This window comes from Brevundimonas basaltis (genome assembly GCF_014202075.1).
GTDB lineage: Bacteria > Pseudomonadota > Alphaproteobacteria > Caulobacterales > Caulobacteraceae > Brevundimonas > Brevundimonas basaltis.
Genome location: NZ_JACHFZ010000002.1, coordinates 55,111 through 165,960, shown reverse-complemented (window position 1 = coordinate 165,960; position 110,850 = coordinate 55,111). Strand labels below are relative to the sequence as shown.

At 68.9% G+C, this 110,850-nt stretch carries 113 protein-coding genes and 1 pseudogene (2 of these 114 cut by a window edge); 59 read left to right on the top strand and 55 right to left on the bottom strand.

The features are described 5' to 3' along the window. Nucleotides 1-291 carry the 3' portion of a hypothetical protein gene (locus tag HNQ67_RS05280; RefSeq protein ID WP_183253113.1) on the top strand. It extends 192 nt beyond the left edge of the window, so 291 of the gene's 483 nt are visible here — the last part of the coding sequence; the start codon falls outside the window, past its left edge; the stop codon is at nt 289-291. A gap of 99 nt (nt 292-390) precedes the next feature. Next, a complete protein-coding gene (gene lpdA, locus HNQ67_RS05275) occupies nt 391-1,800 on the top strand; it encodes a dihydrolipoyl dehydrogenase (protein WP_183253111.1) in 1,410 nt (469 codons plus the stop codon). On the opposite strand, the gene HNQ67_RS05270 is transcribed toward lpdA, so the two are convergent. From HNQ67_RS05270 to fsa, 4 genes are all read right to left on the bottom strand, one after another. Further along, complete coding sequence (locus HNQ67_RS05270; RefSeq protein WP_183253109.1) at nt 1,797-2,600, bottom strand: retroviral-like aspartic protease family protein; 804 nt, start codon at nt 2,598-2,600, stop codon at nt 1,797-1,799. The two genes, lpdA and HNQ67_RS05270, sit on opposite strands and share 4 nt — an antisense overlap. A gap of 168 nt (nt 2,601-2,768) precedes the next feature. Next, the gene (locus tag HNQ67_RS05265; RefSeq protein WP_183253090.1) at nt 2,769-3,698 is read right to left on the bottom strand and encodes a tyrosine recombinase XerC; all 930 of its coding nucleotides are present in this window, start codon (nt 3,696-3,698) and stop codon (nt 2,769-2,771) included. Continuing rightward, nucleotides 3,680-4,381, bottom strand: a complete 702-nt coding sequence (locus HNQ67_RS05260; protein ID WP_343054824.1) for a DUF484 family protein — start codon at nt 4,379-4,381, stop codon at nt 3,680-3,682. Before HNQ67_RS05260 ends, HNQ67_RS05265 begins: the two co-directional genes overlap by 19 nt. Before the next feature lie 21 nt (nt 4,382-4,402). Beyond that, on the bottom strand, nt 4,403-5,056 hold the full coding sequence (gene fsa / locus HNQ67_RS05255; protein WP_183253088.1) for a fructose-6-phosphate aldolase: 654 nt from the start codon (nt 5,054-5,056) through the stop codon (nt 4,403-4,405). Between the two features lie 119 nt (nt 5,057-5,175). Here fsa and HNQ67_RS05250 point away from each other — a divergent pair, with 119 nt between their 5' ends. Further along, nucleotides 5,176-7,338 (top strand): primosomal protein N', encoded by a 2,163-nt coding sequence (locus HNQ67_RS05250; protein WP_183253087.1) that lies wholly within the window; start codon nt 5,176-5,178, stop codon nt 7,336-7,338. Nucleotides 7,339-7,616: 278 nt separating this feature from the next. Here the strand turns inward: HNQ67_RS05250 and HNQ67_RS05245 are convergent, their stop codons facing one another. Then, nucleotides 7,617-8,426, bottom strand: coding sequence for a TerC family protein (locus tag HNQ67_RS05245; protein WP_183253085.1), 810 nt, complete (start codon nt 8,424-8,426; stop codon nt 7,617-7,619). Nucleotides 8,427-8,727: 301 nt separating this feature from the next. On the opposite strand from HNQ67_RS05245, the gene HNQ67_RS05240 reads away from it, so the two are divergent. From HNQ67_RS05240 to HNQ67_RS05200, 9 genes are all read left to right on the top strand, one after another. Next, on the top strand, nt 8,728-9,282 hold the full coding sequence (locus HNQ67_RS05240; protein ID WP_183253083.1) for a F0F1 ATP synthase subunit delta: 555 nt from the start codon (nt 8,728-8,730) through the stop codon (nt 9,280-9,282). 69 nt (nt 9,283-9,351) lie between these two features. After that, nucleotides 9,352-10,887: a F0F1 ATP synthase subunit alpha gene (atpA, locus tag HNQ67_RS05235; protein WP_183253081.1), complete on the top strand. Its 1,536-nt coding sequence runs from the start codon at nt 9,352-9,354 to the stop codon at nt 10,885-10,887. A 34-nt stretch (nt 10,888-10,921) separates the two neighbouring features. Next, the gene (locus HNQ67_RS05230; RefSeq protein ID WP_183253078.1) at nt 10,922-11,800 is read left to right on the top strand and encodes a F0F1 ATP synthase subunit gamma; all 879 of its coding nucleotides are present in this window, start codon (nt 10,922-10,924) and stop codon (nt 11,798-11,800) included. Between the two features lie 43 nt (nt 11,801-11,843). Continuing rightward, on the top strand, nt 11,844-13,397 hold the full coding sequence (gene atpD, locus HNQ67_RS05225; protein WP_183253076.1) for a F0F1 ATP synthase subunit beta: 1,554 nt from the start codon (nt 11,844-11,846) through the stop codon (nt 13,395-13,397). 2 nt (nt 13,398-13,399) lie between these two features. Then, a complete protein-coding gene (locus HNQ67_RS05220) occupies nt 13,400-13,669 on the top strand; it encodes an ATP synthase F1 subunit epsilon (protein WP_183253074.1) in 270 nt (89 codons plus the stop codon). A gap of 7 nt (nt 13,670-13,676) precedes the next feature. Beyond that, nucleotides 13,677-14,501, top strand: coding sequence for a metallophosphoesterase (locus HNQ67_RS05215; protein WP_183253072.1), 825 nt, complete (start codon nt 13,677-13,679; stop codon nt 14,499-14,501). A 248-nt stretch (nt 14,502-14,749) separates the two neighbouring features. Beyond that, the gene (locus HNQ67_RS05210; protein WP_183253070.1) at nt 14,750-15,079 is read left to right on the top strand and encodes a DMT family transporter; all 330 of its coding nucleotides are present in this window, start codon (nt 14,750-14,752) and stop codon (nt 15,077-15,079) included. Nucleotides 15,080-15,156: 77 nt separating this feature from the next. Then, nucleotides 15,157-15,402, top strand: coding sequence for a DUF1272 domain-containing protein (locus tag HNQ67_RS05205; RefSeq protein ID WP_183253068.1), 246 nt, complete (start codon nt 15,157-15,159; stop codon nt 15,400-15,402). Between the two features lie 74 nt (nt 15,403-15,476). Beyond that, nucleotides 15,477-15,899 carry a hypothetical protein gene (locus HNQ67_RS05200; RefSeq protein WP_183253066.1) on the top strand — a complete coding sequence of 141 codons (423 nt, stop codon included), beginning with the start codon at nt 15,477-15,479 and terminating at the stop codon, nt 15,897-15,899. Here HNQ67_RS05200 and HNQ67_RS05195 read toward each other — a convergent pair. From HNQ67_RS05195 to ald, 12 genes are all read right to left on the bottom strand, one after another. Continuing rightward, on the bottom strand, nt 15,896-16,372 hold the full coding sequence (locus HNQ67_RS05195; protein WP_183253063.1) for an RNA pyrophosphohydrolase: 477 nt from the start codon (nt 16,370-16,372) through the stop codon (nt 15,896-15,898). The genes HNQ67_RS05200 and HNQ67_RS05195 overlap by 4 nt on opposite strands. Before the next feature lie 100 nt (nt 16,373-16,472). Next, nucleotides 16,473-17,663 (bottom strand): divergent polysaccharide deacetylase family protein, encoded by a 1,191-nt coding sequence (locus HNQ67_RS05190; protein WP_183253061.1) that lies wholly within the window; start codon nt 17,661-17,663, stop codon nt 16,473-16,475. Nucleotides 17,664-17,926: 263 nt separating this feature from the next. Beyond that, entirely contained in the window at nt 17,927-19,297 is a 1,371-nt protein-coding gene (locus tag HNQ67_RS05185; RefSeq protein ID WP_183253060.1) for a S41 family peptidase, read from the bottom strand. 238 nt (nt 19,298-19,535) lie between these two features. Further along, the gene (locus tag HNQ67_RS05180) at nt 19,536-20,606 is read right to left on the bottom strand and encodes a murein hydrolase activator EnvC family protein (protein ID WP_183253058.1); all 1,071 of its coding nucleotides are present in this window, start codon (nt 20,604-20,606) and stop codon (nt 19,536-19,538) included. A gap of 58 nt (nt 20,607-20,664) precedes the next feature. Continuing rightward, nucleotides 20,665-21,129 carry a 23S rRNA (pseudouridine(1915)-N(3))-methyltransferase RlmH gene (rlmH, locus tag HNQ67_RS05175; protein WP_183253056.1) on the bottom strand — a complete coding sequence of 155 codons (465 nt, stop codon included), beginning with the start codon at nt 21,127-21,129 and terminating at the stop codon, nt 20,665-20,667. Between the two features lie 9 nt (nt 21,130-21,138). After that, complete coding sequence (gene rsfS / locus HNQ67_RS05170) at nt 21,139-21,555, bottom strand: ribosome silencing factor (protein ID WP_183253054.1); 417 nt, start codon at nt 21,553-21,555, stop codon at nt 21,139-21,141. A 116-nt stretch (nt 21,556-21,671) separates the two neighbouring features. Further along, complete coding sequence (locus HNQ67_RS05165; RefSeq protein WP_183253052.1) at nt 21,672-22,352, bottom strand: nicotinate-nucleotide adenylyltransferase; 681 nt, start codon at nt 22,350-22,352, stop codon at nt 21,672-21,674. A gap of 76 nt (nt 22,353-22,428) precedes the next feature. Then, a complete protein-coding gene (locus HNQ67_RS05160) occupies nt 22,429-22,611 on the bottom strand; it encodes a hypothetical protein (protein WP_183253051.1) in 183 nt (60 codons plus the stop codon). A gap of 60 nt (nt 22,612-22,671) precedes the next feature. Then, nucleotides 22,672-23,970 carry a glutamate-5-semialdehyde dehydrogenase gene (locus HNQ67_RS05155; RefSeq protein WP_425486335.1) on the bottom strand — a complete coding sequence of 433 codons (1,299 nt, stop codon included), beginning with the start codon at nt 23,968-23,970 and terminating at the stop codon, nt 22,672-22,674. A gap of 31 nt (nt 23,971-24,001) precedes the next feature. After that, entirely contained in the window at nt 24,002-25,165 is a 1,164-nt protein-coding gene (proB, locus tag HNQ67_RS05150) for a glutamate 5-kinase (protein WP_183253049.1), read from the bottom strand. Next, on the bottom strand, nt 25,162-26,220 hold the full coding sequence (gene obgE, locus HNQ67_RS05145; protein WP_183253047.1) for a GTPase ObgE: 1,059 nt from the start codon (nt 26,218-26,220) through the stop codon (nt 25,162-25,164). The genes proB and obgE overlap by 4 nt, the downstream gene beginning before the upstream one ends. Nucleotides 26,221-26,395: 175 nt before the next feature. Further along, nucleotides 26,396-27,514 carry an alanine dehydrogenase gene (gene ald, locus HNQ67_RS05140; RefSeq protein WP_183253045.1) on the bottom strand — a complete coding sequence of 373 codons (1,119 nt, stop codon included), beginning with the start codon at nt 27,512-27,514 and terminating at the stop codon, nt 26,396-26,398. Between the two features lie 143 nt (nt 27,515-27,657). Here ald and HNQ67_RS05135 point away from each other — a divergent pair, with 143 nt between their 5' ends. Further along, on the top strand, nt 27,658-28,134 hold the full coding sequence (locus HNQ67_RS05135; protein WP_281380664.1) for an Lrp/AsnC family transcriptional regulator: 477 nt from the start codon (nt 27,658-27,660) through the stop codon (nt 28,132-28,134). On the opposite strand, the gene HNQ67_RS05130 is transcribed toward HNQ67_RS05135, so the two are convergent. The 6 genes from HNQ67_RS05130 to nepR form a co-directional block, all read right to left on the bottom strand. After that, complete coding sequence (locus tag HNQ67_RS05130; RefSeq protein WP_183253041.1) at nt 28,131-29,585, bottom strand: NAD-dependent succinate-semialdehyde dehydrogenase; 1,455 nt, start codon at nt 29,583-29,585, stop codon at nt 28,131-28,133. The two genes, HNQ67_RS05135 and HNQ67_RS05130, sit on opposite strands and share 4 nt — an antisense overlap. A gap of 37 nt (nt 29,586-29,622) precedes the next feature. After that, on the bottom strand, nt 29,623-31,302 hold the full coding sequence (locus HNQ67_RS05125; RefSeq protein WP_183253039.1) for an MFS transporter: 1,680 nt from the start codon (nt 31,300-31,302) through the stop codon (nt 29,623-29,625). A gap of 196 nt (nt 31,303-31,498) precedes the next feature. Beyond that, nucleotides 31,499-31,636: an entericidin A/B family lipoprotein gene (locus HNQ67_RS05120; protein ID WP_183253037.1), complete on the bottom strand. Its 138-nt coding sequence runs from the start codon at nt 31,634-31,636 to the stop codon at nt 31,499-31,501. 37 nt (nt 31,637-31,673) lie between these two features. Next, the gene (gene phyK / locus HNQ67_RS05115) at nt 31,674-33,449 is read right to left on the bottom strand and encodes a sensor histidine kinase PhyK (protein WP_343054821.1); all 1,776 of its coding nucleotides are present in this window, start codon (nt 33,447-33,449) and stop codon (nt 31,674-31,676) included. A 1-nt stretch (nt 33,450) separates the two neighbouring features. Continuing rightward, nucleotides 33,451-34,059 (bottom strand): sigma-70 family RNA polymerase sigma factor, encoded by a 609-nt coding sequence (locus HNQ67_RS05110; RefSeq protein WP_183253035.1) that lies wholly within the window; start codon nt 34,057-34,059, stop codon nt 33,451-33,453. Next, nucleotides 34,056-34,250 (bottom strand): anti-sigma T factor NepR, encoded by a 195-nt coding sequence (nepR, locus tag HNQ67_RS05105; RefSeq protein WP_183253986.1) that lies wholly within the window; start codon nt 34,248-34,250, stop codon nt 34,056-34,058. Before nepR ends, HNQ67_RS05110 begins: the two co-directional genes overlap by 4 nt. A 195-nt stretch (nt 34,251-34,445) precedes the next feature. Here nepR and phyR point away from each other — a divergent pair, with 195 nt between their 5' ends. Then, nucleotides 34,446-35,240, top strand: a complete 795-nt coding sequence (phyR, locus tag HNQ67_RS05100; RefSeq protein WP_183253033.1) for an anti-anti sigma factor/receiver protein PhyR — start codon at nt 34,446-34,448, stop codon at nt 35,238-35,240. 56 nt (nt 35,241-35,296) lie between these two features. Here the strand turns inward: phyR and HNQ67_RS05095 are convergent, their stop codons facing one another. Next, nucleotides 35,297-35,599, bottom strand: a complete 303-nt coding sequence (locus tag HNQ67_RS05095) for a hypothetical protein (RefSeq protein ID WP_183253032.1) — start codon at nt 35,597-35,599, stop codon at nt 35,297-35,299. Between the two features lie 348 nt (nt 35,600-35,947). On the opposite strand from HNQ67_RS05095, the gene HNQ67_RS05090 reads away from it, so the two are divergent. Further along, nucleotides 35,948-36,970, top strand: a complete 1,023-nt coding sequence (locus tag HNQ67_RS05090; RefSeq protein ID WP_183253029.1) for an NADP-dependent oxidoreductase — start codon at nt 35,948-35,950, stop codon at nt 36,968-36,970. Between the two features lie 10 nt (nt 36,971-36,980). Then, complete coding sequence (locus HNQ67_RS05085; protein WP_183253027.1) at nt 36,981-37,388, top strand: hotdog family protein; 408 nt, start codon at nt 36,981-36,983, stop codon at nt 37,386-37,388. Between the two features lie 61 nt (nt 37,389-37,449). Here the strand turns inward: HNQ67_RS05085 and HNQ67_RS05080 are convergent, their stop codons facing one another. Together HNQ67_RS05080 and HNQ67_RS05075 are read right to left on the bottom strand one after the other, a co-directional pair. Further along, complete coding sequence (locus tag HNQ67_RS05080; RefSeq protein ID WP_183253025.1) at nt 37,450-38,244, bottom strand: SapC family protein; 795 nt, start codon at nt 38,242-38,244, stop codon at nt 37,450-37,452. Between the two features lie 97 nt (nt 38,245-38,341). Beyond that, complete coding sequence (locus HNQ67_RS05075; protein WP_246347463.1) at nt 38,342-40,375, bottom strand: TonB-dependent receptor; 2,034 nt, start codon at nt 40,373-40,375, stop codon at nt 38,342-38,344. Between the two features lie 99 nt (nt 40,376-40,474). Here HNQ67_RS05075 and HNQ67_RS05070 point away from each other — a divergent pair, with 99 nt between their 5' ends. The 4 genes from HNQ67_RS05070 to HNQ67_RS05055 all read left to right on the top strand — a co-directional run bounded on the left by HNQ67_RS05070 (nt 40,475) and on the right by HNQ67_RS05055 (nt 44,477). Beyond that, the gene (locus HNQ67_RS05070) at nt 40,475-40,960 is read left to right on the top strand and encodes a Fur family transcriptional regulator (RefSeq protein ID WP_183253021.1); all 486 of its coding nucleotides are present in this window, start codon (nt 40,475-40,477) and stop codon (nt 40,958-40,960) included. A 48-nt stretch (nt 40,961-41,008) separates the two neighbouring features. Beyond that, the gene (locus HNQ67_RS05065) at nt 41,009-41,899 is read left to right on the top strand and encodes an alpha/beta fold hydrolase (protein ID WP_183253019.1); all 891 of its coding nucleotides are present in this window, start codon (nt 41,009-41,011) and stop codon (nt 41,897-41,899) included. Between the two features lie 98 nt (nt 41,900-41,997). Beyond that, nucleotides 41,998-43,500, top strand: a complete 1,503-nt coding sequence (locus HNQ67_RS05060; RefSeq protein ID WP_183253017.1) for a CoA-acylating methylmalonate-semialdehyde dehydrogenase — start codon at nt 41,998-42,000, stop codon at nt 43,498-43,500. 86 nt (nt 43,501-43,586) lie between these two features. Continuing rightward, nucleotides 43,587-44,477: a hypothetical protein gene (locus HNQ67_RS05055; protein WP_183253015.1), complete on the top strand. Its 891-nt coding sequence runs from the start codon at nt 43,587-43,589 to the stop codon at nt 44,475-44,477. 10 nt (nt 44,478-44,487) lie between these two features. Here HNQ67_RS05055 and HNQ67_RS05050 read toward each other — a convergent pair whose 3' ends face one another. Together HNQ67_RS05050 and secA are read right to left on the bottom strand one after the other, a co-directional pair. Beyond that, the gene (locus HNQ67_RS05050) at nt 44,488-45,651 is read right to left on the bottom strand and encodes an aminotransferase class V-fold PLP-dependent enzyme (protein WP_183253014.1); all 1,164 of its coding nucleotides are present in this window, start codon (nt 45,649-45,651) and stop codon (nt 44,488-44,490) included. 93 nt (nt 45,652-45,744) lie between these two features. After that, entirely contained in the window at nt 45,745-48,639 is a 2,895-nt protein-coding gene (secA, locus tag HNQ67_RS05045) for a preprotein translocase subunit SecA (protein ID WP_183253012.1), read from the bottom strand. A 242-nt stretch (nt 48,640-48,881) separates the two neighbouring features. Between secA and HNQ67_RS05040 the strand changes: the two genes are divergently transcribed. The 4 genes from HNQ67_RS05040 to HNQ67_RS05025 are packed head-to-tail and all read left to right on the top strand — an operon-like array spanning nt 48,882 to nt 51,846. Continuing rightward, the gene (locus HNQ67_RS05040) at nt 48,882-49,835 is read left to right on the top strand and encodes a peptidylprolyl isomerase (protein ID WP_183253010.1); all 954 of its coding nucleotides are present in this window, start codon (nt 48,882-48,884) and stop codon (nt 49,833-49,835) included. Beyond that, nucleotides 49,832-51,238: a bifunctional glutamate N-acetyltransferase/amino-acid acetyltransferase ArgJ gene (argJ, locus tag HNQ67_RS05035; RefSeq protein WP_183253008.1), complete on the top strand. Its 1,407-nt coding sequence runs from the start codon at nt 49,832-49,834 to the stop codon at nt 51,236-51,238. The genes HNQ67_RS05040 and argJ overlap by 4 nt, the downstream gene beginning before the upstream one ends. Further along, nucleotides 51,235-51,645, top strand: coding sequence for an NUDIX domain-containing protein (locus tag HNQ67_RS05030; RefSeq protein WP_183253005.1), 411 nt, complete (start codon nt 51,235-51,237; stop codon nt 51,643-51,645). The genes argJ and HNQ67_RS05030 overlap by 4 nt, the downstream gene beginning before the upstream one ends. An 18-nt stretch (nt 51,646-51,663) precedes the next feature. Further along, nucleotides 51,664-51,846, top strand: a complete 183-nt coding sequence (locus HNQ67_RS05025; protein WP_183253003.1) for a Flp family type IVb pilin — start codon at nt 51,664-51,666, stop codon at nt 51,844-51,846. Between the two features lie 6 nt (nt 51,847-51,852). Here HNQ67_RS05025 and HNQ67_RS05020 read toward each other — a convergent pair whose 3' ends face one another. After that, a complete protein-coding gene (locus HNQ67_RS05020) occupies nt 51,853-52,740 on the bottom strand; it encodes a methyltransferase domain-containing protein (RefSeq protein ID WP_183253002.1) in 888 nt (295 codons plus the stop codon). Here HNQ67_RS05020 and HNQ67_RS05015 point away from each other — a divergent pair. Genes HNQ67_RS05015 through HNQ67_RS04990 form a run of 6 tightly spaced genes read left to right on the top strand, consistent with a single transcriptional unit; the run spans nt 52,739 to nt 56,397 of the window. Continuing rightward, entirely contained in the window at nt 52,739-53,545 is an 807-nt protein-coding gene (locus HNQ67_RS05015) for a ComF family protein (protein WP_183253000.1), read from the top strand. The two genes, HNQ67_RS05020 and HNQ67_RS05015, sit on opposite strands and share 2 nt — an antisense overlap. Nucleotides 53,546-53,569: 24 nt before the next feature. Then, entirely contained in the window at nt 53,570-53,827 is a 258-nt protein-coding gene (gene grxC, locus HNQ67_RS05010; protein ID WP_183252998.1) for a glutaredoxin 3, read from the top strand. After that, nucleotides 53,827-54,663 (top strand): carbon-nitrogen hydrolase family protein, encoded by an 837-nt coding sequence (locus tag HNQ67_RS05005; RefSeq protein WP_221247765.1) that lies wholly within the window; start codon nt 53,827-53,829, stop codon nt 54,661-54,663. The genes grxC and HNQ67_RS05005 overlap by 1 nt, the downstream gene beginning before the upstream one ends. Then, nucleotides 54,660-55,091: a DUF1178 family protein gene (locus HNQ67_RS05000; protein WP_183252996.1), complete on the top strand. Its 432-nt coding sequence runs from the start codon at nt 54,660-54,662 to the stop codon at nt 55,089-55,091. The genes HNQ67_RS05005 and HNQ67_RS05000 overlap by 4 nt, the downstream gene beginning before the upstream one ends. A gap of 5 nt (nt 55,092-55,096) precedes the next feature. Next, on the top strand, nt 55,097-55,915 hold the full coding sequence (locus tag HNQ67_RS04995) for an AraC family transcriptional regulator (protein ID WP_183252993.1): 819 nt from the start codon (nt 55,097-55,099) through the stop codon (nt 55,913-55,915). A gap of 29 nt (nt 55,916-55,944) precedes the next feature. After that, entirely contained in the window at nt 55,945-56,397 is a 453-nt protein-coding gene (locus tag HNQ67_RS04990) for a DUF6265 family protein (RefSeq protein WP_183252992.1), read from the top strand. Nucleotides 56,398-56,405: 8 nt separating this feature from the next. Here HNQ67_RS04990 and HNQ67_RS04985 read toward each other — a convergent pair whose 3' ends face one another. After that, nucleotides 56,406-56,633: a hypothetical protein gene (locus tag HNQ67_RS04985; RefSeq protein ID WP_183252990.1), complete on the bottom strand. Its 228-nt coding sequence runs from the start codon at nt 56,631-56,633 to the stop codon at nt 56,406-56,408. Nucleotides 56,634-56,739: 106 nt separating this feature from the next. Beyond that, on the bottom strand, nt 56,740-57,543 hold the full coding sequence (gene ubiG, locus HNQ67_RS04980) for a bifunctional 2-polyprenyl-6-hydroxyphenol methylase/3-demethylubiquinol 3-O-methyltransferase UbiG (RefSeq protein ID WP_183252988.1): 804 nt from the start codon (nt 57,541-57,543) through the stop codon (nt 56,740-56,742). Nucleotides 57,544-57,598: 55 nt separating this feature from the next. Here ubiG and HNQ67_RS04975 point away from each other — a divergent pair, with 55 nt between their 5' ends. From HNQ67_RS04975 to HNQ67_RS04955, 5 genes are all read left to right on the top strand, one after another. Continuing rightward, nucleotides 57,599-58,873: an aspartate kinase gene (locus HNQ67_RS04975; RefSeq protein WP_183252986.1), complete on the top strand. Its 1,275-nt coding sequence runs from the start codon at nt 57,599-57,601 to the stop codon at nt 58,871-58,873. Between the two features lie 49 nt (nt 58,874-58,922). Beyond that, the gene (gene ptsP, locus HNQ67_RS04970) at nt 58,923-61,190 is read left to right on the top strand and encodes a phosphoenolpyruvate--protein phosphotransferase (protein ID WP_183252984.1); all 2,268 of its coding nucleotides are present in this window, start codon (nt 58,923-58,925) and stop codon (nt 61,188-61,190) included. 192 nt (nt 61,191-61,382) lie between these two features. Beyond that, nucleotides 61,383-62,489 carry a helix-turn-helix domain-containing protein gene (locus tag HNQ67_RS04965; RefSeq protein ID WP_183252982.1) on the top strand — a complete coding sequence of 369 codons (1,107 nt, stop codon included), beginning with the start codon at nt 61,383-61,385 and terminating at the stop codon, nt 62,487-62,489. A gap of 67 nt (nt 62,490-62,556) precedes the next feature. After that, on the top strand, nt 62,557-63,711 hold the full coding sequence (ispG, locus tag HNQ67_RS04960) for a flavodoxin-dependent (E)-4-hydroxy-3-methylbut-2-enyl-diphosphate synthase (RefSeq protein ID WP_183252980.1): 1,155 nt from the start codon (nt 62,557-62,559) through the stop codon (nt 63,709-63,711). A gap of 18 nt (nt 63,712-63,729) precedes the next feature. Continuing rightward, nucleotides 63,730-64,326: a glutathione S-transferase N-terminal domain-containing protein gene (locus tag HNQ67_RS04955; protein ID WP_183252979.1), complete on the top strand. Its 597-nt coding sequence runs from the start codon at nt 63,730-63,732 to the stop codon at nt 64,324-64,326. Between the two features lie 13 nt (nt 64,327-64,339). On the opposite strand, the gene HNQ67_RS04950 is transcribed toward HNQ67_RS04955, so the two are convergent. Beyond that, a complete protein-coding gene (locus tag HNQ67_RS04950) occupies nt 64,340-65,122 on the bottom strand; it encodes a sulfite exporter TauE/SafE family protein (protein WP_183252977.1) in 783 nt (260 codons plus the stop codon). Nucleotides 65,123-65,291: 169 nt separating this feature from the next. Here HNQ67_RS04950 and prfA point away from each other — a divergent pair, with 169 nt between their 5' ends. Beyond that, a complete protein-coding gene (gene prfA, locus HNQ67_RS04945) occupies nt 65,292-66,359 on the top strand; it encodes a peptide chain release factor 1 (RefSeq protein WP_183252976.1) in 1,068 nt (355 codons plus the stop codon). A gap of 241 nt (nt 66,360-66,600) precedes the next feature. Here the strand turns inward: prfA and recF are convergent, their stop codons facing one another. From recF to HNQ67_RS04900, 9 genes are all read right to left on the bottom strand, one after another. Continuing rightward, nucleotides 66,601-67,734, bottom strand: a complete 1,134-nt coding sequence (gene recF / locus HNQ67_RS04940) for a DNA replication/repair protein RecF (protein WP_183252974.1) — start codon at nt 67,732-67,734, stop codon at nt 66,601-66,603. Nucleotides 67,735-67,829: 95 nt separating this feature from the next. After that, nucleotides 67,830-68,231: an SseB family protein gene (locus HNQ67_RS04935; protein WP_183252972.1), complete on the bottom strand. Its 402-nt coding sequence runs from the start codon at nt 68,229-68,231 to the stop codon at nt 67,830-67,832. 3 nt (nt 68,232-68,234) lie between these two features. Next, nucleotides 68,235-69,353 (bottom strand): DNA polymerase III subunit beta, encoded by a 1,119-nt coding sequence (gene dnaN / locus HNQ67_RS04930; protein ID WP_183252970.1) that lies wholly within the window; start codon nt 69,351-69,353, stop codon nt 68,235-68,237. Nucleotides 69,354-69,871: 518 nt separating this feature from the next. Next, the gene (gene dnaA / locus HNQ67_RS04925) at nt 69,872-71,317 is read right to left on the bottom strand and encodes a chromosomal replication initiator protein DnaA (RefSeq protein ID WP_425486338.1); all 1,446 of its coding nucleotides are present in this window, start codon (nt 71,315-71,317) and stop codon (nt 69,872-69,874) included. Nucleotides 71,318-71,753: 436 nt separating this feature from the next. Then, nucleotides 71,754-72,023: a 30S ribosomal protein S20 gene (rpsT, locus tag HNQ67_RS04920; protein ID WP_183252969.1), complete on the bottom strand. Its 270-nt coding sequence runs from the start codon at nt 72,021-72,023 to the stop codon at nt 71,754-71,756. A gap of 106 nt (nt 72,024-72,129) precedes the next feature. Further along, nucleotides 72,130-72,918: an enoyl-CoA hydratase-related protein gene (locus HNQ67_RS04915; protein ID WP_183252967.1), complete on the bottom strand. Its 789-nt coding sequence runs from the start codon at nt 72,916-72,918 to the stop codon at nt 72,130-72,132. Nucleotides 72,919-73,088: 170 nt separating this feature from the next. Continuing rightward, entirely contained in the window at nt 73,089-73,619 is a 531-nt protein-coding gene (locus tag HNQ67_RS04910) for a DUF1697 domain-containing protein (protein ID WP_183252965.1), read from the bottom strand. 4 nt (nt 73,620-73,623) lie between these two features. After that, nucleotides 73,624-74,487, bottom strand: coding sequence for a bifunctional DNA-formamidopyrimidine glycosylase/DNA-(apurinic or apyrimidinic site) lyase (mutM, locus tag HNQ67_RS04905; protein ID WP_183252963.1), 864 nt, complete (start codon nt 74,485-74,487; stop codon nt 73,624-73,626). 40 nt (nt 74,488-74,527) lie between these two features. Further along, nucleotides 74,528-74,983, bottom strand: a complete 456-nt coding sequence (locus tag HNQ67_RS04900) for a c-type cytochrome (RefSeq protein ID WP_183252962.1) — start codon at nt 74,981-74,983, stop codon at nt 74,528-74,530. 130 nt (nt 74,984-75,113) lie between these two features. Here HNQ67_RS04900 and HNQ67_RS04895 point away from each other — a divergent pair. The 3 genes and pseudogenes from HNQ67_RS04895 to HNQ67_RS04885 form a co-directional block, all read left to right on the top strand. Continuing rightward, nucleotides 75,114-75,437 (top strand): annotated as a pseudogene (locus HNQ67_RS04895) (OPT/YSL family transporter); the annotation flags it as partial. 255 nt (nt 75,438-75,692) lie between these two features. Beyond that, nucleotides 75,693-77,522, top strand: a complete 1,830-nt coding sequence (gene typA, locus HNQ67_RS04890) for a translational GTPase TypA (protein WP_183252960.1) — start codon at nt 75,693-75,695, stop codon at nt 77,520-77,522. Nucleotides 77,523-77,660: 138 nt separating this feature from the next. Then, a complete protein-coding gene (locus HNQ67_RS04885) occupies nt 77,661-78,254 on the top strand; it encodes a hypothetical protein (RefSeq protein WP_183252958.1) in 594 nt (197 codons plus the stop codon). A gap of 71 nt (nt 78,255-78,325) precedes the next feature. Here HNQ67_RS04885 and HNQ67_RS04880 read toward each other — a convergent pair whose 3' ends face one another. Further along, on the bottom strand, nt 78,326-78,583 hold the full coding sequence (locus HNQ67_RS04880) for a GlsB/YeaQ/YmgE family stress response membrane protein (RefSeq protein ID WP_183252956.1): 258 nt from the start codon (nt 78,581-78,583) through the stop codon (nt 78,326-78,328). Between the two features lie 174 nt (nt 78,584-78,757). Between HNQ67_RS04880 and HNQ67_RS04875 the strand changes: the two genes are divergently transcribed. Both HNQ67_RS04875 and hisN read left to right on the top strand, forming a co-directional pair. Further along, nucleotides 78,758-79,144, top strand: coding sequence for a helix-turn-helix domain-containing protein (locus HNQ67_RS04875; protein WP_183253981.1), 387 nt, complete (start codon nt 78,758-78,760; stop codon nt 79,142-79,144). A gap of 50 nt (nt 79,145-79,194) precedes the next feature. Beyond that, on the top strand, nt 79,195-79,980 hold the full coding sequence (gene hisN, locus HNQ67_RS04870) for a histidinol-phosphatase (RefSeq protein WP_183252954.1): 786 nt from the start codon (nt 79,195-79,197) through the stop codon (nt 79,978-79,980). Here the strand turns inward: hisN and HNQ67_RS04865 are convergent. The 3 genes from HNQ67_RS04865 to HNQ67_RS04855 form a co-directional block, all read right to left on the bottom strand. Then, entirely contained in the window at nt 79,977-81,017 is a 1,041-nt protein-coding gene (locus HNQ67_RS04865; RefSeq protein WP_183252953.1) for an alpha/beta fold hydrolase, read from the bottom strand. The two genes, hisN and HNQ67_RS04865, sit on opposite strands and share 4 nt — an antisense overlap. Next, the gene (locus HNQ67_RS04860) at nt 81,014-81,886 is read right to left on the bottom strand and encodes a class I SAM-dependent methyltransferase (protein WP_246347461.1); all 873 of its coding nucleotides are present in this window, start codon (nt 81,884-81,886) and stop codon (nt 81,014-81,016) included. Before HNQ67_RS04860 ends, HNQ67_RS04865 begins: the two co-directional genes overlap by 4 nt. 134 nt (nt 81,887-82,020) lie before the next feature. Then, entirely contained in the window at nt 82,021-82,848 is an 828-nt protein-coding gene (locus HNQ67_RS04855; RefSeq protein ID WP_183252951.1) for a class I SAM-dependent methyltransferase, read from the bottom strand. A 275-nt stretch (nt 82,849-83,123) separates the two neighbouring features. Between HNQ67_RS04855 and HNQ67_RS04850 the strand changes: the two genes are divergently transcribed. Beyond that, the gene (locus HNQ67_RS04850; RefSeq protein WP_183252950.1) at nt 83,124-83,591 is read left to right on the top strand and encodes an Hsp20 family protein; all 468 of its coding nucleotides are present in this window, start codon (nt 83,124-83,126) and stop codon (nt 83,589-83,591) included. A 58-nt stretch (nt 83,592-83,649) separates the two neighbouring features. Here HNQ67_RS04850 and HNQ67_RS04845 read toward each other — a convergent pair whose 3' ends face one another. The 3 genes from HNQ67_RS04845 to gpmA all read right to left on the bottom strand — a co-directional run bounded on the left by HNQ67_RS04845 (nt 83,650) and on the right by gpmA (nt 86,344). After that, nucleotides 83,650-84,918: a pentapeptide repeat-containing protein gene (locus tag HNQ67_RS04845; protein WP_183252948.1), complete on the bottom strand. Its 1,269-nt coding sequence runs from the start codon at nt 84,916-84,918 to the stop codon at nt 83,650-83,652. 64 nt (nt 84,919-84,982) lie between these two features. After that, nucleotides 84,983-85,621: a bifunctional diaminohydroxyphosphoribosylaminopyrimidine deaminase/5-amino-6-(5-phosphoribosylamino)uracil reductase RibD gene (locus HNQ67_RS04840; RefSeq protein ID WP_183252946.1), complete on the bottom strand. Its 639-nt coding sequence runs from the start codon at nt 85,619-85,621 to the stop codon at nt 84,983-84,985. 3 nt (nt 85,622-85,624) lie between these two features. Next, nucleotides 85,625-86,344: a 2,3-diphosphoglycerate-dependent phosphoglycerate mutase gene (gene gpmA, locus HNQ67_RS04835; RefSeq protein WP_183252944.1), complete on the bottom strand. Its 720-nt coding sequence runs from the start codon at nt 86,342-86,344 to the stop codon at nt 85,625-85,627. Nucleotides 86,345-86,532: 188 nt separating this feature from the next. Between gpmA and HNQ67_RS04830 the strand changes: the two genes are divergently transcribed. Continuing rightward, nucleotides 86,533-88,032 carry a phosphomannomutase/phosphoglucomutase gene (locus HNQ67_RS04830; protein ID WP_183252943.1) on the top strand — a complete coding sequence of 500 codons (1,500 nt, stop codon included), beginning with the start codon at nt 86,533-86,535 and terminating at the stop codon, nt 88,030-88,032. A gap of 292 nt (nt 88,033-88,324) precedes the next feature. On the opposite strand, the gene HNQ67_RS04825 is transcribed toward HNQ67_RS04830, so the two are convergent. Then, nucleotides 88,325-89,368, bottom strand: coding sequence for a YeiH family protein (locus HNQ67_RS04825; RefSeq protein ID WP_183252941.1), 1,044 nt, complete (start codon nt 89,366-89,368; stop codon nt 88,325-88,327). Between the two features lie 66 nt (nt 89,369-89,434). After that, nucleotides 89,435-89,914: an SRPBCC domain-containing protein gene (locus tag HNQ67_RS04820; RefSeq protein WP_183252939.1), complete on the bottom strand. Its 480-nt coding sequence runs from the start codon at nt 89,912-89,914 to the stop codon at nt 89,435-89,437. A 56-nt stretch (nt 89,915-89,970) separates the two neighbouring features. Between HNQ67_RS04820 and HNQ67_RS04815 the strand changes: the two genes are divergently transcribed. Beyond that, complete coding sequence (locus HNQ67_RS04815) at nt 89,971-90,288, top strand: ArsR/SmtB family transcription factor (RefSeq protein ID WP_246347460.1); 318 nt, start codon at nt 89,971-89,973, stop codon at nt 90,286-90,288. Here HNQ67_RS04815 and glmM read toward each other — a convergent pair. Continuing rightward, nucleotides 90,285-91,634 carry a phosphoglucosamine mutase gene (gene glmM, locus HNQ67_RS04810; RefSeq protein ID WP_183252936.1) on the bottom strand — a complete coding sequence of 450 codons (1,350 nt, stop codon included), beginning with the start codon at nt 91,632-91,634 and terminating at the stop codon, nt 90,285-90,287. The two genes, HNQ67_RS04815 and glmM, sit on opposite strands and share 4 nt — an antisense overlap. A gap of 172 nt (nt 91,635-91,806) precedes the next feature. Here glmM and glmS point away from each other — a divergent pair, with 172 nt between their 5' ends. Together glmS and galU are read left to right on the top strand one after the other, a co-directional pair. Continuing rightward, the gene (gene glmS / locus HNQ67_RS04805; protein WP_183252934.1) at nt 91,807-93,621 is read left to right on the top strand and encodes a glutamine--fructose-6-phosphate transaminase (isomerizing); all 1,815 of its coding nucleotides are present in this window, start codon (nt 91,807-91,809) and stop codon (nt 93,619-93,621) included. 55 nt (nt 93,622-93,676) lie between these two features. Then, on the top strand, nt 93,677-94,555 hold the full coding sequence (gene galU / locus HNQ67_RS04800) for a UTP--glucose-1-phosphate uridylyltransferase GalU (protein WP_183252931.1): 879 nt from the start codon (nt 93,677-93,679) through the stop codon (nt 94,553-94,555). A 38-nt stretch (nt 94,556-94,593) separates the two neighbouring features. On the opposite strand, the gene HNQ67_RS04795 is transcribed toward galU, so the two are convergent. Both HNQ67_RS04795 and HNQ67_RS04790 read right to left on the bottom strand, forming a co-directional pair. Further along, nucleotides 94,594-94,818, bottom strand: coding sequence for a hypothetical protein (locus HNQ67_RS04795; RefSeq protein ID WP_183252929.1), 225 nt, complete (start codon nt 94,816-94,818; stop codon nt 94,594-94,596). 14 nt (nt 94,819-94,832) lie between these two features. Continuing rightward, nucleotides 94,833-95,597, bottom strand: a complete 765-nt coding sequence (locus HNQ67_RS04790) for an alpha/beta fold hydrolase (protein WP_183252927.1) — start codon at nt 95,595-95,597, stop codon at nt 94,833-94,835. Between the two features lie 71 nt (nt 95,598-95,668). On the opposite strand from HNQ67_RS04790, the gene HNQ67_RS04785 reads away from it, so the two are divergent. The 13 genes from HNQ67_RS04785 to HNQ67_RS04725 all read left to right on the top strand — a co-directional run bounded on the left by HNQ67_RS04785 (nt 95,669) and on the right by HNQ67_RS04725 (nt 109,266). Next, a complete protein-coding gene (locus HNQ67_RS04785) occupies nt 95,669-96,628 on the top strand; it encodes a glycosyltransferase family 9 protein (protein ID WP_183252925.1) in 960 nt (319 codons plus the stop codon). A 120-nt stretch (nt 96,629-96,748) separates the two neighbouring features. Continuing rightward, nucleotides 96,749-97,270 (top strand): translation initiation factor IF-3, encoded by a 522-nt coding sequence (infC, locus tag HNQ67_RS04780; RefSeq protein WP_183252923.1) that lies wholly within the window; start codon nt 96,749-96,751, stop codon nt 97,268-97,270. 133 nt (nt 97,271-97,403) lie between these two features. After that, on the top strand, nt 97,404-98,654 hold the full coding sequence (locus tag HNQ67_RS04775) for an MFS transporter (protein WP_183252922.1): 1,251 nt from the start codon (nt 97,404-97,406) through the stop codon (nt 98,652-98,654). A 76-nt stretch (nt 98,655-98,730) separates the two neighbouring features. Next, nucleotides 98,731-100,668: an alpha/beta hydrolase family protein gene (locus HNQ67_RS04770; protein ID WP_183252920.1), complete on the top strand. Its 1,938-nt coding sequence runs from the start codon at nt 98,731-98,733 to the stop codon at nt 100,666-100,668. A gap of 163 nt (nt 100,669-100,831) precedes the next feature. Beyond that, nucleotides 100,832-101,029: a 50S ribosomal protein L35 gene (rpmI, locus tag HNQ67_RS04765; protein ID WP_183252918.1), complete on the top strand. Its 198-nt coding sequence runs from the start codon at nt 100,832-100,834 to the stop codon at nt 101,027-101,029. A 106-nt stretch (nt 101,030-101,135) separates the two neighbouring features. After that, complete coding sequence (gene rplT / locus HNQ67_RS04760; protein ID WP_183252916.1) at nt 101,136-101,495, top strand: 50S ribosomal protein L20; 360 nt, start codon at nt 101,136-101,138, stop codon at nt 101,493-101,495. A gap of 89 nt (nt 101,496-101,584) precedes the next feature. Next, nucleotides 101,585-102,661: a phenylalanine--tRNA ligase subunit alpha gene (pheS, locus tag HNQ67_RS04755; protein ID WP_183252914.1), complete on the top strand. Its 1,077-nt coding sequence runs from the start codon at nt 101,585-101,587 to the stop codon at nt 102,659-102,661. Beyond that, nucleotides 102,661-103,062 (top strand): hypothetical protein, encoded by a 402-nt coding sequence (locus tag HNQ67_RS04750; RefSeq protein ID WP_183252912.1) that lies wholly within the window; start codon nt 102,661-102,663, stop codon nt 103,060-103,062. Before pheS ends, HNQ67_RS04750 begins: the two co-directional genes overlap by 1 nt. A 29-nt stretch (nt 103,063-103,091) precedes the next feature. After that, nucleotides 103,092-103,538, top strand: coding sequence for a hypothetical protein (locus HNQ67_RS04745; protein WP_183252911.1), 447 nt, complete (start codon nt 103,092-103,094; stop codon nt 103,536-103,538). Further along, on the top strand, nt 103,535-105,958 hold the full coding sequence (gene pheT / locus HNQ67_RS04740) for a phenylalanine--tRNA ligase subunit beta (protein WP_183252909.1): 2,424 nt from the start codon (nt 103,535-103,537) through the stop codon (nt 105,956-105,958). Before HNQ67_RS04745 ends, pheT begins: the two co-directional genes overlap by 4 nt. 111 nt (nt 105,959-106,069) lie before the next feature. Next, nucleotides 106,070-106,864 carry an alpha/beta fold hydrolase gene (locus HNQ67_RS04735; RefSeq protein ID WP_343054818.1) on the top strand — a complete coding sequence of 265 codons (795 nt, stop codon included), beginning with the start codon at nt 106,070-106,072 and terminating at the stop codon, nt 106,862-106,864. Between the two features lie 4 nt (nt 106,865-106,868). After that, nucleotides 106,869-108,533, top strand: coding sequence for a PAS domain-containing hybrid sensor histidine kinase/response regulator (locus HNQ67_RS04730; RefSeq protein ID WP_183252907.1), 1,665 nt, complete (start codon nt 106,869-106,871; stop codon nt 108,531-108,533). Between the two features lie 121 nt (nt 108,534-108,654). Continuing rightward, complete coding sequence (locus HNQ67_RS04725) at nt 108,655-109,266, top strand: DUF1134 domain-containing protein (RefSeq protein ID WP_183252906.1); 612 nt, start codon at nt 108,655-108,657, stop codon at nt 109,264-109,266. Between the two features lie 137 nt (nt 109,267-109,403). Here HNQ67_RS04725 and HNQ67_RS04720 read toward each other — a convergent pair whose 3' ends face one another. Beyond that, nucleotides 109,404-110,288 (bottom strand): Rossmann-fold NAD(P)-binding domain-containing protein, encoded by an 885-nt coding sequence (locus tag HNQ67_RS04720; RefSeq protein WP_183252904.1) that lies wholly within the window; start codon nt 110,286-110,288, stop codon nt 109,404-109,406. A gap of 9 nt (nt 110,289-110,297) precedes the next feature. Then, nucleotides 110,298-110,850: the 3' portion of an NAD-dependent epimerase/dehydratase family protein gene (locus HNQ67_RS04715; RefSeq protein ID WP_183252902.1), read on the bottom strand. 692 nt of this gene lie beyond the right edge of the window; 553 of the gene's 1,245 nt are visible here — the last part of the coding sequence; its start codon lies beyond the right edge, outside the window; its stop codon occupies nt 110,298-110,300.

The following is a 110,850-nucleotide window of genomic DNA, read 5'->3' as shown; positions in this document are numbered from 1 at the left end:
GGCCTGTATGTGATCTCCGCCTTGATGCTGGGTTCGGGGAGTCCGAAGTCCGCCATCGCCTATTTCCTCGCCTTCATCGCCGACGCCGGCTTGCGGCTGGCGCTTGACCAGCAGGGCGGGGCGGCGGCCCGGTCGGGCCCGGCCACCATGTCGGCGCCGGAGGCGGCGTCGAGTTTGCCTGTGGATCCGCTCTGGCTGACGCTGGGGGCCCTGGTGATCCTGGGCCTGCTGGTCGTGATCGCTGGGCGCCGCATCCGCCGCGCGCGGACGCCGGGCCAGTTCGCCTACTAGAACGCGCCGGAACGCCTATATCGGCCGGGACGGTTGACGCGCACCCGCGCGCCGCTAGGTTCCGCGCGCTCCCCCGCGCCCAGAGAAACGAGAGACCCCATGGCCGAAGCCGCTTCCTATGACGTTGTCATCATCGGCGGCGGGCCGGGCGGCTACAACGCCGCGATCCGCGCCGGGCAGCTGGGACTGAAAGCGGCCTGCATCGAGATGCGCGACACCCTCGGCGGGACCTGCCTGAACGTCGGCTGCATGCCGTCGAAGGCGCTGCTGCACGCCTCCGAACTCTATGAGATGGCGGGCAAGGACTTCGCCGATCTCGGCATCGAGGTCGGATCGCCGAAGCTGAACCTGGGCCAGATGATGAGCCAGAAGGCGGACAGCGTCGGCGCCCTGACCAAGGGCATCGAATTCCTGTTCAAGAAGAACAAGGTCGAGTGGGTGAAGGGCCGCGGGCGGATCACCGGTCCGGGCGCGGTCGAGGTGACGGCGGCCGACGGCTCGACGTCCACCCTGTCGGCGAAGAATATCGTCATCGCCACCGGCTCGGAGCCGACGCCCCTGCCGGGCGTGACCTTCGAAGACGGCAAGGTGGTGGATTCCACGGGGGCCCTGTCGCTGCCGGCCGTGCCTAGGCATCTGATCGTGGTCGGGGCCGGGATCATCGGGCTCGAGCTGGGCTCGGTCTGGCGCCGGCTGGGGGCGCAGGTCACGGTGGTGGAGTACCTCGACCGCATCACCCCGGGCATGGACAGCGATGTCGCCAAGGCCTTCCAGCGCGCCCTGACCAAACAGGGGATGAGCTTCAAGCTCGGCTCGAAGGTGACCGGGGCGAAGACGTCGAAGGACGGCGTCGAACTGACCGTCGAGCCGGCCGCCGGCGGGGCGGCGGAGACGCTGAAGGGCGATGTGGTGCTGGTCGCCATCGGGCGGCGTCCGTACACCGAGGGGCTGGGGCTGGAGACGGTGGGGGTCGAGCCGGACAAGCGCGGCTTCGTCGCCAATGATCATTTCAGGACCAACGCCGGCGGCGTCTGGGTTATCGGCGATGTCACCCACGGGCCGATGCTGGCCCACAAGGCGGAAGAGGACGCCGTGGCCGCGATCGAACTGATCGCCGGCAAGGCCGGGCACGTCGATTACAATCTGGTGCCGAGCGTGGTCTACACCGCCCCCGAAGTGGCGTGGGTCGGCCAGACCGAAGACCAGCTCAAGGAGGCCGGCGTCGCCTACAGGAGCGGAAAGTTCCCGTTCAGCGCCAACAGCCGCGCCAAGATCAACCACGAGACCGAGGGTTTCGCCAAGGTGCTGGCTGACGCGACCACCGACCGCATCCTCGGCGTCCACATCATGGGACCGCAGGCCGGCGAGATGATCGGCGAGGCCTGCGTGGCCATGGCCTTCGGCGGCTCCAGCGAGGACGTCGCCCGTATCTGCCATCCCCACCCGACCCGTTCGGAAGCGGTCAAACAGGCGGCCATGGGCGTCGATAACTGGACCATGCAGGCCTAACCGGGTCGCCGCAGCCCGCGGAAGGCCATGCGCGAGCGGCCGAAGTCGAGGGTCACCTCGCGGAAGCGGTAGAGCAGGTCGGCGCCAATCAGCAGCGCCGGCCGCTCGATCAGTTCCAGCACCTGGAAGGCGTGAAGGTCGGCGAACAGCAGCGGCGTCGGTCCAAGACGTTGGGTCCCGAGGCGCATGTCCCGAACGTGACCGCTGGCGGCGGCGAGGACCTGGCCGGTGACGCCGTAGACGGTGATCCGCTCGAGTCCCGCCGGATCCCCGCCGACCGAGCGGAGCAGGGCGAGGTTGCCGATCGAATACTGGGCGCCGGTGTCGACGAAGACGTCGACTTCCAGGCCCTCGACGAAGCCTTTCAGAATCAGCGCGCCGAAACGGCCCCGTCGGGCGGGGCGCTCCGGGCCCGACAGCCGGGTAGCTCTGTGCCCTGCGTCCCCGACCGCCACGACATCGGGCCCCGACGGTCTCATCTGGACGCGGCGCCTCGGGATATGCAGGTCGAGGCGGAATCGGCCCAGCACATCCAGACCGATCAGGCCGTCGGCGGCCAGGGCCGCCCGCGGAAAGACCGGGGCGTGCAGGTCATGGATGCGCCGTCCGCCGACGTTGAGGCGATTGATGTGCACGGTCGGGGCCGTCTGGGCCGCCGTCAGACCGTGGACAAGCACCGGCGCCCGGGGCGGCAGCTCCCAGGCTCGAGCCAGGTCCTCGGCGATGACGGTCCGCCCCGCGCCGGTATCGAGCACGAAGAGCGCGCCCCGGCGACCGTTGATCGTCACGCGCAGAGCCATGCGCGTCAGCAAATTGGCCAGCAGCCGGGGTTCGCTCGTCTCCGGTTCCTGCGTGAAGGCGGAGCCGCCCGCCAAAAGGCCGGACAGGCCGAGCGCGACCTCGCGCCGGTTCAGGATCGGGATCGCACCGTCCGTCAGAGCCGCCTCCCCGCGTTCTGAAACGGCAGTCTAGGCCCGGGGATGCGCCGATGCATAGGCGTCGAGCAGGCGGGCGGCGTCGACGGCGGTGTATTTCTGGGTCGTCGAAAGGCTGGCGTGACCCAGCAGTTCCTGGATCGACCGCAGGTCTGCCCCGGCCCCCAGCAGGTGGGTGGCGAAGCTGTGGCGGAGGGCGTGGGGCGTGGCGCTGGCAGGCAGTCCGAGCCTGGAGCGCAGGCGCTGGACCGTAGCCTGGACGTGGCGCGGGCTGAGCGGGCCGCCGCGGCGGGCGCGGAACAGGGCGTCGCCGGAGGCCAACGGGAAGGGCTGGAGGGCGAGGTAGGCGTCGATGGCCTGACGGACGGCGGGCAGGACGGGGACCAGTCGGGTCTTGCCGCCCTTGCCTGTGATGCGCAGGGTCTCGGGCAGGGGAGTGTCGGCGCGGGTCAGGGACAGGCCCTCGGAGATGCGCAGGCCGCAGCCGTAGAGCAGGGTCAGGACGGCGCGGTCGCGGGCGACCTCCCAGGGCGCGGCGTCGGGGTCGGTCTCCGGTTCCTGCATCAGGCCGCGGGCCTGATCCTCGCTGACGGGACGGGGCAGGGAGGGCTTGACCCGCGGGCCGCGGACCAGGGCGAGCTGGGGGGCGGGTACGCCGCAGCGGCGGTCGAGGAAGGCGTGGAAGGTGCGGATCGCCGACAGGGTCTGGCTGATCGAGCGGGCGCTTAGCGGGCGGTCGCCGGAGCGGCGCTCCGCCAGATGGGCGCGGAGTTCGGCCGGGGTAACGGTTCCCAGCGACTCCATATCGGGGGTCTCGCCCCGGTGGCGCTGGAGGAAGGCGAGATACTGGCGGCCGATATGGCCATAGGCTTCCAGCGTGCGGGGCGACAGGCGGCGCTCGTGGGCCAGATGCTTCAGCCAGGCGGCCAGCGCCTGTTCCGCGCTCAGCTGAGGATGGGCCATCGTTCGGCCGTGCGTTCGACGACCCGGGCGATGAAGGCCACCAGTTCGCAGCCCATATTGGGGGTGAAGCCGTCCGGCTCGGGCGAGGCGAAGGCGCAGAGGGCGGGCCGGGGGCCGGGCTCGTCGCCGGGGAAGACCGGCGTCATGCGGATTAAGGCGACGGACTTCACCTCATCCTCCGTCGCTCCGAACAGGTTGAGGCCGTCGAAATTGGGGCCCAGCCAGGTCAGGCCGTGCTCGCCGAGCAGACCGTCGATGCCGCCGGCTTCGAGCGATTTCCAGCCGAACGGCACGGCGCCAGGCTTCTCCAGCGCGATGACGGCGCCGGCGAGGCCGAAGCGGCCCTGCGACACGCCGTCGAGGCGGCGGGCGAGATCGGAGGGGTTGCGCGCCTCCATCAGGTCCAGCGCCGCGACATGGGTCTGGGTCTGGGCGGCGAAATTGGCGCGCGCGACGGCCTCGATGCGTTTGCGGGCGTCGGCTTCGCGCTCGGCGGCCGCTTCCAGCCGGGTCAGGGCGGCGCGGCCGAATTCGACGACGTTGCGACCGTGCGGCTTGAGCCCGATCTCCTCGAGCAGGGAGCGGTCGTCGAGCAGGGTCTGGGGATTGGCCTGCAGCCAGGCGCGGATTTCGGGCCAGTGAGGCCCGGCGTCATCGGCGGAGAGGTCAGGCGATACGCTCACAGACCTCTCCTCGAGGCGTCATCAGAGAATGGACTGGCCGGTCTTGCCCCAGTCCGCCAGGAAGGCATCAAGCCCCTTGTCGGTTAACGGGTGTTTGACCAAGGCCTTGAAAGTGTCGGCCGGGAGGGTGGCGGCGTCGGCGCCGGCGACGGCCGCGGCCGAGACGTGGCCGGGGTTGCGGAGGCTGGCGGCGAGGATTTCGGTGGCGAAATCGTGGGTGTCGTAGAGCACCCGGATCTCCTCCAGCAGGCCGATGCCGTCGGCGCCGTGATCCTCGAGCCGGCCGACGAAGGGCGACACGAAGGTGGCGCCGGCCTTGGCGGCCAGCATGGCCTGGGCGGCGGAGAAGCACAGGGTGACGTTGGTCTTGATGCCCTTGTCGGCGAAGGCGCGGGTGGCGCGCAGGCCGTCCCAGGTCAGGGGCAGCTTGACGACGACGTTCGGCGCGATGGCGGCGAGCTTGTCGCCTTCCTTGACCATGGTCTCGAAGTCGGTCGCCACGGCCTCGGCGGAGATGGGACCCTCGACGAGGGCGCAAATCTCGGCAATGACCTCGGCGATGTTGCGACCGGATTTGGCGATCAGCGAGGGATTGGTGGTCACGCCGTCCACCATTCCGGTGGGCAGCATGTCCTTGATGACGGCGACGTCGGCGGTGTCGAGGAAGAGTTTCATGGCGGGGGTCTTAACGCCATGAGCGCCAGAGCGCGAGCCCCTAACCCCTCCACCATCCTTCGCCTGTGGCTCCGGATGGTCCCCCTCCTCATTTCTTCGGAAGGGGGAGGAGACGCGGAATGAAAGTCGCCAGCGTTCTCATACCGCTGCCGGTGCCGGAGGCGTTCGACTATGAGGTCCCCGAGGCGGTGGCGCTGGCGCGGGGCGATCAGGTGGCCGTGCCGCTGGGGCCGAGGCTGATCCGGGGCGTGGTCGCCGAGGTCCGGGAGACGACGGGCTCGAACCGGCGGCTGAAGGCGGTCGAGCAGGTTCTGGACGATCCACGGCTGCCGGAACGCACGGTGGACTTCGTGGAATGGGCGGCGCGCTGGACGCTGAGCGCGCCGGGGGAGATGGCGGCGGCGGCGCTGAAGGGACTGCGGGCGCCGCGGCCCCGGCCGGAGCGGCGGGTGCGGCGGGTCGGAGAGCGGTCGCCCGCCAAGCTGACGGCGGCCCGGGCGGCGGTTCTGGAGGCCCTGGGTCCGCGCTCCATGCCCGGCCCGGATCTGGCGCGGGCGGCGGGGGTGTCGTCGGGGGTGGTCAAGGGATTGGTCGACGAGGGGGTGCTGGAGGTCGTCGAGATCGAGGCGGTGGCGGCCTTCGACCCGCCGGACCCCGATCATGCGCCGGCCAGCCTGAATCCGGACCAGGCGGCGGCGGCGGACGCCATTGCGGAGGCCGTGACCGGGGGCGGGTTCGCGCCCTTCCTGCTGGACGGGGTCACGGGATCGGGCAAGACCGAGGCCTATCTGGAGGCGGCGGCGCGGACGCTGAAGACCGATCCGGCGGCGCAGGTGCTGATCCTGCTGCCCGAGATCGCCCTGACCCAGGCGCTGATCGAGCGGATCGCGGCGCGGTTCGGCGCGGCCCCGGCGGAATGGCATTCGGGAGTCGCGCCGCCGAAGCGGCGGCAGGTCTGGGAGGCGGTGCAGGCGGGGCGGTGCAACATCGTGGTCGGGGCGCGGTCGGCGCTGTTCCTGCCCTTTGTGAACCTGCGCCTGCTGGTGGTGGACGAGGAGCACGACGGCTCGTTCAAACAGGAGGAGGGGCTGGTCTATCACGGGCGCGACCTGGCGGTGGCGCGGGGCCGGATCGAGGCGGCGACGGTGGTGCTGGCCTCGGCCACGCCGTCGCTGGAGACGCTGTGGAACGCCCATCAGGGCCGCTACGGCTGGCTCAAGCTGGCGGCGCGGCACGGGGCGGCGGTGCTGCCGCAGATTTCGCTGCTGGACCTGAGGCAGGCCCCGCCCGATCCGCAGACCTGGCTGTCGCAGCCGTTGAGGGAGGCCATCGGAGAAACGCTGGCGCGGGGCGAGCAGACCCTGCTGTTTCTCAACCGGCGGGGCTATGCGCCGGTGGTGCTGTGCCGGGCCTGCGGGCACCGGATGACGGCGCCGGACACGGACAGCTGGCTGGTCGAGCATCGCTACACCGGGCGGCTGGTCTGCCATCTGACCGGCTTTTCGATGGTCCGGCCCAAGCTGTGTCCGTCGTGCGGGGCGGAGGACTCGCTGGTTTCGGTCGGGCCGGGGGTCGAGCGGGTCGAGGAGGAGGTGCGCCAGCTGTTCCCCGAGGCGCGGACGGCGGTGTTCAGCTCGGACACCGCGCCGGACGGCAAGTCGGCGCGGGCGCTGATCCAGACCATGGCCGAGGGCGGGATCGATATTCTGGTGGCGACCCAGGCCGCCGCCAAGGGCCACAACTTCCCGCACCTGACGTTGGTGGGGGTGGTCGACGCCGACCTGGGTCTGAGGGGCGGCGACCTGCGGGCGGCCGAGCGGACCTTCCAGCTGCTGACCCAGGCGACCGGCCGGGCCGGGCGGGCGGACAAGCCGGGGCGGGCCGTGCTGCAGACCTGGACGCCGGAGCATCCGGTGCTGATGGCGCTGGCGGCGGGCGACCGCGACGCCTTCGTCGAGGCCGAGATGGCGGAGCGGGAGGCGGCATCGCTGCCGCCGTACGGACGGCTGGCGGCGCTGATCCTGTCGGGCGAGAACGCGGCGGCGGTGGACAAGGTCGCCCGCGAACTGGCCGGCTCGATCCCCAACGCCGAGCGGCTGGAGGTCTATGGCCCGGCCGACGCGCCGCTGGCGCTGGTGCGCGGGCGGCGGCGCAAGCGGCTGCTGGTCCGGGCCGACCGGGACGTCGATCTTCAGGGCTTCTTGCGGGCCTGGCTGGCGCGGGTGAAGATCCCGGCCAGCGTACGGCTGAACGTGGACGTGGATCCGTACAGCTTTCTGTAAGCGGCCTCGGCGCGCCGGTGAAACGCGAAAAAATGAGTCGCAGGAGTCGCAGGAGTCGCATTGGCGACACGCCTGGGGCGGCGGTCAGAGGTTCGGTTGTCAAAGACCGGCGGCGAAACACCTCGGCAGTATGCGCCCGCTGGCTTATCCGGATGGAAGATGGGATCTGGAATCGGTGATCCGACTGGAAACACGGGATGTTTTCCGCTGAACCCGACTATAATTTCGCGGATTGCCAGCGCAGCGGCACGGGCGCCGCGTCCGCAGGGGGCCGACCGTTACACTCCGGGTTCAGCGGTCTCGCGCCGGTTCAGCTCGGCCTGGGCCGCCTCGCGCGCGGCGGCCTTTCGCATCGAGGCGCGCCGCGACCACATGTTCAGGGCTTCGACGCCGCCGGAGAAGGCCATGGCGGCGTAGATGTAGCCCTTGGGCACATGGGCGCCGAACCCTTCGGCGATCAGAACCATGCCGATCATCAGCAGGAAGCCGAGCGCCAGCATGACCACGGTCGGATTGTCATTGATGAAGTTGGCCAGCGGGTCGGCGGCCAGCAGCATGACCGTGACGGCGACCAGAACCGCCACGACCATGATCGGCAGGTGATCGGTCATGCCCACCGCGGTGAGGATGGAGTCGATCGAGAATACCAGGTCCAGCAGGATGATCTGGAAGATGGCCGAGCCGACATTGGAGATGACCACCTCGGACTTGTTCTTCTCCAGCATGTCCTCGCTGGGGGTGGGATCGACGCTGTGGTGGATTTCCTTGGTGGCCTTCCACACCAGGAACAGGCCGCCGGCGATCAGGATCATGTCCTTCCAGGAAAAGGCGTTGTCGAAGACGGTGAATACCGGCGCGGTGAGGCTGACGATCCAGGCGATCATCGACAGCAGGGCCAGACGCATGATCAGGGCCAGCGAGATGCCGATGCGGCGCACGCGCGACCGGTGCTCTTCCGGCAGCTTGTTCGACAGGATCGAGATGAAGATGAGGTTGTCGATGCCCAGCACCACCTCCATCACCACGAGGGTGACCAGCGCGGCCCAGGCGGCCGGGTCGGAGAGCAGGGGAATGATGGAGTCGAACATGGAGCGTCCTGAGCGAAGCGGCTTGTGCCGAAATCGCTAGGGGCGCGCCGCGTTCCACGCAAGCGGTGAGTTGGGTCGGCGGTCGCGGTGCGACAAGGCAGACCCCGTCCAAACAGCCGCTTGCGACCGCCTGTCCCGGTTGCGGCGGGGGGGTTAGGGTGCTATCAGGCGCCCGGCTGAGCCGGAGGGTGCGTCGCGAGACGTTTCTTCGGCGTGCTTTCTTCAAGCATTTCAGGCCTTTGACCGGTGCGCACCCCGCCGCCGGTCGACAACCCGAACGCTAACCCGCGCGGACCATACAGTGGCTGACGATTACAGGACGACGGAAGTCGGCGAGCGCTATGCACAGGCGCTGTTCGACCTCGCTGACGAGACAGGCGTTCTGGACGCCGTGCGCGCCGACCTGGCGTCGCTGCGCGCCGCGTGGAAGGACAGCGCGGACCTGCGCCGGCTGGCCACCTCGCCGGTGATCGCCTCGGAGGATCAGCAGAAGGGTCTGGTCGCCATCGCCGAGGCCGCGAAGTTCAATGGCGTGACGAAGAATTTCTTCGGCCTGCTGGGCCAGAACGGCCGCTCGGGCGACCTGCCGGGCGTGATCGCCGGCTTCGAGAAGCTGTATGCGAAGAAGACCGGCGTCGTCGCCGCCGAGGTTGTCTCGGCCCAGCCGTTGAGCGACGCCCAGATGAAATCCATCCAGTCCGCCCTGCGCGCCTCGCTGGGCAAGGACCCGGAAATGACCGCCCGCGTCGATCCGTCGATCCTGGGCGGCCTCAAGGTCAAGGTGGGGTCGAAGCTGTTCGACGCCTCGCTGAAGACCAAGCTCGACCAGATGAAGTTCGCACTGAAGCGCGCGTAAGCGCGCTGACCACAAAGAATGCAACGGGCCTGACCGCCCGGCCCAAGAGACGATAACAGAGAGCCTGTCATGGACATCCGCGCCGCCGAAATCTCGGCCATCCTCAAGTCGCAGATCGCCAACTTCGGCGTGGAAGCCGACGTTTCGGACGTCGGCCAGGTGCTGTCGGTCGGCGACGGCATCGCCCGCATCCACGGCCTGGACAACGTCCAGGCCGGCGAGATGATCGAATTCCCCAAGGCGGGCGTGAAGGGCATGGCCCTGAACCTCGAGCGCGACAACGTCGGCGCCGTGATCTTCGGCCAGGACAACCAGATCGCCGAGGGCGATGAAGTCCGCCGCCTCGGCGAGATCGTCGACGTGCCGGTCGGCAAAGGCCTGCTGGGCCGCGTCGTCAACCCGCTGGGCGAGCCGATCGACGGCAAGGGCCCGATCCAGTTCACCGAGCGCCGCCGCGTCGACGTCAAGGCGCCGGGCATCATCCCGCGCAAGTCGGTGCACGAGCCGATGCAGACCGGCCTGAAGGCCATCGACACCCTGATCCCGATCGGCCGCGGCCAGCGCGAGCTGATCATCGGCGACCGCCAGGTCGGCAAGACCGCCGTGGCCGTCGACACCATCCTGAACCAGAAGTCGATCAACGGCGAAGGCGCCGCCGAGAGCGACAAACTGTACTGCATCTATGTCGCCATCGGTCAGAAGCGCTCGACCGTGGCCCAGATCGTCAAGACGCTCGAGGAGCGCGGTGCCCTGGACTACACCATCGTCGTCGCCGCCACGGCCTCGGAGCCGGCCCCGCTGCAGTTCCTGGCTCCGTTCGCCGGCACCGCCATGGGCGAGTTCTTCCGCGACAACGGCATGCACGCCCTGATCGTCTATGACGACCTGTCCAAGCAGGCCGTGGCCTATCGCCAGATGTCGCTGCTGCTGCGCCGTCCGCCGGGCCGCGAAGCCTATCCGGGCGACGTCTTCTATCTGCACAGCCGCCTGCTGGAGCGTTCGGCCAAGCTGAACGCCGACTACGGCTCGGGCTCGATGACCGCCCTGCCGCTGATCGAGACCCAGGCCAACGACGTCTCGGCCTATATCCCGACCAATGTGATCTCGATCACCGACGGCCAGATCTTCCTCGAGTCCGACCTGTTCTACCAGGGTATCCGCCCCGCCGTGAACGTGGGCATCTCGGTGTCGCGCGTGGGCTCCTCGGCCCAGACCAAGGCGATGAAGAAGGTCGCCGGCTCGATCAAGGGCGAGCTGGCCCAGTACCGGGAGATGGCCGCCTTCGCCAAATTCGGTTCGGACCTCGACGCCTCGACCCAGAAGCTGCTGGCCCGCGGCGCGCGCCTGACGGAACTTCTGAAGCAGCCGCAGTACTCGCCGCTGACCATGGAAGAGCAGGTCGTCTCGGTTTACGCCGGTACGCGCGGCTACCTCGATGGCGTCGCGGTCGGCGATATCGGCCGCTTCGAGAGCGAACTGCTGGCCCGCATCAAGTCGTCGAACCCCGGCCTGCTGGAAGGCATCCGCACCAAGAAGGACCTCACCGCCGAGCTCGAAGCCGAGCTGAAGTCGGTGCTCGAAGCCTTCGTCCAGACCTTCGCCTGAGCCTGAACTGACCGAGAAGCGAGAGTAGCGCCGGATGGCCAGCCTCAAGGAAATGCGCAATCGGATCGGAAGCGTGAAGTCCACGCAGAAGATCACGAAAGCCCTGAACATGGTCGCCGCGGCCAAGCTGAAGCGCGCCCAGGAACAGGCCGAAAGCGCCCGCCCCTACGCCCGTAAGATGGCCGCCGTGATCGCCAACCTGGCGGCCGGGGTCTCGGGCGACGGCGCGCCCAAGCTGCTGGCCGGCACGGGCTCGGACCAGAAACACCTGATTGTCGTCGCCACCGGCGACAAGGGTCTGGCGGGCGGCTTCAACACCAATGTCATCCGGGCCGCGCGCGAGCGGATCAAGAGCCTGATCGACGCCGGCAAGGACGTCCGCGTCATCGCCGTGGGCCGCAAGGTCCGCGACGGCCTGTCCCGGCTCTATGGCGACCGCATCGTGCAGACCTTCGAGATGTCGGGCCACAAGACCATCGGCCTGCCGGCGGCGGAGCCGATCGCGGCCCTGATCGCCGAGGAGTTCGAGGCCGGCAACGCCGACGTCGTGACCCTGTTCTACAGTCGCTTCCAGTCGGTCATCTCGCAGGTGCCGACGCCGAAGCAGCTGATCCCGGCCGTGGTCGACGGCGACGCCCCGCCGATCGACCTGAACGGCGCGGTGTACGAGTACGAGCCCTCGGAAGAGGAAATCCTCGAGACCCTGCTGCCGCGCAACATCACTACCCAGATCCTGGCGGCGCTGTACGAGAACCAGGCCAGCTTCTTCGGGGCCCAGATGGGCGCCATGGACAACGCCACGCGTAACGCAGGCGACCTGATCAACAGCCTGACCCTGCAGTACAACCGCAAGCGCCAGGCCCAGATCACCACCGAACTGATCGAGATCATCGCCGGCGCCGAAGCGCTCTGATCCGATACCCGCACAGACACGACCTTCCGAACGGAACGAACCGATGACCGACACCGCCGCCCCCAAGAAAACCGCCGCCCGCAAGCCGGCCGCGCCCAAGGCTCCGAAAGCCGCCGCCGCGACCGGCAACGCCGTCGTCACCGCCGGCACCGGCACGGGCAAGATCGCCCAGGTCATCGGCGCCGTCGTCGACGTCGAGTTCGAGGGCCAGCTGCCCGCGATCCTCAACGCCCTGGAGACGCAGAACGTCGACCAGAAGACCGGCCAGCCCTTCACCCTGGTGCTGGAAGTCGCCCAGCACCTCGGCGAGAACATGGTCCGCACCATCGCCATGGACACCTCGGAAGGCCTGACCCGCGGCCAGCCGGTCGTCGACACCGGCGCCTCGATCCAGGCCCCGGTCGGTCCGGGCACCCTCGGCCGCATCATGAACGTCGTCGGCGCGCCGATCGACGAGCAGGGCCCGATCAAGACCACCATGTACCGCCCGATCCACCGCGAGGCCCCGAGCTTCGAGGACCAGTCGACCTCGTCGGAAATCCTCGTCACTGGCATCAAGGTCATCGACCTGATGTGCCCCTACACCAAGGGCGGCAAGATCGGCCTGTTCGGCGGCGCCGGCGTCGGCAAGACCGTGACCATGCAGGAGCTGATCAACAACATCGCCAAGGCGTACGGCGGTTATTCGGTGCTGGCCGGCGTGGGCGAGCGCACCCGCGAGGGCAACGACCTCTATCACGAGATGATCGAGTCCAACGTCAACGTGGACCCGGCCAAGAACGGCGGCTCGACCGAAGGTTCCAAGTGCGCCCTCGTCTACGGCCAGATGAACGAGCCCCCCGGCGCCCGCGCCCGCGTCGCCCTGACCGGCCTGGCCCAGGCCGAGTATTTCCGCGACGAGGAAGGCAAGGACGTGCTGCTGTTCGTCGACAACATCTTCCGCTTCACCCAGGCGGGTTCGGAAGTGTCGGCGCTGCTGGGCCGCATCCCCTCGGCCGTGGGCTATCAGCCGACCCTGGCCACCGAGATGGGCAACCTGCAGGAGCGCATCACCTCGACCAAGAAGGGCTCGATCACCTCGGTGCAGGCCATCTATGTGCCCGCCGACGACCTGACCGACCCGGCTCCGGCCGCCTCGTTCGCCCACCTCGACGCCACCACCGTGCTGTCGCGCGACATCGCCGCCCAGGCCATCTTCCCGGCTGTGGACCCGCTGGACTCGACCTCGCGGATCATGGACCCGCTGGTCATCGGCGACGAACACTACCAGGTCGCCCGTTCGGTCCAGGAAGTGCTGCAGCAGTACAAGGCGCTGAAGGACATCATCGCCATCCTCGGCATGGATGAGCTCTCGGAAGAGGACAAGCTGGTCGTCTCGCGCGCCCGCAAGATCCAGCGCTTCCTGTCGCAGCCGTTCTTCGTGGCCGAGCAGTTCACCAACGCCCCGGGCAAGTTCGTCTCGCTGGAAGACACGATCCGCTCGTTCAAGGGCATCGTCGCCGGCGAATACGACCACCTGCCGGAAGCGGCCTTCTACATGGTCGGCGCCATCGAGGAAGCCGTCGAGAAGGCCCAGAAGCTGGCCGAGGCGGCGTAAGCATGGCCGGCAAACTCAGCTTCTCGCTGGTGTCGCCCGAGCGCGAGATCTTCGCGGGCCTCGTGGACCAGGTCGACGCGCCCGGCGTCGAGGGCGACTTCGGCGTGCTGGCCGACCACGCGCCGTTCATGACCGCCCTGCGCGAAGGCGTGGTCACGGTCATCGATGGCGGTTCGCGCCGCCAGTTCGAGGTGCACGGCGGCTTCGCCGACGTCACCCCGGCGGGCCTGACCATCCTGGCCGAACAGGCCTCGGAAGTGGCGGCGGCCTGATCCGCCCATGAGCGGGCCTGACGCCGTCATGGTGCTGGCCTGGATCGGAGCCGTCCTCGGCCCCGTCCTGTGTTTCTTTCTGGTCCGGCGGCTGCTGCGCGGCCGCCGGATTTTTCTTGCCTCGAGCGTCGCGGCCGTCGTGGCCCTCGGCTGGATGCTCGGCGTCTGGGCCTTCATGGTCGAGCCGTCGACCCTGACGGTGCGGCATGTGACGGTCGAGAGCGCGACCTGGCGGGGTCCGCCGCTGCGCATCGGGATCATCTCGGACACCCATGTCGCCGCCCCGCACACCGACGTGGCCCGGATCGAGCGGCTGGTGGCGCGGATGAACGCCGAGCGTCCGGATGTCGTCGTGCTGCTGGGCGACTACGCCGGCGGCCACGAGCCGGCCGGCCTCCGCGCGGCGCCGGAGACATCGGAGATCCTGCGGGGCGTCGAGGCGTTCCGGGGCCTGTCGAGCCCGCTGGGAACCTGGGGTGTGCTCGGCAATCACGGCTCCTGGTTCGACGACGCCGCCATCGCCGCCGCGCTCGACCGGGCGGGCGCGACGGTGCTCGACAACCGCGCGGCGCGGGTGGCGCGGCCTGAAGGGGCCTTCTGGCTCGCGGGCCTGGCTGACATGCATTCGCCGCGCGAGGGGCCGCGCGTGGGCGCGACGCTGGGCGAGGTCACGGACGCGGCGCCGGTGATCCTCCTGACCCATTGGCCCGATCCGTTTCGCGACGTGCCTGAGCGGGTGGCCCTGACCCTGGCCGGCCACACCCACTGCGGCCAGGTGAACCTGCCGGTCATCGGGCGGCTGGTGCATGCGTCGGAGGCTTCGGAACGCTAGCCGTGCGGCCTTTACGACGAGGGCGGCCGCAAGCTGTTCGTCACCGGCGGGGTCGGAGTCTCGATCCTGCCCGTGCGCTTCCGGGCGCCGCCGGAAATCGTGGTGGTGACTCTGAGAGCCGCGTCCGTCCGGCTTGACCCGACGGCGGGAGCCTCTAGATAGCCCTGGCAAGACGAGGCCACGTCCTCGCTCCCGCAAGGCGGGACCAAGTCCGGGACGGCCCGGCCCTTTGCGAGGAGGGCCGACCGATGGCCTGGACGTATCTGATCATCGCCGGACTGCTGGAAATCGTCTGGGCCTATTTCATGAAGCAATCCATGGGCTTCACCCGGCTGTGGCCGAGCGTGGCGACGCTGGGTTTCATGGCCGTCAGCTTCGGCCTGCTGTCGCTGGCGATGAAGTCGATGCCGATGGGCACCGCCTATGTGGTGTGGACCGGGATCGGGGCGGTCGGGGCCTTCGTGGTCGGGGTGGTGTTCCTGCAGGAGCATCTGAGCCCGATGCGGGTGGCGGCGGCGTTGCTGGTCGTTGCGGGGCTGGTGCTGTTCCGGCTGGCGCCGGACGGGACGGCGGCCTGACCGCTTGTCGTCGAGCGCCCCATCCACCATGCTTCGCATGGTTCCCGTCCCCCTGTGGGGGAGGACTAGAGGTCATCATGCTTCAGCTCAGACCGAACTGCGAATGCTGCGACCGGGACCTGCCGTTCGACAGCGACGAGGCCCGCATCTGCACCTTTGAATGCACCTTCTGCGCCGGGTGCGTGGACGGGGCGCTGAACGGCGTCTGCCCGAACTGCGGCGGGGGCTTCGTGCCCCGGCCGATCCGGCCGGTGCGGCTGATGGGGAAATATCCGGCGTCGACGAAGCGGGTGGTGAAGCCGGAAGGGTGTGGGGTCGCTTGAAGGCCTGGCCGCTCCGCCGCGTCTGGGTCAGCTCAACCTTGGTGGGAGGGCTGTGCGTCGTCGTCATGCTCTGCATGAAGGTCGGCCTGTTCGTAGCGCTGCCCGAAGTCACACCGGCCTTCCGTGCCGGTGAGACGACCGCCCCGGAGAACAAGGCTCTCCTCACTCTCTTCCGTGAACTGGTCATCAGCGCCGCGCTGATTCCGTTCATCGAGACCCTGCTCGTGTTCTACTTGCCCGGTCTGGCGCTGCACCGGGTTCGTGGCCGGGTCGGCGCTGTGGCGTTCGTTGGGTTCACCGGGGCGGTAGGGTGGGCGTTCCACGGGGCGGACATTCACGCCCTGGCTCACGGGCTGTGTTTCGCACTTCTCGGGGCCTGGTTCTGGACGGTCATGGTCGCGCAGGGCCGCGGACGCGCTGTCCTGGCGACGACTCTGGCCCACGGAACATGGAACGGTCTGCTCCTGCTCCTTTGGTTCGTGTGGGGCGGAACCTAGACCACCAGCGGCGCGAACAGGGCGACGACCTGCTCGTAGGCGGCGCGCTTGAAGGGAATGACGAGGTTGGGAGCGTCTTCGAGGGGGGCCCAGCGCCAGGCGTCGAACTCGATCTCTTCGTGGGCCTCGAGGTCGATCTCGGACTCGTCGCCGGTGAAGCGGAAGGCGAACCATTTCTGCTTCTGGCCGAGCCAGCCGCGCGCCTGCTTGGTCCCGCCGTAGTCGGCCGGGAAGGCGTAGGTGATCCATTCGATGGACTTGGCCAGAAGTTCGGCGGAGGTGACGCCGGCCTCCTCGTACAGCTCGCGGCGGGCGGCGGCCTCGTAGTCCTCGCCCTCGTCGACGCCGCCTTGCGGGAATTGCCAGTTGTGCGGCCCCGGCGTTCCGGCGCGCCGTCCGTACCAGACGCGCCCGTCCGGATGGAACAGCACGACGCCGACGTTGGGGCGGTATTGGCTGAGGTCGTCGGTCATGGGGTCAGGGTCTAGGGCCTGGGGGCTGGGGAGGGAAGAGGGACGGGCGACCGCCTTCGGTCTCCCCTAGCCCCTAGTCCCTTGCCCCGGTCCCTGGAACCTACCGCCCCGGCCGATTGGCCAGCGCCGAGGCCGGGGCCAGTTGCAGGCCGCGGTCCTTCAGACCGGCGGTCCAGCGGGCGGCGGCCTCGACGGTGACCGGATAGCTGAAGCCCGTGCCGAGGGCCGAGCCGCGGGTCTTGGCGAGGGCCTCAAGGGCGTTGAGCTGGCCCATGATGGCGGCGGGGGACTGTTGCTCGTCGATGATGCGGTTGGCGCTGGCCCGGGCCCAGGCGCCGGGGCGGCGGCTCATCGAGCCGTCGTCGAGGAAGGCGACGCCGCGCTGGCGCAGCACGCCCATGAAGGCCGTCATGCCCTCGTCCGAGGTGGCGAAGCGGTCGCCGAGATAGTTGGTGACGCCGAAATAACCGGTGGCGCGGCCAAGCAGCCAGTTCATCTTGGCCTGGATGTCGTCGGCCTCGGCGTTGGCGAGGAGGGTGTAGGGGCCGGGGTCGTTGTTGGGATAGCCGGTCGGCTCCATCGGCATTTCCAGCATGACCTCGTGACCCTGGGCGCGGGCCAGGTCGATCCAGCCCTGCAGACCCTCGGCGTAGGGCACGAAGCTGAGGGTGACCTCTGGCGGCAGGCGTTCGATGGCCGCGCGGGTGGTGGCGGCGTTGAGGCCGAGGCCGCCGACGATCAGGGCGACTCGGGGATTGCCGTTGGAGACGAACGGGCGGGCGTAGGCCTGGGCCGGAACGCGGCCGTCAGGGGCGATGCGCGGCAGGGGCCCGTCCGGGCCTGGCTGGCTGAGGCCGGCGATGGGGGCGGCCGGCAGCGGCTGGGCGGCGAGGCGCGGAGCGGTGACCGCGGCGCCGGTTCCGGAGACGGTGGCGCCGTCAGGCAGGGTGATGACCGCCTCGCCCATCAGGGCCGGATCGCCGTCGGCGGTGAGGTCCTGGTAGAGGCCCGAGCCGTCCAGCGAAAAGGCTTCGAGACCGGTGGGCACGGGCGTCGGGGCGGCGGCGGGGCGGTTGAGCGCGACGCGGGCCGAGGGGGCGCCGGCCCGCGGGTCGCCCAGCACGGTGACGAACAGCGCCGCGGCGCCGAGCAGCAGCACGCCGGCGGCGGCCACGGCCACCGGCGGCTTCTTCAGCACGCGCAGCACGGGGGCGAGGATTTCGGCCACGGAGCGACGGGCGGGCGGTGCGCCCGCGGTGGCGGCGAGGACGGATTGGCGCTTGGCGAACATGGGCAAGGAACTGGCGCTCGAACGGGAGCCCGCGGGACGGACTCCTTCAAGGCCTACATTGACCGCACGTCGGTTAAGAAAGCCTAACGCGGTGTTAGGCATGAGGAGGGGGGCTTAGGTCTTAGGGCTTAGGAATTAGGGAGCGAGAGGATGCACTGAATGCATGCAGAACGCACAGCACCCATACCTAAGCCCTAAGCCCTAAGCCCTAAGCCCCAAGCCCTAAACCCTAAGCCCTAAGCCCTAAGCTCCAAGCCCTCGACCTACGGCGTCTCGTCCGCCTCGGGCGACACCGCCGCCATCGCCGTGCCAGGGGGGGTGACGACGATGCCTTCCGGGGCCGCGGCCAGCCGGGTCAGGTTTCCGCCGGCGCGGAGCACGTCGAAGGCCCGCTCGAGCTGATAGTCCTTGTCCTTGTCCCAGGCTTCGCCCGGCGCCTCGTGCGGAATGTGCGGGCCCTTGCGCTCGGCGCCGATCGAGGCGTCCAGGGCCGTGGCGTAGGCGGCTTCGGAATAGATGAAGTTCGAGCGCGACACGATCTTCGCCTCGGCCTCGGAGCGGGCCACCTCGAGATCCGGCTCGATGCCGATCTTCTGGATCGAGGCGCCGGACGGGGTGTAGTAGCGCGCTGTGGTGATCGACAGGGCGCCGTCGGCGCCGCCGCGCAGCGGTATGACGCTCTGCACCGAGCCCTTGCCGAAGCTGGTCAGGCCGATGATCGTGGCGCGCTGATGGTCCTTCAGGGCGCCGGCGACGATTTCCGAGGCCGAGGCCGAGCCGTAGTTGATCAGCACCGCGACCGGCAGGCCGCCGGTGAGGTCGCCCGGGCGCGCGGCGTAGCGCAGAATCTGATCCGGACGGCGGCCGCGCTGGCTGACGATTTCACCGCGTTCGAGGAAGGCGTCCGACACCGCGATGGCCGCGTCGAGCAGACCGCCGCCGTTGTTGCGGAGGTCCAGCACATAGCCCTTTATGGCCGGGTTCCCGCGCTTCAGCCGGGCGATGGTCTCGCCCAGTTCACGGCCCGTGTTCTCGTTGAAGGTCGAGATGCGCAGTACGCCAAAGTCGCCCTCGATGCGGCCGGTGACGGAATCGATCTTGATGATTTCGCGGGTCAGGACGACCTCGCGCGGCTCCTCGCCGTCGCGCAGGAAGGTGACCTTGACCGAGGTGCCGGCGGCGCCGCGCAGTTTCTCGGACACCTGGCTGACGGTCAGGCCGGTCGAGTTCTGGCCCTCGATGGCCGAGATGACGTCGCCGGCCTGGACGCCGGCGCGGGCGGCGGGAGCGCCGTCCATCGGCGAGATGACCTTCACCAGCCCGCCCTCGGACGAAATGGTCAGGCCGACGCCGGTGTATTGGCCCTCGGTGCGCTCGCGCAGGTCGGCGAAACCCTTGACCGGGAGGTAGGAAGAGTGGGGGTCCAGCGCGCCCATCATGCCCTGCAGGGCGGCCTCGATCAGTTTCTTGTCGTCGACGGGAACGACGTAGTCGCGCTCGACCGTGGCGAGGGCGTCGCCGAACAGGCCGATCAGCCGGAAGGCTTCGTTGCGGGGGGTCTGGCCCGCGGTCGTGGCGGCGCCCAGTCCGACCACGGTGGCGGCGGCGACGCCGATCAGCAGAAACTTGCGCATTGGTCTTCTTCCAGCGGGCCGGGGAGGCGGCCTGAACGTCGTAACCTATGGGGCCGCCGGCGCCCAAATCGTGACCGGGGGACGGCGGGACGATAAAATCAGCGTCATCGGGGGAAGGGAAGGGGAAGCGCGCGGTGGGCGAGGAATTAGGGCTTAGGGCTTAGGGCATAGGAATTAGGGTTCAGGAGGAGGGCAGACCCCCGCCTTGCGCTTTTTCCTAAGCCCTAGCCCTAAGCCCTCACCTGAGCCACGGCGCCGGATCGACCGGGCGTTCGTCGCGGCGGAGTTCGAAGGCGATTTCGCCGTCGGCGCCGGTGCGGCCCAGGGTCTGGCCGTCCACGACGCGGTCGCCGGTTTCGACCGACACTTCGTCGAGACCGGAGACGACGCCCCGCCAGCCCGGGCCGAGGTCGAGAATGATCACCTGACCCCAGCCGCTTAGCGGGCCGGTCCAGGCCACGCGGCCGGCGGCAGGCGCGCGGGCCTCGATATCGTCGCCCCGCCAGCGCCAGCCGGTCGAGCCGCCGCCGAAGCGGACCGAGGGAACGCCCCCGACCGGCGGAGTCAGGTGCTCGCGGCCGGCGGGGCGGCGGGCCGTGGCCGGGACGGCGTCGGCGTCGGGACCCGGCACGGGGCCGCCAAGGGCGCGCAGCCGCGCTTCGAGCGCGCGGGCGGCGCGTCCGGCGGTCTCCGCCTCGGCGCGCAGGACGGTGCGCAGCCGGGTTTGACGCGCGGTCAGGGCCTCGATGCGGGCGCGCCGGTCGCCCTGTTCGCTCTCGGCGGTGAACAGGGCCTCGCTGTTCAGAGCGGCGAGACGGCGGATCCGGACGATCTCGGCCTGACGGTCGGCGAGGGCCTCGGCGCGGGCGTGAAGCTCGGGGGCCATGGCCTTCATCAGGATGGCGGCGCGAACCGTGTCGACGGCCTTGTCAGCGGGGACCAGCAGCGGCGGCGGCGGGCGGCGGCTCATCATCTGCAGGGCCGAGAGCAGGCGCGTCTGACGGCCGCGCGCCTGCGCCAGCCGGGCCACGAGGGCGGCTTCCCGCTGGCTGAGGCTGCGCAGACGGTCGCGCTGGGCGGCGATGGTCGCATCTCCGGCGGAGACGTCGGACCCGAGCGCCGCCAGCTCGCGCTCCAGCCGGGCGATCTCCGTGGCGGCTTCGGCGGCCTCGGCGCGAAGGCGCGAGGCGCGGGCGCGCTCGTCGCGGAACTCGGCCTGCAAACGGGCGACCTCGGTCGACTGCGGGGCGGCGGCGGCCACCGGCAGGGCGGTCAGGACGAAGACGAGGGCGAGGGCGGCGGGGCGCATAAGACCTTTTGCGCGAAATCTGAGCCCGGATGCGAGTGCACCCGAACCGATTTCGCTTCTAGTCCCGATGATAGGGCGATCCGGCCAGGATGGTCACGGCGCGATACAACTGCTCGGTCAGCATCACCCGGGCGAGGGCATGGGGCCAGGTCTGGGGCCCGAAGGCGAGGGTCGAGGCGGCGGCGTCGCGAACGCTGGCGTCCAGCCCGTCGGCCCCGCCGATGGCGAAGACCAGCCGCCGCTCGCCCTGGTCCCGGAGCAAAGCGATGTGGTCGGCGAAGGCGCGGCTGGAGAAGGCCTTGCCGCGCTCGTCGCAGGCGATCAGATGCGCGCCCTCGGCGGCCTTGAGGATCAGCTCGGACTCGGCCGCCTTGCCCGGCTTGCGGGCCTCGAGATCGACCAGTTCCAGCGGGCCCAGTCCCAGTGCGCGGCCGGCGAGGGTGGCGCGCCCGGCATAGTCGGCGGCGAGGGTCGCCTCGGGGCCGCGCCCCGGCTTGCCGATGGCGATGACGGCCAGCTTCACGGAGTGCGCCTAGGCGCGGGCGTCGACGCGGTGGCCGCTGTCGACCGACCAGATTTTCTCGATGTTGTAGAACGAGCGGACTTCCGGCCGGAACAGGTGGACGATGACGTCGCCGGCGTCGAGCAGGACCCAGTCGCAGTGCGGCAGGCCCGAGACCTTTACCTTGCCGAGGCCGTGCTCCTTCAGCGTGCGCTGAAGGTGATCGGCGAGGGCGCCGACGTGGCGGTGCGATCGCCCGGAGGCGACGATCATGGTGTCGGCCATCGGGCTTTTGCCCTTCAGGTCGATGAGCACGATGTCCTGGGCCTTGTCGTCGTCGAGACGCGACAGAATGGCCGTTTCAAGGGCCGTGGCGCCGACGGGAAGGGGAGCCTCGTGACCGCTCGGGGGACCGTCTTCGGAATGGATGGGCTCGATGGGGTCCATCTCGTGCGCCGTGTTCGAGACGGCGCTGTCTTGCGCATCGTGCGCGGGCGAGGGGGTCAGCGGAGGGCTCCAGGGAGATTACTAAAGCGGCAGTCTAGCACGGACGGGCCGGGGCGTCACGCACCGGGCCGACCGGCCTTCGCCGCCGCCCTGAGCGCGGTCGAGGAGCGGGAGTTGAGCGGCGCGTTGAGCAGGGTCCAGGCCGGGGCCTCGAGGTGCGGCAGCAGGCGGGCGCGGGCGGCGGGGACCCGGGCGAAGGCGAAGCGGGCGGCGGCGGGGGCGGTGCGGCTGTCCAGCTCGGAGCCGGGCCGGGCGATCACCGCCACGGGCATCAGCCGCAGGATGTCTGTCCAGCCCCGCCAACGATGAAAACTCGCCAGATTGTCGGAGCCCATCAGCCAGACGAAGCGCACGGCGGGGTGACGGGCGGTCAGGGCGCGGAGGGTGTCGACGGTCCACTGCGTATCGGCGCGGGTCTCGAAGTCCGAGACGATCATCGACGGCCCGGCGGCGGCCTTGGCGGCGGCGGCGCGGGCTGAGGCCATGCGCTCGGCGAGGGGGGCGCTGTCGCGGGCGTCCTTCAGTGGGTTCTGCGGCGAGACCAGCCAGACGACGCGGTCGAGATCGAGCCGGCGCAGGGCGGTCTCCGCGACATGGGCATGGCCGTCGTGGGCCGGATTGAAGGAGCCGCCGAACAGGCCGACCTTCATGCCGGGCTGGAGGCCGAGGCCGTCGCGCAAGGCGCCCCGGCGGGGGCCGGAGGCTCGCGGCGCGGGACCGGCGTGGAAGAAGGTCAAGACGGGCTCGGGGGCGGGCGCGGCGACTTATGCTCACCAGCGCCCTAACACGGTGGCGCGGCTCTGTCGCGGACGTTCAGCCCGGCTGCCGCTTGAAGGTGTCGCCGACTTCGGTGGCGTCTGGCCCGTCGGGACCGGCGGTCCGCCGTTCGTGCTCGCCGGTCCGTTTCACCGCCTCGTCGGATGTCGAGGCGTCGGGCTTGCCGAGCGGGATGGCGCCGTTGTCGTCGCGGCCCGGGGTCTGGATGTCGTCGCTCATGAGATCGCCTCCTTGTGGTCTAGGAAGCGGCGGGCCAACCCAGTTGTTCCGCTCCCTCGGTTACGGCCGCGTCTGACCCTTGCCGCGGACGACGTATTTGAAGCTGGTCAGCTGTTCGGCGCCGACCGGGCCGCGGGCGTGGAGGCGGTCGGTGGAGATGCCGATCTCGCCGCCGAAACCGAACTCGCCGCCGTCGGCGAACTGCGTCGAGGCATTGGCCAGCACGATGCCGGCGTCGGCCTCGGCGAGGAAGCGTTCAATGGCGGCCTCGTCGGAGGCGACGATGGATTCCGTATGGCCAGAGCCGTAACGGGCGACATGGTCGAGGGCCTCGTCCATGCCGTCGACGACCTTCACGGCGAGGATCGGCTTGAGATATTCGGTGGCCCAGTCGTCGTCATTGGCGGCGGCGGCTCCGGGGATCAGGGCGCGGGCGGCGGGGTCGGCGCGCAGTTCGCAACCGGCGCCGGTCAGGTCGGCGGCGATCCGCGGCAGCAGGTCGTCGGCGACGGCCTTGTCGATCAGCAGGGTCTCGGCGGCGCCGCAGACCGAGACGCGGCGCATCTTGGCGTTGACGGCCACGGCGCGGGCCATGTCGGGATCGGCGCTGGCGTGGACATAGACGTGGTTGACGCCTTCGAGGTGACCGAGGACGGCGACGCGGGCCTCGTTCTTGACCCGCTCGACCAGCGAGCGCCCGCCGCGCGGGATCAGCAGGTCGATCGAGCCGTCGAGGCCGGTCAGGATCTGGCCGACGGCCGCGCGGTCGCGGGTGGTGACGATCTGCACCGTATCGGGCGACAGCCCGGCCGAGGTCAGGCCCTCGACCAAGGCCTCGTGGATGGCGAGGTTGGAGCGCAGGCATTCCGAGCCGCCGCGCAGGATGACGGCGTTGCCGGCGCGCACGGCGAGGGCGGCGGCGTCGGCGGTGACGTTGGGCCGGCTCTCATAGATGATGGCCAACACGCCCAGCGGGGTGCGGACGCGCGCGATGTCGAGGCCGTTTTCGGGGGTCCAGCGGGCCGTCTCGACGCCGACCGGATCGGGGATGGCGGCGATCGACTCCAGCGCGCCGACCACGCCCGCCAGCCGCTTCTCGTCGAGCGCGAGGCGATCCATCATGGCGTCGGCCATGCCCTTGGCGCGAGCGTCGTCGAGGTCGGCGGCGTTGGCGGCCAGAACCTCCTTCGAGCGACCGCGCAGGGCCGAGGCCATACCCTTGATGGCTTTGGTCCGGGCGTCGGCCCCGGCCAGGGCCAGGGTGCGGCTGGCGGCGCGGGCGCGCCGGCCCATGGCCAGCATATCGGCTTCCAGAGAGGATTCGGCGGTCGGGGCGGGGGTTTCCAGTGTCATGGTCATGTCCTTTAAGGTCGCGTCCCGATCCTGAGTTTCAAGGGGCGCCGGTGTCCCGCAGGGCCAGATCGTCGGCGTGGATCACCACCGGACCGCCCGCGTAGCCCAGCGCCGCCTTGAGCCCGGCGGACCGGGTTCCCTTGATCTTCGACACATCGTTGTCGTCGTAGCGAACGAGGCCGCGGGCGATCTCGACGCCCTTTTCGTTGAACACCTCGACCGGGTCGCCCTTGCCGAAATCGCCCTCGCTCGAAAGGATGCCGACCGCCAGAAGCGACTTGCCCCGGGTCAGGGCCCGGGCGCAGCCCTTGTCGACAACGAGGCGGCCGCGGGTGGCGAGGGACCCGCCGATCCACTGCTTGTAGGCCGCCTTCACCGTCGTCGCCGGGGCGATCAGGGTGCAGCGTCGCCCTTCCTCCAGCGTCTTGGCGCCGCGCGTCTTGGGCTTGCCTTCGGCGATCAGGGTGGCGCAGCCGGCCTCGGCGGCGATGCGCGCCGCCATCAGCTTGGTGGCCATGCCGCCCGTGCCGACTCCCGCTTCGGCGTTGGCTCCGGTGGCCATGGCCTCGATCTCGGGCGTCAGGGTCTCGATATAGGGAATGTGTTCGGCGTCGGGATTCGAGCGCGGATCGGCGGTGTAGAGGCCGTCGACGTCGGACAGCAGGATCAGCAGGTCGGCGCTGATCATCTGCGCCACGCGCGCCGCCAGACGGTCGTTGTCCCCGTATTTGATCTGGTCGGTGACGATGGTGTCGTTCTCGTTGACGATCGGCACCGCGCCCATGTCGAGCAGGGCGCCGACCGTGGCGCGGGCGTTGAGCCAGCGCCGCCGCGTCTCGGTGTCGTCGCGGGTGAGCAGGATCTGGGCGGTGATGACATCGTGGGGATCGAACACCGACTCCCAGGCGTGCATCAGCATCGACTGGCCGGCGGCGGCCGCGGCCTGTTTCTTCTCCAGACCGGCGCCGCGGGCCCGGCTGCCGAGGCGCCGGCGGCCCAGGGCGACGGCGCCCGAAGAGACAACGAGCACCTGTTTGCCCTCGGCCTTGAAGCCGGCGATGTCGGCGGCGAGGCTGCGCAGCCGGACGAGATCGACGGCATTGGACTTGCGGTCAACCAGCAGGGACGAGCCGATCTTGATGACAATGCGCTCGGCGGCGGCGATGGCGGTCGCGGCGAGCGGGGGATCAGCGAGAGTCACGGGGCCCAGCCTCCCGGGGTTTCCAAGATGGTTTCGTCTTCCTCGGTCGGGGCGACTTCGCCCCGGTTTCTGCGCACCTCGGTCCAGGCGGCGCGGAGCAGTTCTGTGACGCCCTCGCCGGAGACGCCGGAAACGAGCATCGGGCGACGGCCGGCGACGGCCTCGAGCTCGGCGGCCTTCTCTTCCCGCGTCCCGGCGTCGAGGGCGTCGATCTTGTTGAGGGCGAGCACCTCGGGCTTGTCGGCGAGACCGGCGCCGTAGGCCTCGAGCTCGTGGCGGATGATGCGATAGGCCTTGCCCACATCCTCCTGCGTTCCGTCGATCAGATGGATCAGGCAGCCCGAGCGTTCGACATGGCCGAGGAAGCGGGTGCCGATGCCGGCTCCCTCATGAGCGCCCTCGATGAGGCCGGGGATGTCGGCGATGACGAAGCGCTCGGTCGTCGACAGGTCGACCACCCCGAGGTTGGGCACCAGCGTCGTGAACGGATAGTCGGCGATCTTGGGCCGGGCGGCCGAGGCGGCGGCGAGGAAGGTCGATTTGCCGGCGTTGGGCAGGCCGGCGAGGCCGACGTCGGCGATCAGCTTCAGCCGCAGCCAGATCCAGCGCTCCTGGCCCTCCTGACCGGGGTTGGCGTAGGCAGGAGCCTGGTTCTGCGGGCCCTTGAAGCGGACGTTCCCCCAGCCGCCGTTGCCGCCCTTGAGCAGCAGTTCGGTCTTGCCGGCCTCGTCCATGTCGAGCAGCACCGTCTCCTTGTCCTCGTCGAGCACCTGGGTGCCGACCGGGACCTTGAGAATGATGTCCTCGCCCTTGGCGCCGTGCATCTGGCGGCCCATGCCGTGGACGCCGGTCTGGGCCTTGAAATGCTGCTGATAGCGGTAGTCGATCAGGGTGTTCAGTCCCTCGACGGCGGTGATCCAGACGTTGCCGCCATTGCCGCCATCGCCGCCGTCCGGGCCGCCGTTGGGAATGAATTTCTCGCGCCGGAACGACACGGCGCCCCCGCCGCCGTTGCCGGAGCGGATGTAGATCTTGGCCTGGTCGAGAAACTTCATCGCGGGCTTATGTAGGAAAAGCGCGGCGAATTACAGGCGGGGGGGAAGAGGGAGTAGGGCTTAGGGCTTAGGTCTTAGGGTCAAGATGGCCGAATCCGTTCGCCGAACGCGTCACTGACCTACTCCCTACTTCCTGGTCCCTAAGCCCTAAGCCCTAAGCCCTAAGCCCTCGAAGTCAGCCCTTGGCCCAGACGCCGAACGGATCGCTCCATTCCAGGCCCATCGCCTCGGCGACCGCCGGATAGGTGATCTCGCCCTTGAGCACGTTGAGGCCGCGGGCCAGGTGGGGGTCGGCCTTAAGGGCCTCGAGACCCTTGTTCGCCAACGCAAGGCCGAACGGCAGGGTGGCGTTGTTGAGGGCCTCGGACGAGGTGCGCGGGGCGGCGCCGGGCATGTTGGCGACGCAATAGTGGACCACGCCGTCGATGACATAGGTCGGGTCCTCGTGGGTGGTGGCCTTCGAGGTCTCGAAACAGCCGCCCTGGTCGATGGCCACGTCGACCAGCACCGAGCCGTTCTTCATCGCCTTCAGGTCCTCGCGCTTGATCAGCTTGGGGGCCGAGGCGCCGGGGACCAGTACGGCGCCGATGATGACGTCGGCCTTGACCATCTCCTCGTCGATCGCATTGATCGAGGAATAGCGGGTGATGACCCGGCCCTGGGTGACCTCGTCGATATAGGCCATGCGCGGAATCGAGCGTTCCAGCACCACAACCTCGGCCCCCAGGCCCATGGCCATGCGGGCCGCGTTGAGGCCGACGACACCGCCGCCCAGCACCAGCACGCGGGCCGGGGCCACGCCCGGTACGCCGCAGAACAGCAGACCCATGCCGCCGTTGTGCTTCAGCAGGGTCTCGGCGGCCGAGAACACGGCGATACGGCCGGCGACTTCCGACATCGGGGCCAGCAGCGGCAGGCCGCCCTTGGCGTCGGTGACGGTCTCATAGGCGATGGCGGCGCATTTCGAGGCCAGCAGGCCCTTGGTCTGTTCGGGGTCCGGGGCCAGGTGCAAGTAGGTGAACAGGATCTGGTCCTCGCGCAGCATCTCCCATTCGACCTTCTGGGGCTCCTTGACCTTCACGATCATGTCGTTGTTGGCGAAGATTTCCGCCGCCGTGTCGATGATGGTCGCGCCGACCTTCTGGTAGTCCTCGTCGGTGAAGCCGGCGCCGAGGCCGGCGCCCTTCTGGACGGAAACGGCGTGGCCGTGGGCGACGTATTCGCGCACGGCGGTCGGGGTCAGGCCGATGCGGTGTTCGTTCTTCTTGATTTCGGTGGGGACGCCGACGCGCATGGGAGTTCCTCTTTCCACGGGGTGCGGGCGCGCTCTGCGGCGGCCTCTTTCGCGCGGCAATCTAGCGGGGTCCGCGCGCAGGTTCCTGTTCTTTTCGTCGTGTGAACGGCATACAGTCGCAGAATCTGCGAATGAGGCCCGTGTTGAAGACCGTTTCCGCTGTCGCCCTCGACGATACCGACCGCAAGATGATCCGCGCCCTGCAGGGCGACGGGCGGATGACCAACGCCGATCTGGCCAAGACGGTGAACCTGTCGGAGAGCGCCTGTCTGCGCCGGCTGCGGGCGCTGGAGGCGGCGGAGGTGATCAGCCGCTACACCGCCATCATCAACGAGCGGGCCGTCGGCCTGCCGATCAGCGTGTTCGTGACGGTGACCCTGTCGTCGCAGGCCGAGGCGTCGCTGACCGCCTTCGAGACCGCGGTCTCCACCGTGCCCGAGGTGGTCGAATGCTATCTGATGACCGGGGGCTCGGACTATCTGCTGCGGCTGGTGGTGCGCGACGTCGACGACCTGGAGCGGGTGCATTCGAGGGAGCTGACCCGGATCCCGGGGGTGACGCGGGTCTCGTCCAGTGTGGCCATGCGCACGGTGGTCAAGCGGGGCGCGCTGCCGGTCTAACGCAGCGCCAGGGTCACCTGTTTGACCGCGACGTATTCGTCGATGCCGTGTATCGAGCCCTCGCGCCCGTAGCCGGACTGTTTGACGCCGCCGAAAGGGGCGACGGCGGTGGAGATGAGGCCGGTGTTGATCCCGCACATGCCGGCCTCGATGCGGCGGCCCATGCGCATCGCGCGATCGAGGTCGCGGGTGAAGACATAGGAGGCGAGGCCGAAATCGCTGTCGTTGGCCATCTTCAGAACCTCGTCCTCGCTGTCGAACGGGAAGACGGGAATCAGCGGGCCGAAGGTCTCCTCGCGGCGGAAAAGGCCGTCGTCGCCGCCGAGGGTGACGGTGGGCTGGAAGAAGCGTCCGCCGAGGGCGTGGCGCTCGCCGCCGGTCAGAACCTCGCCGCCCGACGCCTTGGTCAGGGCGAGGTGGTCGAGCACCTTGTGAACCGCCTTGTCCTCGATCAGCGGACCGACCTTGACCCCCGGTTCGAAGGCGGGGCCGACCGGGACCTTTGACACGGCTTCTGCCAGTTTCCCGGCGTAGGTTTCCGCGACCTCGCGCTGGACGTAGACGCGGTTGGGGCAGACGCAGGTCTGGCCCGAGTTGCGGAACTTTCCGCGGATCGTTTCGGCCACGGCCAGATCGAGATCGGCGTCGGCGAAGACGATCAGCGGGGCGGCGCCGCCCAACTCCATCGACACCCGCTTCAGGGTCGGGGCCGACTGTTCGGCCAGCAGGCGGCCGATGGGCGTCGAGCCGGTGAAGCTGAGCTTGCGGATCAGGGGCGAGGCCGTCAGCACGCCGCCGATGGTCGCCGCGTCGCCGGTGACGACGCTGAGCACGCCCTTGGGCAGGCCGGCCTTGTGGGCCAGCTCGGCGAGGGCGATGGCGGTGAAGGGGGTCTGGCTGGCCGGCTTGACCACGGCGGTGCAGCCGGCGGCGAAGGCCGGTCCCAGCTTGCGGGTCAGCATGGCGGCGGGGAAATTCCACGGGGTAATGAAGGCGCACGGGCCGACCGCCTCGCGGAAGGTCAGAATGACGTGGCCCAACGGGCTGTCCTGGGTCTCGCCGATCAGCCGCTCCGCCTCGCCGGCGAACCATTTGATGAAGCTGTTGGCGTAGGCGACCTCGCCTCTGGCCTCCTCGAACGGCTTGCCGTTCTCGAGCGCCATCAGGGCCCCGAGAGCCTCGGCGTTCTCGTCGATCAGCCGGGCCCATTCGCGCAGGAAGGCGGCGCGCTTGTGCGGATCGGAGCGGGACCAGTCCGGGAAGGCGTCGTGAGCGGCCTGGATGGCGCGCTCCGTCTCCTCGACGCCAAGATCCGGGACGTGGCCGATGATCTCGTCGGTGGCGGGGTCGTCGACGGCGATCCGCCTCGACGCGGTGACGGTTTCGCCGGCGATCAGGGCGTGTTCGCGCAGCAGGGCGAGGCCGGCGTCGCGGCTTTTCGGGTCGGTCATGATCGTCTCCGGCGGTGGGGCGCCGAGGGATAACGCCTCAGGTCCCGATCGTATTCAGGTCCCGGCCCCGGGTCTCGGGCAGCCAGATCAGGCTGACGACGACGGCGACGAGGGTGAAGGCTACAGAATACCACAGGCCGAAATAGATGTTCCCCGACGCCGCCACGAGGGCGAAGCTGGCCGCGGGCAGCAGGCCCCCGACCCAGCCGGTGCCGATGTTGTAGGGCAGGCTCATGGCCGTGTAGCGCACCCGGGTCGGGAACAGCTCGACCAGGGCCGCCGCCTGCGGTCCGTAGAGGGCGGTGGCGGCGACGATGAAGACCATCAGGATGGCGAACATCAACGGCAGGTTCATCCGGGCCGGGTCGGCCCGTTCGGGATAGCCGGCGGCGGCGAGGGCGGCCTTGATCCGCGTCTCGACGTCGGCGCGGGCCGCCTTGAGCGCGGTCGGGGACAGGGCCTCGCCCTCCACGGAGGTCACCGCCGTCTCCCCGATCCGGATCGTCGCCACGCTGCCGGGCAGGGCCTCGGCGTTGGCGTAGGACACCCCGGCGTTGGACAGCACGTTCTTGGCGATGTCGCAGGAGCTGGCGAAGGCGGCCTTGCCGACCGGATCGAACTGCAGGGCGCAGGACGCGGGGTCGGCGACCACGGTCACCGGGGCGGAGGCCTGGGCCTCGGCCAGGGCGGGGTTGGCGGCCTTCGTCAGGGCATGGAAGCCGGGGAAGAAGGCGACCAGCGCCAGGATCATGCCGAACAGCATCACCGGCTTGCGCCCGACCCGGTCCGACAGCCAGCCGAAGAAGACATAGAGGCCCGCCGAGGCGACGGTCAGCCACAGCATCAGCATGTCGACGGTGGCGACCTCGACCTTGAGAATGCGCTCCATGAAGAAGCGGCTGTAGAAATAGCCACAGTACCAGACCGCGCCCTGGGCGATCATGATGCCGAACAGGGCCAGCAGGACGAAGCGGCCGTTGCGCCAGGTCAGGAAGGCCTCCTTGTAAGGGGCGCGGTGATCGGCGTCGGACGCCTCCTCTTCCATGCGGCGGTAGGCCGGGCTCTCGTCCAGCCGCATGCGGATCCACAGCGAGATGCCCAGCAGCAGGGCCGAGAGCAGGAAGGGGATGCGCCAGCCCCATTCGTCGAAGGCCTCGGCGCCGACGATCTTGCGGGTGATCAGGATGACGGCGAGGGCCCCGATCAGGCCAAGGGCGGCGGTGGTCTGGATCCAGCCGGTCAGGAAGCCGCGTTTCTTCGCCGGCGCGTGCTCGGCGACATAGATGGCGGCTCCCCCGTACTCACCGCCGAGGGCGAAGCCCTGAAGCACCCGCATCAGGATCAGCAGTATGGGAGCGGCGACGCCGATGTCGCCGTAGTCCGGCAGCAGGCCGATGGCCACCGTGGCCACCCCCATCAGGGTGATGGTGACGAGGAAGGTGGTCTTGCGGCCTGTGCGGTCGCCGAACCAGCCGAACACCAGCGCGCCGAGCGGACGGACGACGAAGCCGACGCCGAAGGTCAGCAGCGCCAGGATGTAGCCGGTGGCCTCGCTGACCTCGGCGTAGAAATGGCTGGCGATGACGCCGGCCAGCGAGCCGAAGATGAAGAAGTCATACCATTCAAAGGCGGTGCCGGCGGCGGAGGCGGTCACCACCGTCTTCAGGTCCGGTCCCCGGGCGGGCTCCGGCGCGGTCTGCGTCGCGACTTCGGTCATGCGTATCGTCCCCCCGGCGCCGTCTGACGGACGCCTCCGGGGACAATGCTAGCGCGCCCGCCGGCCTACGCAAGAAGGCCTCGCTTCGGCCGGACAAGCGAAGGCCCGCCGGCGGGGGGGGGGGCCTGGCGGGCCTTCTTCAACCGATCGCGTGTCGGGGGAGAGCCGCGATCAGGAACTCAGACCGCAGTCCGGACTAGCAGGTCCGGCCTTCAGCACATTTCTCGACGGCTTTGCCAGCGGCCTGGGCGTCCTCGCCCACGCCCGCGATCGTGTTGCAGGCGGCGGTGGTGAGGGCGGCGGCGGCGGCGAACAGAACAAACATCTTACGCATGGTGCGATCTCCTTTCGCCGGGGGAGCGGCGTGTGCATCAGGAACGTCGCGGGGCGGTCCGGGTTCCGAGGTCCGTAGGGTCGATGGGCGTGACCGCTTCCGGCGTCGCGAAGGTCATGCGGGCGATCGTGCCGCCGGTCGGCGCGGGCAGCATCTCGACTTCGCCGCGCAGCTGTTTGGCGAAGGCCCCCATCAGGGTGCGACCGACGCCGGCGCGGTAGGTCTCGCTGACCCCCGGCCCATCGTCCTCGACCTCCAGCACACTGGTCTCGCCTTCGACCCGGAAGCGCACCTTGAGCGCCCCGCCGCGGGACGCGAAGGCGTGCTTCTGGGCGTTTGTGACCGCCTCGACCAGCCAAAGGGCAAGGGGGGCCAGCTTGTCCGGATCGACGACGAGCGAATCCGCCTCGACCGACGAGGTCACGACCGGCCCTCGACCCGCTTCGCTCGCGACCAGTTGACCGACCAGTTCGGTCAGGAAGATGCGGGCGTCGGCGTAGCGCAGATCAGCGCTCTGGTAGAGAGTACGGTAGATCAGGGCGAGGGCCGAGATGCGCTGACGGGTGTCGCCCACCGCCGCCTTCGCCTGGGGATCGGTCAGGGCCCGCTGCTGCATCGACAGCAGGGACGAGATGATCTGGAGGTTGTTCTTCACCCGGTGATGGATTTCGCGCATCAGCGCGTCCTTCTCCTCGATGGAGGCATTCAGGTCGGCGTCGCGGTGGGTGATGGTGTCGGCCAGATCGTCGAGGGTTCGCCCGAGAACGCGAATCTCCGCCGGTGCGTTCATGGCCTGGACGGGACGCACCGAGAAGCGGCCGCGCGCGTAGATCGCCGCCACCCGCTCCAGATAGATCAGCCAGCGCACCACGATCCGCTCGGACACCCACATCACAGACAGGAAGGCGATCAGCCACGCCAGCAGCGGGACCATGAAGGCCCCCACGGGGTTCAGCCGGGCCCATGACAGCAGGCCGGGAGCGGGGGCGGACAGCAGGGCGTAGACGTCGCGCCCCGCCAGGGCTGCTCCAGCGTAGACGCGCGGCCGCCCCTCGGCATCGTCGGCCTCGAAAATGGCCGAAGCATCGGCTCGGGCGCGTTCGACCCAGCCCGTGACGCTGCGGCCCTCCGACAGGGAGAAGGCCGTCGGATCGGTCGCGGTCAGGAGTTGGCCGGCTCCGTCCGTCAGAGCCGCCTGCGAGCCCTCGGGCAGGGCCCGGTCGGCGATGTCGGGCTGCAGCGCCGACAGGGGAATCACCGCCACCATGGCGCCGTCGAAAGCGCCCAGCGGCCGCTCGAGCCGGATGGCCACGATCATGCCGGGCGCCTCGCCGACATTGACGGGAGCCCGAGCCAGCACAGTATCCTCGCCAGCCCGCAGCCGCTGAAACCAGGGCGAGGCTCGGGCCTGCTCCAACCAGGCGGGCGTCGCCGCGCCCAGGGCGTTTGAAGCGCAGGCGGTCTGACCGGTGGGGGTCAGCCGCGCGAGGCCGTCGAGGCCCTCGAGACGCTGGACCAAGGCTGTGAGTCTCGGTTCGCAGTAGATCTCGAGCGCCTCGGGACGAAGCGCCTGGAGCAGGACGGTGGTGCTGTCGAGCCGGCCCTTGACGCTTGCGGCGGTCCGTTCTGCGGCCAGTTGCAGGTCCTCGCGGCGCTGCTGGTCCTGCAGGCGGAACTGGGAGTCGGCCTGAAAGGCGCCGAGCGCGAGAATCGGCAGCAGGGCGAAGGCCAGCGCGGCGCCGAGGCGAAAGCGAATGCCTTGGAACTGTGGCGGAGCCAGACCCCGACCGAGCGCTCGCCCGAGCCGGACCACCTCAGCCCCGAACGCTGCTCAGGCGATCCGCATCGGCGAGGATTGAACGCATGGCGTCGCCGGCGGCGCGGCCGTCCCGGGCGTAACCGCCGCGTTCAAGCGTAGCCTGCAGCGCCTTGCGAGCGCGGGAGACGCGGCTCTTCACCGTGCCTACGGCGCACTGGCAAATCTCGGCCGCTTCCTCATAGGCGAAGCCTCCGGCGCCGACGAGGATCAGGGCTTCGCGCTGCTCTTCCGGCAGGGTGGCGAGCGCCAGGCGCAGTTCATCAAGGGCGACGGGCGATTCCGGATCGTCCACGGCTACGAGGGTGCGTTCGGCGGCCTCCTGATCGAGCTGGGACTGGCGCCACGAGCGGCGCTTCTCGGAATAGAACTGATTGCGCAGGATCATGAAGGTCCACGCCTTCATGTTCGTGCCCATCTGGTAGCTGGCGCGGGCGTCCCAAGCCTTCATCATGGCGTCCTGGGCCAGGTCGTCGGCGGCGGTCGGATCACCGGTCAAGGTGCGCGCGAATGCTCGAAGATGCGGGATCAGCGCGACCAGTTCCCTCTTGAAGGCGTTGTCATCAGCGGAGGGCGGCTTGGGCGGCGGGGACGAGGCGCCGCTCATGCGCCACCGTCCGGGCGCTCGTCAGCGCGGCGAAGGATGTCGAGGAACTCGTCCGGAACCGGCTCGTTCACCACCTCGTCGAACATATGCCTGAGCTTGACCCCGATCGCCTGCTGACGAAGACGCGCTTCCTCAAGGGCCGGGCCCCCGGTGGGCGCGGCCTTACGGGAAGGGTTTGAATTGCTTGTCATCGAATAAACGGCCGCCACCCTGACGCTATTGCTGCGATTGCCGAAAACGCCAGCGTCCAAAGAGGGTTCCTATGTTACGACGGATTAATGCTCAAGCTTTCCTGGTCGGGCGGGAACCGTGGCCGATTTGATACGTTGACGGGGCTTGCCTGGGTCCCAATCTAATGTGGACCGCTTACTGTCGGGGAATACTACATGAGCCTGCTGGCCCGTCTCGCGCCGCATCTGCCCTATGTCCGTCGATACGCCCGTGCGTTGACCGGCGACCAGACCACCGGCGACAACTATGTGCGGGTGGCCCTCGAGGCCCTCGCAGCCGGCGAGCGCCAACTGCCGCCCGAGATGACGCCGCGGGTCGCCCTCTACCACGTCTTCCATGCCATCTGGGCTTCGACCGGCGCCCAGCTTGAAGACAAGAGCGGCATCGAAGGGCGCGATGACGCCTCGCGCCGCCTGATGCAGATCGCTCCGCGCTCGCGTCAGGCCTTCCTGCTCACCGCTCTCGAAGGCTTCACGCCGTCGGAAGCGGCCCAGATCCTCGACGCCGACGCGATGGACGTCGAACGACTGATCGCCGAGGCCCAGTCCGACATCGACGCCGAACTGGCCACCGACGTGCTGATCATTGAGGACGAGGCGATCATCTCCGCCGATATCGAGAGCCTGGTGAAGGAGCTGGGCCATCGCGTCACGGGCACCGCCACCACGCACGATGAAGCGGTCGACGCCGTCGCCCGCAACCGCCCCGGCCTGGTGTTGGCCGACATCCAGCTGGCCGACGGGTCGTCGGGCATCGACGCGGTCAAGGACATCCTCAAGCGGATCGACGTGCCGGTCATCTTCATCACCGCCTTCCCCGAGCGGCTGCTGACCGGCGAACGGCCCGAGCCGACCTTCCTGATCACCAAGCCGTTCCAGCCGGAGACGGTGAAGGCAGCGATCAGCCAGGCGCTGTTCTTCCACCCCTCGCGGCAGCGCGAAGCGGCTTGAACCTTCCCGTCGAAACGTGAAAAGCCCCGGTCTCGCGACCGGGGCTTTTTCGTGGGCTATTGAGCCGGGGCCGACGGTCCGGCCGGAACCGTCGGCTCGTCCTGGAAGGCGGCGGCGTCGACGGGCTGATCGCCGTCATTGGCGTTGGTCGCGGCGAAACCGCCCCGGCTGACGAACCACATGCCGAGGAGCAGGATCGAAACCGCCGCCACCGAGACGATCAGCAGGGTCAGAATACGCACCCCGCCACGACCGCCACGCACGTATTGGGCCTCGACAGGACGACCCTCGTGAACCGCGTCGGCGGCCTTGTCGTGCGGCGATTTATGCGAGGTTTCGGGAGGAGAGTCGGGGGACATGTGCGGGGCTCCAAAGGCGATTGCGCTCTGCCGATCAACGCCTTCGCCAGCGGAGCCGTTCCGGCGCTCGCTTGTCAGGGGAAAAATACTTCCAACGGCGCGGAACCAGCTCGACCGTCCGCGGTTAACGGTTTGCGGAGGCGGCGACGCCCCCCCGACTTGAGACTGGCGAAAGCCGGTCTGTCGCCTCCGCGCCTCATTCTCGATGATGCCACTTCGGCGGACCGTTCACGGTCCGCCTTTTTCTTTCCGCTGCGCTGGACAGGCTGGCCGGTCGGGTCATGATGCGCGTCTTGAAAGAAAACGTGCAGGGCGGCCCGACGGGCCTCGGCGGACAAGGAGACGGACATGGCTCGGGTGAATCGGCAGTGGGTTCTTCGGCAGCGGCCCAAGGGACTGGTCCAGCCTGGCGATCTGGAATTGGTCGAGGCCCCGGTACCGGCCCTCAACGAGTCGGAAGTGCTGGTCCGCACCATCTATCTGTCGCTCGACCCGACCAACCGGACGTGGATGAACGACGCCGAAGGTTATCTGCCGCCGGTGCCGCTCGGCGGCGTGATGCGCGGCCTGACCCTCGGCGTGGTCGAGGAGAGCCGGTCGAGCCGCTTCCGCGTCGGCGATATCGTTACGCCGCTGTCGGGCGGCTGGGCGGACTATGCGGTCGTCTCCGAAATGGAGTTGCGCCAGGTCCACCGCGCGCCCGGCCTGCCGCTGACGGCTAATCTGTCGGTGCTCGGTATGACGGGCCTGACCGCCTATTTCGGCGTCACCGACGTGCTGAAGCCGCAGGCCGGCGAAACGATGGTGATCTCCGCCGCGGCCGGGGCGGTCGGCTCGATCGCCGGTCAGGTGGCCAAGGCGCGTGGCGCGCGGGTCATCGGCATCGCCGGCGGGCCCGACAAATGCCGCTGGCTGACCGAGGAGCTCGGGTTCGACGACGCCATCGACTACAAGAACGAGGACGTCGGCGAGGCGCTGGACCGGCTGGCCCCGGACGGCGTGGAGATGAATTTCGAGAATGTCGGCGGCGACATCATGATCGCCGTGTTCAACCGCTTGAAGACCCATGGGCGGATGGCCGTGTGCGGTCTGATCTCTGCCTACAACGCGACCAAAATGCCGCCGTCGCCGAACTTCGCCCGCATCATCACACACCGGCTGAGGGTGCAGGGCTTCCTTGTGCTGGACTACGCCCCCCGCGCCCGAGAGATGGTCGCCGAGATGGGGCCATGGCTGCAAAGCGGCGAGGTGAAGTGGAAGGTCCACGTCGATGACGGACTGGAAAATGCGCTGGATTCGCTGAACCGCTTGTTCACCGGTGATCACGACGGCAAGCTTCTGGTGCGGGTCTCCGAAGAGCCCGCCGGCTGAGGACATTCCGATGAGCGAACCGCTCCACGTCCATTTCGAGGATCTGGCCGTGGGGGAGGTGATTCCGCTTGGCGCCTGCATGGTCGACGCCGCCGCGCTGGAGGTGTTCGTCGAACGCTTCTCGCCCGGCTGGGACGGGGCCTATGGCGCGCCCGACGCCATGGTCTACGCGCTGTGGAGCCGGCTGTTCGCGGACAAGGCGTCGGGCTGGGCCCAGTCCAAGGTGCTGGCGGTCGACGGGCTGCGCTATCTGCGCAATCCGCCGCCGGGCGAACTGATCCGCGGCCGGATGACGGTGATGGGCAAGGACCCGGTCGGCGACGAGAAGGGCATCGTCATCGCCCAGCACGACCTGCTCGACGAAGCCGGGCGGCTGGTCTTCTCCTGCCTGACCCGGGCGTTGCTGGCGCGGCGCTGAGCCCACGAAAAAGCCCCGCCCGGCGGACCGGACGGGGCTGAATTTCGGGGCGCGCGCCTACTCAGGCGTTGCCGGCGGTCGGCTGCGCCGCAGCGGCCTTCTGGAAGGCGATGGCGATCAGACGGTCCCAGCCCAGCAGCGACACCAGGTGGGCGTAGATCTGGCCCAGGGCGCCATTGTCACGCAACTCGGCCAGCTTGTCGGCCGGCAGGGCCTTCAGCTTGTCTTCCGAAACGGCGAAATATTCGGCGATCTTCTGCGGCGAGCCCGACGTGCCGTCCGCGTTGCGCGGGTTGAACACGGCCTCGCGGGTTTCCAGCAGGTCGAGGTCCATCAGCAGCTTGACGAAGGCCTCGGTGCGCTGACGCTCCTGCTCGAAGTTGTTGCAGAACTCCATCGCCTGCTCGACGTAGGGCGAGGGTTTGCCGTCGACGAACAGCGGCGTGGCGCCGCCTTCCTTGATGAACGGGGCGTCGCGATCAACGCACAGGATCAGGCGCTTCTCGGCCTCGTCATTGGCGAACACGAACGGGTAGCGGCGCACATAGGCCGGAATGTAGGCCTCGGTCTTGAAGGCGCCAGCGTCGTCGATGAACAGGTTTTCGCCCTGGCGCAGGCCCATAACGGCGACCGGCTGCCGGGCGTCGCCCACGAAGATCACCGGATAGCTCAGCGCCGACGGCGCGAACTCCGTCACGGTCAGCGGCACGATGTTGGTCGAGGCCGCGAAATTGTACGGCTGCTCGACGGGATCGACGCCCAGCTTGCTGTGCGCCTCGATCGAGAGCGGCTCCGGCTTGCCGTAGAACAGGACGTTGCCCGAAAGCGGGCTGGCGTTGGCGGTGGTGTCGGTCATGGACGCGAAACGAGCTCTGGATGAAAAAAGGGAAGCGCGCTTCTAGCCCAGACGCCCCCGGGCGGCAAACGCGGTTCCCCTTTCCAGGGCATGGCCGTCAGAACCGCCAGGTCACGCCCGCGCGCAGGCTGCGCCCGGGCAGGGGGGCGATATCCTTCTGGAAGCTGGCGTGCTCGCGCCCCTCTTCGTCGGTCAGGTTGGAGGCCTCGGCGAAGAGAGTGACGTTGCGATCCGCGAACGGCCGCATCGCGCCCTTCAGATTGACGAAGGTATAGCTGGCGGTCGGCCGCTCGAATGCGGTGGTGCGGTCTTGCTCGCCGACGTGGCGGACCTCCATCCCGATATCGAACAGGCGCGACGCCCACTCGACGCCTCCGGTCACGGACCACGGCGGAATCCGCGCGGCCGGACCGAGGTCGGTCGAGGCCCGCACCGAGTCGGCCGCGCCGGTCAGGGTCAGGCTACGCTGGCCGCTCTCCCAGAGCCGATATTCGGCCTCGGCCTCGAAGCCCCGGAAGGTGGCGTCGGTCTGGACGTATTCGAAGATCGGCAGTCCGGAATCGACGTCTTCCAGACCGGTCGGCCGCAGGTCGATGAAGCCGTCATATTGGGCGTGATAGGCGTGCAGGTCGAACTCGAACGGTCCCCGGGCGAAATGTAGGGTCGCCTCGACGGAGCTGGCCACCTCGGAGTCGAGGTCGATGTCGCCGACCTCGAACGCGCCGGTGGCGACGTGGGCGCCCTCGGCGAACAGCTCGACCTCGCTCGGCGCACGCGCGTTGCGGGCGACGCTCACGCCGACGAACAGCGGCGCGCTCGGGCGGAAGAACACCCCGGCCGAGGCCGAGACGTTGGTGAAATCGCGCTCGGCCGCGGCGCTTTCCAGCGAGCGCTTGTCGAGGCGCAGGCCGCCCTCGAAGCCGAGGCCGCCGCGGTCGAAGCGCTGCACGGTGTAGAGGCCCTGCTCGCTGATGCCGGTGCGCGGCACATAGGCTTCGTCGCCGACCGCGTCGAAGGTCCGGTCCAGAAGCTGGGCCCCGACCACGCCCTGCCAGCCGTTTCGCTCGCGCTGGATCAGTTCGAACCGGCCTTCGTAGCCGTCCGAGAAGAATTGGGTCCCGACCTCGTCGCCCTCGAATTCGGTGTGCGCATAGTCGGCCCAGCCGGCCGACAGGCGGGCGGCGCTGAACGGTCCGGAGGCGAAGCTCAGTTCGCCGCGCAGATCGTAGCGGGTCTGCTCCAGGCCGATGGAGACGCCCTCGTCCTCGTGCGGATCCGGGTCCAGCGGGTCAGGCTCGTGCTCGTGGCCGGGGACGCCGTAGGTGGTGTCGACGTGTTTGGCCGAGACGCCGCCATAGCCGCGCGATCCGATGAAGCTGAGGCCCGCGCCGTATTGGTCCAGCCGCACGAAGGTGTTCTCGACGGTGCGCCCGTCGCCGGCCGCTTCACCTTCCTCGTCGAGCAAAATCTGCGACTCCGGGAAGACGGGGACGCGGTAGTCCGAGGACACTCGCGTGAAGCCGTCGAGGGTGATGACCAGCGGTCCGGCTTCGGCCTTCAGCCGCGCCCCGAAGCTGGAGCCGTCGTCGACGGTCGAGGCCTGGGCCGAGACGTGGCCGTCCAGCCCGCCCTCGGGCCTTTCGGTGGGGATGCGGTCGTCGATGATGTTGACCACGCCGCCGATGGCCGAGCCGCCGAACACGAGGGTCGAAGGCCCGCGGACGATCTCGATGCGCCGGGCCTCCGCCGGATCGACGGCGACCTGGTGGTCTGGCGAGACCGAGCTGGCGTCGATCATGCCCAGGCCGTTGGTCAGCACCTGGACGCGGGGGCCGGACAGGCCGCGGATCACCGGCCGGCTGGCCCCCGGGGCGAAATTGGTGCTGCGCACGCCCGGCAGACCCGCGACCAGATCGCCGAGGGTCGCGGCCGGCGCGACGGCCAGATCCTCCTCGTCCAGCACGTCGACCGCCAACAGGCTGGCCCGGTCGGTGACGCCGAACGGCGCCCCGGTGACGATCACGTCGTCAACGACGAATTCGCGGCCCTGCGGCGGGGTTTGGGCGGCGGCGGTTCCGGCGACCGCGGTGCAGCCGGCGATGGCGAACAGGAGGGAGCGGTGGGAGATCATGACGGGCCTCGATCGGGAAGGCGGAGTGTTATGAGATAACATCACAAAACGTCAAGTCCGACCGTTGCGGCCTGACGCCCGAACGACTAGCTGTGGCGCATGGCCGACGCCTGCCAGCACCACCATCATGACGGCCCGCCGGGCGCGGCCGAGGTCGAACGCGCGCTCGACGCGGCCGGCACCCGCCTGACCGCCGAAGGCGAGCGGATGACCGCGGCGCGCAGCCGGGTGCTGGCCTTGCTGCTGGCGGCGGGAGAACCGGTCAAGGCCTATGACCTGATCGCCCGTTTCGGCGAGGACGGTCAGCCGGCCAAGCCGCCGACCGTCTATCGCGCCCTCGAGTTTCTCGAGCGCAAGGGCCTGGCCCACCGCATCGCCTCGATCAGCGCCTATGTGGCCTGCACCTCGGGAGGGCGGGACCATGCCGCGGCCTTCCTGATCTGCGATTGCTGCGGGACCACCCGGGAAGTGTCCTCGCCGGTGGCGGGTGATCTGGGCCGGGCCGCTGACGCCGCCGGCTACGCCATCGAACGCACCACCATCGAGGCCCACGGCCGCTGCCCCGCCTGCCGCATCGCGGTCTGATTACGCGCGCCGCTGGCGCGAGCCGACGCCGACGCCTATCTGGGCGGCATGGATGCGATGCCGCTTTCCCCGCCCCGCCGTCTGAGCTTGCCAGTATCGAACCGCTGGGGCGCGGGCGAGATGAATGTGCTGGATTTCGGCGATGCGGAACGACCTGTCGATCTGATCTTCGTCCACGCCAACGGCTTTAACGCCATGACCTACCGCAGTCTGCTGGGCCCGCTGGCGGGCAGTCTGCGCATCTGGGCGCCCGATCTGCGCGGGCATGGCGCAACCGCCCTGCCCGCCGACCCGAAGGGTCGATTGGACTGGGCCGACCATCGCGATGATCTCGCGGCCCTGCTCGACCGGGTGGACGGACCGCCGGTCGTAGTGGCCGGGCATTCTCTCGGCGGCGCCGCGGCCCTGCTGGCGGCGGCCGAGCGGCCGGAGCGGGTCGCCGGGCTCGTGCTGCTGGATCCGGTGATCTGGCCGCGTTGGGCGGTGTCCGTCCTGCATCTGCCGCTGTTGCACAGGCTGGCGGCGAACAACCCGCTGGTCCGGGGCGCCTTGCGTCGCCGCTCCGTCTTCGACAGCCGCGCCGAGGCTCTGGCCGCCTATGCCGGTCGGGGCGCCTTCAAAGGGTGGCCTGAGATGATACTGGCCGACTATCTGGTCGACGGTCTGATCGAGACCCCGGAGGGCTTCAGGCTGACCTGCGCGCCGAAGTGGGAGGCCTCCAACTACGCGACCCATCGCAATGATCCGTGGCGCGCCATGAAGTCGCTGCAGCGGCCCGTGCGCATCCTCAAGGCGGAGACCGGCTCGACCTGTCACATGTCCGCACCGCTCAGGGGGCTCCCCGACGTCACTATCGAAACCGTCCACGGCGGCACGCATTTCTTTCCGATGCTGCAGGCTGACGTCGCCCGCGACGCCTTGTTCGACGCGGCGGTCTGACGCCGACCGACGGCGGGCCGGGCACTGGCGCCGGCGCGTCCGGCGGTCTACACCGCCGCCAACCAGAACAAGCCGACACTTCAGGGAGCCGCACGGCTATGCGCGACATCAACCATTTCATCGACGGCGCCTCGTTCACCGGCGCCTCGGGCCGCTTTTCGGATGTGTTCAACCCGAACACCGGCGAGGTGCAGGCGCGGGTGCAGCTGGCCTCGGCCGCCGAGCTGGACCGGGCCGTGCAGGCCGCCCAGAACGCCTTCGACGGCTGGTCCTCGACCAATCCCCAGCGCCGCGCGCGGGTCATGTTCGAGTTCAAGCGGCTGGTCGAAGCCAATATGACCGAACTGGCCGAGCTGCTGAGTTCCGAACACGGCAAGGTCATCGCTGACTCGAAGGGCGACATCCAGCGCGGGCTTGAGGTGATCGAATTTGCCTGCGGCATCCCGCACGCGCTTAAGGGTGAATACACCTGGGGCGCCGGTCCCGGCATCGACGTCTATTCGATGCGCCAGCCGCTGGGCGTGGTGTCCGGCATCACCCCGTTCAACTTCCCGGCCATGATCCCGATGTGGATGTTCGGCGTGGCCATCGCCGTCGGCAACACCTTCATCCTCAAGCCGTCGGAGCGCGATCCCTCGGTGCCGGTGCGTCTGGCCGAACTGATGATGGAGGCGGGCGCGCCCGCCGGGGTGCTCAATGTGGTGCACGGCGACAAGGCGGCGGTCGACGCCATCCTGACCCATCCCCAGGTGCATGCGATCAGCTTCGTCGGCTCGTCCGATATCGCCAACTACGTCTACCAGACCGGCGCGACGCACGGGAAACGCGTCCAGGCCATGGGCGGGGCCAAGAACCACGGCATCGTCCTGCCCGACGCCGATATGGACCAGGTCATCAAGGATCTGTCGGGCGCCGCCTACGGCTCGGCCGGCGAGCGCTGCATGGCCCTGCCGGTGGTGGTGCCGGTCGGCAAGCAGACCGCCGACATCCTGCGCGAGCGGATGGAGGCCGAGATCCCGACGATGCGGGTCGGCGTCTCGACCGACGACAAGGCCCACTACGGCCCGGTGGTGACGGCCCAGCACAAGGCCCGGGTCGAGGGTTGGATCGAGAAGGGTGTGCAGGAAGGCGCCGAACTGGTCGTCGACGGCCGCGGCTTCAGCCTGCAGGGCCACGAGAAGGGCTATTTCATCGGCCCGTCGCTGTTCGACAACGTTACGCCGGACATGGAGTCCTACAAGGAGGAGATCTTCGGTCCCGTGCTGCAGATCGTCCGCGCCGGCAATTTCGAGGAGGCCCTGTCGCTGGCCTCGAAGCACCAGTACGGCAATGGCGTCGCCATCTTCACCCAGAACGGCCGCGCGGCGCGCGATTTCGCCGCCCGGGTCAATGTCGGCATGGTCGGGATCAACGTCCCGATCCCGGTGCCGGTCGCCTACCACACCTTCGGCGGCTGGAAGCGCTCGGCCTTCGGGGACACCAACCAGCACGGCATGGAAGGCGTGAAGTTCTGGACCAAGGTCAAGACGGTCACCGCCCGCTGGCCGGACTCGGAACTGGAGCACGCGGATTCCAGCTTCGTCATCCCGACGATGGGGTGAGGTTCGCCTTCCCGGCGTCCGGGGGTGCGCAATGCGCCGGCAGGGGCTAACCTGCCGGCTGCAGTGAAGCTGGAGCGCTTACCCGCATGCGTCGCTTTTTCGTCTGGTCGGCCCTCGCCGCTCTGATCGGCCTGATCCTCGCGGTCGGCGGCTTCTGGGCCTATCAGCATTTCTACGCCCGGTTCCAGCCGGTGACCGTCACGCGCCATCAGGCCGAGATCCAGGCGCTTCTGGACGAGGCATCGTGGCTGTCATCGGGGGGCGGCGGCGAGCCGCTCTACATCATCGGCTATCGCGACTCGGCGGCGATGCAGCGCTACGAGCGGGTCGAGGCGCCCAAACTGCGCGCCGCCGGGCTTGAGGTGCGGATCATCGTCTTCGCCCGTCCGGACCGGGATGGAATGGTTCAATCGACGGCGGCGGAACGGGCCACGGTGGCCGAGCTTTGGCTGACGCGCGACTGGACCCTCTATCAGCGCTGGACGGCCACGCCCTCCAACAACTGGACCGCCGCGGGCATCCCCGCCGCCGACGGGAGCATGGCGCGCGGGGCCGTAGTCGAGGCAGGCCGGGACTTCATCGAGCAGTTGACCGGGGCGCTGTCCGACGAGGGGCTGAGGATCAGCTACCCGCTGGTCATCTGGCGCGACCGCGAGGGCTATATGAAGGCCTGCGCCTGTTCCGACGACCGCTCGTGGGCCTTCGTGCGCGACGATACCGGCGCGCCGGACCGGGTCGGATCGACGCTGTCAGGGGCAGATGGCGGACCGCCGCCGGAGGCTTATCCGGGCGACGGCAGCCCCGAGAGCCTGCCCTATCCGACCCTGCCGCCCATCGCCCCCGCCGGGGAAGAGACGGCGCCCGCCGATCCCGCGCCCGCGCCCTCCACCACGCCCGCCCCGTCGCGCCCCGCAACTCCGCCGACGCCGCGCAAGGCTCCCCAGCCGAAGAAGCAGGACGACACTACCTTCTTCTGACGAGGGGCGTTCAAAGCACCCGTTTGCAGACCTCGATCAGGCGGTCGACGTCGGCCTCGTCCTGATACAGGCCGAAGCCGAATCGAATGGTGTCGTCCCGCACGTCGGTGACCACATTGGCCTCCAGCAGCCGGGCCCTCCAGCCTTGCGCGTCGGCATGGCGGAAGGCGAGGTAGCGGGCGCGTACCGCCTCGTTGGCCACCGGATTGATCAGCTCGGCCTGGTCCAGCCGCCCGGCCTGGCCGGCCCTGACGCCGTCCTGGAAGCGGCGCATCAGGTTTCGCGCATGATCGGCGATCGCCGCCGTGGTCAGACCGGCCTCGTCGAGCATCCGGCGTACGCCGTTGAAGCGGTACAGCGGCGTGGCGTCGAAGGTGGCGCCCCAGAAGCGGCCCGCGTCGGCGCGATACTGGACGTCCTCGGGCCGGCCCATCAGATCGCCGAACTCCGCGAACCAGCCGGTCGCCACTGGCCGCGGGCAGAAGCCATCCGGGGCGTGCAGGATGCCGGCGCCTTCGCCGGACATGGCGTATTTATAGCCGCCAGTGACGTAGAAGATCGTGTCCGCGACGGCCGACAGGTCGGTCGGGGCCGCCATAAAACCGTGGTAACCGTCGACCAGCACCCAAGGTCCTGCGGGGGTGGCCAAGGCCGCCAGGTCGGCCATCCGGCCGAAGGCCTGCCCCGTCTTGAAGAAAATCTGGCTGACGACGATCCAGTCGAAACCACCGGTCCGCGCCGCCTCGACGAAACGGTCGTCGAAGGTCTCAAACGGATGCAGGGGGACCCGGGTGACCACCGCCTCGCCGGCCTCTTCCCAGCGCTCGCCCTGACGGCGGAACGAGTGGAACTCGCCGTCGGTAGACAGGATGCGGACGGGCTTTTTCTCGAAGCCGGAGAAAATGCGCAGCAGGAAGTCGTGGGTGTTGGGCGCGAACACCACCGTATCCGGCGAGGGCAGGTTCAGTTCACGGGCCACATGGGCCTGGGCCTCGGGTACGACGTCGCCGAAGATCAGATCCCATTTACGATCAGCGAATTTATTGGCCTCGACCCAGGCCCGCACCTGGCCGTCGAACGAGGCGTCCGGCCACAGGTGATGGCTGTGGGCCGCGAAGTGCAGCCGCTCGGGGTCCAGCGACAGGGCGCGGGAGAACAGGTCCTTGCGGCTCATCGAAATCTCCGGCGCCAGTTCACCATGGACCGTGGTTAGCGACCCGGCTTCCGGCGCTCAAGCAGAGAGCGTCGCGTCGCGGGCTTCAGCGCCCTAGACCAGACTGCCGTGGCAGTGCTTGAACTTGCGGCCTGAGCCGCACGGGCAGTCGGCGTTGCGCGGCGTGCGCTGCCAGTTGGGCGGCAGCACGTCGACCGGCAGGCGAGAACGGTCGTCGCCCATCAGCCGCGCTTCCGGCGCCTGGGCTTCCGGATTGTCCATCTGGTTCTCGCCTGTGCCCGGGTTCAGGTGGATTTCCTGGAACTCGGGAAGATCCATCGCCGGCGGCGCCTCAAAGCGGAACTCGACCGTCATCAGCCACTGGGTGACCTTGTGGCGCAGTTCGTAGAGCAGCGTCTCGAACAGGTTGAAAGCCTCGGTCTTGTATTCGTTCAGCGGATCGCGCTGACCGTAGCCGCGCAGGCCGATCACCCCGCGCAGGTGGTCGAGGTGAACCAGGTGCTCGCGCCAGTTCATGTCGATCATCTGGAGCATGAACTGTTTCTCCAGACCCCGCGTCTGCTCGGCGCCGATCAGTTCGAGCCGTTCGGCCGCCCGGGCGTCGGCGGCGGCCATCAGCCGCTCCTCGATCTCCTCGTTCGACACGCCTTCCTCGGCGGCCCAGTCGTGTAGCGGCAGGTCGAGGCCGAGGGTCGACTTCACCTTCTCGTTGAGGCCGTCAATGTCCCACTGCTCGGCATAGGCCTTGGGCGGCATGTGCCGGTCGATCAGGTCGGTGATGACGTCGTTTCGGAACTCGGCGACCAGTTCGGACAGGTCGGTGGCGTCCATGAACTCCTGGCGCTGCTCGAACACGGCCTTGCGCTGGTCGTTCACGACGTCGTCGTACTTCAGCAGGTTCTTGCGGATGTCGTAGTTGCGGGTCTCGACGCGCTTCTGGGCGGTTTCGACGGCACGGTTCAGCCACGGATGGCTGATGGCCTCACCTTCGGCCACGCCGAAGCTGCGCATGATGCCGTCCAGACGGTCGCCGGCGAAGATGCGCAGCAGGTCGTCCTCGCAGGACAGGAAGAATTTCGAGGTGCCGGGGTCGCCCTGACGGCCGGTGCGGCCGCGTAGCTGGTTGTCGATGCGCCGGCTCTCGTGGCGTTCGGTGCCGAGCACGAACAGGCCGCCAGCGGCGAGCGACTTCGCCTTCTGGACGCCGATCTCGGCCTTGAACTCGGCCTCGGTCGCCGCTTCCATCTCCGGCGTGATCTCGACACCGAGATTGCGCTGCTCCTGACGCCATTTCTGGAGCTTCATCTCCAGATTGCCGCCGAGCTGAATGTCGGTGCCGCGGCCGGCCATGTTGGTGGCGATGGTCACTGCGCCGGGCAGGCCGGCCTCGGCGACGATATAGGCCTCCTGCTCGTGCTGGCGGGCGTTCAGGACGCTGTGCGGGATGCCCTTGCCGGTCTTGACCTCGATGTCGAAGTCTTCGTCCTTGAGCGCCTGATAGGCCTTCTTCGCCTCGCGGCGGACTTTTTCATCGTCGCTGGCGACCTCGTCGAGCAGGTGCTGGTGCTGAGGCTTCAGCGTCTTGACCGACACCTCGTACTCGAACTCCTTGAGCAGTTCCGAGAGGGTCTCGGACTTCTCGATCGAGACGGTGCCGACGAGGATGGGTTGTCCCTTGACGTGGCATTCCGCGATCAGGGCGGCGATGGCCTGGTTCTTTTCGGCCGAGGTGCGGAAGATCTCGTCGTCATGGTCGATGCGCTTGATCGGCCGGTTGGTCGGCACCTCGAGGACATCCATCTTGTAGATGTCGAGGAATTCCTGGGCCTCGGTCGCGGCCGTGCCGGTCATGCCGGAGAGCTTTTCGTAGAGGCGGAAATAGTTCTGGATCGTGACCGAGGCCAGGGTCTGGTTCTCGGGCTGGATCTTGACGCCCTCTTTCGCCTCGATGGCCTGGTGCAGGCCCTCGGACAGGCGGCGGCCCTGCATCATCCGGCCGGTGAACTCATCGATGAGCATCACCTCGCCAGCCTTGATGATGTAATCTTTATCCTTTTGATACAAGGTGTTGGCGCGCAGCGCCTGGTTGATGTGGTGCACCAGGCTGATGTTGGCGGCGTCGTAGAGACCGGTGGTGTCCGCAGCGAACAGGCCGCGCTGCTCCATGATCTCCTCGACCTTCTCGGAGCCTTCCTCGGTCAGCAGGGCCTGGCGCTGCTTCTCGTCGAGGTCGTAGGTCGACTTGTCCTGGATCAGGCCCTTGATGATTTCGTCTACGGTCAGATACAGGTCCGAGCGGTCCTCGGTCGGACCCGAGATGATCAGCGGGGTGCGCGCCTCGTCGATCAGGATCGAGTCGACCTCGTCGACGATGGCGAAATGGTGCGGGCGCTGCACCATCTCGCGCCGGTCGTAGACCAGGTTGTCGCGCAGATAGTCGAAGCCGAACTCGTTGTTGGTGCCATAGGTGATGTCGGCGGCGTAAGCGGCCTGGCGCTGGCCCTGGCTCAGGCCATTGACGATGACGCCGACCTCCATCCCGAGGAAGCGGTAGACGCGGCCCATCCATTCGGCGTCGCGCCGGGCGAGGTAGTCGTTGACGGTGATGACGTGGACGCCCTTGCCGCTGAGCGCGTTCAGATAGACCGGGGCCACGGCGACGAGGGTCTTGCCCTCGCCAGTGCGCATTTCGGCGATGCCGCCATCGTGCAGGATCATGCCTCCGGTCAGCTGGACATCGTACTGGCGCTGGCCCAGCACGCGCTTGGAGGCCTCGCGAACGACGGCGAAGGCCTCGTTCATGATCTTGTCGAGCGTCTCGCCACCCGCGATCCGGTCGCGGAAAGCGTCGGTCATCATGCGAAGCTCATCGTCGGACAGGGCCGCGAACTTGTCTTCGAGCGCGTTGATCTTCTGCACACGGCCCATGAAGTCCTTGACCTTGCGGTCGTTGGATGAGCCGAAAATCTTCTTGGCGATGCCGAGCATGGATGATCCGAAGGCGGGCGAGCGACAGGGGCTCTGGTACTGGAACGGTCCCGAAGGAGCGGCGACGACAGCGCCCGGGCGAGACCTCGGCGGCGGCGGCCCGGCGCGCCTGTCTCAGGCGCGCGCGAGGGCCGCGCGAACGATCGAAAATCCCTCGACTTGGGCGCAGGCGGGACTTAAGCACCGGCCTTATCCCTGTCAACGCGAGGGCCTTTGCCGCCCGTGACGGAGCTTGCCCCGAAATGACCCTGATCCCGACCCGGAATCCGGCCCGCGTTCTGTTCCCGGTGCTGCTGGCGGCTGTGCTCGCTGTCGCCGCCTGCGGCCGGGGCGGCGGCTCCGACCGCCCGCCCGAGCCCGGCGACCGGGCCGTGGCCGAGGTCCGGAACGAGACTATTTGGGCCTCGGACGTCAAGCGCGAGGCGGTGGCCCAAGGGCTGGTCGGCGAGGGCGAGCCGCTCGATGTCACCTCGGACCTGTTCCGGCGGGTGCTGGACGAGGTCATCGACCAGAAGCTGCTGGCGCGCGAAGCCGAGCGACGGGGACTGGACAATTCGGCCCTTGCGCAGCGCCGCCTGGCGGCGACGCGCGAGCGCATCCTCGGCGACATGCTGGTGGAAACGGTCGTCAACAGCGAGATCACCGACCGCAAGGTCGCCGAGCTCTATCAGGAGCAGCTGCGACTGGCCGAGACGTCGGAGGAAATCCGCACCCGGCTGATCCTGTCCCGCACCAAGGAGGAGGCCGACGCCGTAATCGGCATTCTGGGCCAGGGCGCGGCGTTCGAGGCGGTGGCCGCCCAGAGCTCGGTCGATGACGCCACCCGCTATTCCGGCGGCGACCTCGGCTACCGCACCCTCGACGTCATGCCCGAAGCCTACGCCAACGCCCTGCGCGACAAGCCGGCCGGTTCGACCGTCGGGCCGTTCCAGACCGAAGGCGGCTGGGCTGTGTTGCGGGTCGAGGACCGTCGCAAGGAGACACCGCCGACGCTGGAACAGGCCCGGCCGCAGATCGTCCGTTACCTGACCTATGAAGGGGTTCGCGCCCTGTTGGAGCAACTCCGCAACAAGGCCGATGTCGAGGTGCTGCTGAACGGCGACGCGATCTCGCAGGAGCCGGCCTCGGCGACCGGCCGGCCGGCCCCGCCCGTGTCGCGCGCGGCGCCCGTCGCCGCACCGGCGAAGGCTTCATGAGCCGCCCGCCCGAAACGGGCCGCGGATCCGCTGGCCAGAAGATCGAACAGGCGCTGGAGAAAGCCCTGGATCCGCTGGCCACGGCGCTGAAACGCGCCACCACCCCGCCCCGGGTTGCGCCCGCGCGCAGCGCGTCTGCCGCCGCAGCCGCCCCAGGCAAGCCGGGCCTTGAGGTGTCGCCGCTGGCTGTGCCCTTCCCGGTCATCCCGCCGATCGCCGGGGTCGAGATCGCCACCGCCCGGGCCGGCTTCTACAAGCATGAGCGCGACGATCTGGTGGTGTTCCGGTTCGCCCGTGGCACGACCTGCGCCGGCGTGTTCACGCGCCACAAGGTCGGCTCGGCGCCCGTCGACTGGTGCCGGCGGCATCTTGACGCCGAGGGCGGCGGACTCGAGGCGCGGGCCCTGGTGGTCAACGCCGGCTGCGCCAACGCCTTCACCGGCAAGGCCGGGGCCGACGCGGCCCGTCGCACCGCCTCCGAGGTCGCCAAACGCTTCGGCTGCCGCCAGCGCGACGTCATGCTGGCCTCGACCGGGGTCATCGGCGTGGTGCTGGACGACCGCAAGATCGCCGCCCGGCTGAACGAGATCGAGGCCGGGCTGGACGGGGACGCCTGGCTCAAGGCCGGCCAGGGCATCATGACCACGGACACCTTCCCCAAGGGGTCGTTCGCCGAGTGCACGATCGACGGGCACGCCGTCCGCATCGCCGGCATCGCCAAGGGCTCAGGCATGATCGCCCCGGACATGGCCACCATGCTGGCCTTCATCGTCACCGACGCCGACATCCATCCGAACGTGCTGCGCGCCATGCTGGGCCTGCACGTCCGCACCACCTTCAACAGCGTGACGGTCGATGGCGACACCTCGACCAACGACACCTGCCTGCTGTTCGCCACCGGGGCCTCGGGCGCGCCGCGCATCGGCCGGGTCGGCGACCGCCGCCTGAAGGAGTTCTCGCGCGCCCTCGACCGGGTCATGCTCGACCTCGCCCACCAGCTGGTCCGCGACGGCGAAGGGGCGACCAAATTCGTCAAGATCACCGTCGACGGCGCCGCCAGCCCCGCCTCGGCCCGCAAGCTGGCCAAGTCGATCGCCGACAGCCCGCTGGTCAAGACCGCCCTCGCCGGCGAGGACGCCAACTGGGGCCGCGTCGTCATGGCCGTCGGCAAGACCGAGGAGCCGGTTGACCGCGACCGCCTGGCCATCCGTTTCGGCCCCCATGTCGCCGCCGTCGACGGCGCCCCGTCGCCGGCCTACGACGAGGCCAGGATGAGCGCCTATATGAAGAACGCCGAGATCGACATCACCGTCGACGTGGGCTCCGGGCGGGCCTCGGCCACCGTCTGGACCTGCGACCTGACCAAACGCTACGTCGAGATCAACGGCGACTACCGCTCGTGAGCGAGGGCCTCCCCACCGTCCTCGTCGTCGCCGTGGCGCTGGTCGACGCCGACGGCCGGGTGCTGATCGCGCAACGGCCCGAGGGCAAGCAGCTGGCCGGCCTGTGGGAGTTCCCGGGCGGCAAGGTCGAGGCCGGCGAGCGGCCCGAGGCGGCGTTGATCCGCGAACTGCGCGAGGAGCTGGGCATCGACGTCGCCGAGGCCTGCCTGGCCCCGTTCGTTTTCGCCAGCCACGCTTACGATTCGTTTCACCTGTTGATGCCATTGTATCTGTGCCGACGCTGGTCGGGGGTGGTTCGGAACCGCGAGCACGCGGCTCTGAAATGGGTGCGGCCGAACCAGTTGGCCGATTTTCCGATGCCTCCGGCCGACGAACCCCTGGTCGCCTGGTTGCGCGACCTGCTCTAGCCGCCGAAGGAGGGGGCCATGCGTGCTCTGTTCTCCCGGTTCCTCGCCGACGAACGCGGGGCCACGTCGCTGGAATACGGCCTGATCATCTCTCTGGTGTTCCTCGTGGCCCTCGCGGGCATCACCGCCTTCGCCAGTGCGGGGACGGGGACGTTCAACGAGGCGATGGGCAAGCTGGCGGCGGCGGTCGGCGCCAGCTGACGGGCCTCAGTCTTCGTCGCCGGTCCATTCCCTGGCGCCCAGGGCGTCCGCCAGCCGGACCTTGGCCGAGCCCCGCGGCAGGGGCTTCTGCTGGCTCTCGTGCGGCGCCCAGCCGGCCAGATGGATGATCTCGAACGTCGCCGGAATGCGCCCGTCCCCCTCGCCGAAGCGTTCGGCGTAGATCTCCGCCGCCCGCGCCAGCATGCCCCGGCTGATCGGGCGGATCGGCCCGGCGAGGGCGTTGGTCTCGCCCATGGCGCGCAGATCGCGGATCAGGGCGTAGAGATCGGAATAGCGTACTGTCAGCCGATCGACGTCCGAGACCGGCAGGGCGAAGCCGGCCCGCTGCAGCAGGGCGGCCCCGTCGAAGCCGTCGGCGAAGGGCGAGACCCGCGCCTGCGCCCCGCCGCGGACCTCCAGCTCCGCCTGGGTCAGGGCCGCGCGCAGTTCTTTCAGGGTGCCGGCGCCCAGCAGGGTCCCGAGGAACAGGCCGTCGGGCCGGAGCGCGCGGCGGATCTGGGCCAGGGCGCCCGGCAGGTCGTTGGCCCAGTGCAGGCTCATCAGCGAGACGATCAGGTCCTGGGACTGGTCCGGCAGGTCCAGCGGGGCCGCCCCGGGAGCGGCCCGGGACGCCTCGTTCCCGGCGACGCGGACGGCGCCGACGCGGGGCGCGGCCCCGCTGTCGGCCAGAAGCCGGGTGAACGGCCCCGGGCGCGCTGACAGGTCGACGGCGTCCGGAAAGTCGCGCAGGATGACCTCCAGGCTGTTCACTGCGTTCTCGGCGGCCCGAACGTGAAGGAAGTCGGCGGCGGCGAAGGCCTGTTCGCCCCGCGCCAGTTTCGCCGCGCGGCGTCGGCTGTCGAAGATCACGGGGGGACCGGGGGAGGCGCTCATGGTGCATCAGGATGGGGGCTGGCGCGGGCGATTGGAAGCCGGCCGCTCGCAGGTGGCGCTTGGGCTGCGCGCATTCGGGCGCGGGGCCGCCGACCTGCTGATGCCCCCGCTGGCCCACGACAGCCCGGAGGCGACGGCGTCGGCGGGCCTGACCCCGGACGCCTGGGCGAAGGTGGTCTTTCTGGAGGACCCGGTCTGCGACGGTTGCGGCGCGGCGTTCGAGATGGACGGCGGGGCCTTCGCCTCGCCGCGCTGCGCCGCCTGTCTGGCGCAACCCTACGCCTTCGACCGGGCCCGGGCGGCCTGCGTCTATGATGAGGCGTCGCGGGGGCTGATCCTGAAATTCAAGCACGGCGATCACCAGCCGTTCGCACCGCTTTTCGCCCGCTGGCTGAGCCGCTCGGCCGCGCCGCTGCTGGACGGGGCGGACGCCGTCGTGCCCGTGCCGCTGCACCGGTTCCGGCTGCTGTCGCGCCGTTTCAACCAGGCGGCCGAAATCGCCCGGCCACTGGCCCGGCGCGCAGGGCTCGACTATCTGCCCGACGCCCTGATCCGGCAGACCCACACCACGACCCAGGGCGGCAAGTCGGCGCGCGGGCGGCGGCTGAACGTCAAAAGAGCCTTCGCGGTGACGGAAGAGGGGCGGCGCCGGATCAGGGGCCGGCGCATCCTTCTGGTCGACGATGTGTTGACCACGGGCGCCACCGCCGAGGCCTGCGCCCGCGCGCTGATCGAGGCCGGCGCCCGCGCCGTCGACCTGGCGGTCATCGCCCGGGTGCGCACAGCGCGGGAAATGCCTACATAGCGCCGAAAGAAACTGGAGTTCCCCTTGGCTGACGTCGTCCTCTACACAAAACCCGGTTGCGGCTACTGCCACGCCGCCAAGGCCCTGCTCGACGGCAAGGGCGCCGACTACACCGAGATCGTCGCGTCGAACGATCCGGCGAAGAAGCAGGAGATGATCCAGCGGTCGGGCGGGCGGATGACCTTCCCGCAGGTCTTCATCGGCGAAAGGCACATCGGCGGGTCCGACGACCTGCATGCGCTTGACCGCAAGGGCGAGCTGGACGCATTGCTCGAGGCCTGATGGCAAAGCTTCCGATCGCCCTGATCCAGACCCGCACCCCGGCCAGTCCGGGGGCGGCCTTCGCCCATGTCGAACCGCTGATCCGCGAGGCGGCGGCGGGCGGGGCGAAGCTGATCCTGACCCCGGAAGCCACCAACTTCCTGATCCAGGACCGGGCGGCGCGCGATGCGGTGCTCGAGACGCAGGAGCGGGACGAGGCAGTGCGCAAGCTGCGCGACCTCGCCCGCGAACTCGGCGTCTGGCTGCTGATCGGTTCGGCCATCGTGCGGTCCGGCCACGACGGCGACGACCGGGCTGCCAACCGCTCGCTGCTGATCGACGCCGGCGGAGCGGTGGTCGCGAGCTACGACAAGCTGCACGTCTACGACGTCGACCTGCCGACCGGCGAGCGCTGGCGCGAGAGCGCCGCGATCCGGCCCGGCGACGGGGCGGTGGTCGCCCAAACGCCGTGGGGCGGGCTGGGTCTGACCATCTGCTACGACATCCGCTTCCCGCAACTGCACCGGGCCCTGGCCCGAGCCGGGGCGATGATGATCGCCGTCCCCGCCGCCTTCACCGTGCCGACCGGCGAGGCCCATTGGGAGACCCTGCTGCGCGCCCGGGCCATCGAAACCGGCTGCTACATTCTGGCCCCGGCCCAGGCCGGCGCGCATGAGGACGGCCGCCGCACCTGGGGCCGCTCGACGGTCGTCGCGCCCTGGGGCGAGGTGCTGGCGAAACTGGATCATGACGCGCCGGGCGTGCTGTTCGCCGAGCTGGATTTCGAGGCGGTGACGCGGGCGCGCACCGCCGTGCCCCAGCTGACCCACGACCGCGAATTCACGCCGCCGTCATGATCCGCTACGCCCTCCAGTGCGACGGCGGCCATGGCTTCGAGGCCTGGTTCGGGACGTCTTCCGACTATGACGACCAGGCCGGGCGCGGGCTGGTTGAATGCCCGGTTTGCGGCTCGCGGGGGGTGACCAAGCAGATTATGGCGCCGGCGGTGACCGGGACGCGCAAGACCGACACGGGCCCCGACCCCGCGAAGCTGCAGGGGATGATGATGCAGGTCGCCCGCGAGGTCCGCAGTCACGTCGAACAGAATTTCGACTATGTCGGCGACGCCTTCGCCCGCGAGGCGCGCGACATCCACGAGGGTCGCTCCGAGAAGCGCGAGATCTATGGCGAGGCCACGCCCGCCGAGGTGCGAAAGCTGAAGGAGGAGGGCGTGCCCTGCGCGCCGCTGCCGCCGGCGCCGCCCGACCCTGCCAAGCTCAACTGAGCGCGATGGCGGGGGAAGGGGAGCGCTATGAAGAGTTCCAGCCGCCGGCGGCGTTGCGTCCCTTCGTGCGCGCGATCTGGACCTATGCGGCGCCCGCCCCCGATCCCGTCGTGCAGCGCATCGCTCCGGACGGCTGCCCCGAACTGATCGTCGATATCGGATCGCCCTATGAGGAGCAGGGCGAGGATGGGCTGTTCCGGCTGCAGCCGCGGGCGCTGTTCGCGGGCCAGATGACGCGGCCGCTGGCGCTGCGGCCGGTGGGACCGGTCGAACTGGTCGCCGTGCGTTTCGAACCCGACGGCGCGCGCGATTGGCTGGGCGTCCCGCTGGCTGAGGCGACCGACCGCCGTCTGGACATGGTCGCCCGGACCGAAGGCGTCACGCCGCCCTCGGGCGATCTGGCGGGGCAGGTCGAGGTCATGATGCGTTGGCTCGAGGACCACCGGCGCGTGGCTGACTGGGCGATCGATCCGGTGGTGCGGGCCGAGATCGAGGCGGCCCAAGCGGATCGGCCCGGGGCCGCCCGGTCGCCCTCCGAACACCGCGCCCTGCAGCGCCGCTTTCGCGACCGCGTGGGCGTGCCGCCCCGTCTGCTGCGGTCGATCCTGCGCTTCCGTCGCGTATTCGATCATGTGGCCGGTCCCGAGGCGCTGGGCTGGCTTGAGGCCGGACTCGAAGCGGGATTTTTCGACCAGCCCCAGATGGCGCGGGACTTCCGGCGCTTCCTCGGCTGCACGGCGACGGAATGGGCGCGCGAGCAGGTCGGGTTGGCGCGAGTGATCGCGTCGCAAACCTACAAGCCCGGTCCGCTGTCGCCGCACTAGGGTCCGGCCGTCAACAGAGGGGACAGACCATGACGACCGCCGCCGTTTTCGCCGCCGTCCTGATGCAGGCGGCCCCGCCGCCCGACATGTCGTGGATGGCCGGCTACTGGCTGGATTGCTCGAACGGGCGGGAGGTCTCGGAGACGTGGAGCGACCCGCGCGGGGGCCTCAGCGTCGGCCATGGGGTGACGGTGGCGGCGCGCGGCGTCTCGTTCGAGGTCTCGCACATCGGCCCGACACCGCAGGGCTTCGCCTATGTCGCCCAGCCGGGCGGCGCGCCGCCCACCGCCTTCGTCCTGACCGACAGCGGCCCGACCCGGGCGGTGTTCGCCAATGCGGAGAACGACTTCCCGACCCGGGTCACCTACGAGCGCGACGGCGACGCCCTGAAGGCCCGGATCGAGGGCGAGATCGGCGGGCAGGCGCGCAGCATGGAATGGAATTTCCGGGCCGCTCCGCTGAACGCGCGCTGCCTCGCCTGAAGCCGGGGTCAGTGTTCGCCGCGGGTCCAGCCCTTCTCGGCCATGCAGGCGGCGAAGGCGTCGCTGCGTTCGTTGCGGCCGGTGCGGGCGCGGCAGTCGGCGCGGGCGCCGTCGAACGGGGCGGCGTTCTGGCCGTGCCAGCCGACGTGATCATCGTGACCGGCGTCGATGACGGTGACGCAGGCCGATGTCATCAGGGCGGCGGCAAGGGTGGCGAGGACGAGGAGACGCTTCATGGGTGATCTCCGGAGAGGGAGTGAAAGGGAGCCCCTTCATCCCACCACCAAGCTTGGCTGTCCCGTTAAAACCTCGTCAGGTCGATGAACTCTGGATGAACCGCGTTCAGTCCCGCGTCGCGACCATCATGTAGTTGATCCCGGCGTCGTCGCTCTCGCTCCAGCGATCGGTCAGCGGGTTGTAGACGAGGCCGTAAGGACCGCTGACGGCCACCGGCTCTTCAGAGAGCATCAGCCGGATCTCGTCCGGCTTGAGAAACTGATTCCAGTCATGGGTGCCAGCGGGCACCCAGCGCAGCACATACTCCGCCGCGACCTTGCCCAGGGCGAGCGACTTCAGGGTGCGGTTCAGGGTGGCCACGATCATCATCCCGCCAGGCTTCACCAGCCGCGAACAGGCGCGGATGAAGCCTTCCGGATCGGCGACGTGCTCGATCACCTCCATGGTCAGGACCACGTCGAACGGGCCCGCGCCTTCGGACTCCAGCTGTTCCACCGTCGCCGCCCGATAACCGATGTCGAGCCCCTGCTGTTCGGCGTGAACCCGGGCCGTGCCGATGTTCTCGCTGGAGGCGTCGATGGCCGTCACCTCGAAACCGAGACGCCGCATCGGCTCGGCGATCAGGCCGCCGCCGCAGCCGACGTCGAGCAGGGTCAGGCCGGCGAAGGCCTCGCGGGTCCTCGGATCACGACCGAACCGTTCGGCGACGCGGTCGCGGACGAAGGCGAGACGGGCGGGATTAAACCGGTGCAACGGAGCGAACGGCCCGCGCGCGTCCCACCACTGCGCCGCCTGGGCCGAGAACCGCGCCACGTCGGCGGGATCGATCGAGGGCCCGGCCGCGCCATCGTCGAAGTCCGCCCCGCTTTGGGGTTTGCGCGCGGATACCGTGTCGTTAGAAGCGACCATGGGCCGAGGGATGAACCCGCGCGGCCCTCCACGCAAGATGGGGCGATACGCCACGATGACGCGGCCCGCTACGACGCGACTGGTGATGAAGTTCGGCGGCACCTCGATGGGCGACCTCGAACGCATTCGCCGCGCCGCCCGCATCGTCGCCGCCGAAGCCGCATCGGGCAAGAAGGTGGCGGTGGTGGTCTCGGCCATGGCCGGCAAGACCAACGAACTGGTGGCCTGGACCGACGGCGCGGGGCGGCCGGGGCCGGGCGTCGCGCTTTCGGACGATGAATACGACGTCGTGGTCGCCTCAGGCGAGCAGGTGACATCCGGCCTGCTGGCCCTGACCCTGCGCAATATGGGTCTGAGCGCGCGCAGCTGGATGGGCTGGCAGATCCCGATCCTGACCGACGACGCCCACGGCCGGGCCCGCATCGAGGACGTGCCGGGCGAGGTGCTGGGCGCGGCCATGGACAATGGCGAGATCGCCGTGGTGCCGGGCTTCCAGGGCGTCACCCGCGACGGGCGGATCACGACCCTGGGCCGGGGCGGTTCCGACACCTCGGCCGTGGCCGTGGCGGCGGCGCTGGAGTGTCCGTGCGACATCTACACCGACGTGGACGGCGTCTACACGACCGATCCGCGCATCGAATCCCGGGCGCGGCGCCTCGAAAAGGTCTCCTATGAGGAGATGCTGGAGATGGCGTCGCTGGGGGCCAAGGTGCTGCAGACCCGCTCGGTGGAACTGGCCATGGCGAAACAGGTCCCGGTCCGGGTCCTGTCCAGCTTCATCGAACCCGACGAGACCGGCGCCCTGCCCGCCAAGTCCGGCACCCTGATCTGCGACGAGGAGGAAATCGTGGAGAAACGCATCGTATCCGGCGTCACCATGAGCCGCGACGAGGCCCGTATCACCCTGCTGGGCCTGTCGGACCGGGTCGAGGCGCCGGCGGACGTCTTCACCCGGCTGGCCGAGGCCAATGTCAACGTCGACATGATCGTCCAGAGCCAGTCGCGAAGCGAGGGGGCGGTCAACCTGACCTTCACCACGGGCCGGCGTGACGCCCAAAGGGCCGCCGAGCTGATGCGGGCGGCCCAGACCGAAATCGGTTTCGAGGAAATCCGCGTTGACGAGGACGTGGCCAAGGTCTCGGTCGTCGGCGTCGGCATGCGCAGCCACGCCGGCGTGGCTCAGACCATGTTTCGGGCCCTTGCCGACAAGGGCGTGAAATTCCAGGCCATCTCTACCTCGGAGATCAAGATCAGCGTGCTGATCGACGCCGCCTATGCGGAACTGGCCGTGCGCGCGCTCCATTCGGCTTACGGATTGGAAGTAGTGTAGAAACGAAGCCTGGCGGCGCCCATCTGCGCCGCATCGTATTGGAGGGGCCATGCCGGTTGGCGGATTGACGACGAGGGGGCCGCGGAACCTCCTTCGCCAGATCCGCGAGGCTATGGCGGGGGCGGCGCCGGCGCAGCAACGCCTCGACGAGGTGGTCCGGATCATCGCCCAGTCGATGGTGGCCGAGGTCTGCTCAATCTACCTGCGCCGCGCCTCCGGCGAACTGGAGCTGTTCGCCACCCAGGGCCTGAAGCCCGAGGCCGTGCACAACACCCGCCTGCGACCCGGCGAGGGTCTGGTCGGTGAGGTGGCCCGGACGGCCGAGCCGATCAGCCTGTCCGACGCGCCGTCGCACCCCAGCTTCGCCTATCGCCCCGAGACCGGCGAGGATCCGTATCACGCCTTCCTTGGCGCGCCCCTGCTGCGCGGCGGCCGGGCTATCGGCGTGCTCGTGGTCCAGAACCGCTCCGAGCGGCGGTACGACGAGGAAGAGGTCGAGGACATCCAGACCATCGCCATGGTGCTGGCCGAGACCGTGGCGTCCGGCGAACTGCTGGCCCAGGACGAGCTGCGCGACATCGAGGTGGCCCCGCACCGGGCCGAAAATCTCAAGGGCCAGCGGTTCGCGGAAGGTCTGGCTTTCGGCCATGTCGTCCTGCACGAGGCGCCCGTGCCGCCGGAGAACCTCCTGGCCGAGAACCAGCAGGTCGAGGAAATCCGCCTGCGCGAGGCCCTGATCGGGCTGAAAGCCAATATCGACTCCATGCTGGAGGGGGGGCCGGGCAAGCTGGCGGGCCAGTCCTTCGAGGTGCTGGAGACCTACCGGATGTTCGCCGACGATCGGGGCTGGAACCGGTCGCTGGAGGAGGCGGTGCGCACCGGCCTGACCGCCGAGGCCGCGGTCGACCGGGTCAGGAACGAACACCGGGCCCGCTTCGCCACCGCCCGCGACCCCTATATCCGCGAGCGGCTGCACGACTTCGAGGATCTCGCCAACCGGCTGTTGCGCGTGCTGGCCGGCGACCGGCCGGGCGAGCGCGAACTGCCTGACGACGCCATTCTGGTCGCCCGCAACCTCGGCCCGGCCGACCTGCTGGAATATCCGAGGCACAAGATCCGCGGCCTGCTGCTCGAGGAGGGCTCGGCCGCCAGCCACGCCGCCATCGTCGCCCGGGCCCTGCAGATCCCCTGCGTGGGCCGGCTGATGGGTCTGCGCGACCGGCTCTCCGAAGGCGACCTGGTGATCGTCGACGGCGAAACCGGCGAGGCCTATCTGCGGCCGCGTCCCGACATGTTGGCGGCCGTGCAGTCGCGCATCGAGGTGCGCAGCGAACGTCAGGCCGAGTTCACCCGCCTGCGCGGCGTCGACGCCGTCACCCTCGACGGGACCCGGATCCAGGTCCTGACCAACGCCGGCCTCGCCGTCGATCTGGAAAATCTCGACGCCACCGGCGCAGAGGGCATCGGCCTGTTCCGCACCGAGTTCCAGTTCATGGTGTCGGAGGAGTTGCCCCGGCTCGACAGCCAGACCGCCCTCTACAAACTGGTTCTGGACACCGCGGGCGACCGGCCGGTCACATTCCGCACCCTCGACATCGGCGGCGACAAGGTGCTGCCGTATCTGGAGACCGAGCGGGAGGAGAACCCGGCCCTGGGGCGACGGGCGATCCGCCTCGGTCTCGACCGGCCCGGGCTGCTGAGACTGCAACTGCGGGCGCTGCTGACGGCCGCCGCCGGGCGCGAGTTGCGCGTCATGTTTCCGATGATCGCTACGGTCGACGAGTTCCGCGCCGCCCGCGAACTGGTCGACGTCGAATGCGCCTGGGCGCGGCGCCGGGGTCGGGCCCTTCCCGCCCTGCTGCGGGTCGGCGCCATGATCGAGTGCCCGTCATTGCTTTGGCATCTGGACGCCTTGCTGCCGCTGACCGATTTCGTCTCGGTGGGCACCAACGACCTGTTTCAGTACATGTTCGCTTCCGACCGGACCAATCCGCTGGTTTCCGATCGTTACGACCCACTGTCGCCGCCCCTGCTCAGAGCTCTGGCCGAAATCCAGAAGAAATGCGCCGACACCGGTACGCCGGTCTCCGTCTGCGGCGAACTGGCGGGGCGGTCGCTGGAAGCCTTCGCCTTGCTGACGCTGGGTTATACGCGTCTCTCGGCCCCCGCCGCCGGAGTCGGGCCGGTCAAGCGGATGATTCTGTCGGCCGATCTGCCTGCCGCCCGGCGGGGTATGGCCAACCTGCTCGGATCGTCGTCCGCGTCGATCCGGGGCGAGCTGGAATCGCTGGCCCGGAAATTGAACGTCACGATCTGAGAACGTTCCGGCCATTTCCGTCGGTACGGCTAACAAATCGTTGATCGGCCAACTCAAATGAGTTATCCACAAGACGGAACCGGGGGGTCTGCGGGGGCGGACCCGATCTGTCATCCCGATATGGTACAGGCCCGGGGTTCGAGTACGGCGCGTGAGCATCACTCGCGCGCGCCGAGTTTGGGGTCAGGCCGGATGGCGCTGGATACGGGGAACAACCCCGAAGAGTTTCGTGATCAGTCCGACTGGAAGGATGTCGTTCCCTCCGTCACGGACGCGGCGACTCTCGGCGACGGCCTGCGCATCGCCCGCACCCATTCCGGGCGCTCCCTGGCCGAGCTTTCGAGCATCACCCGCGTGCCCGTGCGATATCTGACGGCGCTGGAGCAGAACGATTTCTCGGTGCTGCCCAGCCGGGTGTTCTCGATCGGCTATGTGCGCGCCTACGCGGCCGCTCTCGGTCTCGACGAACAGCTCGCGGTCGAACGCTTCAAGCGCGAAGCCCCCGACCCGTCCGTGCCGTTGCAGCCTCCCGTCGGCGTCGCCTTCGAAGAGGTCAAACGCTATTCGCCGCGCCTGATCGCGGCCGGCCTGGCCCTCGTTTTGGCGGTAGTCGGCTGGAACGTCTTCCAGCGCGTCAGCCTGATGCGCGCGCCCCAACCGTCGGACATCGCGTCGGTCCCGGAGAGCTGGACCCTCGGCGCCGTACCGGGACAGGAGCAGTTCATGCGCCTGACCGCGCCGCGCCCGGCTCCGGCGGACCAGACGGTGCCGGCGCTGTACATCACCCCCGGTCTCGAGGCCGAATTGACGGGCATCGACCCTGCCTCGCCGGAAGCCGCCGCCGCTGTCGCCGCCGCCGCGCCGCCGGTGCAGAAGGCCTTCAACCCGCGCGGCGCCACCTATGGCGCATCGGCCAATGCCTCGCAGGTGGTGATCCAGGCCCGCAAGGCCGCCAGCCTCGTCATCCGCATGGCCGACGGCCGTGTTCTGTTCGCCCGTCAACTGGCCGCCGGCGACGCCTGGCGCGCGCCGCTGGGCGTCGCCGCCACCGTCGACGTCTCCGACCCGACCGCCTTCGACGTCTATCTGAACGGCGAGCATGGCGGAGTCCTCCAGACCGCACAGACCTCGCTGAACCAGCTGAACCAGCGGGCCCAGACCTTGGCCCGCCAGGCCGCCGCCGAGATCACAGCCCGCACCGAGGCCGCCCGCACCGCCGCGGTCCAGGCCCAGGTCCAGGCACAGACGCAGGCCTCCACGGCGGTGCAGGACGTAGTCTCCGAGGCCGCCGGAGGCTGATCCGCGACGCCGTGAATCGGCTCTTGTCGTGGCCATGCCGCAATCGGAGGCCTATGTTGCCGCCGACATGAGCCAGGATCACACCTCAGAACTCGGGCACGTCCGCCCGTGGCGCCACATTGAGCGCCGCCATAGCCGCCGGATCATGGTCGGCGACGTCCCCGTGGGCGGCGGTGCGCCGATCTCGGTCCAGTCGATGACCAACACCCCGACCTCGGACGCGGCCGCCACGATCGACCAGATCCGCCGGCTGGAGGAGGCCGGCGCCGACATCGTCCGTGTCTCCTGTCCCGACGAGGATTCGACCGCCGCCTTCCGCACCATCGCCCGCGAGGCCAAGGTCCCGCTCGTCGCCGACATCCATTTTCACTACAAGCGCGGCATCGAGGCCGCCCAGGCCGGAGCCGCCTGCCTGAGGATCAACCCCGGCAACATCGGTTCGCCTGACCGGGTGCGCGAGGTCATCCAGGCCGCCCGGGATCATGGCTGTTCGATGCGCATCGGCGTCAACGCCGGCTCGCTGGAGCGCGACCTGCTGGAAAAATACGGCGAGCCCTGCCCCGACGCCATGGTCGAGAGCGCCCTGAACCACGCCCGCATCCTGCAGGACAACGACTTTCACGAGTTCAAGATTTCGGTGAAGGCGTCCGACCCCTTCCTGACCGTGGCCGCCTATCAGCAGCTGGCCGACGCAATCGACTGCCCGCTGCACCTCGGCGTCACCGAGGCCGGGCCGCTGCGCACCGGCACCATCAAGTCCGCCATCGGCATGGGCTCGATGCTGTGGGCCGGCATCGGCGACACCATCCGCGTCTCCCTCGCCGCCGACCCGGTCGAGGAGATCAAGGTCGGATTCGACATCCTCAAGTCGCTCGGCCTGCGCCACCGAGGGGTCAATATCATCGCCTGCCCGTCGTGCGCGCGGCAGGGATTCAACGTCATCGAGACGGTGGGTGTGCTGGAAGAGAGGCTGGCCCATGTGACCACGCCGATGTCGCTGTCGATCATCGGCTGCGTGGTCAACGGCCCGGGCGAGGCGCTCTACACCGATGTCGGGTTTACCGGCGGCGGCAAGGGCGCGGGCATGGTCTATCTGAGCGGCAAGACCGCCCACAAACTGGCCAATGACGGCATGGTCGACCACATCGTCGAACTGGTCGAGGCCAAGGCGGCCGAGCTGGAGGCGGCCCGCGCCGCCGCCAAGCTGGAAGCGGCCGAATAGGCCTCGGGAACAACGCCGATGAAGCTCTACATCACCGTCCCGTCCCCCTATGCCCGGAAATGCCGCATCGTGGCGCGCGAGAAAGGGCTGGCGGACCGGATCGAGGAGATCGCGGTTGATCCCTACGCCAATGCGCCCGAACTGCTGGTCTCCAATCCGCTCGTGCAGGTGCCGACGCTGATCGCGGCGGACGGCCTGCCGCTGAACGACAGCCCGGTGATCTGCGAATATCTCGACGCTCTCGGCGAGGGCCCTCGCCTGCTCCCGGAGGCCGGGCCGGACCGGCTCCGCGTGCGGCGACTGGAGACCCTGGCCGACGGCGCGCTCGAAATGGGCGTCAAACTGCTGCTGGAGAAGCGCCGGCCGGAGCACGAGCGCTCGCCGTCGTGGATCGAGCGCTGGACGGTCAATATGGGCCGCGCCCTCGACGAGCTGGAAGCGGCGCGGCCCGATGCGGCACGGCTCGACATGGGAGTCATAACCGCCGGCGTGGCAGCCACCTGGATCGGATTCCGCCACCCGGACTTCGGTTGGAAGACCGGCCGTCCGGCCCTGACAGCGCTGCAGACCGCGTTGGAGGCCCGGCCGAGCTTCATCGACACCCGGCCCGCCTGATCGCCGCCGCCGGTCAGCCGAGCAGGCCGGCCAGCTGCACACCCTGGAACAACGACAGGACGATCAGCAACGCGCCGACGGCGAAGGTCATCGCGCGGCGCGGCGCCCGCTTGGTGATCAAGCCCGCGAAGGGCGCCGCGATCAGGCCGCCGACGATCAAACCGCCGATCGCCGCGGCGTGGTTCTGGATGGCTTCGGCGTCGCGCCAGTGCCCGCTGACCAGTGACCAGACAAAGGTGGCGGATATGGCCACGGTCAGGAAGAATTCGGCCGTGTTGACGGACCCGATGGCGCGACGCGGCTCCTGGCCGGCCCCGACCAGGGTCGAGGATACGGTCGGCCCCCAGCCGCCGCCGCCGACGGCGTCCAAAAAACCGCCGACGACGCCCAGCGGCGCAATAGCCCAGGCCGGGCGCAGCGGCCTGGTCGGCGCGTTCCGCCAGCCTCGCCACAGGATGTAGAGACCCATCAAACCGAGATAGGCCACGATGAAGGGCTTGATGACCTGGCCGTCTATGCCGGTAAGCACATAGGCTCCGACCACGCCGCCGACGACGCCGGCCGCCGCCAGCGGCAGGCACAGACGCCAATCCACGTTGCGGTGCCAGATGTGGCTACCGGCCGAGGCGGCGGTGGTGAACACCTCGGCGCCGTGGACGCTGGCCGAGGCGGTCGCGGGCGGCACGCCGAAGGCCAGCAGGACGGATGAGGAGATCACGCCATAGGCCATGCCGAGGGCCCCATCGACGGCCTGGGCCAGCAGGCCGACCAGCACGAACAGGAAGAAGGTGTCCATCACGGCGTCCCGACCCGCGCCAAGTCGCGGTGATCTCCGCCTTCACCTCTAGAGAAACCCGGGACGGAGCGTAACGGTGTTTGACGCGCTTGTTATCGCGCGCCGCTCCATCGACAGATCGCCGGCCGCCGCGCTAAGGCAGGCCTCCCGCGAACAGGATACGCCCCCCTTGCGACTGCCCCAGGCCCGGCTCGATCAGGTGCTCGACCGCTTCCATCAGGTGGAGGCGCGCATGGGCGCGGCCACGGACGGTCAGGAGATCGTGCGCCTGTCGAAGGAGCACGCCGAAATCAAGCCGGTCGCCGACGCCGTCATGGCCCTCGCCAGGGTCCGGGCCGAAATGGCCGATCTGGACGCCATGGCCGCCGATCCGGAGATGGCCGAAATGGCGGCGGAGGAGCTCGAGGCCCTGAACCAGGCCCTGCCCGGCATGGAGCGCGACGTCGCCCTGCTGCTGGCCCCGCGCGACGCCGACGAGAACGCCTCGGCCGTGCTCGAGGTCCGCGCCGGCACCGGCGGCGACGAGGCGGCCCTGTTCGCCGGCGACCTGTTCCGCATGTATTCGCGCTACGCCTCGACGCGCGGCTGGCGGGTCGAGATCGACAGCGCCACCGAGGGCGAGGCCGGCGGCTACAAGGAGATCATCGCCACCGTCACCGGCGAGGGCGTGTTCGGGCGGCTCAAGTTCGAGAGCGGCGTGCACCGCGTCCAGCGGGTGCCGACCACCGAGGCCGGCGGCCGCATCCACACCTCGGCCGCTACCGTCGCCGTCCTGCCCGAGGTCGAGGACGTCGAGATCGAGATCCGCGATCAGGATATCCGCATCGACACCTTCCGCGCCTCAGGTTCGGGCGGCCAGCACGTCAACAAGACCGACTCGGCGGTGCGCATCACCCACATGCCCTCGGGCATCGTGGTGACCTCCTCGGAGAAGTCGCAGCACGTCAACCGCGACAAGGCGATGAAGAACCTGCGCGTCCGCCTCTACGACATTCAGCGGCAGGAAAAGGACCAGGCCCGCTCCAGCGCCCGCAAGTCGCAGGTCGGCTCCGGCGACCGGTCGGAGCGCATCCGCACCTACAACTTCCCCCAGGGGCGGGTCACCGACCACCGCATCGGCCTGACCCTGCACAGCCTGCCGCAGATCCTCGAGGGCGACATCGATCCCCTGCTCAACGCCCTCATCGCCGAGGACCAGGCCGCCCGCCTGGCCGATCTGGAGGCGGAGCTGGGGTAGGGGACAGGGCTGCGCCCTTGTCATCCCGGACGCGCGCAGCGCGATCCGGGACGCTGGCTGCACCCCACCAATCCTCCCGGAAATCGCGAAGCGGTTATCCGGGAGACGGGTCGCCGTCGCACCCCGCCTGACCCGTCTCCCGGATAGCTGCTGACGCCGCTTCCGGGAGAATTGGATATGCGCGGGGCCCGTCCCGGATCACCGCTTCGCGGTGTCCGGGATGACAAGGAGCGGGCAGACCTCACCCCTCCACCGTCAGCCCCCCGCCCTCGACCTTCACGAACTGCGCCCGGCCGCGCAGCGGTTCGAACAGCTCGGCCTCCGTGCCGGTCAGAAACGCCTGCAGGCCCAGCGCCTCGATCTCGTCGAACAGGGCGGCGCGTCGGCGCGTGTCGAGGTGGGCGGGCGCTTCGTCGAGCAGCAGGATCGGGGCGGCGCTCTGGTTCGACAGCCGGGCGATCTGGGCGAGGATCAGGTTCAGCACCAGCGCCTTCTGCTCGCCGGACGAGCCCTCGGCGGCGGGCCGGTTCTTCTCGCGGTGCAGGGCCGTCAGATCCGAGCGGTGCGGCCCGAACAGAGACCGCCCGGCGGCGGCGTCGCGGGCGCGGCTGCGGGCCATGCCGTCGCGGATCGCCGCCGCGATGGCCTCGGCGCCCGCCCCGGCGGCGGCCATGCCCTCGGCCTCGCCGGTCAGGCCGAGATCGGCCTGCGGAAACGGCCGGTCACCGCGCTCGTCGATGGCGGCCTGCAGCGTGACCAGCGCCCCGGCGCGGGCGAGGGCGGCGGCGGCCCCCGCCTCGCCGAGGCGCAGCTCCAGCGCATCAAGCCACAGCGGATCGGCGGGTCGCCCCTCCGCCCCGTCGGTCAGCAGCCGCAGCCGCTCGCGCAGGGCCTTCTCATAGGTGGCCACCGCGGCGGCGTGGTCGGGGTCGGCGGCGAACACCAGCCGGTCGAAGAATTTCAGCCGCGCCGCCCGCGCGTCGGAGAACAGCCGGTCCTGCTCCGGCGTCGCCCAGACGGGCCGCAGGTGGTCGAGCAGCCGACCCGGCTGAGCCGTCTCGCCGTCGATGCGCACGATGCGCCGCGCCGCCCCCGCCGCCTGCACCCCGGTGCCGAGCTTCGTCTCGCCCTCGCCGTCGGTCAGCACCGCCGCAACCGCCCAGACCCGGCCGCCAGCCTCGCCCGGCTCGCGCCGCCCCATCTCCGGCGCGCTGGCCCCGCGCAATCCCTTGCCGGGCGTGAACAGGCTCAGCGCCTCCAGCAGATTGGTCTTCCCCGCCCCGTTCGGCCCATGCAGCACGACGGTGCCCCCCGCGACGGGCAGGGTGGCCGCCGCATAGGAGCGGAAATCGGTGAGGGTGAGGGCGGTGATCACGAGTGGGGACTACACCAATCCGCTCATCCCGGCGAAAGTACGAGCCGAAGCCCCAATATCTTTGGCTCATCCCGGCTTTCTCCCGGGTGGGCTGACTAGTTATTCACGCGCGCCTTCATCCGGGCGACGCCGTGGGGCGGCATGCTGAAGCCGACGGCCTCGCCGGGGTTCACGGCCACGCCGTATTCGTCGCCAACCACGTTCAGAACCCAGTCGGCGCGAACCTGCCGCGCGTAGGGATACTGGGGCGCGTTGCGGGACCAGGTTGAGCATTTCCCGGCGGTGGTGAAGACGACGAGCGCAAGATAGCCCTCCGGCGTCGACACCGTCAGCGGGGAGATGGCCTCGGGCGCCGGGCCGGGATCTTCCGCGAGCATGACGACGACGTGCGAGCCCATGAACACCGACGCGAGGTCATCAAGGCTTCCGCCGTTCTGTGCGGCGATGATCGCCGCTTCGAGCGCCGCGCCGGTCTCCTCGGGCGGTGGAACCTGCACGCCCTACACCCGCAGCGGCATCAGCACATACTGCACGCCCGGATCGCCCGGATCGAGCACCAGCGTCGGGCTGGCCGGGTCGGCAAATTTGAAATGCGCCGTCTCGCCGGTGATCTGGCCGGCGACGTCCAGCAGATACCGCGCGTTGAAGCCGATCTCGAAGGGCTCCTCGGAATAGCCGATCTCGACCTCCTCGACCCCCTGGCCGGCCTCCATGTTGCGCACCGTCAGGGTGACGCGGTCCAGCTCGAAGGCCAGTTTCACGCTGCGGCTCTTCTCGGCCGAGATGGTGGCGACCCGGTCGACGGCCGAGGCGAACACGGCGTTGTCGATGTCGGCCTGTTTGTCGTTCCCCTTGGGGATGACGCGCATGTAGTCGGGGAAGGCGCCGTCGATGACCTTGGAGGTCAGGCTGGCCTGGCCGAACTCGAAACGGATCTTCTGCGGGCTGACCATGACCTCGACCGGGCCCGAGCCGTCGTCGAGCAGGCGGCGGACCTGGTCGATGGTCTTGCGCGGCACGATCACGCCGGGACCGCCGGCGGCGCCTTCAGGCGCGGGCGTCTCGGCCAGGGCCAGGCGGTGGCCGTCGGTGGCCACGGCGCGCAGCAGCGGGATGCCGGCCTCGGCCACGGTGTGCAGATACAGGCCGTTCAGATAGTAGCGCGTCTCTTCGGTCGAGACCGCGAACCGGGTCTTGTCGATCAGCCGGGCCAGGTCTTCCTTGGGCAGGGCGAACCGCGTCCCCGAGGTGTCGGTCGACATGACCGGGAAGTCGCCGGCCGGCAGCACCGGCAGATTGAATTTCGACCGTCCGGCCTGGACCACCAGACGGGGATCGTCGCCATTGTAGCTCAGCGAGACCTCGGCCCCCTCGGGCAGCTTGCGGACGATCTCGTACAGGGTGTGGGCCGGGGCGGTGATCTGGCCCTCGACGTTCACCTGGGCCTCGGCCTCGTCGACCATCTCCATGTCGAGATCGGTGGCGGCAAAGCTCAGCTTGTCGCGGCCCGCCGACAGCAGGACGTTAGACAGGATTGGAATGGTGTTCCTGCGCTCGACGACGCTCTGCACATGGCCGAGGGCCTTGAGGAGCGCGGATCGTTCGATAGTCAGCTGCATGTCGTCTCGCCCGGGGTGCGGCGACTCAAGGCGTCACCGCGAATAGAGGGCCTTGGACACTAGCGGATTGGCGGCGCGGAGCAAGGAAGGGGCGGGGGCGCCGGGCCGCGCGATCCGGGAACAGGCGACCACTCTCTGTGGACAAAGCGTCCGCCGGTCCGTGACGGCCGTGACGCTGTGCTTACAATCGGCGAAATTATAGTCGGATTGGGCGGAAAATCAGCCGCCTTTCCAGACACATGGCCTTTTCTCGAAGCGATCTTCCCGCCTCAGGAAAAAGCGGGCGCACAATGCGTGCCATGTCTCTGCCGGCCTGTGAAAATCGAACCCCCGCCGCTCTACCGCGGGAGCGCCAGAGTCCCCATGGCGGAAGCGCCCGGTCGTTGAAATTCCTCGGGATCAATGTCGACCCTGCCGACTCCGCCACAACGAATTTCCCGGGCCGGCGCCGACTCTGCCGACTCCGCCACACCGTTTTTTCTTCCCGGCCCGGGAGGGACGCCGTCCCCGGGCGAGCCCTAGCCGCGCAGCTTGCGGGTCAGGGCCTCGACGTCCCGGGCGATCTGGTCATCGTGAGCCATCAGCTCCTCGATCTTGCGCACGCCGTGCAGGACCGTGGTGTGGTCGCGCCCGCCGAAGCGGCGGCCGATGTCAGGGTAGGACCGGGTCGTGTGCTGTTTGCACAGCCACATGGCGATCTGGCGCGGCCGGGCGACAGAGCGGGTGCGCCGCTCGGACAACAGGTCGGCCTGCTTCAGGGTGAAATGTTCGGCGACGGTCTTCTGGATCTCGTCGACGGTGATGCGGCGCTCCGGGCCGCCGCGCAGGGCCGAGCCGAGCAGGGTCTGGACCTCTTCGACGGTCAGGGCCGACAGCCGGGCGCCGGCGACGGCGGCGAGGGTGTTCACCGCGCCTTCCAGCTCACGCATCGAACCCGGGGTGCGATCCACGAGATGCTCGAGCACCTCGGGGCGGGCTTCGCCCGAGACGACGCCGAGGTCAGCGAGCGCCTGTATGCGGTTACGCGCCACGGCCAGCTTCAGCGCGCGGTCGGCCGGTTCGACCGGGCAGGTCAGGCCCGAGGCCAAGTGGCTGCGCAGGCGCGGCTCGACCTCGGTCAGGGCCATCGGCGGACGGTCGGCGGACAGGACGATGCGTTTGCCGTCCTCGATCAGGCTGGTCAGGGTGGCCAGAAGCTCGTCCTGGGTGCTCGCCTTGCCGCCGACGAACTGGACGTCGTCGATCAGCAGCATGTCGGCGCCGCGCAGGCTTTCCTTGAAGGCCGCGGTCGAGCGGTCCTGCATGGCCCTTACAAAGGTCGACAGAAAGCGTTCGGCGGTCAGATAGACCACCTTGGCGTCGGGACGCAGGCGCTGGGCTTCCCAGGCAATGGCGTTGAGCAGGTGGGTCTTGCCGTAGCCGTAGGGGCCGCAGAAGAAGATCGGGTTGAAGTGGCCGTCGGCCCAGCAGGCGGCCTGGCGGGCGATGGCGAGAGCGAAGGCATTGCCCTGGCCTTCCACGAAGCTGTCGAAGGTCAGACGTTCCTGCAGCCCGGCGGCGCGCACGGCGCGGGCGCCGTCGGCCACGGGGCCGTGGGTGGCCATCGGCATCGGCACGACATTGGCGGCGGGCGCTTCGGCGCGTCCGGCGGCGACCTGCGAGGCGGGCGCGACCGAGCCCATTTCGGCCCGGCAGCGCACCTCGAGCCGGCGCGACAGGCCGTCGAGACCCAGCCACAGTTCGTTCATGCGCCGCAGGGCGTTCTTGCGCACCCAGTCGCGGGCGTAGGCGGTCGGGGTGACGAGGATCAGTTGTCCGGCGCCGTCGGCCCGCACCGCCGACGGGGCGATATAGGAACTGAACGCCCCCTCCCCGATCTCGCTGCGCAGGCGACCCGCCGCCTCGGTCCAGATACGATCCGGATCGGTCATCCCCGCCATCTGCGCGCCCCCCATCATAGTCAGCCACCCGTCAGAAAATTCCATCGTCTGACGCCCTTCGAGCGGCCAGGATCGGGGACGACTTCTCCTGTCGGGTGCGGCTGGGCGCCGCCCCGGTGGGGTCATTCTCTCGATCTGACATCTCACGCCGACGCGAAACTGGTCCCGCGCCGTGTTCATCCGCGGTGGGATGGAAGTGCGTTAGAGGCCCAAACTTACGCCGGGAGAGGGGAGCGTCAACGCTGATTCGAATCGTAAAATGCAGTTAAATTGTTTGACTCCGCTAAAGCCAAACACAGCCAGCGGAATCCCCGGTTTCGCCACCGACGCGAGCACGAATCCGGTCGCTGGTGGTTAAAGGCGGACGTGCAAACGGCGAGGGAGCGGTTGCGCCCTCGCCGTTGAAAACACTGATCTTTACCGTGACAGCCTAGTGAAAGGCCGTCCGCACGCCCCTGTGTCAGGCAGCCGACATTTTCTTCAGCTGAGCCGCCAGGCGGGACACTTTCCGCGAGCCCGTATTCTTGTGAACCACGCCCTTGGAGACGGCGCGCATCAGCTCGGACTGAGCCTCGACGAAGGCGCCCTTGGCGGCGGCCGCGTCGCCCCCGGTCACGGCTTCCTGGAACTTGCGCAGGAAGGTACGGACGCGCGTGCGGCGCGCCTTGTTCACTTCGGTGCGGGCCGCGATCTTGCGGATCGCTTTCTTGGCGCCGGCATTGTTGGCCATCAGTCAAACCTTCGAACGGAAAACGCCGCGGAGCACACGTCCACGGCGCGGAAATCTCAAGAGCGCGCGGCTATAGCGGAAAGGGATTGGCGAGGCAAGGCGGAGTCTATCGCCCCGTGAAGTTCGGCCTCCGCTTCTCGACGAAGGCGGCCATGCCTTCCTTTTGGTCCTCGAAGGCGAAGAGGCTGTGGAACAGGCGGCGTTCGAACTGGACGCCCTGGGTCAGGGTGGTCTCAAGCGCGGCGTTGACCATCTCCTTGTTGGCCATCACGGCCAGCGGACTCTGGGCGGCGATGCGCGCGGCGATCTTACGGACCTCGTCCAGCAGGGTGTCGTGCGGCACGACGCGCGAGGCGAGGCCGGCGCGCTCGGCCTCGGCGGCGTCCATCATCCGGGCGGTCAGCACCATGTCCATGGCCTTGGCCTTGCCGACCAGCCGGGTCAGGCGCTGGGAGCCGCCGATGCCGGGGGCGACGCCGAGGTTGATCTCGGGCTGGCCGAATTTCGCCTTCTCACTGGCGACGATGAAGTCGCACAGCATCGCCAGCTCGCAGCCGCCGCCGAGAGCGAAACCATTGACCGCGGCGATGATCGGCTTGCGGAAGCGGGTGATGCGGTCGTGGCCGAGCGAGAAGAAGTTGGCCTTGTACATGTCGGCGTAGGACTGGTCCGACATCTCCTTGATGTCGGCGCCAGCGGCGAAGGCCTTGTCGCCCGAGCCGGTCAGGACCAGGCAACGCACGCTGTCGTCATGCTCGACCGCGTCGAGGAAGTCCGACAGGTCCTTGAACAGGGCCGAGTTGAGCGCGTTCAGCGCCTCGGGCCGGTTCAGGGTCACCACCGCATAGCCGTCAGTGTGGCGTTCGATGAGCAGGGTGGAATAGCTGTCGGCCATGGGGATCTCCTCGTTTCAGTCCGCCTTACCAAGCGGGCGGCGGGGGCGGAAGCGGTCGGGGAGTCTACCGTCTATCCCGTCTACCTCGTCTAGGCCGGGACGCGCCGGACGGAGGTTATGGCATGCGCCTGCGTCAAAATCGGTCGCGCAGCGGGCCGCGCCCGACGAATTCAGGTGACCATGGCGGCGAGTTTCAACACCGTGTTCCAGTTGCGGCCCGTGCCCATGCCCAGCAGGCGCGGGGTGGCCTTCTTGAAGATGGCCGATTGGCCCTGACCGTTGGGGAACCAGAAATACAAAACGCCCCCGGCCGCCTCGACCCGCTCGCCGCCGTCCGCGAGATCGCGGCAAGCCTGCACGGCGCCGGCCCTGATCCCCGCCTTCATGACCATGGCCAGCACTTTGGCGGGGTGGGAGGCCGCTTCCTCGGGAAAGGGGTTGGCGGCGATCAGTTCGGCCCACTGCTCCGGCGTGCGGACCATGGCGGCGACCTTCAGGCCGAAGGCCGTCTCCATCGCGGCCTCAATCTCGCGCTCAAGCGTGGCTGTCGCCCCGCCGCTCTCGACCACGAGATTTCCGCTGGCCGCGAGGGTCCGGGGGTTCTTCAACCCCATCGCCTCGGCCATGGCGCGTTGCCCTCCGACCGGTACGCGAACGCCGCCGGTATTCATGCCGCGGAACAGGATGAGGCGGTGGGTCATGGCTTCACCGCTTCTGACAGGCCGGGCACCAGAATGTCGATCGGCCGGCCTGGACGGTGCGCTTGACCACGCCCTTGCAGCCGTCGCTCGTGCAGGGTTTGCCCTCGCGGCCGTAGACGTCGAAGCGGTGCTGGAAATAGCCCTGCCCCCCCTCGGCGTTGGCGAAGTCGCGCAGGGTCGAGCCGCCGGCCTCGATGGCGTCGTTGAGGACGTCGCGGACAACGGCGGCGAGGGTTTCCAGACGGGGCTTCGTCACCCTGCCGGCGGCGACCAGCGGCGAGATGCGGGCGCGGTAGAGGGCCTCGCAGACATAGATGTTGCCGAGGCCCGCGACGATGCGCTGGTCGAGCAGGCTGACCTTGATGTTCTGTGTCTTGCCGGCGAGGGCCTCGGCCAGATGCGCGCCCGAGAAGCGGTTGCCGAGCGGCTCGGGGCCGAGGGCCGCGAACCACGGATGCGACTCGACCTCGCCCGTGGGGATCAGGCCCATGAAGCCGAAGCGGCGGGCGTCGGCGAAGCCGATCCGCGTCGTCGACTTGCCGTGCACCGCGCACAGGCTGACGTGCTCGTGCTTGCCGACGACGGGGGCCGGCTCCGCGAACTCGCCGAGCTGTTCGCCGTCGAGGGTGAAGCGGCCGGTCATGCCCAGATGGGTCACCCAGGTCTCGCCGGTCGACAGCACCATCAGCAGATACTTGGCTCGCCGGTCGATGCGTTCGACGATCGCGCCCTCGAGCCGCTGCGCGAACCGCTCGGGGAAGGGAAAGCGCAGGTCGGGCCGGTTTTGCTGGACGCGGGTCAGGCGCGCGCCTTCAAGCACCGGCTGCAGGCCGCGGCGGACGGTCTCGACCTCGGGAAGTTCGGGCATGGATGCAGTCTGAACCGGACGACGGCGGCTGGCGAGCCGGTCAGTCCGCCTTATAGATGTCGTGGCAGGCCTGACAGCTGGCGCGCACTTCGGCCCACTGGGCGGCGAAGGCCTCAGCATCCTCGCCCGCCGCCAGTTCGGCCAGACGATCGGCGGCGGCGGCGTAGGCGGCGGCCTTCGCCTCGAAACCGGCGCGGTCGCTCCAGATATCATCCTTCGCATTGGTCCGGACGCCGGCCTCGCCGCCCGATCCCGCCGGGAACATCCCCGGCACGGCATGAGCCCAGCGCGCCAGCGAACGGGCGCCGAAGCGCTGGCTCGCCAGCGGCTGCTGCGCGTCGATCGAAGCCTTGATCGAGGCCATCGCGACGCCGGACAGCATCATCCCGGCCTGCCGGCCCTTGATGACAGCCGCCGGGGTGTCGGGCGCCTGCGCGCCGGTCAGTCCCGCCATACAGGTCAGGCCGACGACGGCCGCCGTGATGATCCGCTTCATGTCCGCCTCTCCCCGTTCGCCGCCACGCTCCGCCCGTCGGGCGCGCCTGTCAATCGGGGCCGCCGACGAGGGCGATTGCTCCGGACGCGGTTCTCCGCTTACCTCCGCCGTTCAAGGGAGAGGGCCCGCCATGACCGACACCGCCGACAGGGCGCCGCCGACGATCGGCAAGCGGATCGAACTGACCCTGCGCGCCCTCGTGCTGGGCTGTTTGCTGGCGGTGATCTTCACCGCCGCCAACACCTATCTGGGCCTGAAGGTCGGGCTGACCTTCGCCTCGGCCATCCCGGCGGCGGTCATCTCCATGGCGGTCCTGCGGTTGTTCAAGGACTCGACCATCTGGGAAAACATGACCGTGCAGACGGTTGCGTCGGTGGGCGGCGCCATGAGCGCGATCATCTTCGTTCTGCCCGGCCTCGTCATGGTCGGATGGTGGCTCGAGTTTCCGTTCTGGCCATGCTGACGGGGATCGTGGCCTTCGCGGTTCTGACCGTCGTGCTCTAGCCTGGGTCCGGGGCCGCTCGGCCAAGGTGTGATCTCGCCCTCGCCTCGCCGCTTTTCCGGGCGATAACAGCCGTCGTTCCGCCAGTGCGTGCTCGCCGCGCACTGGCGTTTCCGCGTTCGCCCCTGTAAGAGGCGCGCGCTCCCCGCACCGTCGCCATTTCCAGCGGCCCGCACTCGCCGGCCGCCCTGCACGTCTGATAGTCAAATGAACCTGCGCAACGTCGCCATCATCGCCCACGTCGACCACGGCAAGACCACCCTGGTGGACCAGCTGCTCGCCCAATCCGGCGTCTTCCGAGCCAATGAGGCGACGACCGAGCGGGCTATGGACTCCAACGACCAGGAGCGCGAGCGCGGCATCACCATCCTGGCCAAATGCACCTCCGTGCTGTGGAACGGCAAGGCGGGCGAGACCCGGATCAACATCATCGACACCCCGGGCCACGCCGACTTCGGCGGCGAGGTGGAGCGCATCCTCGGCATGGTGGACGGCTGCGTCCTGCTGGTCGACGCCGAGGAAGGCGTCATGCCGCAGACCAAATTCGTGCTGACCAAGGCGCTGAAGATGGGCCTGCGCCCGATCCTGTGCATCAACAAGGTCGATCGCGCCCACGCCGATCCGGACCGGGTTCACAACGCCGCCTTCGACCTGTTCGCCGCCATCGGCGCGACCGACGAGCAACTGGACTTCCCGCATATCTACGCCTCGGGCCGGGCCGGCTGGGCGACGCTGGACCTGAACCAGCCGAGCGACAACCTGTCCCCGCTGTTCGACCTGATCGTTGACCACGTGCCGGCGCCGAAACAGGTCGAAGCCAAGGACAAGCCGTTCCAGATCCTCAACGTGCTGATCGAGAGCGATCCGTTCCTCGGCCGTCTGCTGACCGGCCGCATCGAGAGCGGCAAGGCCGTTCCGGGCATGGCCATCAAGGCCCTGTCGCGCGACGGCAAGACCATCGAACAGGGCCGCATCACCAAGGTGCTGGCCTTCCGCGGCCTGAAGCGCCAACCGGTCGACGACGCCGAGGCGGGCGACATCGTCGCCATCGCAGGCATGTCGAAGGCCACCGTGGCCGACACCCTGTGCGCCCTGGAAGTCACCGAGGCCCTGCCGGCCCAGCCGATCGATCCGCCGACCATCTCGATGACCGTCTCGGTCAATGACAGCCCGCTGGCCGGGCGCGAGGGCGACAAGGTTCAGTCGCGGGTGATCCGCGACCGCCTGCTGAAGGAGGCCGAGGCCAATGTCGCCATCCGCGTCACCGAGACCGGCGGCAAGGACGCCTTCGAGGTCGCCGGCCGCGGCGAACTTCAGCTCGGCGTGCTGATCGAGAACATGCGCCGCGAAGGATTCGAGCTGTCGATCAGCCGTCCGCGCGTGGTCTATCAGACCGGCGAGAACGGCGAGCGGCTGGAGCCGATCGAGGACGTGGTCATCGACGTGGACGATGAATACTCCGGCGTGGTCATCGAGAAGCTTTCGGCGCGCAAGGCCGAGCTGACCGACATGGGGCCGTCCGGCGCCGGCAAGACCCGCATCCAGCTGAAATGCCCGTCGCGGGCCCTGATCGGCTACCAGGGCGAGTTCCTGACCGACACGCGCGGGTCGGGCGTGCTGAACCGGGTGTTCAGCCACTATGAGCCGCACAAGGGCGCCATCGAGGGCCGTCTGAAAGGCGTGCTGGTCTCGAACGGCGACGGCGAGACCGCGGCCTTCGCCCTGTGGAACCTCGAGGAGCGCGGGGTCATGTTCGTCGGCGCCGGCGAGAAAACCTACCAGGGCATGATCATCGGCGAGAACTCCCGGTCGGACGACCTCGACGTCAATCCGATGAAGGGCAAACAGCTGACCAACGTCCGCGCCGCCGGCAAGGACGAGGCCGTGCGCCTGACCCCGCCGCGCCGTCCGTCGCTCGAACAGGCCATCGCCTACATCGAGGAGGATGAACTGGTCGAGGTGACGCCGAAGTCGATCCGCCTGCGCAAGCAGGTGCTGAACCCGAGCTTCCGCAAGAAGCGCGTCCGCGAGGAGTAGGTCCGGCCGCGGATCGGCCGGATTGGGGCAATCCGGGCCCTCCCGGGGTCATTTCAGGGCCGGCGCAACGATCGCCGGAGACGCAGGTTTTGCCTTCCGTCGCGAGCCTTACCGCTCGCTTGAACAAGGAAGACACTCATGCGCAAGACCGCGCTTATGACCGGCGTCGCCGGCCTGTTGCTGACGGCCGCCCCTGCTTTCGCCCAAGACGCCACGTCCCCTCAGACATCACCGGCTTCCGGCCAGGCCGAAGCCAGAGCCGAGGCCGGGGTTGAGGCCGAGGTCCAGGCTCCCACCCTGTCGCTGACGCCCGGTGCGGTCGTGCAGGGGCCCGACGGCCAGCTCGGCGTTCTGGTCGGCGCGCGCCTGCATGCCGGCGCCCAGCAGCTGACCGTCAAGGGCGAGGACGGCGTGATCCGGGCCGTGCCGATCGACGGCATCCGGCAGGAGGGCGAGGCGGTCGTGGTCGACTTCACCCTCGGACAGTATGCCGAGGCGGAGGTGATCACCGAGGCGGACGCCCCGGCGCTTCCCGAGGTCCCCGACGCTGGCGCCGTCCTGCCGGATGAGGCCGAAGTCGATGCGACGCTCGAAGCCGAGGTCGAGGCCGAAGCGGAGGCCGTCGTTCCGCCAGCGCCCACGCCGCCGACCCTGCCGACCGAAGCGCCCGGCGTGGCGCCGCCGACCGGCGCTCCGGTCACTCCGGGCGTGCTTCCCGGCAAGCCCAACTAGCTTGTCGGACAAACGAAAGGGGCGGCTCCGTCAGGAGCCGCCCCTCTTTGTTGTCGAGAGACGCGAGCCTATCAGCCCCGGCGTTTCACCAGCCCCAGCAGGAACAGCAGGATGATCGCGCCGACCGTGGCGACGATGATTCCGATGATCCAGTTGCCGCCGGCGTCTCCGCCCAACAGGGTGTTGTAAAGGAAGCCGCCGATCAGGGCGCCGACGACGCCGACGATCAGATTGGTCAGGAGGCCGTGGTTCCGCCCCATGATCTGTTCAGCCAGCCAGCCGGCGATAATGCCGATGACGATCCACGCAATCCATCCAAAACCACTCATAGTCCGCTCCTTCCAGCGTTGGTCGATGGGCGTTTAATGCGCCGGAAGCTCAACGGTTGCGGAGCCTCCGGCGAACCGGGTTCACTGGTTCTCCCCTGCCGGGCGAGGGCGGCACGGCCCTTGCCCCCTTCAAGGCGAGCCGTCCCGCTTCGGGACAGGTTGGGAACAAGGGGAATTGGGGCCATGGCCACCGACATCGACCTTCATCTCGGACGCCGTCTGCGCCGCCGCCGGCGCTTGCTGGGCCTGACGCAGCAGCAACTGGCCACCCAGGTCGGCATCCGTTTTCAGCAGATCCAGAAATACGAATGCGGCGCCAATCGCATCTCGGCCGCCCGTCTCTGGCAGCTGGCCGAGGCGCTGGAATCGCCGGTCAGCTATTTCTACGATGGACTTGAAGAGGCCATCGAGCGTCAGGAGGCAGCCAACCAGGGCGGCGAAATGTTTTCCCGCAAGGAAACGCTCGACCTGATCCAGGCCTATTACCAACTCGGCGAACGTCCCCGTCGGCGTCTGCTGGACCTGGCCAAGTCGCTACACGCCGAGGGCGAGGCGGCCTGATTCAGCGATGATGCCGTGACATGGCGGCGGGGCGTGAGTATCCCGCCTGCATGACCGAGTACGAACTGTTCGCCGTTGAACTGGCCCGCGAGGCGGCGCGTGTATCCCTGCCGTATTTTCGTGGCGCCTGCGAGCAGGTCGACAAGGGCGGCGCCGACGGCTTCGACCCGGTGACCGAGGCGGACCGCGAGGCCGAGGCGGCGATCCGCCGGCTGATCGCCGACCGTTATCCCGAACACGGCGTCATCGGTGAGGAATACGGCGAGGACCGGCCGGACGCCGAGCACGTCTGGATTCTGGACCCGATAGACGGCACCCGCGCGTTCATCGCCGGCCTGCCACTATGGACCAATCTGATCGCCCTGAGGACCGCCGACCGCCTCGCCATCGGGCTGATCGGTCAGCCCTATCTCGACGAAATATTCCTCGGCGGCCCGTCGGGCGCGCGGTTGCTCAGGGGGAGGGCGGAGACGCCGATTGCCGTGCGATCCTGCGCACATCTGAACGAGGCCCTGATCGCCACCACCGACCCTGACCTGTTCACCGGTGCCGAATTGGGCGCCTGGACCCAGGTGCGCGCGGCCGCGCGCCTGGCCCGCCTGGGCTGCGACGCCTACGCCTACGCCATGCTCGCCGCCGGCCGGATCGATCTGGTGGCCGAGAGCGCGCTGAAGATCTGGGACTGGTCGGCGCTGGTTCCCGTCATCGAGGCGGCGGGCGGCCAAGTCACCAACTGGCGCGGCGAGGGGCCCGACGCCGGCGGTCAGATTCTGGCCGTGGGAGACGCCCGCCTGAGGGATCAGGCGCTGGTCGCCCTGCGCCGCGCCGCTAACTAGGCGGCTTCGGTCGGTTCGCGCTCAGCCGGCGGGCCGGGGACGGGCGACAGATCCTCGATCGGGGATACGTAGGAGCCCATGGCGTCGAACTCATCCAGAAAGATGGCGCGCAACTCGTCAGTCTCCATGATGACTTCGTGCTTCGCCCCCGGAATCTCGACGTAGCGCCCACGCCCGAGGCGCCGCGCGGCCCATTTATTGGTCTGTTTCCAGATACGGTCGTCCTCTCCCGCCTGCACGATGGCGACGGGAATACGAACCGACTTCAATGCCTTGGGTTTCAGCGCCCGCTCTCCGGCGTCCAGCGCCACCGCCAGCCAGCCCCAGGTGGGGCCGCCAACCGCCAGGTGCGGGCAGGCGTAGAGTTGCTGACGCCACTGTTCGTAGCGGCTCTCGTCGGTGGTCAGCGCGTCCTTCTCGAAGGTGTGGTCGAAAGGGTCGTCTTCATTGTCGAGCACATAGTCCCCCGCCTTGCCGTGGCGCAGATTCCATTTGACCGCCAACTTGACCGACCACATCGAGCGCTTGCCGGTCCTGATGCGTAGCATGGGGCTGGTCAGCAGCGCCCCTGAAAACCGTTCGTCGCCGGCCTGCAGCGTCATCAGGTTGAACGCCCCGCCCATCGAGTGTCCGACCATGATCCACGGCTTGGGAGCCCGGGTCTCATAGGTCTCGAGCAGGCGGGCGTAATCGTCGAGGAACTCCTCGACCGCCCGGGCGTGGCCCTTCAGGCGATCGGGCAGCAACCGCGCCGACAGGCCCTGGCCGCGCCAGTCATGGGCGAGCACGCACCAGCCTCGCGCCAGCAGATTTCCGATCAGCTCGAAATATTTCTCGATCGGCTCGGTGCGGCCTGGACTGACGATGACGGTGCCGCGCGGCTTGCGGGCAGCGAGAGCCGAGGGGGTCCAGAAGGCGGCGCGCAGGCGGAGTCCGCCGGCTCCGCGGAACCACTCGCCGGTTCCGCCTGGCGGGGCGGAGGCGCCCGGAACTCCCATCAACGGGGCGTTGGCGGCGTAGGCGGCGGCTCGGCTCACTCGGGTTTCCTGAATCTCAAGGTCATGCGGTCGCTTTCGCCGATCTCATCGTATTTGGACCGGTCGAACGTCGGGTCCGGCGGCGAGCCGCGTGGAGCCGTCAGGCCCATCGGCGGCAAGGTCTCGACGCCGAAAGGATGATCCTTGGTATCCCTTTCATTCGCGTTGATTTCAGAAGCGGCCACGAAGACGAATCCGGCTTCCGCCGCCAGCTGTTTGACGAACGCTTCCTGGACATATCCGTTCGCCGCCGTCGGATCCTGATCCTTGTCCGGCTCCAACCGGTGCTGCTCGATCCCGAGGATGCCGCCCGGCCGCAGCGCGGCGTAGGCGTCGGCGAAGGCCTTCTCGGCGATTCCGGCGGCCATCCAGGCGTGGATGTTACGCATGAACAGCACCATGTCCGCCGTCCCGGCCGGCGCGACGGGGCCGGACGTGGGACCGAACTCGGAAAGTTCGACCTCGCCGTAGAGGCGGCGGTCATTGGTGAACCGTCTCTGGAAGGCGGCGGTGAGTTGGGTCTGGTAGGGATCGACGCCGAGCCCGGTCTGGAAGCCCACGGCGATGTAGCGACCTCCGCCCTCGGCCAGGTAGGGCGCCAGAATTTCGGTCCACCATCCGCTTCCGGGCCAGAACTCCAGGACGGTCATGCGCGGTTGCAGGCCGAAGAAACGCAGAGTCTCCTCCGGATGCCGCCAGACGTCGCGGATGCGATCCTGCGCGCGCCACGGCCCCTCGATGGACCATTCGAGCGAGCCCTTCAGCGGTCCGTCCGGCTGGGGCGGCGGCTCGGCGGTCTTCTCACCGCTGCACCCCGCCAGCACGAGCAATGCGGCGCCGCCGGAAAGCATGGTCCGGCGGGACGCCATCGGTCGCCTAGCTTGTGTTCTTTCAGCCATTCACGTCCCCCGCGAGGCGTCTGCGCCGTACGGTTCGTCCCCGCTTGACGAGGGCTTAACCTTGTTCCCCAGACCGGTCAAAGCCGATGCGGAAGCCCTGTGCATCAGCCTGGCTTGCGGAAACGAAGGGTCATCCGGTCGCTCTCGCCAATGGCGTCGAAGGCGGCGCGTTCGGCGTCCGTGAGCGGGGTCGGCCGATCGATGGCGTTGCCGTCGCGCGGGGCGCTGACGCGAACCGGCGGGAGGGTCCAGACGCCGTAGGGGTGGGCGCGATCGTCGGCGGGATTGGCGTTCAGTTCGCTGCGGGCGTCGAGCTCGAACCCGGCAGCCCGCGCCGCCTGGATGATGTGGCTCTCGGGCATATAGCCGGTCGGCGCGGTCTCGTCCGGGTGGAGGCCGTCGACGCTGCGATGCTGTTCGACGGCCAGTACGCCGCCGGGTTTCAGGGCCTTGAAGAAGGCGGCGAGGTAGGGCTCCGTCCGACCGGCGCGGTGCCAGTTGTGGAAGGCGCGGGCGACCACGACCATGTCCGCGGTTCCGTCGGCGACTCCCATGCCTTCCAGAGGGCGGTTGACCGGGACGTAGGTCCCGCCGGTCGCCGCCGCGTAGGGCTCGAGGATGTTCCGCCACCAGCCGGCCCGGCCCGGCTCGATCTCGATCACCGTAGAGCCCGGCGTCAGGCCCCAGAAGGTCAAGGTCTCGAACGGTCGCCGGTAGACGTCGCGCGCGACATCCTCGGCCGGGCGAGACGGCGAAGCTACCGCCGCCTGCAGGGCGGCGTCTTCCTGCAACACCGGCGGGGTCATGGCGGCGCGGCGGGCGCTGCGCTGGGCCGGCGTCTCGTCGAGGGCGGGGAGGGATGGGTGCATCTGGGCGACAGCCAGCGACGGCAGGGCGAGCGCGGTGGTCAGGGCGAGGGCGATAAATCGCATCGGTCGTCTCCGGGAGGTGAAGAGCCGGACCCTGCGGACTTCGGACGCGCCGGGCAAGCCATGAAGCCTCTGCGGCGACAGAATGAAGCGCCGAAGGTGCGGTCGCACCCTTGACGGCGCCGATAGGACTCCCAAAATCCATGACCGAGGACGCCGATACCGGGTCCTCCAGACCTGACGGGGCCGAGATAGGGCCGTCGGGGCTGATCTCCCACCGCCGTCCCGGGCCGAAAACGCAGGGGCGGCTCAACCTTGCTGATCCTCAGGAGGATGACATGCGTACTTATGATTTCACCCCGCTCTACCGTTCCGCCGTCGGTTTCGACCGACTGGCCGGCCTGCTGGAAAGCGCCGCGCGGACCAGCCAGGAAAACGGTTGGCCGCCCTACAACATCGAAACCACGGGCGAGAACGCTTATCGCATCGAGATCGCCGTCGCCGGTTTCAAGCCGGACGAGCTGAATATCGAGGTCAAGGAAAACCTGCTCACCGTCACCGGCCGCAAGACCGCCAACGACGACGGAAACGGGCGGAATTTCTTGCACCGCGGTCTGGCCGAACGCGACTTCGAGCGTCGGTTCCAGCTGGCTGACTATGTGGTGGTGAAGACCGCTGACCTGGTCAACGGCCTGCTGTCAATCGATCTGGAGCGCGAGCTTCCGGAAGCGCTGAAGCCGCGCCGCATCGAGATCGGTGGCGGTTCGAAGCTGATCGAGGGCAAGAAGGGCAAGGCGGCAGCGTAGCCGCCTGTCCGACTGTGCAAAGCTGGGAGGGGCGGCGTTCGCGTCGCCCCTTTTCGCGTCAGGCGGCGGCGTCGATCTTGAGGCCCCGGGCGGCTGTGGTGATCGTTCCCGTCAGATCGGCCTGGCGCAGGCAGGCCCCGCGCAGGGTGGCCCGGGTCAGGTCGGCCCCGGTCAGGTTGGCGCGCTTCAGGTCAGCGCCCGAGAGGTCCGCGCCCTTCAGGCAGGCGCCTGTCAGGTCCGCTGGCAGCAGACGGTCCTGCGCGATCATCAGCGGCCCGAGTTGGGCCTCCCGCAGATCCGCGCCGTTGAGCCGGGCCCGCGCCAGCCGGGCCCCACGCAGGTCGGCGCCCTTCAGATTGACGGAGCGCAGGTCGGCGTCCTCGAGGTGGGCGCCCTGGAGCTGCACGCCCTCCATGTTGAGGCCGTAGAAGACCGCGCCCTTGGCCGAGAGGGCGGTCAGATTGTAGCCGGTGATCGACCGCAGGGCGCGCAGGTCGACCCCGTCGAACACCGAGGGCTGGCCGGCTGCGCCCTCCATCTCGCACCAGCGGGCGTGCTCGGACAGCATTTCAGCAGCCGGCATCCTGTCGACCGGATTGCCGACGTAGCGATCGTCGGTCAGAACCCGGGTCATGTTCGCCCCGTCCGTCCGCCACATGGCCATCTTGGCGCCGACCAGCACGGCGTCGCTCAGGTCGGCCCCGGACAGGTCGGCGCCCGACAGGTCGGCCCCGGCCATGTCGGCGCCCCGGAAGCTGGCCTGTTTCAAATTGGCGCGCACCAGCTTGCAGTCCTTCATGATGGCGTCGGAGAAGTCGGCCGCGACGGCGACGATGCCGGTCAGCTTGGAGCGCTCGAGATTGGCGCCCACGAGGCAGGCTCCGCTGGCCTGGGTGTCGTTTCGCGCCCTGGCCTCGACGACGCGGAAGCCCAGCTTGGAGTCGGCGGCGGCGATGGTGCCTTCGCGCAGGTCGGCCTCGAACAGGTCGGCCCCGGTGAGGTTCGCGCCGCGCAGGCAGGCGCCGCGCAGGTCAGCCCGCCGCATGCTGGCGTCGACGAGGATCACGTCCTGCATGTCAGCGCCGAAGAAGGTGGCGTTATCCAGCCGCGCCCCGGTCAGGTCTGTTTCGATCAGACAGGCTGCGGCGAAGTCGGCGTCGGCGAGGTTGCGGCCGGCCAGCGACAGGCCCGAGAGATCGAGCCAGGCGAAGACGGCGCGGGCGCCTCCGGGCTTGGCCTGCCACAGCCGATCATGCCGGGCGCAGATGGCGTCCAGCTCCTGCTGATCGATGCGCCTTCTGGCGGCGGAGGGGGCGGTTCCCGACATGGTCCCGCTATGGCACACCAGCGCTTAAGGAAGCCTGAAACGTTTACCGTGTTCAGCGCGGCGGTCAGGCGGTCAGCAGGCCCTGCTCCGCAAGGGCGTCGGCGAGCTCGCCGGGGCTGACCCAGACGCGCGTGTAGCCGGCCTCGCCGAGCCGTTTCAGTTCGGTAGTCAGGTCGGCCTTGGGCGAGGCGGCGAAGCGGGCGTCGAAGCCCTCGCCGGTCTCGCTGATGCGGACCAGGGGCCGGCCGGTTTCGACGCGGTGAAGATAGCCCTCGTAGAGCACGGCCGCGTCCTGGGCGAGGAGGCCGGTTTCGACCTCCAGCCCGGCCTTGCGCAGCCGTTCGACGCCGCGGCCGGAGGCGAAGGGGGAGGGATCGACGGCGGCAACCACGACCCGGGCGACACCGGCGTCCATCAGGAAGTTTGAGCAGGAGGTGCGGCCGGAAGAGCGGGCCCCGCACGGCTCCATGGTGACATAGGCGGTGGCGCCCCTGGCCTTGTCGCCGGCGGCGGGCACGGCCTGCTCTTCGGCGTGGGGGCGGCCGCCGGGCGCGGTGGCGGCCTCGGCGACGGTCTCGCCGTCCCGGACGATGACGCAGGCGACCGCCGGATTGGGCCAGGTCTGGCCCATCTGCGCCTTGGCCAGGGCGATGGCCCGCCCCATGAAACGGATGTCGTCGGAGGCCTGCTTCGCGTCGCTCATGGCTCAGGCTCCCGGCAGGGGCGGCAGGTCGGAGGCCCGGGCCTCGTCCAGATAGCGGGCGGCGGTTGGCGTCAGGTCGGCGTCGAGGGTGATATCCAGCGGATTGCCGGTCGGGATTTCGACGCCGACGATGCGGTCGTCGGGCACCGCGAATAGATGTTTGACGATGGCCCGCAGCGAGTTGCCGTGGGCGGCGATCAACACGTCCTCGCCCGCTTTCAGGCGCGGAGCGATGGCCGAGTTCCAGTACGGCAGGACCCGCTCCAGGGTGATCTTCAGGCTCTCGGTGTCCGGAATTTCCTGACCGGCGTAGCGGGGGTCGGAGGCGAAGTCGAACTCGCCGCCGGGGGCCAGCGGCGGGGGCGGGACGTCGTAGCTGCGGCGCCAGATGCGGACCTGGTCCTCGCCGTGTTTGGCGGCGGTCTCGGCCTTGTTCAGCCCGGTCAGACCGCCGTAGTGGCGCTCGTTCAGGCGCCAATCCTCGACCACCGGCGTATCCTTGATCCCCGCCGAGTCCATGGCCAGGGCGCCGGTACGCTTGGCTCGCGTGAGGACAGAGGTGAAGATCACGTCGGGCGTGAAACCGGCCTCGGCGATCAGTTCGCCGCCGCGCCGGGCCTGGGCCTCGCCCTCGGCGGTCAGGTCGACGTCGACCCAGCCGGTGAAGCGGTTCTCGAGGTTCCACTGGCTCTGGCCGTGGCGCAGCAGGATGAGGCGGGGCATTCAGGTCTCCGGTAACGTCGGCTCGGGGTAGGCCGGGGGTCCGGAAGGGTCAAGCTTTGACGCCCGCGCCGGGTTCCCCGGGACCGATCCCCGACCTGACGCGTTGTTGCGGCGCGGCGGGACCGGGGGCTAGAAGCGTGGCCGTGGCCGGGACCCGTCCGCATCGCCCGACCGTACGCCGAGGACCCATGCTGAAACCCCGTTCCGATCTCCGCCCCAACACCGCCGACTACGAGACCGTGCCGCTGGTGAAGCCCACAGGCTTCCGCGAGTACGACGCGCGCTGGATCCTCGAGAAGGAGATCAACCTGCTGGGCATCCAGGCGCTCGGTCTCGGCCTGGCGACCTATGTCCACGAAATCGGCCAGCGGCCCCGCATCGTCGTCGGCCACGACTACCGGTCGTATTCGCTGAGCGTGAAACAGGCGTTGATCGTGGGCCTGCTGGAGGGCGGCATGGAGGTGGTCGACATCGGCCTGGCCCTGTCGCCGATGGCCTATTTCGCCCAGTTCGAGCTGGACTGCCCCTGCGTGGCCATGGTCACCGCCAGCCACAACGAGAACGGCTGGACCGGGGTCAAGATGGGGGCCCAGCCGCCGCTGACCTTCGGCCCCGACGAGATCGGGCGGCTGAAGGATATCGTGCTGAACGGCGAGGGCGTCGCCCGCGACGGCGGCAAGCTGACCCGGGTCGACGACTTCCGCGAACGCTACATCGCCGACATCGTGGCGAAGACGAAGCTGACGCGGCCGATCAAGGTGGTGGCGGCCTGCGGCAACGGCACGGCGGGGGCCTTCGCGCCGGAAGCCCTGCGCCGGATGGGGGCCGAGGTCATCGAGATGGACGTCGAGCTCGACTACACCTTCCCCAAATACAATCCGAACCCCGAGGACCACGCCATGCTGTCGCAGATGGCCCAGAAGGTCCGGGACACCGGGGCCGATGTGGCGCTGGGCTTCGACGGCGACGGCGACCGCTGCGGCGTGGTCGACGATACGGGCGAGGAGATCTTCGCCGACAAGATCGGCCTGATGCTGGCCCGCGACCTGTCGGCCCTGCATACGGACGCGACCTTCGTCGTCGATGTGAAATCGACCGGCCTGTACAAGACCGATGCCGTGCTCAAGGCCAACGGGGCCGAGACCGTCTACTGGAAGACGGGGCACAGCTACATCAAGCGCAAGACGGCGGAGTTGGGCGCGCTGGCCGGGTTCGAGAAGTCGGGCCATTTCTTCTTCAACGCCCCGCTTGGCCACGGCTATGACGACGGCATCGTGGCGGCGGGGGCGATCCTGGCCATGCTGGACCGCAATCCAGGCAAGAAGCTCTCTGACCTCAAGCAGGCCCTGCCGGACGCCTGGACCAGCCTGACCATGTCGCCGCACTGCGACGACGAGCTGAAATACGAGGTGCTGGAGCGGATCGTCGCCGAGTACCAGGCGCTGGCCGACGCCGGCGGCGAAATCCTCGGACGCAAGATCGTCGAGGCGATCACCGTCAACGGGGTGCGGGTGCACCTCGAAGACGGGTCGTGGGTGCTGGTGCGGGCTTCGTCGAACAAGCCCGAGCTGGTCGTCGTGGTCGAGAGCATGCGGTCGGAGGGCGACATGCGCGCCCTGTTCCGCGACGAGGTGAAACCGCGGCTGGCGAAGTACGGCGAGATCGGCGCCTACAATCAGGAAATCTGACCGGGGCGATGAATAATCGCAAAACCCTGTCATCCCGACACTTTCGTGCACGCGGCAGACCGGGCGTCGGGTCGCCTCAAGGGCTGAACGGAGCCGCATCCTGGGGCGGAAACGGCGGCGGTTGACTGTCAAAGACCGGTCCCGTGTGGACGACGACAGTGAAGCACGGCGATACGTCAGACGCGGACGCATGCCTCGCGGCCCGGAGCACGGCCGGCGCCCGGGATGACAGGGTCTGACCGGGATTGGCCGGGATGGCAGGGTATCGGACGACCGGGTCCGGCGGTCGGGGTCAGACCAAAGCCAGAAGGTAGATCAGGCCGAGCGCCAGACCAATCAGGGCCAGCAGCGACAGGGTGACGACGGCGACTATGCGGGGGCCGGAGCGGGCCACGGCGCGGGCGTCGGTGCTGAGCCCGAGGGCGGCCATGGCCAGCACGGTCAGGGCGGTGGTCAGCCAGCCCAGGGCGGGCAGGACGGTGGCCGGGATCAGGCCCAGGGACCGCGCACCCATCAACAGCAGGAAGCCGACGATGAACCACGGCAGCAGGTGGCCGAGCGGCACGCGGCGCGGCGGGGCGTCGGCGGCGTCCGCTCCCCGCCCGCGCAGGGCGACGATCAGCGCCAGGGCGAGGCAGACCGGGCCAAGCATCAGCACCCGGACCAGTTTGATCAGGGTCCCCGCCTGCGCCGCCACCGCGCCGACAGGCAGGGTGGCGGCCAGCACCTGGGGCACGGCGTAGACGGTCAGGCCGGCCAGCACGCCGTACTGGACGCCGCTCATCTGCAGCAGGGCGCCAAGCAGGGGCAGGGTCAGGACCACGACCACGCCGAGCACGGCCGTGAAGGCGATGGCGGCCGAGACATCCTTGGCGTCGGCGTCGATCACCGGGGCCACGGCGGCGATGGCCGAGTTGCCGCAGATGGCGTTGCCGCAGGCGATGAGCGCCGCCATCTGCCGGGGCAGGCGCAGCAGCCGGCCGATGCCGTAACTGACCGCTACGGCGACCACGACGACCAGCGCCGTGCCGACCAGCAGGCCGGGACCGATGGCCATCACCGTGGCCGCGCTGACCGAGGCGCCGAGCAGGACCACGGCGATCTCCAGCACGGTGCGGGCGCTGAATTCTATTCCGGGTCGGATCGAGGCCGGGGGCGTCCACAGCGTGCGGACGGCGGCCCCGATCAGGATGGCCAGCACGATGGCGTCGATCCAGCCGCGCCCCAACAGCCGCACCTCCAGGGCCTGCACGGCCACCGCGGCCACGGCCACGGCGGCGCAGGCCAGAAGGCCGGGGATCAGGGACTGGACGCCGGACCGGCGGGCGAGAATCATCCCGGCAGACTGCTACGGTCCGGCGGCGGGCGCCATGGCGAGGTGAAGGCGGTCCGGGCGACCGCCCTAGCGATAGGCGCCGGTCCTGAGATTGACGCCATACTCGACGCTGGCCTTCAGCGCCGACAGCATCTGCGACCAGCCCATGCAGTTTCCATAGGAGGCCTTGAGACCGGCCGGGGTCTGCCGCCAACCTTCCTCCGCGATGCGGACGAGGGTGCGGGCCCCGTCATCCAAGGGCTGGAAGGTCATCGTCACCGTTGTCAGATAGTCCGCGTCCACGGCCGGCTCGCCGTCCTCCGACGCTCCTTCGCTGGCCGCCCAGCGCAGAACGATGCGCTCGTCCTGAACCACCTCGACCACCTCGACCGGGAAGGCCCCGGGAAACTCCGCGAACTCCCACTGGACGGTGGCGCCCGTCTCCAGCCGGCCGACGGCGCCGCCGGTGGTGAAATAGGCGGACAGTCTGGCTGGATCGGCGACCGCCTCGAACACGTCATGCACGGGCCGCCCGATGCGGGTCGAGACTTCAAATTTGAGCTCCATCGTCCATCTCCATGGTTGCCCGCCGGCGTTATATGTTATAGAAACATAACATGTCAATGGATGACGATCTGGACAGTGTTTTCAAGGCCTTGGCCAATCCGGTCCGGCGGCGACTGCTCGATGCGATGAAGGACGGGCCGCGCACGACCGGACAACTGTGCGAGGCGGAGCGCGCCCTGGACCGCTGCACGGTGATGCAGCATCTGAAAATCCTCGAAGCGGCCGGTCTGATCCTTGTCCGACGCGAGGGGCGCGAGCGCTGGAACCATCTCAACGCCATGCCGATCAAAGCCGTGCACGACCGCTGGATCGCGCCCTACGCCCGCGGCGCCGTGGCCATGCTGGCGGATCTGAAAGACCGGGTAGAAGTTTAGCCCGCAGCCTTCACCGCCGCGGCCACATCCGCGACCACTGACCTGACCAGTCCGGCGTCGTCGCCCTCGGCCATGACGCGGATCAGCTTCTCGGTTCCCGAGGGGCGGACCAGCAGACGGCCCTGGCCGGCGAGGCGGGCCTCGGCCTCGGCGATGGCGGCCTTGACCTTGGCGTCCTCCAAGGGCTTGCCGGCCTTGTAGCGGACGTTCTCGAGCTTCTGCGGAACCTTTTCGAACTGTCTGGCCAGCTCGCTCATCGGCTTGCCGCTGTCGACCAGCACGGCGAGCACCTGCAGGGCCGACATCAGGCCGTCGCCGGTAGTGGCGTAGTCGTGCAGGATGATGTGGCCGGACTGTTCGCCGCCGAGGTTGAAGCCGCCCTCGCGCATCCGCTCCATGACGTAGCGGTCGCCGACCCGGGTCCGCTCCAGCGTCAGACCCTCGGCCTGCAGCCGGCGCTCGAGGCCGAGGTTGGACATGACCGTGGCGACGAGTCCGCCGCCTTTCAGGTGGCCGCGCTTCGCCCAGTCGAGCGCCACCATGGCCATGATCTGGTCGCCGTCGACGACCTGCCCCTTCTCGTCGCAGATGATCAGCCGGTCGGCGTCGCCGTCGAGGGCGATGCCGATGTCGGCGCGGTAGGTGCGCACCGCTTCGGCGAGGGTCTCGGGATGGGTCGAGCCGCACTCGGCGTTGATGTTCAGCCCGTTCGGTTCGACGCCGACGGCGCAGACCTCGGCGCCCAATTCATAGAGGGCGGTTGGGGCGACCTTGTAGCCGGCCCCGTTGGCGCAATCCACGGCGATGCGCAGGCCCTGAAGGCTGAGCCGCTTGGGAAAGCTGGCCTTGGCGACCTCGACATAGCGGGCCTGGCTGTCGTCGATGCGCTTGACCCGGCCCAGAGCGTCGGGGGCGGCCAGATCGGCGCCGAGGGCCTGATCCATCATCGACTCGATCTTCAGCTCGACCGAGTCCGAGAGCTTGTAGCCGTCGGGGCCGAACAGCTTGATGCCGTTGTCCAGATAGGAGTTGTGCGAGGCCGAGATCATCACCCCGATGTCGGCGCGCATCGAGCGGGTCATCATGGCCACGCCCGGCGTCGGCAGGGGGCCGAAGGTGCGCACGTCCATGCCGGCGGCCGAGAAGCCGGCGACGAGGGCCGGCTCGATCATGTAGCCCGAAAGGCGGGTGTCCTTGCCGATCACCACCAGGTGGCGGCGGTCGTCGGCGGACATGAACAGGCGGCCGGCGGCGAGGCCGACGCGCAGGGCCACCTCGGCCGTCATCGGATGGCTGTTGGCGCGGCCGCGGATGCCGTCGGTGCCGAAATAGCGTCGCTCGCCCAAGTGTCGTCTTCCTCGTGTCCGTTGGCGGTGTCGCGCAGAAACGTTGCGAAACCGCTTTTCAGGTGCAATTCCCGAGCCGTGTCGCCTAAACCGGCGATCACAGTCACGGTCGGCTTAGACCGTCCAGAGGCCCCGCGCAAAGCGCGGGCGAGCACTTTCCGAGGGTCTTTTCATGTGCGGCATCATCGGCGTGACCGGGACCGGCCCGGCCGTTCCCCGACTGATCGACAGCCTGAAGCGGCTGGAATACCGGGGCTATGACTCGGCCGGCGTAGCGGCGCTGGTCGACGGCCGGATCGAGCGACGCCGGGCCAAGGGGAAGATCCGCGAGCTGGAGGCTGTTCTGGCCGCCGACCCGCTGGAGGCCACCGTCGGCATCGGTCACACGCGCTGGGCGACCCATGGCGCGCCGACCGAGATCAACGCCCACCCGCACAAGGCGGGACGGGTGACGCTGGTCCACAACGGCATTATCGAGAATTTCGCCGAGTTGAAGGCCGAGCTGGAGGCCGCCGGGCGGACCTTCGAAAGCCAGACCGATACGGAGGTCGTCGCTCACGCCATCGACGAGGCGCTGACCACCACCAACGATCCGCTGGTCGCCTTCAAGACGGTGCTGGACCGGCTGACCGGGGCCTATGCGCTGGCCGTGCTGATCGAGGGCGAAGAGGGGCTGATCATGGGCGCCCGGCGGGGCAGCCCGCTGGTGGTCGGATGGGGCGAGGGCGAAATGTATCTCGGCTCGGACGCGCTGGCGGTCGGGCCTTTCACGACCCAGATCTCCTATCTGGAAGAAGGCGACTACGTCGGCATCGACCGATCGGGCGCGCGCATGTTCGACGTGGACGGCGGGGCGGTTGATCGACCGGTGGTGCAGGTCTCGGCCTCTTCGGCCCTGGTCGAGAAGGGCGAGTACCGCCACTTCATGGAGAAGGAGATCCATGAGCAGCCCGACAGCGTGCAGCACACCCTGTCCGAATACCTCGATTTCGTGAACGGCAAGGCCAAGACGGGGCCGACCGACTTCGCCGCCGTCGACCGCATTCAGATCGTGGCCTGCGGCACCGCCTTCTACGCCGGCCAGATCGGGCGCTATGCGTTTGAGAAGCTGGCCGGCCTGCCGTGCGACGTCGAGATCGCTTCGGAATTCCGCTATCGCCAGCCCGCGCTGAGCCCGGGGACCCTCGCCGTGGCGGTCAGCCAGTCGGGTGAGACGGCCGACACCCTGGCCAGCCTGTCGTGGTGCAAGGCCGCGGGGCTGAAGACGGCTGCGCTGGTCAATGTGCATTCCTCGTCGATGGCGCGCGAGGCGGAAACGCTGTGGCCGACCCATGCCGGTCCGGAGATCGGCGTGGCCTCGACCAAGGCCTTCACCGCCCAGGTCGCGGCCCTGCTGGCGCTGGCGGTGGCGGCGGGGGTGCAGCGCGGCCGCATCGACGCCGCGCGCGAGGCCGAACTGGTCAAGGCGCTGTTCGAGGCGCCCCGTCTGATCGCCGCGGCGATGCTGATGGAGGACGACCTGAAGGCGGTGGCGGCCGATGTGGCGAAGGCCACGGACGTACTGTTCCTCGGCCGCGGGGCGATGTTCCCGCTGGCCATGGAGGGGGCGCTGAAACTGAAAGAGATCAGCTATATCCACGCCGAGGGCTACGCCGCCGGCGAGCTGAAGCACGGGCCGATCGCCCTGATTGACGAGGAGACGCCGACCATCGCCCTGGCCCCGCTGGACGATGTGTTCGAGAAGACGGCCTCCAACCTGCAGGAGGTGGCGGCGCGCGGCGGGCCGGTGATCATGATCGCTCCGACGTCGGCCCCCGATCCGCACGGCGCCGGCATCCGCCGGGTCGACGCGCCCGAGTGCCACTCGCTGATCGCGCCGCTGGTCTATGCCGTGCCGGTGCAGCTGCTGGCCTATTACGTGGCCGTCCAGAAGGGCACGGACGTCGACCAGCCGCGCAATCTGGCCAAGTCTGTCACCGTCGAGTGATCGCATCCGGCCGGATATGCGTTAGGCTGGCCGACCCCGCCGTTCAGGATACCGCATGACCGATCAGACCCGCCGCCTCCGCAAGGCCGTCCTGCCCGTCGCCGGTCTCGGCACCCGGGTGCTGCCCGGCACCAAGACCACCCCCAAGGAACTGCTGAACGTCGTCGACCGGCCGATCCTGAGTTACATCGTCGAAGAAGCGCGCGAGGCGGGGATAGAACACATCGTTTTCGTCACCGGGCGGTCGAAGGGGGCGATCGAGGACTATTTCGATCACCAGATCGAGCTGGAGGCCCAGCTCGAGGCCAAGGGCAAGATCGACATTCTCGAGATGATGAACGCCGAGTTGGCCCGGGCCGGGGAGATGAGTTTCACCCGCCAGATGCAGCCCAAGGGGCTGGGCCACGCGGTCTGGTGCGCCCGCGACATCATCGGCGACGAGCCCTTTGCGGTGATCCTGCCGGACGTCATCGTCGACGGCCAGCCGGGCGCGCTGAAGCAGCTGGCCGAGGTCTATGCCGAGACCGGGGGCAATGTCATCGGCGTCGAGCAGGTGCCGGACAGCGAGACCCACAAATACGGCATCGTCGATCCGGACGCCCGCGACGGTCGCCGCATCCGCATGAAGGGGATGGTCGAGAAGCCGCCGCGCGGCGAGGCGCCGTCGAACCTGTCAATCTCCGGACGCTACATCCTGCAGCCGGAGATCTTCGAAATTCTCGAGACCCAGCCGCGCGGGGCTGGGGGCGAGATCCAGTTGACCGACGGCATGGCCCGGCTGATGTCGGACCAGACCTTCACCGCCGTCGAATATGAGGGCGTGACCCACGACTGCGGCGACAAGATCGGCCTGCTGCGCGCCAATGTCGCCCTGGCCCTGAAGCGGCCGGACCTCGGCGATCAGGCCCGCGCGGCCATATCCGCGCTGCTCTAGACAAGTCCGATCCGCGATCGCGGACTGGCCCTGACCCGTCAGCCGCCGGTGCGGGTCGAGGCCTGGCCGGTGACCTTGCAGACGTTGTCCAGGGCCGGCTGACCACTCTGCCGGCCGGTCGGCGACAGGATTCCGCCGCGGGCCTGACAGTCGGCGTTGAGTCGTTGCAGTTCGGTCTCGTAGCGGGACTCGCCCATACCCGAGGCGCAGGCCGACAGGGCGACGGCGAGGGCGGCGGGGGCGGCGAAAAGGACGGCACGCATGGCGTAGCTCCTGGTTAAGCCTGGGATACTATAGAGCCTGAGCGCCGGTTCCGTTCAACGGCCTCGATCAGGCGGTCAAGATCGGCTGGCGAGGACAGGCGGTGGTCGCCGCCTTCCACCAGGTCCAGGGTGACGTCGCCCCCGGTCAGTCGTTCGATCAGGGCCGTCTGGCGACGCCACGGCACCACGTCGTCGGCCCTGCCCTGCAGGATGTGGACGGGCGCCGCGACGGGCAGGGGACCGCGCAGCATCAGCCAGTCGCGCGCCTCCTCGAACATGCGGCGGGTCAGGACGTATTCGCCGATCCCTTCCTCGACCACGAGGGTCTCGCCCTCGCGCAGGATCGCCTGGCGCTCGTGGTCGGCGAGGCCGGGCCACATCAGGTCCTCGGTGAAATCCGGGGCCGGATTGACCAGCACCAGCCCGGCCAGCCTGTCCGGCCGGGCGAGGGCCAGCAGCAGGGCGACCCAGCCGCCCATCGACGAGCCGACCGGCACGACCGGGCCGTCGAGGCTGTCGATCAGGGCGATGGCGTCTTCGCGCCAGCGGCCGATGGTGGCCTGACGCCAGTCGCCGGACGATCGACCATGGGCGAAATGGTCGTAGCGGACATAGTTCCAGCCGCGCTCGCGCGCCGCGACATCAAGAGCCAGCGCCTTGGTCCCTTCCATGTCCGAGCGGAAGCCGCCGATCCAGACCACGGTCGAGCCGGAGCCGTGCACCCGCTTCAGGGCCAGGTGTTCCCCGTCCGGCCGGGCCAGCTGTTCCACGTCGTCCATCGGCGTCCCTCTCGCGCAATCGGTTCGGGACTGATAGCGAACGACCGCAAGCGAAGCGAAGGCCAATCCGCGTGTCCGAACCCAGGGTCCTGTTCGTCACCTCCAACCGCATCGGCGACTGCGTCATCTCCTCGGGGGTGATCCGCGAGATCGGCCGCCAGCTGCCCGGGGCCCGGATCACCGTCGCCTGCGGCCGTCCGCCCGCGCCCTTCTTCCGGTCTGCGCCGGGGGTCGAGCGGGTCATCATCCTCGACAAGAAGAAGTTCGCCGGACACTGGATCGACCTGTGGAAACAGGTGTGGCGGACCCGCTGGGACATGGTCGTCGACATCCGCGGCTCGGCGCTGGCGTTTCAGGTTCGGGCGAACAGGCGGCGGGTCTATCACCGGGGTCTGGAGACCGGCGCGCCGAAGGTGGAGATCGTCACCCGCCTGATGCAGGCGGCGCAAACCCTGGAACCCGAACTGTTCATCGACGATCAGGCCCGGCGCCAGGCGGCGGCGGTCATCGATCCGCAGCTGGAGACCGCCCCCGGCCCGATCCTCGCCCTGGCCCCGATCGCGCACCAGCCGGGCAAGAGCTGGCCGGCGGACCGGTGGGGCGCGCTGGTTGAAAAACTGAAGGCGGAGCCGCGCTTCGACGGCTGGCGCTTTATGCTGGTCGGCGGTCCGGGCGACCATCCGCCCGCCGCGCCGGCGCTGGCGGCGGCGGGGATGCGGGGCATCGATTTCGTCGGCAAGGGCGACATCCTCGCCTCGGCGGCGGCGATCGACCGGGCGGCCCTGTTCGTCGGCAACGATTCCGGCCTGATGCACGTAGCCGCCGCCGCCGGCCGGCCGACGCTGGGCCTGTTCGGCCCAACCGAATGGTGGCTGTACGGCCCGTGGGGACCGAAGACCCGCACCGTGGCCTCCAACGAGACGCGCGGCGAGTTCGCGCCGATCGAAGCGCTGACGGTCGAGCACGTTTTCGAGGGGGTGCTGAACCTGCACGACGCCTTCATCGGCGCCCAGACCGCCGCCAAACCTTGAAGAACCGGGCGTTCGCGGTCATATAGGGCCGCTTGAGGGGAACGCCGCGATCCATGGCGCGCTCCCTCATGCCAACCGATTTCGTCCACTTGCAAGGAAACGACGCCCATTCGCCGTCCGATGAACCAGCCGCCCGTCAAGGACGGGCCGCCCATGAACCAGGATATCCGCGCGCCGCGCGTTCTGCTGATCGACCAGAACGGCGAAAAGCAGGGCGTCATGCCCACGTCCGCCGCGCTGGAGGCCGCCGAAGAGGCCGGCATGGACCTGGTTCAGATCGTCTCCACGTCGGAGCCCCCGGTCTGCAAGATTTTGGACTACGGCAAATTCCGCTTCCAGGAGCAGAAGAAGAAGGCCGAGGCGCGCAAGCGCCAGAAGGTCGTTGAGCTGAAGGAAATCAAGCTCCGGCCGAACATCGACACCCACGATTACGAGGTGAAGGCCAAGGCCATGCACCGCTTCTTCGACGAAGGTGACAAGGTCAAGGTGACGCTGCGCTTCCGCGGCCGCGAGATGGCCCACCCGGAGCTGGGCATGAAGCTGCTCAACAAGGTCCAGGCCGACTTTGACGAGGTCGCCAAGGTCGAATATGCGCCGCGCATGGAAGGCCGTCAGATGATCATGATCCTGGCTCCGAGATAGGCACTCGATCCGATCGAATACCGAACGCCCCGGCCGCCCTGGCCGGGGCGTTTTTCGTTTGCGGCGACGTGGTCCCTTGCGTGCGATGGCCGACTGACGGACAGATCGCGCCTCCGCCGCCCGGACAGCCGCCGTGACCCTGACGCCCGCCGCTTCCAAACCCACGAGATCGGCCCTCGCGGTCCTGTTCGGGGTGGTGTTCATCAATCTGGTCGGCTTCGGCATCGTCATTCCGTTGCTGCCCTTCTACGGTCAGACCCTGGATGCGCCGCCGTGGCAGGTGGCGATGATGTTCTCGGCCTATTCGCTCGGCCAGTTCGTGGCGGAGCCGTTCTGGGGCCGGCTGTCGGACCGGATCGGGCGCAAGCCGGTGCTGCTGATGACGGTGCTGGCCAACGCCGCCGGCTATCTGGCCCTGGCCTTCGTCCCGAACATCTGGCTGGCCATCGCGGTGCGGCTGTTCACCGGGCTCGGAGCCGGCAACATCTCGACCGTTCAGGGCTATGTCGCCGACGTGACCCCGCCGGAACTGCGCGCCGGGCGGATGGGGCTGATCGGAGCAGCCTTCGGACTCGGCTTCATCTTCGGCCCCGGGCTGGGGGGAATTCTGACCCGGCCTGACCTCGGCGCGCTGGGGTACCAGCTGCCCATCTTTGTCGCGGCCGGGCTGTGCCTGTTGGCCGCGCTGGGCATCGTCGTGCTGCTGAAGGAGAGCCGGGCCGCCGCCGATCCGGCCGCGCCGCGCCCGCCCTTCCTCGGCGGCGTACACGACGCCGTGGCCAATCCGGTGGTGTCCCGCGTGCTGCTGGTGACCCTGATCTACATGGCGGGTTTCTCGGGCATGGAGTCGACCTTCGGCTTCTGGACCGAGGCCCGCTACGGCTGGGGCGCGCGCGAGGTCGGGTTGGCCTTCATGGCCGTGGGCGTGGTGTCGGTGGTTGGACAGGGGTTGCTGGCCGGTCGTCTGGCCCGCCGCTTCGGCGAGGCGCGGGTGCTGGCCGCCGGCTGTCTGATCTTCGGGACGGGGCTGGCCGGGCAGGTCGTGGCCAGCCGCCTGCTGCCCGCTCAGGACTTCCTGGTGCCGGTCATCATGGCCTTCAGCGCCTTCGGCATGGCGATCACCATGCCCAATATCTCCGCCCTGATCTCGCGCTCGGTCGATCCCGATCGGCAGGGCGCCATGCTGGGGCTGAATATGGCCGCCAGTTCAAGCGCCCGCATCTTCGGCCCGATTGCGGCGGGAGCAGTCTTCTCCGGCGTGGGGCACGACTGGCCCTTCCTGATCGGCGCCGCCCTGACGATTCCGGCGGCGGTCATGGCGATCAACGCCGGCCGGGCGTTTCGCCTCCGCCAGCAATCGCCGGCGCTGCAGGCGGCCGAATAGACAAGCTCGCGTTTGACGCTTGGCTCTGTGAGCGGAGGCCCTTAGGGTTGCGCCAGTCAACAGTGGGGGCGCTGCCTTGTCCGTTCGTAATCTCTGCATCGCCGTGGCGGCCGCCTCGGCGACATTCCTTGGCGGGTCGGTCGCGGCCCAGGCGCAGCCGGCGCCCATCGAGGCCTACGCCGCGATGCCCGCGATCGAGAGCGTCTCCGTCTCTCCCGACGGCTCGACCTTGGCCTATATCCGCCGCAGTCCCGATGGCGACACCGTCGTCGCCCAGGCCCGGACGGGAGAGGCTCTCGTCACCATCGACATCAGCGATCGCGTCGCCCGCGGGGTGTTCTGGGCGTCACCCGACCATGTGGTGATCCAGAGCACGGTGCAGGAAAAGCTGGCCTACACGACCACGGTTCAAGACTATGTGCAGCTGGACATCGTCAATGTCCGCACCCGGCGGGTAGCCCGGGCTCTGCGCAGCGCCGACCGCGGCATCCTGACCGCGAGCTTCGGCCCGGCGACCGTCGGCACATATCGTGGACAGCCGGTGCTGTATCTGCGGACGATCACCGTCGAGAAGAACGCCTACACCTACGATGTCTACCGGGTCGATCTGGACGACGGCCGTGGACGTCTGCACCAGACCGGGGCGGAGGATACGAGCAGCTATGTCATCCGGCCGGACGGCGAAATCCTGGCGCGCACCACCTATAACTCGACGTCCGGCTCGTGGCGGTTGCTGGCTCGCCGGGGCGGCAACTGGACCGAACTACTGTCCCGCCGCTCCCTGCTGGACCGCCCCGCCATCCTCGGCTTCGGACGCAGCGACGAGACGGTCCTGCTAAGCGAAGATCGGGAAGACGGCCCGGTGCTGGTTGAGATCAGTCTCGCCGACGGCTCCGAGGTTATGCAGCACGACAACATCGGCGCGGACAGTATCGTCCGCGACGGCGCCGGCCACATGGTCGGGATCGCCCGCCAGGGACTGACCCGCTCCTACAGCCTGTTCGATCCCGTCCACCAGGCCAACTGGGACCGGTTGGTGCAGGGTCTGGCGGGGCGCGAACTGTTCCTGACCGATGGCGACGACGATCTCAGCGTGATGGTGTTCCGTGCCGAAGGGGCTGGAGAGCCGGGTTCGGTCTATCTGTTCGATGCAGAGCGGCAGAGCGTCAATCTGATCGGGCGCGAGTACCCCGGGTTGGCCGCGGCCGACGTCGCCGAGGTCAGCGCAATCCGCTATCAGGCGGAGGATGGGCTCGACCTCATAGCCTACCTGACCAAGCCGACTGGCCGGGAGGCGCGCAATCTGCCGCTGATCGTCCTGCCTCACGGCGGTCCGGCGGCGCGCGACGAAGCCGGCTTCGATTGGTGGGCCCAGGCGCTGGCCGCGCGCGGCTATGCCGTGCTGCAGCCGCAGTTCCGGGGCTCCGAGGGCTTGGGCGTGCCGCTGCTGGAGGCCGGCTACGGGGAGTGGGGCCGCAAGATGCAGAGCGACCTGGCCGACGGCGTCAAATATCTGGCCGACGCCGGGATGATCGACCCGTCCCGCGTCTGCATCGTGGGCGCAAGCTACGGCGGCTATGCGGCGCTGGCGGGCATGACGATCGACGAAGACGTCTATCGCTGCGCCGTTTCGGTCGCGGGCATCTCCGATCTGACGGAGTTCCTTACGGTCGAACGCCGTCAGGGCGGTCGCTCGCGGTTTAATGAAGGTCTGCGTTACTGGCAGCGCTTCATGGGCGTCACCAGCGAGAGCGATCCCTCGCTGGCCGAGCGCTCGCCGGCCCAGCTGGTGTCGAGGATCAAGGGCCCTGTGTTGTTGATCCACGGCCGCGATGACACCGTCGTGCCGTTCGAACAAAGCACGATCATGGAGCGCGCCATGCGCCGCGCCGGCAAGGACGTGGAACTGGTCGCGCTGGACGGCGAGGATCACTACCTGACCTTCCCGGCCACCCGCCGGCGGATGCTGACCGAGACCATCGAATTCCTCGAAGCGCACAATCCGCCGCGCTGAGGCGTTTCTCTTGCCATCGGGGCCCGCTTCGACTAGAAGCCGCGCCTTCGCGTACCGAACCGCCGGGCGAACAGGCATGCCTGGGCGGTTCTCAATCAGGGTCTACCTTCCCCATGGGCTCAAGTAGCCGATCGGCGGTAGCCCACTCAAAACGAGAGTGAAAATGCCGAAACTGAAGACGAAGTCGGGCGCCAAGAAGCGCTTCAAATTCACGGCGACTGGCAAGGTGAAAGCCGGCGTGGCGGGCAAGCGGCACCGCTTGATCAGCCACAACAGCAAATACATCCGCCAGAACCGCGGCACCCAGGTGATGGCCGACGCCGACGCCAAGAAGATCAAGTCCTACATGCCGTACGCCTGAGGGCGCGCCGCACCACGACCTGATCCACCGCATCGAATTTGAACATCGTCCCTCAAGCAGCGAGGCCCCGCAGGCCGAGCGGTAGGGACATCCGAAGGAAAACATCATGGCTCGCGTCAAAAGGGGCGTTACGTCCCACGCCAAGCACAAGAAGGTTCTGAAGCAGGCGAAGGGCTTCTACGGCCGCCGCAAGAACACCATCCGCACCGCCAAGGCCGCGGTCGACCGCGCCGGGCAGTACGCCTACCGCGACCGCCGCACCAAGAAGCGCAACTTCCGCGCCCTGTGGATCCAGCGCATCAACGCCGCCGCGCGTCTGGAAGGCTTCACCTACAGCCAGTTCATCCACGGCCTCGGCCAGGCCGGCATCGAGCTGGACCGCAAGGTCCTCGCCGCCATGGCCGCCGACGAAGCCGCCTTCAAGGCGATCGCCGACAAGGTCCGCGGCGCGCTGAAGGCCGCTTAAGCTTTTTCCGGCGACGGAAGACGCAAAAGCCCTCCGGTCATGCCGGGGGGCTTTTTGCCTTGCGCCTTAGCCGCTAGACGAAAGCCGACATGACAGACCTCGCCCAGCTTGAACTCGATTTGATCAACGCCATCGGCGGCGCGGAAACCGCCGCAGCGGTCGAGGAATTGCGCGTGTCGGCCCTGGGCAAGTCGGGTTCGATCTCGGGGCTGCTCAAGGGTATGGGGGCGATGAGTCCCGACGAACGGCGCGAGCGGGGCCCGGTGATCAACGGACTGCGCGACCGGGTGCAGGCGGCCCTGGCCGCCCGCAAGGCCGAGCTGGAAGCCGCGGAACTCGACGCCCGGTTGAAGGCCGAGCACGTCGACCTGACCCTGCCGCCGCGACCGCGCCGCAAGGGCTCGGTCCATCCGACCATGCAGGTCATGGACGAGATGATCGCCCTTTTCGCCGACATGGGTTTCGCGGTGGCTGAAGGGCCGGACATCGAGGACGACTTCCACAATTTCACCGCCCTGAACTTCCCGCCCAAGCATCCGGCGCGGGAGATGCACGACACCTTCTTTCTGACGCCCGATCCCGGGACCGGCGAGCGCAAGGTGCTGCGCACCCACACCAGCCCGGTGCAGGTGCGGACCATGATGACCCAGAAGCCGCCGATCCGGATCATCGCCCCGGGCCGCACCTTCCGGAAGGACAGCGACGCTACCCACACGCCAATGTTCCATCAGGTCGAGGGTCTGGTCATCGACCGCGGCGTGCACATGGGCCATTTGAAGTGGACGCTGGAAACCTTCGTCGCCCGCTTCTTCGAGGTCGACGATATCGACGCCCGATTCCGGCCGCACCATTTCCCGTTCACCGAACCCTCGGCCGAGATGGACATCCGCTGCGACCGCTCCGGCGGTGAGCTGAAGCTGAACCAGGGCGACAGCTGGATGGAGATTCTCGGCTGCGGCATGGTCCACCCGAACGTGCTGAGGAACTGCGGCATCGATCCGGACGAGTATCAGGGTTTCGCCTTCGGCATGGGCGTCGACCGGCTCGCCATGCTGAAATACGGCATCCCCGACCTGCGCCCGATGTTCGAGGGCGACACCCGGTGGCTGGCCCACTACGGCTTCTCCGCCTTCGCGGCGCCCAACCCTGCAAGCGGATTGTCCTGATGGCTGAACCGACACCCACCAGATCCGCGGAGCAGCGCGAGGTCGACCCCCTGGCGACCGAGATCAGCGGCGGCCATTTCGCCCTGTTTGATCTGTACCGCGCCAATATTCAGAACGGCGGCGGGGCGATCCTCGAGGGCCGCACCTTCAGCGACTGCTTCATCGAGGGGCCGGCGGTGATGCTGGTACTCGAAGGCACGCATTTCGAGGGCGTCAATTTCGGCCCGACCGGCGGCGACCTGCGCAACATCCTGTTCCGCCCGATGAGCGGCCAGCGGGCCATCGGCGCCGTGCCGGTGCGCAACTGCACTTTCAGGAACTGCCAGTTCCACACCCTCGGCATCACCGGAAGCGACGACCTGCTGCAGATGCTGGTCGACCAGGTCGCCTCCGCCGGATAGCCACAGACCGAGTATCGGGAAACCGCACCATGACCGACCAAACCGCCGCCCCCGCCGGGGACATGTCCGCCGAAGAGGCCGCCGGCCGCGCCCTGGTGGCCCGCACCACGTTCGAGAAGGAAGCCGTCTGGCTGCCTTCGCTCGCCGTCCAGCACTGGAACGCGGGCCAGATGGCCATCGACGGCAAGACCTTTACCGACTGCGTCATCGAGGGTCCGGCGGTGATGGCCGTGATGCACGGCACCGGCTTTGAAAGCTGCGCCATGGGCACGACGACGGACATCCGGACCCTGCTCTATCGCCCGCTCAGCGAGACGAAGATGGCCGGCTTGGTCGGGATGTCGAACTGCCGTTTCGTGCGCTGCCGCTTCGTTCAGATCGGCTTCACCGGCTCCGACGCCGTGCTGGAAGAGCTGCTGGGCGGCGTCAAAACCCTATCGGAGCTGGCGGCCGACGCGGGGGAGCCGTCGGCGTGAAATTCACCCTCTCCTGGCTGAAGGAGCATCTCGAGACGGACGCGGAGATCGCCGAGGTCGCCGAGGCCATGACCATGGCCGGGCTCGAGGTCGAGGACGTCCACGATCCGGTCGCGGCCCTGGCGCCCTTCACCGTGGCCCGGATCGTCTCGGCCGAGCGGCATCCGAATGCCGACCGCCTGCAGGTCTGCCAGGTCGACACCGTCGACGGCCTGAAAGAGATCGTCTGCGGCGCGCCCAACGCCCGCGCCGGCCTGACCACCATCTACGCCCCCATCGGCGCCTGGGTGCCCGGCCTCGGGGTGACCCTGGTCGAGAAGCCGGTGCGCGGCGTCGTCTCCAACGGCATGCTGTGTTCGGCTGCGGAGCTTGAGCTTGCTGGCGAGAGCGACGGCATTCTGGATCTGGCGGACGATCTGAAGGTCGGGACCCCCGCCGCCGGCGTGTTCGGGGCCGAGCCGGTGATCGATTTCGAAGTCACCCCCAATCGCGCCGATTGGCTCGGCATGGCCGGCATCGCCCGCGATCTGGCCGCTGCCGGTCTCGGCCGGCTGAAGACCCCCGACATCCAGCCGGTGCCGGGAACCTTCCCGTCGCCGATCACCGTGCGCATCGAGGCGCCGGAGATGTGCCCGGTGTTCGCCGGGCGCTTGATCCGCGGCGTCAAGAACGGCCCCTCGCCCGAGTGGCTGCAGCGGCGGCTGACCGCCATCGGCCTGCGCCCGATCAACCGGCTGGTCGATGTCACCAATCTGGTCGCCTACGACCGCTGCCGGCCCCTGCACGTCTATGACGCCGCCAAGCTGGTCGGGAGCGAGATCGTGGTGCGCGGCGGCCAGGTGTCCGAGGGCGCCGAACACATCGCGGCCGGGACGCACGAACATCTGATCGCCCTGGACGGCAAGACTTACGCGGTCGATCCGGCCATGTGCGTCATCGCCGACGCCGCCGGAGAGCGGCCCATCGGCCTGGGCGGCGTGATGGGCGGCGAGTCCACCGGCTGCGCCGACGAGACCGTCGACGTCTTTGTCGAATGCGCCTGGTTCGATCCTCTGGTCACGGCCCAGACCGGCCGGACCCTGACGCTGACCTCCGACGCCCAGTACCGTTTCGCGCGCGGCGTCGATCCGGCCTCCGTGGTCCCGGGCCTCGAGCTGGCCACGCGGTTGATCCTCGACCTGTGCGGCGGCGAACCGTCCGAGATCGTGGTGGCAGGCGAAGGTCCGGCCAGCCCGGCCGCCTTCGCCTTCGATCCCGCCCGCGTCGGCGCCCTGACCGGCCTGTCGCTGGCTGACGACCGCATCGCCGAAATCCTCAGCCAACTCGGCTTCGAGATCGCGCGCGGCTCCCCCTGGACCGTCACCCCGCCGTCGTGGCGGCGCGACGCCGAGGGCCCGGCCGATCTCGTCGAGGAGGTCGCCCGCATCGAGGGTTACGGCAAACTGCCCTCGACCCCGCTGCCCGACCTGGGCGCGCCGTCGAAGGGCGTGCTCAATCCGCGTCAGGCGCGGGTCCGCGCCGCCCGGCGGGCGCTGGCCGCCATGGGTTATGCCGAGGCCGTCACCTGGTCCTTCACCAAACAATCGACCGCGGCCCTGTTCGGCGGCGGCGACGACCGTCTGCGGGTCGAGAACCCGATCGCCGCCGATCTGGACTGCATGCGGCCCTCGGCCCTCGCCAATCTGATCCAGGCGGCGGCGCGCAACGCCGACCGCGGCCACCCCGACGCCGCCCTGTTCGAGATCGGCCCGATCTATCTCGACGACAGCCCGACCGGCCAGCGCACCGTCATCGCCGGCCTCGTGGCCCCGCGGGCGCCGCGTCACTGGAGCGGCGGGGCCGAGGACGCCCTGTTCGCGCTGAAGGGCGACCTGATGGCCCTGCTCGACGCCTTGGGCGCCCCGACCGCCTCGCTGCAGCTGGTCCAGGGCCAGAACCGCGACTGGTGGCACCCCGGCCGCTCGGCCCGGCTGCAGCTCGGCCCGAAGAATGTGATCGTGGAGTTCGGCGCCCTGCACCCGCGCGTGCTCAAGGCGCTCGACGCTGACGGCCCCATGCTGGCCTTCGAGATCGTGCTCGACGCCGTGCCCGAACCGCGCGGCAAGGCGACCAAGGCGCGCGGCGCCGCCTCTCTGGCCCCGCTGATGCCCCTGACCCGCGACTTCGCCTTCGTGGTCGAGGACGGCAAGGCCACGGGCGACCTCGTTCGCGCCATCGCCGGCGCCGACAAGACCCTGATCACCGACGTCCGCGTCTTCGACGTCTACCGCGGCGCCGGCGTGGCTGAGGGCATGAAGTCGGTGGCGCTGGAAGTCGTCATCCAGCCCCGCGACGCCACCCTGACCGAGGCCGAGATCGAGGCCCTGTCGTCGAAGGTCGTGGCGGCGGCGGGGAAGGTGGGGGCGGTGCTGCGGGGGTGAGGCTCGCGCGAGCGGAACTCCCGCGCCATCCAACCGTAACCCCGGCGCGAGATTGATCGTCGCCGGCGCCAAATAGGATGCCAGGCATTTATGGGGATGGGAGGGCTATCCGTGATCGTATCCGAGCGCCACAACGTTCAGCTTAGCGGCTCCGGCAGCCGCGCGATGATGTTCGCCCATGGATTCGGGTGCGACCAGAATATGTGGCGCTTCGTGGCGCCCGCCTTCGAGGACCGTTTCAAAGTCATTCTGTTCGACCAGATCGGCGCCGGCGGTTCCGATTTGAACGCCTATGAGCCAGCCAGATACGCGAGCCTCGACGGCTATGCCGACGACGTCGTCCGGTTGGCGGAGGAGCTGAATGTCCGCGATGGCGTGTTTGTGGGGCATTCGGTCAGCGCCATGATCGGCCTCCTGGCCGCCAAGCGGGCGCCTCACCTGTTCAGCGATCTCGTCATGGTCGGCCCCTCGCCGCGCTATATCGACGAAGAAACGGGTGGGTATGTCGGAGGATTCTCCGAGGGCCAGATTCACGAGCTGCTGGATTTTCTCGACAACAATCACATGGGCTGGTCCCAGGCCATGGCCCCGGTCATCATGGGAAATGCGGACCGGCCAGAGCTCGCTGACGAGCTGACCAACAGCTTCTGTCGAACGGATCCGGAAATCGCAAAGGCCTTCGCCCGTGCCACCTTTCTGTCCGACAGCAGGGCGGACCTTGCCGACTTCCCGGTCCGGACGCTGGTGATGCAATGCACTGACGACGTGATCGCGCCGCAGAGCGTGGGCGAGTACGTGCACGCCGCCTTGCCCAATAGCGAGTTCGTGCTTCTGGAAGCGACCGGTCACTGCCCCAATCTGAGCGCGCCGGAAGAGACGATCGCCGCGATTCAAGCCTTTGTCTGAGGCGATGGGGGCGCAGGAGCACGAGGTCACAAGCGACACCGAGGCGCTGTTCGAGGACGCACCGTGCGGCTACCTTATCGCCGATGAAACCGGCCGAATCATCCGGGCGAACCGGACGTTGGCGGAGTGGCTGTCCCAGAAAGCTGGCGATTTCGAGGGCCGCCGCTTCTCGGATCTCCTGAACATCGCAGGCAAGATCTACTACGAAACCCACTTCGCCCCGCTGCTGCGGATGCAGGGGTTTTTCCACGAGGTCGCCCTCGACCTGGTCCGCCCCGGCCAGGACCCTTTGCCGGTGCTCGTCAATGCGGCGGAGCGGGCGTCGGACGGAGGAGCGCGGCGGATCGTTATCACCGTATTCAACGCCACGGACCGCCGTCGGTACGAACGGGAACTGCTGGAGGCGCGCCGCGAGGCGGAAGCGGCGTCTTCGGAATTGCACCAGCTCAACCTCACTTTGGAGGCGCGGGTCGCGGAAGCGGTCAGCGAGCGCCTCAAGACCGAGGAGGCGCTCCGGCAGGCTCAGAAAATGGAAGCGGTGGGCCAGCTTACCGGCGGGGTGGCCCATGACTTCAACAATCTGCTGACGGTGATCCTTGGCGGTCTGGAGACGGTCAGCCGTCAGGTGTCCGGGGATCCGACCCCCGAAGCTCGGCGAAAGATCGAGCGAGCGGTGGCGATGGCCACCCACGGGGCCCAGCGAGCGGCCACCCTGACCGCGCGGCTACTGGCCTTCGCCAGACGGCAGCCGCTGGACCCCAGACCCGTCGATGCTGGACGACTGGTCACCGGACTGGCGGATTTGCTCCAGCGAACGCTCGGCGAGGCCGTTGCCTTCGAAACCGTCTCGGGCGCGGGACTCTGGCCCACCAACGTCGATTCCGCGGAGCTCGAAAACGCTCTGGTCAATCTGGCGGTCAACGCTCGTGACGCCATGCCTGAGGGTGGCCGCTTGACCATCGAAACCGGCAACGCCTTCCTCGACGAGGACTATGTCGCGTCGATCGTGGAGCCGGTTAGGGCGGGCCAATATGTGCTCATAGCCGTCACCGACACCGGGACGGGAATGGCCGCCGACACAGTGAGCAAGGTCTTTGAACCCTTCTTCACGACCAAGGAAGCCGGGCGCGGCACGGGGTTGGGGCTCAGCCAGGTCTACGGCTTCGTGCGGCAATCGGGCGGTCATATCCGTATCTACAGCGAGCTCGGTCACGGAACGACCATCAAGATCTATCTGCCGCGGAGCGATGGCGCTCTGCCCGAGATCGCCACGACCGCCGAGAAACCGCCCTCCGCCGGCGGTTATGAAAAAATCCTGCTGGTGGAAGACCACGATGATTTGCGCGCCTACAGCGTGGGCGTCCTCGAGGAGCTGGGCTACGAGGTCCTCGAGGCGTCCAACGGACGGGCCGCCCTGGAAGTACTCCAGTCCCACAACGACATCGCGCTGTTGTTCACGGACGTGGTCATGCCCGACGGTATCAATGGCCGTCAGCTGGCGGATGAAGCGGTTCGGCGCCGCCCCGGCATCAAGGTGCTCTACACCACCGGCTATACGCGTAATGCGATCGTTCACAACGGGACGCTGGACGCCGGGGTGAACCTGATCAGCAAGCCGTTCACCTTCCGGGAACTGGCCGACAAGGTGCGCCGCGTTCTCGACGCCTGACCGACGACCGGGCAACCTCCCGTTAACCTTGCCGCCGCAAGGCTGACTCAAAGACCGGTGACGGTGCCCGCCAGCGCCCGCGCGAGTCGGGCGGACCGTCCCCGCCTCCGGAGCCATCGCCATGCATCGTCGCCAGTTGATCCTTTCCGGTCTCGCCGCCACCGCCGGCGCCTCGGCCCTGTCAGCCTGCGCCACCGCGCCCGCAGCCGATCCCAACTATCCGATCCGCTCGGACCGGGAGGCCCAGGCCTACAGCGCCGACGAACTGATCGCCGCCGGGTCACGCGAGCTGGGCATCGCCGCCGAGGCCCTCGGCGCCGCCATCGAGCGCATCTTCGCCGACCAGGGCGACCGCCCGACCGCCTATATCGCCGGCGAGGAGGGCTCGGGCGCCGCCGGCGTCGGCCTGCGCTACGGCCGCGGGGCCCTGCACATGAAGGATCTGTCGGCCTCGCAGGAGGTGTTCTGGCAGGGTATTTCGATCGGCTGGGACGTCGGCGGCAACGCCAGCCGCGTGTTCACCCTCGTCTACGGGCTCTACCACCCCGACATGATCTACCGCCGCTACCCCGGCGTGGAGGGCTCGGCCTATCTGGTCGGCGGCGTGGGCGTGAACTACCAACGCGCAGACGGCATCGTGCTGGCCCCGATCCGCACCGGCGTCGGCCTGCGCCTCGGCGCCAACGTCGGCACCATGGCGTACAGCCGCCAGCGCAACCTGCTGCCGTTCTGATCCTCTCCGCCGTCACCCTCGGGTCAGGCCCGAGGATGACGGCGTCAGGGAAGGGTTGCGGATATGTCGGTTGTGGCCCATGTCCCGGGGCCCGGTGTCGCGGATGTCTCGCCCGGAATGTATCGGGTGATTGTCGCCTATGTCCCGGCGTCGGCAAGCATGGCTTCCAATCCTTCCCGCCACGTCGGATACCTCGGACGCCAGCCGAGTTCGGCCTTGGCGCGGGCGTTCGAGAGGCGTTTGGAATCCCGGTAGAACCGGCGCATGGCGTCCGACACCGACGGATCGTCCAGATCGACCTCGGGCGGCATCGGCAGGCCCAGCCGTCGCGCCGCCCCCTCCATCACCACATCGGCCGGCGACGGCTCGTCGTCGCACAGGATGTAGGCGGCGCCGGGGCGGGGCCGGGCCATCGAGGCGAACAGGCCCGCGACCACATCATCGACGTGCACCCGGTTGAACACCTGGTCCGGCTTGCGGACGATCCGGGCCGTGCCGTCGCGCAGCCGGTCCAGCGGCGACCGGCCGGGACCGTAGAGGGCGGGCAGGCGAAAGATCTGCACCGTCAGCCCCATGCCCTGTCCGGCGTCGAGCCAGTCGCGCTCGGCCCGCACCCGGCGCGCACCCTGAAGGCTGGCGGCGTTCAGGGCGTCGTCCTCCACGGCCCAGCCGCCGGCCCGGTCGCCATAGACCGCGGTCGAGGACACATAGCCGATCCAGTCGGGGAAGGCGCCGGTGCGGGTGAGAGACGGGACGAGGCGATTCAGGCCGGGGCAGCCGTCGGCTCCCGGCGGGGCGGTGACGAGCAGGGCGGTCGCCGCGCGAACGGCGGCGTCGAGCGCGACATCGTCGGTGGGATCGATGGCCCCGAAACCCTCGGCCTCGAGCACCCGGCGGGTTTCTGGATCGCGGCTGGTCAGGACTGCGGTCCCGCCCCGGCGCACCGCTTCCCGCGCCGCCGCCCGGCCCAGCCAGCCGCCGCCGAAGATCAGCAGGTCTGAAGGAGCGGCCCCGGCCTCCATCCGGTGGGATCAGGCCGACAGGACGCGGACGGGCGCGGGGGCGCCGGTCGGCGGCGCGACCACGACGGGGTCGCCCTTCAGCGCCTCCGCCCGCTTGCTGTTCCAGCTGGAGACGCAGGGCACCTTGGTCAGGTCGGCGCGATGGGCGTAACGACGGGCGATCTCGGCGACGTCCTGCATCAGGCCCTCGGCCAGGGTGATCGGCTGCAGCCCCAGTTCGCGGAACTGGTCGTTGGCCACGACCAGCTCGTTCTCGTCGGCTTCCTGGCGGGGGTTCGGCACGTTGTGGACCTCGGCGCCGGTCATGTCGGAAATCATGGCGGCGAGGTCGCGGACCCGCCGGCTCTCGGTCATCTGGTTGAGGATCTTGACCCGCTCGCCTGACTTCGGCGGATTCTTCAGCGCCAACTCGACGCAGCGCACGGTGTCCTGAATGTGGATGAAGGCCCGCGTCTGCCCGCCGGTGCCATGGACGGTGAGGGGGTAGCCGACCGCCGCCTGCATCAGGAAGCGGTTCAGCACCGTGCCGTAGTCGCCGTCGTAGTCGAAGCGGTTGATCAGG

Bases quoted from the DNA above. Each gene is read 5' to 3' on its own strand.
- HNQ67_RS04950 (WP_183252977.1), bottom strand. From the start codon at position 65,122: ATGGACACCTTCTTCCTGTTCGTGCTGGTCGGCCTGCTGGCCCAGGCC.
- typA (WP_183252960.1), top strand. From the start codon at position 75,693: ATGAACCTGCGCAACGTCGCCATCATCGCCCACGTCGACCACGGCAAG.
- HNQ67_RS04975 (WP_183252986.1), top strand. From the start codon at position 57,599: ATGACGCGGCCCGCTACGACGCGACTGGTGATGAAGTTCGGCGGCACC.
- secA (WP_183253012.1), bottom strand. From the start codon at position 48,639: ATGCTCGGCATCGCCAAGAAGATTTTCGGCTCATCCAACGACCGCAAG.
- dnaN (WP_183252970.1), bottom strand. From the start codon at position 69,353: ATGCAGCTGACTATCGAACGATCCGCGCTCCTCAAGGCCCTCGGCCAT.
- fsa (WP_183253088.1), bottom strand. From the start codon at position 5,056: ATGAAACTCTTCCTCGACACCGCCGACGTCGCCGTCATCAAGGACATG.
- HNQ67_RS05195 (WP_183253063.1), bottom strand. From the start codon at position 16,372: ATGACCGACGACCTCAGCCAATACCGCCCCAACGTCGGCGTCGTGCTG.
- HNQ67_RS05055 (WP_183253015.1), top strand. From the start codon at position 43,587: ATGCGTCGCTTTTTCGTCTGGTCGGCCCTCGCCGCTCTGATCGGCCTG.
- HNQ67_RS04745 (WP_183252911.1), top strand. From the start codon at position 103,092: ATGACCGACCAAACCGCCGCCCCCGCCGGGGACATGTCCGCCGAAGAG.
- rplT (WP_183252916.1), top strand. From the start codon at position 101,136: ATGGCTCGCGTCAAAAGGGGCGTTACGTCCCACGCCAAGCACAAGAAG.
- HNQ67_RS04885 (WP_183252958.1), top strand. From the start codon at position 77,661: ATGCGCAAGACCGCGCTTATGACCGGCGTCGCCGGCCTGTTGCTGACG.
- obgE (WP_183253047.1), bottom strand. From the start codon at position 26,220: ATGAAGTTTCTCGACCAGGCCAAGATCTACATCCGCTCCGGCAACGGC.
- lpdA (WP_183253111.1), top strand. From the start codon at position 391: ATGGCCGAAGCCGCTTCCTATGACGTTGTCATCATCGGCGGCGGGCCG.
- HNQ67_RS04790 (WP_183252927.1), bottom strand. From the start codon at position 95,597: ATGGACGACGTGGAACAGCTGGCCCGGCCGGACGGGGAACACCTGGCC.
- HNQ67_RS04730 (WP_183252907.1), top strand. From the start codon at position 106,869: ATGGGGGCGCAGGAGCACGAGGTCACAAGCGACACCGAGGCGCTGTTC.
- HNQ67_RS05065 (WP_183253019.1), top strand. From the start codon at position 41,009: ATGGATGCGATGCCGCTTTCCCCGCCCCGCCGTCTGAGCTTGCCAGTA.
- HNQ67_RS05060 (WP_183253017.1), top strand. From the start codon at position 41,998: ATGCGCGACATCAACCATTTCATCGACGGCGCCTCGTTCACCGGCGCC.
- HNQ67_RS05125 (WP_183253039.1), bottom strand. From the start codon at position 31,302: ATGACCGAAGTCGCGACGCAGACCGCGCCGGAGCCCGCCCGGGGACCG.
- HNQ67_RS05245 (WP_183253085.1), bottom strand. From the start codon at position 8,426: ATGTTCGACTCCATCATTCCCCTGCTCTCCGACCCGGCCGCCTGGGCC.
- HNQ67_RS05050 (WP_183253014.1), bottom strand. From the start codon at position 45,651: ATGAGCCGCAAGGACCTGTTCTCCCGCGCCCTGTCGCTGGACCCCGAG.
- HNQ67_RS05265 (WP_183253090.1), bottom strand. From the start codon at position 3,698: ATGGCCCATCCTCAGCTGAGCGCGGAACAGGCGCTGGCCGCCTGGCTG.
- HNQ67_RS04860 (WP_246347461.1), bottom strand. From the start codon at position 81,886: ATGGCGTCCCGCCGGACCATGCTTTCCGGCGGCGCCGCATTGCTCGTG.
- HNQ67_RS05020 (WP_183253002.1), bottom strand. From the start codon at position 52,740: ATGAGCGCCTCCCCCGGTCCCCCCGTGATCTTCGACAGCCGACGCCGC.
- HNQ67_RS04815 (WP_246347460.1), top strand. From the start codon at position 89,971: ATGGATGACGATCTGGACAGTGTTTTCAAGGCCTTGGCCAATCCGGTC.
- HNQ67_RS05130 (WP_183253041.1), bottom strand. From the start codon at position 29,585: ATGACCGACCCGAAAAGCCGCGACGCCGGCCTCGCCCTGCTGCGCGAA.
- HNQ67_RS05220 (WP_183253074.1), top strand. From the start codon at position 13,400: ATGGCCGGCAAACTCAGCTTCTCGCTGGTGTCGCCCGAGCGCGAGATC.
- glmS (WP_183252934.1), top strand. From the start codon at position 91,807: ATGTGCGGCATCATCGGCGTGACCGGGACCGGCCCGGCCGTTCCCCGA.
- HNQ67_RS04990 (WP_183252992.1), top strand. From the start codon at position 55,945: ATGACGACCGCCGCCGTTTTCGCCGCCGTCCTGATGCAGGCGGCCCCG.
- ispG (WP_183252980.1), top strand. From the start codon at position 62,557: ATGAGCCAGGATCACACCTCAGAACTCGGGCACGTCCGCCCGTGGCGC.
- HNQ67_RS05180 (WP_183253058.1), bottom strand. From the start codon at position 20,606: ATGCGCCCCGCCGCCCTCGCCCTCGTCTTCGTCCTGACCGCCCTGCCG.
- HNQ67_RS05215 (WP_183253072.1), top strand. From the start codon at position 13,677: ATGAGCGGGCCTGACGCCGTCATGGTGCTGGCCTGGATCGGAGCCGTC.
- HNQ67_RS05085 (WP_183253027.1), top strand. From the start codon at position 36,981: ATGAGCGAACCGCTCCACGTCCATTTCGAGGATCTGGCCGTGGGGGAG.
- HNQ67_RS05155 (WP_425486335.1), bottom strand. From the start codon at position 23,970: ATGACCATGACACTGGAAACCCCCGCCCCGACCGCCGAATCCTCTCTG.
- HNQ67_RS04840 (WP_183252946.1), bottom strand. From the start codon at position 85,621: ATGAGCGACGCGAAGCAGGCCTCCGACGACATCCGTTTCATGGGGCGG.
- HNQ67_RS05090 (WP_183253029.1), top strand. From the start codon at position 35,948: ATGGCTCGGGTGAATCGGCAGTGGGTTCTTCGGCAGCGGCCCAAGGGA.
- HNQ67_RS05075 (WP_246347463.1), bottom strand. From the start codon at position 40,375: ATGATCTCCCACCGCTCCCTCCTGTTCGCCATCGCCGGCTGCACCGCG.
- HNQ67_RS05015 (WP_183253000.1), top strand. From the start codon at position 52,739: ATGGTGCATCAGGATGGGGGCTGGCGCGGGCGATTGGAAGCCGGCCGC.
- HNQ67_RS04910 (WP_183252965.1), bottom strand. From the start codon at position 73,619: ATGACCCACCGCCTCATCCTGTTCCGCGGCATGAATACCGGCGGCGTT.
- HNQ67_RS05080 (WP_183253025.1), bottom strand. From the start codon at position 38,244: ATGACCGACACCACCGCCAACGCCAGCCCGCTTTCGGGCAACGTCCTG.
- hisN (WP_183252954.1), top strand. From the start codon at position 79,195: ATGACCGAGTACGAACTGTTCGCCGTTGAACTGGCCCGCGAGGCGGCG.
- HNQ67_RS04750 (WP_183252912.1), top strand. From the start codon at position 102,661: ATGGCTGAACCGACACCCACCAGATCCGCGGAGCAGCGCGAGGTCGAC.
- HNQ67_RS04915 (WP_183252967.1), bottom strand. From the start codon at position 72,918: ATGGCCGACAGCTATTCCACCCTGCTCATCGAACGCCACACTGACGGC.
- HNQ67_RS05110 (WP_183253035.1), bottom strand. From the start codon at position 34,059: ATGAGCGGCGCCTCGTCCCCGCCGCCCAAGCCGCCCTCCGCTGATGAC.
- HNQ67_RS05200 (WP_183253066.1), top strand. From the start codon at position 15,477: ATGAAGGTCGGCCTGTTCGTAGCGCTGCCCGAAGTCACACCGGCCTTC.
- atpD (WP_183253076.1), top strand. From the start codon at position 11,844: ATGACCGACACCGCCGCCCCCAAGAAAACCGCCGCCCGCAAGCCGGCC.
- HNQ67_RS05160 (WP_183253051.1), bottom strand. From the start codon at position 22,611: ATGAGCGACGACATCCAGACCCCGGGCCGCGACGACAACGGCGCCATC.
- rpmI (WP_183252918.1), top strand. From the start codon at position 100,832: ATGCCGAAACTGAAGACGAAGTCGGGCGCCAAGAAGCGCTTCAAATTC.
- HNQ67_RS04955 (WP_183252979.1), top strand. From the start codon at position 63,730: ATGAAGCTCTACATCACCGTCCCGTCCCCCTATGCCCGGAAATGCCGC.
- HNQ67_RS05230 (WP_183253078.1), top strand. From the start codon at position 10,922: ATGGCCAGCCTCAAGGAAATGCGCAATCGGATCGGAAGCGTGAAGTCC.
- HNQ67_RS04880 (WP_183252956.1), bottom strand. From the start codon at position 78,583: ATGAGTGGTTTTGGATGGATTGCGTGGATCGTCATCGGCATTATCGCC.
- ubiG (WP_183252988.1), bottom strand. From the start codon at position 57,543: ATGGTCGCTTCTAACGACACGGTATCCGCGCGCAAACCCCAAAGCGGG.
- HNQ67_RS04725 (WP_183252906.1), top strand. From the start codon at position 108,655: ATGCATCGTCGCCAGTTGATCCTTTCCGGTCTCGCCGCCACCGCCGGC.
- HNQ67_RS05070 (WP_183253021.1), top strand. From the start codon at position 40,475: ATGGCCGACGCCTGCCAGCACCACCATCATGACGGCCCGCCGGGCGCG.
- HNQ67_RS04720 (WP_183252904.1), bottom strand. From the start codon at position 110,288: ATGGAGGCCGGGGCCGCTCCTTCAGACCTGCTGATCTTCGGCGGCGGC.
- HNQ67_RS05005 (WP_221247765.1), top strand. From the start codon at position 53,827: ATGGCAAAGCTTCCGATCGCCCTGATCCAGACCCGCACCCCGGCCAGT.
- HNQ67_RS04825 (WP_183252941.1), bottom strand. From the start codon at position 89,368: ATGATTCTCGCCCGCCGGTCCGGCGTCCAGTCCCTGATCCCCGGCCTT.
- HNQ67_RS04795 (WP_183252929.1), bottom strand. From the start codon at position 94,818: ATGCGTGCCGTCCTTTTCGCCGCCCCCGCCGCCCTCGCCGTCGCCCTG.
- HNQ67_RS04995 (WP_183252993.1), top strand. From the start codon at position 55,097: ATGGCGGGGGAAGGGGAGCGCTATGAAGAGTTCCAGCCGCCGGCGGCG.
- rsfS (WP_183253054.1), bottom strand. From the start codon at position 21,555: ATGGACCCCATCGAGCCCATCCATTCCGAAGACGGTCCCCCGAGCGGT.
- HNQ67_RS05270 (WP_183253109.1), bottom strand. From the start codon at position 2,600: ATGGCTCTGCGCGTGACGATCAACGGTCGCCGGGGCGCGCTCTTCGTG.
- HNQ67_RS05190 (WP_183253061.1), bottom strand. From the start codon at position 17,663: ATGTTCGCCAAGCGCCAATCCGTCCTCGCCGCCACCGCGGGCGCACCG.
- nepR (WP_183253986.1), bottom strand. From the start codon at position 34,250: ATGACAAGCAATTCAAACCCTTCCCGTAAGGCCGCGCCCACCGGGGGC.
- HNQ67_RS04855 (WP_183252951.1), bottom strand. From the start codon at position 82,848: ATGCGATTTATCGCCCTCGCCCTGACCACCGCGCTCGCCCTGCCGTCG.
- HNQ67_RS04830 (WP_183252943.1), top strand. From the start codon at position 86,533: ATGCTGAAACCCCGTTCCGATCTCCGCCCCAACACCGCCGACTACGAG.
- HNQ67_RS05120 (WP_183253037.1), bottom strand. From the start codon at position 31,636: ATGCGTAAGATGTTTGTTCTGTTCGCCGCCGCCGCCGCCCTCACCACC.
- HNQ67_RS05095 (WP_183253032.1), bottom strand. From the start codon at position 35,599: ATGTCCCCCGACTCTCCTCCCGAAACCTCGCATAAATCGCCGCACGAC.
- HNQ67_RS05040 (WP_183253010.1), top strand. From the start codon at position 48,882: ATGACCCTGATCCCGACCCGGAATCCGGCCCGCGTTCTGTTCCCGGTG.
- HNQ67_RS04820 (WP_183252939.1), bottom strand. From the start codon at position 89,914: ATGGAGCTCAAATTTGAAGTCTCGACCCGCATCGGGCGGCCCGTGCAT.
- argJ (WP_183253008.1), top strand. From the start codon at position 49,832: ATGAGCCGCCCGCCCGAAACGGGCCGCGGATCCGCTGGCCAGAAGATC.
- ald (WP_183253045.1), bottom strand. From the start codon at position 27,514: ATGCGCGTCGGCGTCCCCACCGAAATCAAGAAGAACGAACACCGCATC.
- HNQ67_RS05000 (WP_183252996.1), top strand. From the start codon at position 54,660: ATGATCCGCTACGCCCTCCAGTGCGACGGCGGCCATGGCTTCGAGGCC.
- HNQ67_RS04845 (WP_183252948.1), bottom strand. From the start codon at position 84,918: ATGTCGGGAACCGCCCCCTCCGCCGCCAGAAGGCGCATCGATCAGCAG.
- HNQ67_RS04965 (WP_183252982.1), top strand. From the start codon at position 61,383: ATGGCGCTGGATACGGGGAACAACCCCGAAGAGTTTCGTGATCAGTCC.
- phyR (WP_183253033.1), top strand. From the start codon at position 34,446: ATGAGCCTGCTGGCCCGTCTCGCGCCGCATCTGCCCTATGTCCGTCGA.
- HNQ67_RS05205 (WP_183253068.1), top strand. From the start codon at position 15,157: ATGCTTCAGCTCAGACCGAACTGCGAATGCTGCGACCGGGACCTGCCG.
- gpmA (WP_183252944.1), bottom strand. From the start codon at position 86,344: ATGCCCCGCCTCATCCTGCTGCGCCACGGCCAGAGCCAGTGGAACCTC.
- galU (WP_183252931.1), top strand. From the start codon at position 93,677: ATGACCGATCAGACCCGCCGCCTCCGCAAGGCCGTCCTGCCCGTCGCC.
- HNQ67_RS05185 (WP_183253060.1), bottom strand. From the start codon at position 19,297: ATGCGCAAGTTTCTGCTGATCGGCGTCGCCGCCGCCACCGTGGTCGGA.
- infC (WP_183252923.1), top strand. From the start codon at position 96,749: ATGAACCAGCCGCCCGTCAAGGACGGGCCGCCCATGAACCAGGATATC.
- HNQ67_RS04900 (WP_183252962.1), bottom strand. From the start codon at position 74,983: ATGAAGCGGATCATCACGGCGGCCGTCGTCGGCCTGACCTGTATGGCG.
- atpA (WP_183253081.1), top strand. From the start codon at position 9,352: ATGGACATCCGCGCCGCCGAAATCTCGGCCATCCTCAAGTCGCAGATC.
- rpsT (WP_183252969.1), bottom strand. From the start codon at position 72,023: ATGGCCAACAATGCCGGCGCCAAGAAAGCGATCCGCAAGATCGCGGCC.
- HNQ67_RS05250 (WP_183253087.1), top strand. From the start codon at position 5,176: ATGAAAGTCGCCAGCGTTCTCATACCGCTGCCGGTGCCGGAGGCGTTC.
- HNQ67_RS05025 (WP_183253003.1), top strand. From the start codon at position 51,664: ATGCGTGCTCTGTTCTCCCGGTTCCTCGCCGACGAACGCGGGGCCACG.
- HNQ67_RS04850 (WP_183252950.1), top strand. From the start codon at position 83,124: ATGCGTACTTATGATTTCACCCCGCTCTACCGTTCCGCCGTCGGTTTC.
- HNQ67_RS04985 (WP_183252990.1), bottom strand. From the start codon at position 56,633: ATGAAGCGTCTCCTCGTCCTCGCCACCCTTGCCGCCGCCCTGATGACA.
- HNQ67_RS05210 (WP_183253070.1), top strand. From the start codon at position 14,750: ATGGCCTGGACGTATCTGATCATCGCCGGACTGCTGGAAATCGTCTGG.
- pheS (WP_183252914.1), top strand. From the start codon at position 101,585: ATGACAGACCTCGCCCAGCTTGAACTCGATTTGATCAACGCCATCGGC.
- mutM (WP_183252963.1), bottom strand. From the start codon at position 74,487: ATGCCCGAACTTCCCGAGGTCGAGACCGTCCGCCGCGGCCTGCAGCCG.
- ptsP (WP_183252984.1), top strand. From the start codon at position 58,923: ATGCCGGTTGGCGGATTGACGACGAGGGGGCCGCGGAACCTCCTTCGC.